The organism is Pseudomonas sp. YJ42, from assembly GCF_047225135.1.
Lineage (GTDB): Bacteria > Pseudomonadota > Gammaproteobacteria > Pseudomonadales > Pseudomonadaceae > Stutzerimonas > Stutzerimonas stutzeri_E.
Genome location: NZ_CP178378.1, coordinates 2,486,973 through 2,599,916 on the forward strand (window position 1 = coordinate 2,486,973; position 112,944 = coordinate 2,599,916).

General features: G+C 62.7%; 108 protein-coding genes and 1 pseudogene (2 of these 109 running past the window's edge). 53 read left to right on the plus strand and 56 right to left on the minus strand.

The window, feature by feature from the left end:
* On the plus strand, positions 1–1,469 hold the 3' portion of the coding sequence (gene rep / locus ACL0K2_RS11320) for a DNA helicase Rep (protein ID WP_413042668.1). It extends 541 nt beyond the left edge of the window; 1,469 of the gene's 2,010 nt are visible here — the last part of the coding sequence; its start codon lies beyond the left edge, outside the window; it ends in the stop codon at positions 1,467–1,469.
* A 553-nt stretch (positions 1,470–2,022) separates the two neighbouring features.
* On the opposite strand, the gene ACL0K2_RS11325 is transcribed toward rep, so the two are convergent.
* From ACL0K2_RS11325 to gap, 5 genes are all read right to left on the minus strand, one after another.
* Positions 2,023–2,787 carry an IclR family transcriptional regulator gene (locus ACL0K2_RS11325; protein ID WP_413042669.1) on the minus strand — a complete coding sequence of 255 codons (765 nt, stop codon included), beginning with the start codon at positions 2,785–2,787 and terminating at the stop codon, positions 2,023–2,025.
* A gap of 119 nt (positions 2,788–2,906) precedes the next feature.
* Positions 2,907–4,409, minus strand: a complete 1,503-nt coding sequence (locus tag ACL0K2_RS11330) for a CoA-acylating methylmalonate-semialdehyde dehydrogenase (protein ID WP_413042670.1) — start codon at positions 4,407–4,409, stop codon at positions 2,907–2,909.
* 5 nt (positions 4,410–4,414) lie between these two features.
* The gene (locus tag ACL0K2_RS11335; RefSeq protein WP_413042671.1) at positions 4,415–5,581 is read right to left on the minus strand and encodes an iron-containing alcohol dehydrogenase; all 1,167 of its coding nucleotides are present in this window, start codon (positions 5,579–5,581) and stop codon (positions 4,415–4,417) included.
* Between the two features lie 319 nt (positions 5,582–5,900).
* Complete coding sequence (locus tag ACL0K2_RS11340; protein ID WP_413042672.1) at positions 5,901–6,491, minus strand: cyclodeaminase/cyclohydrolase family protein; 591 nt, start codon at positions 6,489–6,491, stop codon at positions 5,901–5,903.
* Between the two features lie 25 nt (positions 6,492–6,516).
* A complete protein-coding gene (gene gap / locus ACL0K2_RS11345; protein WP_413042673.1) occupies positions 6,517–7,536 on the minus strand; it encodes a type I glyceraldehyde-3-phosphate dehydrogenase in 1,020 nt (339 codons plus the stop codon).
* A 175-nt stretch (positions 7,537–7,711) separates the two neighbouring features.
* On the opposite strand from gap, the gene ACL0K2_RS11350 reads away from it, so the two are divergent.
* The 4 genes from ACL0K2_RS11350 to xpt all read left to right on the plus strand — a co-directional run bounded on the left by ACL0K2_RS11350 (position 7,712) and on the right by xpt (position 12,222).
* A complete protein-coding gene (locus ACL0K2_RS11350; protein WP_413042674.1) occupies positions 7,712–9,247 on the plus strand; it encodes an alpha-amylase family glycosyl hydrolase in 1,536 nt (511 codons plus the stop codon).
* Position 9,248: 1 nt separating this feature from the next.
* Entirely contained in the window at positions 9,249–10,868 is a 1,620-nt protein-coding gene (locus ACL0K2_RS11355; protein WP_413042675.1) for an alpha-amylase family protein, read from the plus strand.
* Positions 10,869–11,459 (plus strand): DUF1080 domain-containing protein, encoded by a 591-nt coding sequence (locus tag ACL0K2_RS11360; protein ID WP_045160406.1) that lies wholly within the window; start codon positions 10,869–10,871, stop codon positions 11,457–11,459.
* 190 nt (positions 11,460–11,649) lie between these two features.
* Entirely contained in the window at positions 11,650–12,222 is a 573-nt protein-coding gene (gene xpt / locus ACL0K2_RS11365) for a xanthine phosphoribosyltransferase (protein ID WP_045160405.1), read from the plus strand.
* Positions 12,223–12,232: 10 nt separating this feature from the next.
* Here xpt and ACL0K2_RS11370 read toward each other — a convergent pair whose 3' ends face one another.
* The 5 genes from ACL0K2_RS11370 to dadA all read right to left on the minus strand — a co-directional run bounded on the left by ACL0K2_RS11370 (position 12,233) and on the right by dadA (position 15,751).
* Entirely contained in the window at positions 12,233–12,751 is a 519-nt protein-coding gene (locus tag ACL0K2_RS11370) for a cupin domain-containing protein (RefSeq protein WP_413042676.1), read from the minus strand.
* A 144-nt stretch (positions 12,752–12,895) separates the two neighbouring features.
* Entirely contained in the window at positions 12,896–13,318 is a 423-nt protein-coding gene (locus ACL0K2_RS11375; RefSeq protein WP_413042677.1) for a c-type cytochrome, read from the minus strand.
* Positions 13,319–13,464: 146 nt separating this feature from the next.
* Positions 13,465–14,013 carry a cupin domain-containing protein gene (locus tag ACL0K2_RS11380; RefSeq protein ID WP_045160402.1) on the minus strand — a complete coding sequence of 183 codons (549 nt, stop codon included), beginning with the start codon at positions 14,011–14,013 and terminating at the stop codon, positions 13,465–13,467.
* Between the two features lie 108 nt (positions 14,014–14,121).
* Positions 14,122–14,478 (minus strand): RidA family protein, encoded by a 357-nt coding sequence (locus ACL0K2_RS11385; protein WP_045160401.1) that lies wholly within the window; start codon positions 14,476–14,478, stop codon positions 14,122–14,124.
* Positions 14,453–15,751: a D-amino acid dehydrogenase gene (dadA, locus tag ACL0K2_RS11390; RefSeq protein WP_045160400.1), complete on the minus strand. Its 1,299-nt coding sequence runs from the start codon at positions 15,749–15,751 to the stop codon at positions 14,453–14,455. The genes ACL0K2_RS11385 and dadA overlap by 26 nt, the downstream gene beginning before the upstream one ends.
* 148 nt (positions 15,752–15,899) lie before the next feature.
* Here dadA and ACL0K2_RS11395 point away from each other — a divergent pair, with 148 nt between their 5' ends.
* The 4 genes from ACL0K2_RS11395 to ACL0K2_RS11410 all read left to right on the plus strand — a co-directional run bounded on the left by ACL0K2_RS11395 (position 15,900) and on the right by ACL0K2_RS11410 (position 20,314).
* Positions 15,900–16,388 (plus strand): Lrp/AsnC ligand binding domain-containing protein, encoded by a 489-nt coding sequence (locus ACL0K2_RS11395; protein ID WP_025240144.1) that lies wholly within the window; start codon positions 15,900–15,902, stop codon positions 16,386–16,388.
* Positions 16,389–16,471: 83 nt separating this feature from the next.
* A complete protein-coding gene (locus tag ACL0K2_RS11400; RefSeq protein ID WP_045160399.1) occupies positions 16,472–17,779 on the plus strand; it encodes an NAD(P)/FAD-dependent oxidoreductase in 1,308 nt (435 codons plus the stop codon).
* Between the two features lie 61 nt (positions 17,780–17,840).
* Positions 17,841–19,391, plus strand: a complete 1,551-nt coding sequence (locus ACL0K2_RS11405) for a phospholipase D family protein (protein WP_413042678.1) — start codon at positions 17,841–17,843, stop codon at positions 19,389–19,391.
* A gap of 176 nt (positions 19,392–19,567) precedes the next feature.
* A complete protein-coding gene (locus ACL0K2_RS11410; protein WP_052679269.1) occupies positions 19,568–20,314 on the plus strand; it encodes a hypothetical protein in 747 nt (248 codons plus the stop codon).
* A gap of 4 nt (positions 20,315–20,318) precedes the next feature.
* Here the strand turns inward: ACL0K2_RS11410 and ACL0K2_RS11415 are convergent, their stop codons facing one another.
* The 3 genes from ACL0K2_RS11415 to ACL0K2_RS11425 form a co-directional block, all read right to left on the minus strand.
* Positions 20,319–20,843 carry a DUF962 domain-containing protein gene (locus tag ACL0K2_RS11415; protein ID WP_413042679.1) on the minus strand — a complete coding sequence of 175 codons (525 nt, stop codon included), beginning with the start codon at positions 20,841–20,843 and terminating at the stop codon, positions 20,319–20,321.
* A 120-nt stretch (positions 20,844–20,963) separates the two neighbouring features.
* Entirely contained in the window at positions 20,964–22,532 is a 1,569-nt protein-coding gene (locus ACL0K2_RS11420; RefSeq protein ID WP_413042680.1) for a methyl-accepting chemotaxis protein, read from the minus strand.
* Between the two features lie 212 nt (positions 22,533–22,744).
* Entirely contained in the window at positions 22,745–24,262 is a 1,518-nt protein-coding gene (locus ACL0K2_RS11425; protein ID WP_413042681.1) for a 3-hydroxyacyl-CoA dehydrogenase, read from the minus strand.
* Positions 24,263–24,402: 140 nt separating this feature from the next.
* On the opposite strand from ACL0K2_RS11425, the gene ACL0K2_RS11430 reads away from it, so the two are divergent.
* Positions 24,403–24,849 carry a PaaI family thioesterase gene (locus tag ACL0K2_RS11430; RefSeq protein WP_045160393.1) on the plus strand — a complete coding sequence of 149 codons (447 nt, stop codon included), beginning with the start codon at positions 24,403–24,405 and terminating at the stop codon, positions 24,847–24,849.
* On the plus strand, positions 24,850–26,193 hold the full coding sequence (locus tag ACL0K2_RS11435; protein WP_413042682.1) for a hypothetical protein: 1,344 nt from the start codon (positions 24,850–24,852) through the stop codon (positions 26,191–26,193). It begins immediately after the preceding gene.
* A 10-nt stretch (positions 26,194–26,203) separates the two neighbouring features.
* Here ACL0K2_RS11435 and radC read toward each other — a convergent pair whose 3' ends face one another.
* Complete coding sequence (gene radC / locus ACL0K2_RS11440) at positions 26,204–26,878, minus strand: RadC family protein (RefSeq protein WP_413042683.1); 675 nt, start codon at positions 26,876–26,878, stop codon at positions 26,204–26,206.
* Between the two features lie 120 nt (positions 26,879–26,998).
* Here radC and coaBC point away from each other — a divergent pair, with 120 nt between their 5' ends.
* From coaBC to argB, 4 genes are all read left to right on the plus strand, one after another.
* Complete coding sequence (gene coaBC / locus ACL0K2_RS11445; RefSeq protein WP_413042684.1) at positions 26,999–28,207, plus strand: bifunctional phosphopantothenoylcysteine decarboxylase/phosphopantothenate--cysteine ligase CoaBC; 1,209 nt, start codon at positions 26,999–27,001, stop codon at positions 28,205–28,207.
* A gap of 6 nt (positions 28,208–28,213) precedes the next feature.
* A complete protein-coding gene (gene dut, locus ACL0K2_RS11450) occupies positions 28,214–28,669 on the plus strand; it encodes a dUTP diphosphatase (RefSeq protein ID WP_413042685.1) in 456 nt (151 codons plus the stop codon).
* A gap of 1,230 nt (positions 28,670–29,899) precedes the next feature.
* Positions 29,900–31,291 (plus strand): phosphomannomutase/phosphoglucomutase, encoded by a 1,392-nt coding sequence (gene algC, locus ACL0K2_RS11455; RefSeq protein WP_196298631.1) that lies wholly within the window; start codon positions 29,900–29,902, stop codon positions 31,289–31,291.
* Positions 31,292–31,306: 15 nt separating this feature from the next.
* Entirely contained in the window at positions 31,307–32,206 is a 900-nt protein-coding gene (gene argB, locus ACL0K2_RS11460) for an acetylglutamate kinase (protein ID WP_045160387.1), read from the plus strand.
* 73 nt (positions 32,207–32,279) lie between these two features.
* Here argB and ACL0K2_RS11465 read toward each other — a convergent pair whose 3' ends face one another.
* The 3 genes from ACL0K2_RS11465 to pyrE form a co-directional block, all read right to left on the minus strand.
* On the minus strand, positions 32,280–32,864 hold the full coding sequence (locus ACL0K2_RS11465; protein WP_413042686.1) for a DUF4124 domain-containing protein: 585 nt from the start codon (positions 32,862–32,864) through the stop codon (positions 32,280–32,282).
* Between the two features lie 96 nt (positions 32,865–32,960).
* Entirely contained in the window at positions 32,961–33,206 is a 246-nt protein-coding gene (locus tag ACL0K2_RS11470) for a hypothetical protein (RefSeq protein ID WP_155397588.1), read from the minus strand.
* A 43-nt stretch (positions 33,207–33,249) separates the two neighbouring features.
* Positions 33,250–33,891 carry an orotate phosphoribosyltransferase gene (gene pyrE / locus ACL0K2_RS11475; protein WP_239610117.1) on the minus strand — a complete coding sequence of 214 codons (642 nt, stop codon included), beginning with the start codon at positions 33,889–33,891 and terminating at the stop codon, positions 33,250–33,252.
* Between the two features lie 84 nt (positions 33,892–33,975).
* On the opposite strand from pyrE, the gene ACL0K2_RS11480 reads away from it, so the two are divergent.
* Positions 33,976–34,755: an exodeoxyribonuclease III gene (locus ACL0K2_RS11480; protein WP_045160384.1), complete on the plus strand. Its 780-nt coding sequence runs from the start codon at positions 33,976–33,978 to the stop codon at positions 34,753–34,755.
* A gap of 76 nt (positions 34,756–34,831) precedes the next feature.
* Here the strand turns inward: ACL0K2_RS11480 and ACL0K2_RS11485 are convergent, their stop codons facing one another.
* Positions 34,832–35,200 (minus strand): DUF4870 domain-containing protein, encoded by a 369-nt coding sequence (locus ACL0K2_RS11485; protein ID WP_045160383.1) that lies wholly within the window; start codon positions 35,198–35,200, stop codon positions 34,832–34,834.
* A 19-nt stretch (positions 35,201–35,219) separates the two neighbouring features.
* On the minus strand, positions 35,220–35,942 hold the full coding sequence (gene rph, locus ACL0K2_RS11490; RefSeq protein ID WP_413042687.1) for a ribonuclease PH: 723 nt from the start codon (positions 35,940–35,942) through the stop codon (positions 35,220–35,222).
* A 212-nt stretch (positions 35,943–36,154) separates the two neighbouring features.
* Here rph and ACL0K2_RS11495 point away from each other — a divergent pair, with 212 nt between their 5' ends.
* The 6 genes from ACL0K2_RS11495 (at position 36,155) to ACL0K2_RS11520 (ending at position 42,942) form a co-directional block, all read left to right on the plus strand.
* Positions 36,155–37,018, plus strand: a complete 864-nt coding sequence (locus ACL0K2_RS11495) for a YicC/YloC family endoribonuclease (protein ID WP_045160381.1) — start codon at positions 36,155–36,157, stop codon at positions 37,016–37,018.
* Positions 37,019–37,085: 67 nt separating this feature from the next.
* On the plus strand, positions 37,086–37,706 hold the full coding sequence (gmk, locus tag ACL0K2_RS11500; protein ID WP_045160380.1) for a guanylate kinase: 621 nt from the start codon (positions 37,086–37,088) through the stop codon (positions 37,704–37,706).
* Positions 37,707–37,881: 175 nt separating this feature from the next.
* Positions 37,882–38,145 (plus strand): DNA-directed RNA polymerase subunit omega, encoded by a 264-nt coding sequence (rpoZ, locus tag ACL0K2_RS11505; protein ID WP_025240123.1) that lies wholly within the window; start codon positions 37,882–37,884, stop codon positions 38,143–38,145.
* A gap of 60 nt (positions 38,146–38,205) precedes the next feature.
* Positions 38,206–40,314: a bifunctional GTP diphosphokinase/guanosine-3',5'-bis pyrophosphate 3'-pyrophosphohydrolase gene (gene spoT / locus ACL0K2_RS11510; RefSeq protein ID WP_045160379.1), complete on the plus strand. Its 2,109-nt coding sequence runs from the start codon at positions 38,206–38,208 to the stop codon at positions 40,312–40,314.
* A 92-nt stretch (positions 40,315–40,406) separates the two neighbouring features.
* On the plus strand, positions 40,407–40,787 hold the full coding sequence (locus ACL0K2_RS11515; RefSeq protein WP_045160378.1) for a RidA family protein: 381 nt from the start codon (positions 40,407–40,409) through the stop codon (positions 40,785–40,787).
* Positions 40,788–40,833: 46 nt separating this feature from the next.
* On the plus strand, positions 40,834–42,942 hold the full coding sequence (locus tag ACL0K2_RS11520) for a CHASE2 domain-containing protein (protein WP_413042688.1): 2,109 nt from the start codon (positions 40,834–40,836) through the stop codon (positions 42,940–42,942).
* A 6-nt stretch (positions 42,943–42,948) separates the two neighbouring features.
* On the opposite strand, the gene ACL0K2_RS11525 is transcribed toward ACL0K2_RS11520, so the two are convergent.
* The 3 genes from ACL0K2_RS11525 to ACL0K2_RS11535 all read right to left on the minus strand — a co-directional run bounded on the left by ACL0K2_RS11525 (position 42,949) and on the right by ACL0K2_RS11535 (position 44,412).
* A complete protein-coding gene (locus tag ACL0K2_RS11525; RefSeq protein WP_413042689.1) occupies positions 42,949–43,542 on the minus strand; it encodes an OmpA family protein in 594 nt (197 codons plus the stop codon).
* A 2-nt stretch (positions 43,543–43,544) separates the two neighbouring features.
* Positions 43,545–44,024 (minus strand): FecR domain-containing protein, encoded by a 480-nt coding sequence (locus tag ACL0K2_RS11530; RefSeq protein ID WP_413042691.1) that lies wholly within the window; start codon positions 44,022–44,024, stop codon positions 43,545–43,547.
* A gap of 166 nt (positions 44,025–44,190) precedes the next feature.
* On the minus strand, positions 44,191–44,412 hold the full coding sequence (locus ACL0K2_RS11535; protein WP_045160375.1) for a hypothetical protein: 222 nt from the start codon (positions 44,410–44,412) through the stop codon (positions 44,191–44,193).
* Between the two features lie 410 nt (positions 44,413–44,822).
* Between ACL0K2_RS11535 and ACL0K2_RS11540 the strand changes: the two genes are divergently transcribed.
* The 4 genes from ACL0K2_RS11540 (at position 44,823) to ACL0K2_RS11555 (ending at position 51,212) form a co-directional block, all read left to right on the plus strand.
* Positions 44,823–45,275, plus strand: a complete 453-nt coding sequence (locus tag ACL0K2_RS11540) for a (2Fe-2S)-binding protein (RefSeq protein WP_413042692.1) — start codon at positions 44,823–44,825, stop codon at positions 45,273–45,275.
* An 11-nt stretch (positions 45,276–45,286) separates the two neighbouring features.
* Positions 45,287–47,485 (plus strand): molybdopterin cofactor-binding domain-containing protein, encoded by a 2,199-nt coding sequence (locus ACL0K2_RS11545; RefSeq protein ID WP_413042693.1) that lies wholly within the window; start codon positions 45,287–45,289, stop codon positions 47,483–47,485.
* 10 nt (positions 47,486–47,495) lie between these two features.
* Positions 47,496–48,737, plus strand: a complete 1,242-nt coding sequence (locus ACL0K2_RS11550; RefSeq protein ID WP_413042694.1) for a c-type cytochrome — start codon at positions 47,496–47,498, stop codon at positions 48,735–48,737.
* A 507-nt stretch (positions 48,738–49,244) separates the two neighbouring features.
* Positions 49,245–51,212, plus strand: coding sequence for an AAA family ATPase (locus tag ACL0K2_RS11555; protein ID WP_045160371.1), 1,968 nt, complete (start codon positions 49,245–49,247; stop codon positions 51,210–51,212).
* Positions 51,213–51,304: 92 nt separating this feature from the next.
* On the opposite strand, the gene ACL0K2_RS11560 is transcribed toward ACL0K2_RS11555, so the two are convergent.
* Positions 51,305–52,384 carry a GlxA family transcriptional regulator gene (locus ACL0K2_RS11560; RefSeq protein ID WP_045160370.1) on the minus strand — a complete coding sequence of 360 codons (1,080 nt, stop codon included), beginning with the start codon at positions 52,382–52,384 and terminating at the stop codon, positions 51,305–51,307.
* Positions 52,385–52,495: 111 nt separating this feature from the next.
* Between ACL0K2_RS11560 and ACL0K2_RS11565 the strand changes: the two genes are divergently transcribed.
* A complete protein-coding gene (locus tag ACL0K2_RS11565; RefSeq protein ID WP_052679268.1) occupies positions 52,496–53,773 on the plus strand; it encodes a tetratricopeptide repeat protein in 1,278 nt (425 codons plus the stop codon).
* A gap of 31 nt (positions 53,774–53,804) precedes the next feature.
* Here the strand turns inward: ACL0K2_RS11565 and ACL0K2_RS11570 are convergent, their stop codons facing one another.
* The 5 genes from ACL0K2_RS11570 to ACL0K2_RS11590 form a co-directional block, all read right to left on the minus strand.
* The gene (locus ACL0K2_RS11570) at positions 53,805–54,422 is read right to left on the minus strand and encodes a TPM domain-containing protein (protein ID WP_045160369.1); all 618 of its coding nucleotides are present in this window, start codon (positions 54,420–54,422) and stop codon (positions 53,805–53,807) included.
* 129 nt (positions 54,423–54,551) lie between these two features.
* Positions 54,552–55,316: a TPM domain-containing protein gene (locus ACL0K2_RS11575; RefSeq protein ID WP_413042695.1), complete on the minus strand. Its 765-nt coding sequence runs from the start codon at positions 55,314–55,316 to the stop codon at positions 54,552–54,554.
* Complete coding sequence (locus ACL0K2_RS11580; protein ID WP_045160368.1) at positions 55,313–55,921, minus strand: LemA family protein; 609 nt, start codon at positions 55,919–55,921, stop codon at positions 55,313–55,315. The genes ACL0K2_RS11575 and ACL0K2_RS11580 overlap by 4 nt, the downstream gene beginning before the upstream one ends.
* Before the next feature lie 129 nt (positions 55,922–56,050).
* Positions 56,051–57,274, minus strand: a complete 1,224-nt coding sequence (locus tag ACL0K2_RS11585) for a CaiB/BaiF CoA transferase family protein (protein WP_045160366.1) — start codon at positions 57,272–57,274, stop codon at positions 56,051–56,053.
* 144 nt (positions 57,275–57,418) lie between these two features.
* On the minus strand, positions 57,419–58,600 hold the full coding sequence (locus ACL0K2_RS11590) for an acyl-CoA dehydrogenase (protein WP_021207203.1): 1,182 nt from the start codon (positions 58,598–58,600) through the stop codon (positions 57,419–57,421).
* 186 nt (positions 58,601–58,786) lie between these two features.
* Between ACL0K2_RS11590 and ACL0K2_RS11595 the strand changes: the two genes are divergently transcribed.
* Positions 58,787–59,692, plus strand: coding sequence for a LysR family transcriptional regulator (locus ACL0K2_RS11595; RefSeq protein WP_413042696.1), 906 nt, complete (start codon positions 58,787–58,789; stop codon positions 59,690–59,692).
* An 82-nt stretch (positions 59,693–59,774) separates the two neighbouring features.
* Here the strand turns inward: ACL0K2_RS11595 and ACL0K2_RS11600 are convergent, their stop codons facing one another.
* The 10 genes from ACL0K2_RS11600 to glcD all read right to left on the minus strand — a co-directional run bounded on the left by ACL0K2_RS11600 (position 59,775) and on the right by glcD (position 70,657).
* Entirely contained in the window at positions 59,775–60,161 is a 387-nt protein-coding gene (locus ACL0K2_RS11600; RefSeq protein WP_413042697.1) for a helicase, read from the minus strand.
* A gap of 137 nt (positions 60,162–60,298) precedes the next feature.
* Entirely contained in the window at positions 60,299–60,571 is a 273-nt protein-coding gene (locus tag ACL0K2_RS11605; protein WP_021207208.1) for an HU family DNA-binding protein, read from the minus strand.
* Between the two features lie 147 nt (positions 60,572–60,718).
* A complete protein-coding gene (locus tag ACL0K2_RS11610) occupies positions 60,719–61,921 on the minus strand; it encodes an NAD(P)/FAD-dependent oxidoreductase (RefSeq protein ID WP_413042698.1) in 1,203 nt (400 codons plus the stop codon).
* Between the two features lies 1 nt (position 61,922).
* Positions 61,923–62,090 (minus strand): rubredoxin, encoded by a 168-nt coding sequence (locus ACL0K2_RS11615; RefSeq protein ID WP_045160361.1) that lies wholly within the window; start codon positions 62,088–62,090, stop codon positions 61,923–61,925.
* Between the two features lie 201 nt (positions 62,091–62,291).
* Positions 62,292–64,001 (minus strand): L-lactate permease, encoded by a 1,710-nt coding sequence (locus ACL0K2_RS11620; protein WP_045160360.1) that lies wholly within the window; start codon positions 63,999–64,001, stop codon positions 62,292–62,294.
* Between the two features lie 223 nt (positions 64,002–64,224).
* Positions 64,225–66,405: a malate synthase G gene (locus ACL0K2_RS11625; protein ID WP_239610081.1), complete on the minus strand. Its 2,181-nt coding sequence runs from the start codon at positions 66,403–66,405 to the stop codon at positions 64,225–64,227.
* Positions 66,406–66,423: 18 nt separating this feature from the next.
* Positions 66,424–66,828, minus strand: a complete 405-nt coding sequence (locus ACL0K2_RS11630; RefSeq protein ID WP_239610079.1) for a heme-binding protein — start codon at positions 66,826–66,828, stop codon at positions 66,424–66,426.
* 50 nt (positions 66,829–66,878) lie between these two features.
* On the minus strand, positions 66,879–68,096 hold the full coding sequence (glcF, locus tag ACL0K2_RS11635; RefSeq protein WP_413042699.1) for a glycolate oxidase subunit GlcF: 1,218 nt from the start codon (positions 68,094–68,096) through the stop codon (positions 66,879–66,881).
* 3 nt (positions 68,097–68,099) lie between these two features.
* Complete coding sequence (gene glcE / locus ACL0K2_RS11640; protein WP_413042700.1) at positions 68,100–69,158, minus strand: glycolate oxidase subunit GlcE; 1,059 nt, start codon at positions 69,156–69,158, stop codon at positions 68,100–68,102.
* Positions 69,158–70,657, minus strand: coding sequence for a glycolate oxidase subunit GlcD (gene glcD, locus ACL0K2_RS11645; protein WP_045160355.1), 1,500 nt, complete (start codon positions 70,655–70,657; stop codon positions 69,158–69,160). The genes glcE and glcD overlap by 1 nt, the downstream gene beginning before the upstream one ends.
* A 238-nt stretch (positions 70,658–70,895) precedes the next feature.
* Between glcD and glcC the strand changes: the two genes are divergently transcribed.
* The 6 genes from glcC to ACL0K2_RS11675 all read left to right on the plus strand — a co-directional run bounded on the left by glcC (position 70,896) and on the right by ACL0K2_RS11675 (position 76,951).
* Positions 70,896–71,663 (plus strand): transcriptional regulator GlcC, encoded by a 768-nt coding sequence (glcC, locus tag ACL0K2_RS11650; RefSeq protein ID WP_045160354.1) that lies wholly within the window; start codon positions 70,896–70,898, stop codon positions 71,661–71,663.
* A 121-nt stretch (positions 71,664–71,784) separates the two neighbouring features.
* Positions 71,785–72,324 carry a chorismate--pyruvate lyase family protein gene (locus tag ACL0K2_RS11655; protein WP_413042701.1) on the plus strand — a complete coding sequence of 180 codons (540 nt, stop codon included), beginning with the start codon at positions 71,785–71,787 and terminating at the stop codon, positions 72,322–72,324.
* A gap of 46 nt (positions 72,325–72,370) precedes the next feature.
* Positions 72,371–73,267 (plus strand): 4-hydroxybenzoate octaprenyltransferase, encoded by an 897-nt coding sequence (gene ubiA / locus ACL0K2_RS11660; protein WP_045160332.1) that lies wholly within the window; start codon positions 72,371–72,373, stop codon positions 73,265–73,267.
* 108 nt (positions 73,268–73,375) lie between these two features.
* A complete protein-coding gene (gene phoB / locus ACL0K2_RS11665) occupies positions 73,376–74,065 on the plus strand; it encodes a phosphate regulon transcriptional regulator PhoB (protein WP_045160331.1) in 690 nt (229 codons plus the stop codon).
* A 135-nt stretch (positions 74,066–74,200) separates the two neighbouring features.
* On the plus strand, positions 74,201–75,502 hold the full coding sequence (gene phoR, locus ACL0K2_RS11670) for a phosphate regulon sensor histidine kinase PhoR (protein WP_239610071.1): 1,302 nt from the start codon (positions 74,201–74,203) through the stop codon (positions 75,500–75,502).
* 99 nt (positions 75,503–75,601) lie between these two features.
* A complete protein-coding gene (locus ACL0K2_RS11675; protein WP_045160329.1) occupies positions 75,602–76,951 on the plus strand; it encodes a hemolysin family protein in 1,350 nt (449 codons plus the stop codon).
* A 79-nt stretch (positions 76,952–77,030) separates the two neighbouring features.
* Here the strand turns inward: ACL0K2_RS11675 and ACL0K2_RS11680 are convergent, their stop codons facing one another.
* The gene (locus ACL0K2_RS11680) at positions 77,031–77,927 is read right to left on the minus strand and encodes a peptidoglycan DD-metalloendopeptidase family protein (protein ID WP_239610272.1); all 897 of its coding nucleotides are present in this window, start codon (positions 77,925–77,927) and stop codon (positions 77,031–77,033) included.
* A gap of 165 nt (positions 77,928–78,092) precedes the next feature.
* The gene (locus tag ACL0K2_RS11685) at positions 78,093–79,007 is read right to left on the minus strand and encodes a response regulator (RefSeq protein ID WP_045160326.1); all 915 of its coding nucleotides are present in this window, start codon (positions 79,005–79,007) and stop codon (positions 78,093–78,095) included.
* A gap of 659 nt (positions 79,008–79,666) precedes the next feature.
* On the opposite strand from ACL0K2_RS11685, the gene ACL0K2_RS11690 reads away from it, so the two are divergent.
* Genes ACL0K2_RS11690 through ACL0K2_RS11710 form a run of 5 tightly spaced genes read left to right on the plus strand, consistent with a single transcriptional unit; the run spans position 79,667 to position 84,264 of the window.
* Positions 79,667–80,875, plus strand: a complete 1,209-nt coding sequence (locus tag ACL0K2_RS11690; RefSeq protein WP_239610271.1) for an ABC transporter substrate-binding protein — start codon at positions 79,667–79,669, stop codon at positions 80,873–80,875.
* A gap of 1 nt (position 80,876) precedes the next feature.
* Complete coding sequence (locus ACL0K2_RS11695) at positions 80,877–81,689, plus strand: ABC transporter ATP-binding protein (protein ID WP_413042702.1); 813 nt, start codon at positions 80,877–80,879, stop codon at positions 81,687–81,689.
* Entirely contained in the window at positions 81,682–82,392 is a 711-nt protein-coding gene (locus ACL0K2_RS11700) for an ABC transporter ATP-binding protein (protein WP_045160324.1), read from the plus strand. Before ACL0K2_RS11695 ends, ACL0K2_RS11700 begins: the two co-directional genes overlap by 8 nt.
* The gene (locus ACL0K2_RS11705; RefSeq protein ID WP_045160323.1) at positions 82,392–83,279 is read left to right on the plus strand and encodes a branched-chain amino acid ABC transporter permease; all 888 of its coding nucleotides are present in this window, start codon (positions 82,392–82,394) and stop codon (positions 83,277–83,279) included. Before ACL0K2_RS11700 ends, ACL0K2_RS11705 begins: the two co-directional genes overlap by 1 nt.
* A 1-nt stretch (position 83,280) precedes the next feature.
* Positions 83,281–84,264 carry a branched-chain amino acid ABC transporter permease gene (locus ACL0K2_RS11710; RefSeq protein ID WP_239610066.1) on the plus strand — a complete coding sequence of 328 codons (984 nt, stop codon included), beginning with the start codon at positions 83,281–83,283 and terminating at the stop codon, positions 84,262–84,264.
* Between the two features lie 6 nt (positions 84,265–84,270).
* Here the strand turns inward: ACL0K2_RS11710 and ACL0K2_RS11715 are convergent, their stop codons facing one another.
* The 4 genes from ACL0K2_RS11715 to ACL0K2_RS11730 form a co-directional block, all read right to left on the minus strand.
* On the minus strand, positions 84,271–85,044 hold the full coding sequence (locus ACL0K2_RS11715) for a ParA family protein (RefSeq protein WP_045160321.1): 774 nt from the start codon (positions 85,042–85,044) through the stop codon (positions 84,271–84,273).
* 90 nt (positions 85,045–85,134) lie between these two features.
* Positions 85,135–85,929 carry a thymidylate synthase gene (locus ACL0K2_RS11720; protein WP_045160320.1) on the minus strand — a complete coding sequence of 265 codons (795 nt, stop codon included), beginning with the start codon at positions 85,927–85,929 and terminating at the stop codon, positions 85,135–85,137.
* Between the two features lie 106 nt (positions 85,930–86,035).
* Positions 86,036–86,836 carry a prolipoprotein diacylglyceryl transferase gene (lgt, locus tag ACL0K2_RS11725; RefSeq protein ID WP_045160319.1) on the minus strand — a complete coding sequence of 267 codons (801 nt, stop codon included), beginning with the start codon at positions 86,834–86,836 and terminating at the stop codon, positions 86,036–86,038.
* A gap of 10 nt (positions 86,837–86,846) precedes the next feature.
* Positions 86,847–87,629, minus strand: coding sequence for a sulfite exporter TauE/SafE family protein (locus ACL0K2_RS11730; protein WP_045160352.1), 783 nt, complete (start codon positions 87,627–87,629; stop codon positions 86,847–86,849).
* A 175-nt stretch (positions 87,630–87,804) separates the two neighbouring features.
* Here ACL0K2_RS11730 and ACL0K2_RS11735 point away from each other — a divergent pair, with 175 nt between their 5' ends.
* A complete protein-coding gene (locus ACL0K2_RS11735; protein ID WP_413042703.1) occupies positions 87,805–88,584 on the plus strand; it encodes an NRDE family protein in 780 nt (259 codons plus the stop codon).
* Between the two features lie 7 nt (positions 88,585–88,591).
* Here ACL0K2_RS11735 and ptsP read toward each other — a convergent pair whose 3' ends face one another.
* Positions 88,592–90,865 (minus strand): phosphoenolpyruvate--protein phosphotransferase, encoded by a 2,274-nt coding sequence (gene ptsP, locus ACL0K2_RS11740; RefSeq protein WP_045160317.1) that lies wholly within the window; start codon positions 90,863–90,865, stop codon positions 88,592–88,594.
* Between the two features lie 19 nt (positions 90,866–90,884).
* Positions 90,885–91,364: an RNA pyrophosphohydrolase gene (locus ACL0K2_RS11745; RefSeq protein WP_025240063.1), complete on the minus strand. Its 480-nt coding sequence runs from the start codon at positions 91,362–91,364 to the stop codon at positions 90,885–90,887.
* A gap of 180 nt (positions 91,365–91,544) precedes the next feature.
* On the opposite strand from ACL0K2_RS11745, the gene ACL0K2_RS11750 reads away from it, so the two are divergent.
* Both ACL0K2_RS11750 and ACL0K2_RS11755 read left to right on the plus strand, forming a co-directional pair.
* On the plus strand, positions 91,545–92,198 hold the full coding sequence (locus tag ACL0K2_RS11750; protein WP_045160316.1) for an HAD family hydrolase: 654 nt from the start codon (positions 91,545–91,547) through the stop codon (positions 92,196–92,198).
* A 13-nt stretch (positions 92,199–92,211) separates the two neighbouring features.
* The gene (locus tag ACL0K2_RS11755; protein WP_413042704.1) at positions 92,212–93,435 is read left to right on the plus strand and encodes an MFS transporter; all 1,224 of its coding nucleotides are present in this window, start codon (positions 92,212–92,214) and stop codon (positions 93,433–93,435) included.
* Between the two features lie 18 nt (positions 93,436–93,453).
* Here the strand turns inward: ACL0K2_RS11755 and ACL0K2_RS11760 are convergent, their stop codons facing one another.
* Both ACL0K2_RS11760 and ilvA read right to left on the minus strand, forming a co-directional pair.
* A complete protein-coding gene (locus ACL0K2_RS11760; protein ID WP_045160314.1) occupies positions 93,454–93,894 on the minus strand; it encodes a DUF2269 family protein in 441 nt (146 codons plus the stop codon).
* 72 nt (positions 93,895–93,966) lie between these two features.
* Entirely contained in the window at positions 93,967–95,481 is a 1,515-nt protein-coding gene (gene ilvA, locus ACL0K2_RS11765; protein ID WP_045160313.1) for a threonine ammonia-lyase, biosynthetic, read from the minus strand.
* A gap of 172 nt (positions 95,482–95,653) precedes the next feature.
* Here ilvA and rpiA point away from each other — a divergent pair, with 172 nt between their 5' ends.
* A complete protein-coding gene (gene rpiA / locus ACL0K2_RS11770) occupies positions 95,654–96,328 on the plus strand; it encodes a ribose-5-phosphate isomerase RpiA (protein WP_413042705.1) in 675 nt (224 codons plus the stop codon).
* Between the two features lie 15 nt (positions 96,329–96,343).
* Here the strand turns inward: rpiA and ACL0K2_RS11775 are convergent, their stop codons facing one another.
* From ACL0K2_RS11775 to ACL0K2_RS11790, 4 genes are all read right to left on the minus strand, one after another.
* Positions 96,344–97,252 carry an SdiA-regulated domain-containing protein gene (locus ACL0K2_RS11775; RefSeq protein ID WP_413042706.1) on the minus strand — a complete coding sequence of 303 codons (909 nt, stop codon included), beginning with the start codon at positions 97,250–97,252 and terminating at the stop codon, positions 96,344–96,346.
* Between the two features lie 103 nt (positions 97,253–97,355).
* A complete protein-coding gene (locus ACL0K2_RS11780; protein WP_045160310.1) occupies positions 97,356–98,267 on the minus strand; it encodes an SdiA-regulated domain-containing protein in 912 nt (303 codons plus the stop codon).
* Positions 98,268–98,371: 104 nt separating this feature from the next.
* On the minus strand, positions 98,372–99,037 hold the full coding sequence (locus ACL0K2_RS11785) for a fumarylacetoacetate hydrolase family protein (protein WP_045160309.1): 666 nt from the start codon (positions 99,035–99,037) through the stop codon (positions 98,372–98,374).
* Positions 99,038–99,124: 87 nt separating this feature from the next.
* Positions 99,125–100,531 (minus strand): FAD-binding oxidoreductase, encoded by a 1,407-nt coding sequence (locus ACL0K2_RS11790; RefSeq protein ID WP_239610048.1) that lies wholly within the window; start codon positions 100,529–100,531, stop codon positions 99,125–99,127.
* 198 nt (positions 100,532–100,729) lie between these two features.
* Between ACL0K2_RS11790 and serA the strand changes: the two genes are divergently transcribed.
* Positions 100,730–101,959, plus strand: coding sequence for a phosphoglycerate dehydrogenase (gene serA / locus ACL0K2_RS11795; RefSeq protein WP_413042707.1), 1,230 nt, complete (start codon positions 100,730–100,732; stop codon positions 101,957–101,959).
* Between the two features lie 62 nt (positions 101,960–102,021).
* On the opposite strand, the gene ACL0K2_RS11800 is transcribed toward serA, so the two are convergent.
* From ACL0K2_RS11800 to ACL0K2_RS11810, 3 genes and pseudogenes are all read right to left on the minus strand, one after another.
* Positions 102,022–102,315 (minus strand): hypothetical protein, encoded by a 294-nt coding sequence (locus ACL0K2_RS11800; protein ID WP_413042708.1) that lies wholly within the window; start codon positions 102,313–102,315, stop codon positions 102,022–102,024.
* 128 nt (positions 102,316–102,443) lie between these two features.
* The gene (locus tag ACL0K2_RS11805; protein WP_413042709.1) at positions 102,444–102,758 is read right to left on the minus strand and encodes a hypothetical protein; all 315 of its coding nucleotides are present in this window, start codon (positions 102,756–102,758) and stop codon (positions 102,444–102,446) included.
* A 203-nt stretch (positions 102,759–102,961) separates the two neighbouring features.
* A pseudogene (locus tag ACL0K2_RS11810) lies at positions 102,962–104,661 on the minus strand (OPT/YSL family transporter).
* A 201-nt stretch (positions 104,662–104,862) separates the two neighbouring features.
* On the opposite strand from ACL0K2_RS11810, the gene ACL0K2_RS11815 reads away from it, so the two are divergent.
* The 5 genes from ACL0K2_RS11815 (at position 104,863) to csgH (ending at position 107,951) form a co-directional block, all read left to right on the plus strand.
* Positions 104,863–105,525 carry a helix-turn-helix transcriptional regulator gene (locus ACL0K2_RS11815; protein ID WP_196298626.1) on the plus strand — a complete coding sequence of 221 codons (663 nt, stop codon included), beginning with the start codon at positions 104,863–104,865 and terminating at the stop codon, positions 105,523–105,525.
* Positions 105,513–105,929 (plus strand): curli production assembly/transport protein CsgE, encoded by a 417-nt coding sequence (locus tag ACL0K2_RS11820; protein WP_045160304.1) that lies wholly within the window; start codon positions 105,513–105,515, stop codon positions 105,927–105,929. The genes ACL0K2_RS11815 and ACL0K2_RS11820 overlap by 13 nt, the downstream gene beginning before the upstream one ends.
* Before the next feature lie 117 nt (positions 105,930–106,046).
* A complete protein-coding gene (locus ACL0K2_RS11825; protein WP_413042710.1) occupies positions 106,047–106,532 on the plus strand; it encodes a curli production assembly protein CsgB in 486 nt (161 codons plus the stop codon).
* A 16-nt stretch (positions 106,533–106,548) separates the two neighbouring features.
* Positions 106,549–107,481, plus strand: a complete 933-nt coding sequence (locus ACL0K2_RS11830; protein WP_045160301.1) for a hypothetical protein — start codon at positions 106,549–106,551, stop codon at positions 107,479–107,481.
* 32 nt (positions 107,482–107,513) lie between these two features.
* Positions 107,514–107,951, plus strand: coding sequence for a curli-like amyloid fiber formation chaperone CsgH (gene csgH / locus ACL0K2_RS11835; RefSeq protein ID WP_045160300.1), 438 nt, complete (start codon positions 107,514–107,516; stop codon positions 107,949–107,951).
* Here csgH and ACL0K2_RS11840 read toward each other — a convergent pair.
* A complete protein-coding gene (locus ACL0K2_RS11840; protein WP_413042711.1) occupies positions 107,937–109,088 on the minus strand; it encodes an acyltransferase family protein in 1,152 nt (383 codons plus the stop codon). The genes csgH and ACL0K2_RS11840 overlap by 15 nt on opposite strands.
* 694 nt (positions 109,089–109,782) lie before the next feature.
* Between ACL0K2_RS11840 and ACL0K2_RS11845 the strand changes: the two genes are divergently transcribed.
* The 4 genes from ACL0K2_RS11845 to ACL0K2_RS11860 all read left to right on the plus strand — a co-directional run.
* Positions 109,783–110,793 carry an SDR family oxidoreductase gene (locus tag ACL0K2_RS11845; RefSeq protein WP_413042712.1) on the plus strand — a complete coding sequence of 337 codons (1,011 nt, stop codon included), beginning with the start codon at positions 109,783–109,785 and terminating at the stop codon, positions 110,791–110,793.
* Positions 110,794–110,930: 137 nt separating this feature from the next.
* On the plus strand, positions 110,931–111,533 hold the full coding sequence (locus ACL0K2_RS11850) for an outer membrane protein (RefSeq protein ID WP_413042713.1): 603 nt from the start codon (positions 110,931–110,933) through the stop codon (positions 111,531–111,533).
* Positions 111,534–111,603: 70 nt separating this feature from the next.
* On the plus strand, positions 111,604–112,281 hold the full coding sequence (locus ACL0K2_RS11855; protein WP_045160296.1) for a response regulator: 678 nt from the start codon (positions 111,604–111,606) through the stop codon (positions 112,279–112,281).
* Positions 112,278–112,944 carry the 5' portion of an ATP-binding protein gene (locus tag ACL0K2_RS11860; RefSeq protein WP_045160295.1) on the plus strand. It continues 731 nt past the right edge of the window, so the window shows 667 of its 1,398 coding nt (coding positions 1–667); it begins with the start codon at positions 112,278–112,280; the stop codon falls past the right edge of the window. The genes ACL0K2_RS11855 and ACL0K2_RS11860 overlap by 4 nt, the downstream gene beginning before the upstream one ends.

Below are 112,944 nucleotides of genomic sequence, written 5' to 3' on the forward strand. Positions count from 1 at the left end.
TGGATTTCGACGACCTCATCATGCAGCCGGTCAAGCTGTTCCAGAACCACCCCGAGGTGCTGGAGAAGTGGCGCAACAAGGTGCGCTACATGCTGGTGGACGAGTACCAGGACACCAACGCCAGCCAGTATTTGCTGGTCAAACTGCTGGTGCAGGAGCGCGCGCACTTCACCGTGGTGGGCGACGATGACCAGTCGATCTACGCCTGGCGCGGCGCGCGGCCGGAAAATCTGATGCAGCTGAAGGAGGACTTCCCCTCGCTCAAGGTGGTGATGCTCGAGCAGAACTACCGCTCCACCAGCCGTATCCTCAAGTGCGCGAACATCCTGATCGCCAATAACCCGCACGCCTTCGAGAAACAGCTGTGGTCGGAAATGGGCCATGGCGATCCGATCCGAGTGATCCGCTGCCGCAACGAGGAAGCCGAGGCCGAGCGGGTGGCGATGGAAATCCTCACCCTGCACCTGAAGACCCAACGGCCCTACAGCGATTTCGCCATCCTCTATCGCGGCAACTACCAGGCCAAGCTGATCGAGCTGAAGCTGCAGCACCACCAGATTCCCTATCGGCTGTCCGGCGGCACTAGCTTCTTCGCCCGTCAGGAAGTGAAGGACCTGATGAGCTACTTCCGCCTGCTGGTCAATCCGGACGACGACAACGCCTTTCTACGCGTGATCAACGTGCCGCGCCGGGAAATCGGCTCGACCACACTGGAGAAGCTCGGCAACTACGCCACCACGCGCAAAATCTCGATGTATCAGGCCTGCGACGAGATGGGTCTGGCCGAACATCTCGATAGCCGTTTCACCGATCGCCTGTCGCGCTTCAAGCGTTACATGGACAACCTGCGCCAGCAATGCGCGCAGAACGACCCGATCGCCGCGCTGCGCAGCATGGTCATGGACATCGACTACGAGACCTGGGTGCGCGGGCAGACCTCCAGTGACAAGGCCGCCGACTTCCGCATGGGCAACGTCTGGTTTCTGATCGATGCGTTGAAGAACACGCTGGAGAAAGACGAAGAAGGCGAAATGACCATCGAGGAGGCCATCGCCAAACTGGTCCTGCGCGACATGCTCGAACGCCAGCAGGAAGAGGAAGAAGGCGCCGACGGCGTGCAGATGATGACGCTGCATGCCTCCAAGGGGCTGGAGTTTCCTTACGTGTTCATCCTCGGCATGGAGGAGGAAATCCTCCCGCACCGCTCCAGTATCGAGGCCGATACCATCGAAGAGGAACGCCGTCTGGCCTATGTCGGCATCACCCGCGCGCGGCAGAACCTGGCCATGACCTTTGCCGCCAAGCGAAAGCAGTACGGCGAAATCATCGAATGCATGCCCAGCCGTTTCCTCGACGAACTGCCGCAGGAGGACCTGGAGTGGGAAGGCCAGGAAGACGCGCCGGTGGAAGTGAAAGCGGCCCGCGGCAATGATGCATTGGCGGCGATGCGGGCGATGTTGAAGAAGTAACTAGGCCAGCCCGCAATGCTTCGTAGGAGCCGCGACCCCGCGGCGAATGCAGGCCGAAGGACTGCCAGGGACGAAATCCGAGCAGTTGTAGGGTGGACCACGCTTCACCGATTCACCGGGTGGCGATCCACCGGGTGGCGGCCACCGAGGCGGAGCACGGTGGATGAAAAGAGCGTCATCCGCTCTACTACCGAAGCCTGAAAGCTTCGCGCCGAGGTTGGCGCGCCCACCAACCCGCGACGCTTCGTGGGAGCCGCGACCCCGCGGCGAATGCAGGCCGAAGGCCTGCCAGGGACGAAACAAAGCAGTTGTAGGGTGGATCACGCTTCACCGATTCACCGGGCGGCGATCCACCGGGTGGCGATCCACAGGGTGACGGCCACCGAGGCGGAGAACGGTGGATGAAAAGAGCGTCATCCGCTCTACTACCGAAGCCTGAAAGCTTCGCGCCGAGGTTGGCGCGCCCACCAACCCGCGACGCTTCGTGGGAGCCGCGACCTCGCGGCGAATGCAGGCCGAAGGTCTGCCAGGGACGAAACCTAAGCAGTACGCTTCAACCGCTGACAATGGCCTCCAGCTCTCTGGCCGCCGCACGCAGGCGCGGAGCAAAGGTCAGCAGCGACTCCATCGAACAACGAATCACTGGCGCATGAGTGAACAAGCAGGCACTCAGCTCACCGCGGCCGTCGCGCACCGGCACGGCGCAGGCCACCATACCGTCGATGAATTCTTCCGAATCGGTGGCCAGCTCCTCTTCGCGGACCCGTGCAAGGTCGTCGCGCAAGGCACTGAGATCGGTGAGGGTGTTGCGTGCCAGCTGCCGGATCGGCAGGCGCGGCAGGATCTTGTCCAGCTGCTCCTGAGGTAGCGAAGCGAGATAGAGCTTGCCGCTGGCGGTGCACCAGAGCGGCGTATGGATACCGATGGGCAGATTGATCTGCAGCGGCCAGTTGGTCTGTACGCGGTCGAAATAGAGCATGTCCAGGCCATCAGGTACGGACAAGCCGCAGGTTTCACCGATCTCCTCGGACAGCTGGCGCAGGATTGCCTGACGCAGCGCCTTGTGTCGGCCGCTGCCAAGGATATTCACCGCGGTGACATGCAGTCGATCGCCCGGCAGCAGGCCGCCACGCAAGCCGAACTGCAGAAAGCCTTCTTTTTCCAGTGTCTGTACCAGGCGATGGGCGCTGGCCTTGGGAATGTCCAGCTTGTCCGCCAGCGCACTGGGCGTCAGCGGCTCCGCGGCGCCGGCCACAGCTTCGATGATTTCCAGCACGCGAGTGATGGAGGAGCCTTTTTCACGGGGGGTACTGCGCATGGCGAAGCCCGTTACGGTAGATGAATAAAACGGCCGCCCCAGGGGGGCGGAGAAGCTTAATCGAAATGAGCCGGGGCCAGCACCGGCAGTTGCCTGGGTGATCGTCCCGGCCCTGCGGCTTATTTCATTGTCGGCATCGAAAAATCCGCGCCGGCACGGATACCGGTCGGCCAGCGCCGAGTCACGGTCTTCATCCGGGTGAAGAAACGCACGCCGTCCGGACCATGCATGTTCAGCGGGCCGAAGATCGAGCGCTTCCAGCCGCCGAAGCAGTGGAACGCCATCGGCACCGGGATCGGCACGTTGACGCCGACCATGCCGACTTTGACCTCTTCCTCGTACTGCCGCGCGGTGTCCCCATCACGGGTGAAGATCGAGGTGCCGTTGCCGAACTCGTGGTCGTTGACCAGCTTCAACGCGTCGTCAAAGGATTTGACGCGTACGACCGCCAAGACCGGACCGAAGATTTCTTCTTTGTAGATGCGCATTTCGGGCGTCACCCGATCGAACAGGCTCGGGCCGACGTAGAAGCCGTTCTCGTAGCCATCAACTTTCAACTCACGGCCATCGCAGACCAGAGTCGCGCCCTCTTCCACGCCCAGGTCGATGTAGCTGACGACCTTCTGCTGATGCTCACGGGTGACCAGCGGCCCCATGTGCGGCTCAGGCTCAACGCCCGTGCCCGGACCAGTACGCATCTGCGCAATCTCGCCCTTGAGCATCTCGACCAGATTGTCCGCCACCTCGTCGCCGACACAGACCGCCACCGAGATCGCCATGCAACGCTCACCGGCAGAGCCATAGGCGGCCCCCATCAGCGAGCCAACCACTTGCTGCGGATCGGCGTCGGGCATGATCACCATGTGGTTCTTAGCGCCGCCCAAGGCCTGGCAACGCTTACCGTGGGCCGACGCGGTGCTGTAGATGTACTCGGCGATAGGCGTCGAGCCGACGAAGCTCACCGACTGCACGCGCTCGTCGGTGAGCAACACGTCCACCGCTTCCTTGTCACCGTTGACGATGTTCAGCACGCCCGCCGGCAGTCCGGCTTCGGCCAGCAGTTCACCAAGCAACATCGTCGCGCTCGGGTCCTTCTCCGACGGCTTCAAGACGAAGGTATTTCCGCAGGCGATGGCCACCGGCAGCATCCACAGCGGCACCATGGCCGGGAAGTTGAACGGCGTAATACCAACACAGACACCCAGCGGCTGCATCAGCGAGTTGGAATCGATGTCGCGCCCGACGTTGGGCGAGAACTCGCCCTTGAGCAGATGCGGGATGCCGCAGGCAAATTCCACCACCTCGAGGCCACGGGTGACTTCGCCCTGGGCATCGGAGAACACCTTGCCGTGCTCCAGCGAGATCAGCCGCGCCACGTCGTCGCGACGCTCCTCGAGCAACGCCTTGAAGCGGAACATGACGCGCGCGCGCACCAGCGGCGGCGTCTTCGACCAACCTTCGAAGGCGGCCTGGGCGGCGGCAATGGCCTCACGGGTTTCCTCAGCCGATGAAAGCGACACATAGAGGCGCGGCTCACCGGTAGCCGGGTTGTAGACGGTCGCGTGGCGTTCGGAGCGGCCAGCGACGGCCTCGTTGTTGATCAGGTTGCCGAGGGTCTGCATGGGACTCACTCCTGGTTCCAGACGGTTTCGTAGAGGTCGGTGATTTCCGCTTCGGTGGGCACGCGCGGGTTGTTACCGGGCGAACCCGAGGCCAGGGCCTGCTTCGCCATGGTTTCGCGCAGCTCGAAAAAGCGTTCACGGGTGATGCCGAACTGCTCGGGGCTGGGTACCTGCAGTTCTTTGTTGATCGCGCGTAGCTCGGTGAGCAGCTTGTCATTGGCCGCATCGACGCTGTCGACTTCACCCGCCACGCCCATGGCACGTGCGCAATCGGCATAACGTTCGGGCGCCGCGGGAATGGAGAACGCCGTGATTGCTGGCAGCAGCATGGCGTTGGACAGCCCGTGCGGCACATGAAAAAAAGCACCAATCGGCCGGCTCATACCATGCACCAGCGCCACCGAGGCGTTGGAGAAGGCGATACCGGCCAATGTCGCGCCGAGCATCATCGCCTCGCGGGCCTGGCGATTGCCCGGCTCGTGGTAAGCGGCACGCAGATTGGGCGCCAGCAGACGCATGGCCTGCAGTGCCTGGGCATCGCTGTAGAGACTGGCCTTGCGGCTGACATAAGCCTCAATGGCATGGGTCAGCGCGTCGATGCCGGTGTCGGCGGTCACCCGCGGCGGTAGCGACAGCGTCAGCTCGTAGTCGATCAGCGCGGCTACCGGCATGAAGCCAAGGCCGGCGCAGAGCATTTTCTCGTCACTGGTTTCGTCGGTGATGATGGTAAAGCGCGTGGCTTCCGACCCGGTGCCGGCGGTGGTGGGGATGGCGATCAGCGGCAATCCGGCTTCGCTGACATCGCGCGGGAAACGGTAGTCGCGCATCTCGCCGCCGAATTTGCCGAGGATGCCGATGGCCTTGGCCGAGTCGATGGGGCTGCCGCCACCAAGGGCGATAATCGAGTCGTAGTCACCCTGGCGCACCATCTCGACGCCTGCCCGAATCGACGCCGCGGTCGGCTCCGGCAGAGTATCGGCGAAGCAGTCGCTGGGGATATCGGCCTTGCTCAGAATCTCGCTGATCCGCGCGGCATAGCCCAACTCGACCATCATCCGGTCGGTGACGATCAACGGTCGTTTGCAGCCCAGGTTGTTCAGCACGGAAACGATCTGCTGGCTGGCGCCAGCGCCGACTTCCATCAGGCGCGGCAGGACGATGCGATGGCTCATGGGGCTCTCCGATGGGCGCTCGAGGCACTATGGACGCCGGACGGCAGCCAGACGAAGCACAGACGCGAGCGACTTGAAGGTCAGGACCTGAAGGTCTCGTTTGTTATTTTGAGACTTTTCGTCTCAACCCGTCACTCGAGACTAGAAACACCGCGGCCGACCGTCAAGCGATAACGAGACGTTTTTTCTCATTACTGTTAGAAAGCGACGGTGTCGCCGCGGCTGATCATCGGGGAGCGGCGCCGAACGTCTGCCGGGAAAGGCCGGTCGAGAACATCTCGCTCATTCAGAAACAAGGGCGGTTCACCGTTCAGCCTGGCTAGGATCCCGGAGCAAGCGAACCCGAGCCGACCGATCGAACCCGCTCGAGCAGTTGCCGCAGGAGCGCATCCCCCTCCGCCTGCATCCGCGCGCGGGCTGCCCCGGCCTGTTCGCGGGCTGTCTGGTCATCGAGCCCGGCCAGATCGGTATCGACATTGATCAAGGCCGCACTGAGCCCCGCATGGATGAGGAAGGCGCCGGCCTGGACATCGCTGCGCAGCCGTTCGGCGCAAAGCGGCCAGGCGATGACCGCCAACTCCAGCGCCTCCAGACAACAGTGCGCCAGCGCCAGCGGCACCGCACAGGCCTGCCGCGCCGCCGCCTGTTTTTGTTCGGGCTCGTCGTCGCGTGCCGCACTCAGGTAATCATCGAAGGCCTGCATATCGTCGTCAGCGAAAGCGCCCGTTCGACCGAGCAAGGCCTCGGCGGCGCGCAGCCGCTCAAGGCGCTCCGGCTCGGACCCGTGCGCCTCGCTGATCCGCAATCCCTTGAGCACCAGCGCCACGCCGATTTCGGCGCTGACGGCGGCGGCCGCTCCGCAGCCGGGCGTCGGTCGATCGGCTGCAGTCGCGTCGCGAAAAGTCGCCAACGGCTGCGTCCAGACCGAGTTCCGCTCAGGACGCATTCGAGACGTCGTCTCCCCAGGCCAGCAGCACGTCGAGCATGCGATTGGAGAACGCCCACTCGTTGTCGTACCAGGCCAGCACCTTGACCAGATCACCCTGCACCCGGGTATGGCTGAGGTCGGCGACGCAGGAGGTCGGATGGCCGAAGAAGTCCCGCGAAACCAGCGGCAGGTCGTTGCACTCCATCACCCCGAGCGGCATCTGCTGCGCCCCTTCGCGCAATATCCGGTTCACCGCCTCGACATTCGCCGGCGGCCGCTCGGCGGTAAAAGTGAGGTCGACCAGCGAGACGTTGGGCGTTGGCACCCGTACGGACAGCCCATCCAGGCGCCCGGCCAGCTCCGGCAGCACCAGGCCGATGGCCTTGGCCGCACCGGTGGTCGAGGGAATCATCGACTCCGCCGCGGCCCGGGCGCGGTAGAGGTCCTTGTGCGCCTTGTCCAGCAGGTTCTGGTCGTTGGTGTAGGAATGCACGGTGTTGAGCAGGCCTTGGCGAATCCCCACCGCTTCATGCAGCACCTTGGCCAGGGGCGCCAGGCAGTTGGTCGTGCAGGAAGCGTTGGAGATTACCCGATGCTCCGCGTTGAGGAGTTGATGGTTGACGCCGTAGACCACGGTGAGGTCGGCACCGTCCAGCGGATGCGAGGCGAACACCCGATCGGCCCCGGCTTCCAGGTGCTGGTCGATCAAGGCGCGCTTCTTGAACTTGCCCGAGCACTCCAGCACCACATCGACTCCCAGCTGCTTCCACGGCAACTGGCTGGGGTCACGTTCCTGCAACAAGCGGATCGACTGGCCGCGGATCTGCATCGCGTCATCATGCAGCTCGACCTGCTCGTTGAAGCGGCCGAAGGTGCTGTCGAAACGCGTCAGGTGCGCCATCGCGCTCCGGTCGCTGAGGTCGTTGATGGCCGCGATGTGGATCTGATGGTCCAGATTTCGCTCGAACAGGGCTCGCAACACGGCTCGGCCGATACGGCCATAACCATTGATAGCAATACGCAACATGGCGGTCCTCCCAGGGTCTTTGAGGCAGTGCAAGGTTAGTCGGAGTATGGGCGTCGACGTTCAGTACCGTCCGACGGAGATCAATGAATGGGCGAACCCAGGCGCCGCTCGTCAGTCGTACACCTCACAGGCCCGTTGCGCCGGGCCTGCCGAACAGCGGAAAAGGGGCACGAGCATGAGCGAGTCAACCCAGCCACCCTGGTGGAAAGTCGCCACCATTTATCAGATCTACCCGCGATCCTTCGCCGACAGCAACGGTGACGGCGTTGGCGACCTCAACGGCGTGCTGCGTCACCTCGATCACCTTCAATATCTGGGCGTCGACGCCCTGTGGCTGTCGCCAATCTTCCGTTCACCGATGGCCGATGCCGGTTACGACATCAGCGACTATTGCGACGTCGACCCGCTGTTCGGCTCGCTGGCCGACATCGACCGGCTAATCGCCGAGGCGCATGCACGCGACATTCGCGTGTTGCTCGATTTCGTCCCCAACCACACCTCGGATCAGCACCCCTGGTTCGTCGAGTCCCGCAGCTCGCGGGACAATCCGAAGCGCGACTGGTACATCTGGCGTGACGAGCCGAACAACTGGCGCGCCGCCCTCAATGCCGGTAGCGCATGGACCTGGGACGAAGGCAGCCAGCAGTACTACCTGCACCTGTTCCTGCCCGAGCAGCCGGATCTGAACTGGCGAAACCCCGAAGTGGTCGAGGCGATGCATGGGGTGCTGCGCTTCTGGCTCGACCGGGGCATCGACGGCTTTCGTGTGGATGTCATTCATTGCACCGGCAAGGACCCCAGTTTCGCCGACGACTCGCGCTGTCTGGGCGGCCAGCCTCTGGTGGAGTTCAACGATCAGCCCTACAGCCACGAAGTACTGCGTGGTCTGCGCCGGCTGGTCGACAGCTACCCTGGAGAGCGTGTGCTGGTCGGCGAGGTCAACATCCGCGCCACCGAGCGAGTCCTGCAGTACTACGGAGCCGGCGACGAGCTGCATATGTCGTTCAATTTCCAGCCGCTGGACGCGCCCTGGGAGCCAGTGATGTTCCGCACCTGCATCCGCGACGTCGAGGCGCTATTGAAACCGGCCAACGCCTGGCCGACCTGGGTGCTGTCCAATCATGACAACCATCGCCAGCGCAGCCGCTATCACGGCTCACTGCGCAGCGCCCATGCCGCCGCGGTGCTGTTGCTGACCCTGCGCGGCACGCCTTTCATCTACCAGGGCGAGGAGTTGGGGCTCGAAGATGCGGTGATCGAACCGGACGAACAGGTCGATCCCGGTGGTCGCGATGGCTGCCGTGCGCCCATCCCCTGGTTCTGTGCGCCACCCCACGGGTGGGAGGGCAACCGGCCGTGGTTGCCCTTCCCGCCGGAAAGCGAGGAATTGGCGGCCGAACGTCAGGTGCGTGAAGCGGGCTCGACCCTTGAGCTCTATCGACGTTTGATCAGCGCGCGCAAGCGCAGCCCGGCACTGCGTGAGGGCGACTGGGAAGAGTTGCCATCACATCCCAACGTACTGGCCTACCGGCGACAGCTGGGCGAAGACCAGCGAGTTGTCTGCCTGAACTTCGCCGACCAACCTCATGCCTTCCCAATCAACGGACACTGGCAGATCGAAGTTGCCAGCGATGCGCAGAACGAAGGCGAACCCTACTGCGGCGAACTGGCGGCGGGCCAGGCGCTGATTCTCAGCCCGGAGGAACACTGACATGCGCCCACTCTGGTATCGCAACGCGGTGATCTATCAGATCGATCCATCACTGTTCCTCGACGTCAACGGCGACGGCTGCGGCGACCTGCGCGGCATCACCGAGCGCTTGGATTACGTCCGCGGTCTGGGCGCCACGGCCATCTGGCTCATGCCGTTCTACCAATCGCCGTTCCGCGATGCCGGTTACGATGTCAGCGATCATTTGCAGGTCGACCCACGTTTCGGTGATCTCGCTGACGTCGTCTATCTGCTGGAGAAGGCCGAGGAGCTGGGCCTGCACGTGATGATCGAACTGGTGGTGCAACACACCTCGATCGAGCACCGCTGGTTTCAGGAGGCGCGCCGCGACCCGCAGTCGCCCTATCGGGACTATTACATCTGGGCGGACGAGCCGGATGACAGCATCGAGCCGATCTTTCCCACGGTGGAAAAAAGCGTCTGGACCTGGGACGAAAACGCCGGGCAGTACTACCGCCACCTGTTCTACAACCATGAGCCGGACCTGAACCTGGGCAACCCGAAGGTGATCAAGGAGATCGAGCGGATCATCGCCTTCTGGCTGCGCCTGGGGGTGTCGGGATTCCGTGTCGACGCCGCCTCGCACCTGATCGAACAGGCCGGCCACGGCGACAGCGAGGACGGCTACTGGCTGCTCGAGCACATGCGCGACTTCGTCACCCTGCGCCGTCCGGAAGCGGTGTTGCTGGGCGAGGTCGACGTGGAACCGGAAGAGTACCGCGGCTATTTCGGTGAAGGCGATCGGCTGACCCTGTTGCTGAACTTCTGGGCCAACAACCATTTCTTCCTTTCGCTTGCACGCAGCGAGGCAGCGCCTCTGCATCAGGCACTGGAGCGCCAGCCGGAACCGCCCGAGCGCGCGCAGTACGCCATCTGGATGCGCAACCATGACGAACTGGATCTGGAGCGGCTGACTGATGAGGACCGCGAGGAAGTCATGCAAGCCTTCGCCCCCGATCCCGACATGCGTGCCTACAACCGCGGCATACGCCGACGCCTGGCGCCGATGCTCGACGGTAATGAACGGCGCATCGCCATGGCCCATGCCCTGCTCTTCGCATTACCCGGCACGCCGATCATTCGTTATGGCGAAGAGATCGGCATGGGGGACGATCTGTCGCGACCCGAGCGCCTGGCGGTACGCACGCCGATGCAATGGTCCAACGAGCCCAACGCCGGGTTCTCCTGCGCGGAGGCCCCGCAGCTTGCCGCTCCGCTGATTGACGGAGATGAGTTCGGTTACGAACAGAGAAACGTCTACGCCCAGACCCTGCGCGACGACTCTCTGTTATCCAGAACCGGCACCATGATTCGCACCCGTATCGGTCTGCGCGAGATCGGCGGCGGCCAGCATCGCCCCGTCGAGACCCATTGCCCGTCGGTCTTCGCCATACGCCATGACAACGACTCGACCGTGCTGATGCTGGTGAACCTGGCGGATCAGGAGGTGGAAGTCGAAATCGTCGAGGAGGACCTGCAGGACATGGTCGATGTCTTGGCCGACAGCGACTACGAACAACCCCAGGGCCATCCGCTGCGGATACGCCTGACCGGCTATGGCTATCGCTGGCTGCGCCGCAAACAGCAGTTGTTCGGCTAGATGAAACGGACGCTTGATGCCGAGCAGTGGCGCGGTTGGCATGCCGACGCGTTCCCTTCGGGTAGCTGGCGGCGCAGTGACGATGAATTGCAGGCCATCGCCGGTGCCCCGAGGGTCGATCTGGTGTCTCTGCAGCGCTATAGGGACTTCGCCTTGCGCTTCGAATTCGCCCTGCCCATCGCCGGGAATTCCGGCGTGCTCTACCGGGTCGAGGAAGCGGTCGAGCTCAGCTGGCACAGCGGCCCAGAGATGCAGCTGCTCGACGATGCCGGCCATGCCGACGGCAATGAACCCACCACGCGCAACGGCGCGCTGTACGGGTTGCTGGCGGCCGAGCCGGAAACATCGCTGGAGCCTGGCGAATTCATTGAGGCGGCGTTGATCGTCCGTGGCGCTGTGGTCGAGCACTGGTTGCGTGGCCGTTGCGTGGTCCGCTTTCGACTCGACGATCCAGCACTGCACGCCGGCATAGCCCGCAGCAAATTCGCCGCCTTTCCACGCTTCGCCCAGGCAGTTGAAGGCCATATCGTGCTGCAGCACCACGGCGAGGCCGCGCGCTTTCGCCGCTTGTCGATCGAAACGCCTGACTGAACGACCCACTTGGACCGCGGCACGGATTTGAGCGAGAATGCGCGGCTTTCCAGGCTGCGGGAAACGCGGGCGAATGGATGCAGGATCGAAACGGGCTGGGCGCTCGCCATCATGGCGCAGCGCCCAGTCGGTTTTCGGGACGGCGAATCGTCAGCGGCACCGGGCCGCCCACGCTTGAGGTAGCGCGTTCGTGGAACAGCTGAAACAGAAGATCCGCAATGAAGGCATCGTACTCTCCGACCGTGTACTCAAGGTCGATGCCTTCCTGAACCACCAGATCGATCCCGTGCTCATGCAGCAGATCGGCCAGGAATTCGCCCGGCGGTTCCGCGACGAGGGCATCACCAAGATCGTCACCATCGAAGCGTCCGGTATCGCCCCGGCAATCATGGCGGGCCTGGAACTCGGCGTGCCGGTGATCTTCGCCCGCAAACACCAGTCGCTGACACTGACCGACCACCTGTTGACCGCCTCGGTGTACTCGTTCACCAAGCAGGTCGAAAGCACCATCGCGATCTCCACCAATCACCTGTCCAGCGCCGATCGGGTACTGATCATCGATGACTTCCTGGCCAACGGCAAAGCCGCCAAGGGCCTGATTTCGATCATCCAACAGGCCGGCGCCAGCATCGCCGGACTGGGGATCGTCATCGAGAAGTCGTTCCAGGCGGGCCGCCAGGAACTGGAAGAAGCGGGATTTCGCGTCGAGTCGCTGGCCCGCGTCGCCGCGCTCAGCGATGGCCAGGTGGTGTTCGTCGAGTAAGCGCCCCGCGCTACTCCTTGCGCCATAGATCGACCAGCGCGCCCTGGGTGCCGGCAATCGGATCGCTCACCGGCACGCCGACCTTTAGCGCGCGTGCCTGCGCCTCGTCATGGCTGGCTTCGTCCGGACGCAGCAGATCGTATTGTTGTTCCACCGGATAGCCGCCCACCACCTCGAAATCGTCACTGGCGCTGAGCTGGCAATGGCCGGTGCCTGCTGGCAACACCAGCGCATCTCCCGCCTGCACGGCCACTTCCTGGCCCTGCTCGCCGCCAAGCATCAGCCGCGCCGAACCGCGTGAAACGCCGAGCACCTCATGTGCGGTGGAATGAAAGTGGTGATAGTCGTAAACGCCAGCACGCCACTGAGCCGACCATAGGTGACTGCCGAACAGATTCTCGAACGCGTCGGCATAATCACCACCGGCCAACGGCAGCTGGCGGTATATCAGTACCGGATGCGGACTGTTGGGGGTGCGGCCGTCACTGGAAAAGCGCAACTGCTCGGGTTGCGGGGCGGAACTGGTCATGGGCACCTCATCAGCTTGCCTGGACCGATGTCGCCGTAGCCCAGGATCGGGTTTCAAGATTCGACCCGGCGCCCCGTAGTTTTTCTCCCCTCTGGAAACGACAAAGCCGCCCGAAGGCGGCTTTGCTTGCTGACCGGCTGACGCTTACAGGCCGGACATATGCTGGATGGCGGCCTTCAGCTCGTCATCCGAGCAGTCGCCACAGGTGCCTTTCGGCGGCATGGCGTTGATACCGCTGATGGCCTTTGCCAGCAGGCCATCGAGACCGCCTTCCTTGTCAGCGCGCGCCTGCCAGGCGGCCGTGTCGCCCACTTTCGGCGAGTTCAGTAGACCGGTGCCATGGCAGGCGGTACAGAACTTGCCGACCACGTCTTCACCGCTGCGAGCTCCGCCGCCAGCGGCAGCTGTAGCGGCACCAGCAGCCGCGCACTCTTCACCTTGAATACATACTTCGCCCACCGGCTTGAGTCGCTCGGCGATGTCTTCGTTGGTCGCAGCCTGAGCGCTCACTGCCCACAGGGCCACTACGGCAGTCTGTGCTACCAGGATCTTCTTAATCAGGTTCACCTTATACCCTCATGTGGCTAGACACGCCCGCGGCCACGGTATCGCGAGCGGCGGTCAGTATAACGGCAAGCCATGCTGGCCGAAACAATACGAACGACCCAGCCACCCTCAGCGACGCTTTGCCGCAGCGAAACGTCCGCCGAGGCTCAGAAATTGGCCGGTGTCGTGGCGCTGATCAGCTTGGCGGGCGCCTCGAACGGGTTCCGAAAACGATGAGGCTTGCTGCTTTCGAAGTAGTAGCTGTCACCACTTTCCAGCACATATACCTGGCCGTTCACGGTCAGTTCCAGACGACCCTCGACCAGCATCCCCGCCTCTTCGCCCTGGTGTGAAAGCATGTCCGTTCCGGTATCCGAACCGGGCGGATAGGTCTCGGCTAGAAAGGCGATGGCACGTCCTGGATGGGCCTTGCCCACCAATCTCATGCTTACCGCGCCGTCGGAAATATCGATCAGCTCGCCCGCTTTGTAGACCACCTGGGTGTCACTTTCCTGCTCGAAATCGGGCGAGAAGAACTCGACCAGCGACATCGGAATGCCGCTCAAGACCTTTTTCAGGGAGCTGATCGAAGGGCTGACGCTGTTCTTCTCGATCATCGAAATCGTGCTGTTGGTGACGCCTGCACGTTTGGCGAGTTCACGCTGGGACAGGCCCTTGAGTTTGCGGATGGTTTGCAGTCGAACGCCGACGTCCAATACGGGAGCCCCCAATCAAGCGCGATAAACAGAGGCGCTATGATGGCGAGGGCGTTCAGTATTTTCAACACACCAGGACGAAATGCTGACGGGTTAGATCCAGACCACTTATTCCGGCAGCGCGGCGACCACCGAAAGCTCGACCAGAATCTCCGGCTCGCACAACTTGGCTTCGACGGTAGCGCGGGCCGGCGCCACCCCGTCGGGCAACCAGGTGTCCCATACGGCGTTCATGCCGGCGAAATCGGCTTCGATGTCCTTGAGATAGATGGTCACCGATAGGATGTGCTGCTTGTCGGTACCGGCCTGGCGCAGCAGCCGCTCGATGTTATCGAGCGTCTCGCGGGTCTGCTGTTCGATGCCCGCGCTCATGTCTTCACCCACCTGTCCGGCCAGATAGACGGTTCCGCGGTTGATGACGATCTGACTCATGCGTGAATTAGTGTGCAGGCGCTGTATGGGCATGCTTGCGGGACTCCTTGGTCGTGCCGTAACGAGAGATATCCAGGCCATCGGTACTGATCTGGGTGCGTTTTTTCGCCAGCAAGTCGGCGAGCACGCGCCCGGAACCACAGGCCATGGTCCAGCCAAGGGTACCGTGTCCGGTGTTCAAATACAGGTTGCGATAGGCGGTGGCGCCAATGATCGGCGTGCCGTCCGGGGTCGCCGGGCGCAAACCGGTCCAGAGCTCAGCGCTGCCCGGATTGCCGCCCAGCGGGAACAGGTCACCGACTACCATCTCCAGGGTTTCGCGCCGGCGCGGGTTCAGCGACAGGTCATGGCCGGCGATTTCGGCCATGCCACCGACGCGGATCCGCTGATCGAAGCGGGTAATGGCGACTTTGTAGGTTTCATCGAGCACCGTCGACACCGGCGCCATGGCCGGATCGCTGATCGGTACGGTAAGCGAGTAGCCCTTGAGCGGATAAACCGGCGCATGAATGCCCAATGGCTTGAGCATCTGCGGGCTGTAGCTGCCCAGCGCCAACACGTAGCGATCAGCCTTTTCCAGCCTGCCGTCGATCCAGACACCGTCGAGGCGGTCGCCTGAGTATTCCAGACGTTGAATGTCCTGGTTGAAGCGGAACTCCACGCCCAGCTCGCGCGCCATCCCCGCCAGCCTGGTTGTAAACAGCTGGCAGTCGCCGGTCTGATCGTTGGGGAGACGCAGCGCGCCGCTGAGCTTGTCCGCCACACGCGCCAGGGCAGGCTCGACCCGGGCGATGCCGGCCCGATCGAGCAGCTCGTAGGGCACGCCCGATGCTTTCAGGACGGCGATGTCCTTGGCCGCGTTATCCAGCTGGGCCTGGGTGCGGAACAGTTGGGTGGTGCCGCACTGCCGGCCTTCGTAGTCGATACCGGTTTCGGCACGCAGCTCGTCGAGGCAATCACGGCTGTATTCGGACAGCCGTACCATGCGCTCCTTGTTCACCGCGTAGCGCGCCGCCGTGCAATTGCGCAGCATCTGCGCCATCCACAGGTACTGCTGGATATCACCGGTAAGCTTGATGGCCAGCGGTGCATGGCGCTGCATCAACCATTTCATGGCCTTCAGCGGCACACCCGGTGCAGCCCAGGGCGAGGCATAGCCAGGCGACACTTGGCCGGCGTTGGCGAAGCTGGTCTCCATCGCCACGGCGGGCTGGCGGTCGACAACCACCACTTCAAACCCCGCACGCGCCAGATAATAGGCACTGGTAGTGCCAATTACGCCGCCACCCATCACCAGAACACGCATCGCCGCCTCCCGCCCGGCCTCGACCGGACTGTTCGAGTCACTATTAATGCGGAGTATAAAAAGCGCAACATAGTGGTATTCACCATATAAAACGCTATCTTTGCGATTTATTCACGCCAGAAAAGCCTTATTTGGAGGCGATACGCCTATGCGCACCAAGCATCAGACCCGCCGAGAATTGGACAAACTCGACCGCCAGATCCTGCGCCTGCTACAAGCCGAAGGACGTATGCCCTTCACCGAGCTTGGCGAGCGCATCGGCCTGTCCACAACGCCCTGCACCGAGCGCGTGCGCCGCCTGGAGCGCGAGGGCATCATCATGGGATACACCGCGCGACTGAACCCGCAGCACCTCAAGGGCGGGCTACTGGTATTCGTCGAGATCAGCCTGGCCTACAAATCCGGGGATATCTTCGAAGAGTTCCGCCGCGCCGTGCTCAAGTTGCCGCACGTGCTCGAATGCCATCTGGTATCGGGCGACTTCGATTACCTGATCAAGGCACGCATCTCGGAAATGGCGTCGTATCGAAAACTGCTGGGCGACATCCTGCTCAAGCTGCCGCATGTCCGCGAATCGAAAAGCTACATCGTCATGGAAGAGGTGAAGGAGTCACTCGAACTGCCGGTACCGGATTGACGACAGCGAGTCCGCAGCTTTGCCTCGAGGTCACGCCCCGGTCTACCCTTCGGGCCAGGCACCCAGTCCAAGGCTCGACCATCATGACCCGGCACACGATCGTCCAGGCGCTGCAACACGCCCCGTCCTATTACGCTGCCAGCGCCAATCGCGCGCTCGACTTCGCCCCGCTGCAGGGCGAGCAGGAGGCGGACGTCTGCATCGTCGGCGGGGGCTTCAGCGGCCTCAATACGGCCATTGAACTGGCCGAGCGCGGCCTTTCGGTGGTCCTGCTGGAAGCGCATCGGATCGGCTGGGGGGCTAGCGGGCGCAACGGAGGCCAGCTGATCCGCGGCGTTGGCCACGATGTGGAGCAGTTCCAACCGGTGCTGGGAGCCGATGGCGTAGACGCGCTCAAACGCATGGGTTTCGAAGCCGTCGACATCGTTCGCCAACGCATCGAGCGCTACGCCATCGACTGCGACCTGACCTGGGGTTATTGCGATCTGGCGACCAAGCCACGGCATGTCGAAGGTTTCAAGGCAGAGCATGCCGATCTCGAACGCCTCGGCTATCAGCATTCGTTGCGCCTGGTTCCTCGGACCGAAATACACCAAGTGATCGGCTCCGATCGCTATCTCGGCGGACTGGTCGACATGGGCTCTGGGCATCTGCATCCGCTCAATCTGGCGCTGGGTGAAGCGGCCGCGGCGCAATCGCTGGGCGTGCGACTGTTCGAAGGCTCGGCGGTAGAGCGCATCGAATACGGTCCCACGGTGCGCGCGCATACCGCACAGGGCAGTGTCCGCGCGGGACAGTTGGTGCTGGCCTGCAATGCCTATCTGGGCAACCTCAACCCGACATTGGCAGGCAAAGTGCTGCCCGCCGGCAGCTATATCATCGCCACCGAGCCGTTGCCCGAGACGTTAAGGCGCGAATTGCTGCCGCAGAACATGGCGGTCTGCGATCAGCGGGTGGCGCTCGATTACTTCCGTCTCTCGGCCGACGGTCGCCTGCTATTCGGCGGTGCCTGCCACTATTCCGGTCGCGATCCGAAAGACATCACCGCCTACATGCAGCCGAAGATGCTCGAGGTGTTCCCGCAGTTGCGGGACGCCCGCATCGATTACCAATGGGGCGGCATGATCGGCATCGGTGCGAACCGGTTGCCGCAGATCGGACGGCTGTCGGATCACCCCAACGTCTATTACGCCCAGGCCTATTCCGGCCATGGATTGAACGCCACCCACCTGGCCGGCCGATTGCTCGCCGAGGCCATCAGCGGCCAGGCCCAGGGCCGTTTCGATCTGTTCGCCGGCGTACCGCACCCGACCTTCCCCGGCGGTCAGCGGCTGCGCTCACCCCTGCTGGCGCTGGGCATGCTGTGGTACCGGCTCAAGGACCAGTTCTGAATTTCGCCGTTGCGCTGGCGTCCAATTGCCAAGGACCGACAACAACGAAAAGGAGCGGACCTTGCGCATAGATTTGGTGCTTGTGGCAATGCTGTTGTTGGCTGGCTGCGCCGGGCAGACTGTGCCCGCACCCCCGTCCTATGCACTGTCGAGTCAGGATTCTGAACTGACCCGACAAGTCGATTCGCTGGCCGCCCGCCAGCCGGTCGGGCATTCTGGCTTCCGCCTGCTGCCGACCAGTGCCGAAGCGTTCGCGGCGCGGGTGAGGATGATTCGGGCGGCCGAGACCAGCCTTGACGTGCAGTACTACATCGTTCACGACGGCCTCAGCACCCGGGCGCTGATCGATGAATTGCTCGAGGCTGCCGACCGCGGCGTCAGGGTCCGTCTGCTCCTCGATGACACCGCCAGCGATGGCAGCGATTACCAGATCGCAACCCTGGCGGCGCATCCGAACATCCTTATCCGCGTATTCAACCCGTTGCATCTCGGCCGCAGCAACTTCATCACCCGCTCCCTCGGGCGGCTGCTGCACCTCTCGCAACAGCACCGACGCATGCACAACAAGTTAATGCTGGCCGACAGCAGCCTCGCCATCGTCGGTGGTCGCAACCTCGGCGACGAATATTTCGATGCCGACAAAGGCCTGAACTTCACCGACATCGACCTGCTCGGTGCCGGACCGGTTGCCCGGCAGCTCGCGACCAGCTTCGACCAATACTGGAACCATCCGCTTAGCATCCCTATTCAGCACTTTCTGCGCAGCCCGCCTCGTACCGAGGCATTGGATGAGGCCCGTCGGCAGATCACACGCTATCTCGACGCCGAGCGGCAGAAGGACCCGCGACGCTACTATCATCTGATGGCCGATCTGGAGGGACCGGCGTCCACGCAGTGGTTGCAGGATCTGATCTGGGCGCCCGGAGAGGCGATGTGGGATCACCCAGATAAGATCAACGCCAGCGGGATTCCCGATGAGCACCTGCTGTTGACCGCTCGCCTGCGCCCGAGCATGGAAGCCGTAACCCGCGAGATGACGCTGATTTCCGCTTATTTCGTCCCCACGGAGGACGGCGTGGACTACCTCAGTCGCCAGGCCGAGAGTGGTGTAGCAATCCGCATCCTGACCAATTCTCTGGAAGCGACTGACGTGCCTCTGGTCCATGGCGGTTATGCGCCCTATCGTCGCCCACTGCTCGAGGCGGGGGTGCGGTTGTTCGAGCTGCGCCGGCAACCCGATCAAGAGGCCTCGTACAACCTGGGCGGCGAGTCGGAGTCGAGCTTGCACAGCAAGGCCGCGGTGTTCGACCGGCAGGAAGTCTTCCTCGGCTCGTTGAATTTCGATCCTCGTTCGATTCTCTGGAATACCGAAGTCGGCGTCCTGATCAAAAGTCGCGAGCTGGCCAGCGAGGTACAGCGGCTGACCCTCGAAGGCACCTCGCCCACCGTGAGCTACGAAGTGCGGCTGGTCGAGGTTGACGGCCGCAAGCGACTGGCCTGGATTGCCGAAGACAACGAGCGACGCAAGGTGTTGCTGAATGAGCCCGGCGGCACCTGGCGGCGGATCAATGCCTGGTTCAGCCAGCTTATCGGGCTGGAGCGAATGCTCTAGGCGACAGCGGCACATCGACAGCGTTTCATGGCGATCCGGCCAAGATTGCCGGCCAAATGGCCGCTCCGCTTGATTTCACCCCTTCGAGTGATACCAAGATGCCTTCAGCTGGATAGGCTGCCGTACCGATGCCGAGTACGGCACATTGCTTCTATAAGAATAAAAAGGAGCGCGACATGCATCGCAGATGGATATGGATGGCGGTTGTACTGGCGAGCTGGTTCCCAGCACTGCTCAACTCTGCGCAGGCGCAGACGTTCACCGCGCTGGAAAGCATGCAGATTCATGCCAACCGAGCCACCAGCAGCCTCCTTCTCTACCGCGGCGAAGGCTTTCAGAAAGCACACCTGGCCCGCATGGAAAGCGACCTCAAGGCGCTGGCCGACACCGTAGACAACTTCCCCGGCGCCAGCAACGAACTGCGCGAACTGCATCAGGCCTTGCAGGCCACACTGCGCGAGGGAGCAGGCTTCGGTTACGAAGAAGACGATGTGCCCTGGGGCTGGCCGTTGCACATGAGCAAGGCGCTGCGCGACTTCCTGACGGCGGTGCGCAGCCAGCAGGGCGCCGATGTCCGCGCCGAACTGCCCGCCAAGGTGGAATACCTAACCGTTCAGTACCTGAGCCGTGCCTACGTCGGCTCCTTCGAAACCGCCCGGGAGCAACCGGACACTTACCTCGGCCAGGATGAACGGCTCCTGGTGCCCTCGATCGACAAGCAGCTCGCCGCCTTGGACGGCCAGTCGAATCCGGCTATCGCCAAGCTGAAAACCCGCTGGGATTTTCTCAAGGTGGCGCTCGAAGACATGAACAGTGGCAACAACAGTTTCAACACGGCCTCGGGCCGGGCCTTTGCGCCGATCATGGTTGATCGCCATGCCCGCAGCCTCAGCGATCAATGGATGGCGCTCGCGCCGGATTAAACGTTCAGGCGCCGATCGGGCGCTGGCGCAGCCGTACCGGCCCGACCCGGGCCTCGATGGCCTGACGCAGCGGCTCACGCAGGCCGAGCATGAAACCCAGTTCAGCCGCGACGAACAATGGCCCGATGATCAACCCGCTCAGATCATCGACGAACGCCGGCTTGCGCCCTTCGAAGTAATGCCCGACGAACTGGAAGATCCAACCCACCACGAACAACCCGATCCCCGCGCTCAGCCAAAGCGTCGTCGACGCCTGCGCCAGCTGCGCGCCGATCCAGACGCAAAGTAATAGCAGGGCCCCCATGAGTACGCCGAAGCGTAAGTCCAACAGCAGATAGAACAAGGTGGCGCCCACTGCAACCGCAGCAACCGGACTCAACCAAAGCCCGGAAACCTCCACGCCGGGTCGCGACAGCAGGACCGCGACGGCCAGCACGATCATCGGGATGCCGATGAAATGCGTGAGCAGATTGCGCGGATCACGGTGATAAGCGGCGTACTGCGCCAGGTGATCAGTCAGGGTTTTCATGGGTGCGCTCCGGAAGGCCTTGTGCTGCAAGCTTAGCCAGCCTGTCGATCTGTAGGGGGGCCGCCTATGGTAGATGGCTGCCAAAGGCCAAGGCGCTTGTGCCAACACACCATTAACCCGCTAGGGCTCGGGGCGGTAGCCCAATCGCAGGCCACCCCAATGACGGTTGCCCACCATGATCGGCACCGACAGGTCATGCATCAGCTCACCGGTGTCGCGGCTGTAGGTCTGCAGTAGCACCTTGCGCTGGTGGCTGCCGCAGCGCCCACCGGTGCGGTCATTGAACAGCCGCTTGCTGCGACTCTTGACCTTATCGATCTCCGGGTCGCCAACCGGGGGCTGACTGAAGGCGCGGTTGTGGGTCGGTACGTAGCCGTCCGGTGTAGTCGCGATGGCATAGACCAGCGCATCGTTACGCTCGAGCAGTGGCTCCTGAATCGCCGGCAGGACTTCGTCGGCATAGCGGTCGAAGCGGGTGCTGTAGCGAACCGGATTGGTCCCCGGCTGCGCCTGGTAATTGCGATCGAAAAGGTCATCGAGCGTGAGCCGTCCGGCTTGCAGATCAGCCTCGAAACGCGCACCGATGGCGGCTGCGCCTTCACGCGCCAGGTCAAAGATGCTCTGGTGATAATCATCGAGCTGCACTTCGGCGAGCTGCTCGCTAACGGCTTCTGCCTGACCGACGAGAGCTTCTGCCGCCTGTTCCAGCTGGCGAGTCTGAGCTTCGCTCTCCAGCGCGTCTCCGCGCAGTTGGTCCAGCGCCACGAACAGCTGTGCGAGCCGCTCATGGTTATTGGCCGTGCCGGAGGTGATTTCCGCCACCTGGGTTTCGACATTGCCGGCCAGGTCGGCGATACCGCTGAGCTGGGTCCCGGTACCGGCGATCTGCGCCGCGGCTTCGTCGAGTTCGCTTGCCTGTTTCTGGATGTGGCTCACCACCGCCCCGCTCTGTTCACGGATATCGCTGACCATCCGCCCGACTTCGTCGGTGGCACTGCTGGTACGCCCAGCGAGGTTGCGCACCTCGTCGGCTACCACCGCAAAGCCGCGTCCAGCCTCTCCGGCACGCGCAGCCTCGATCGCGGCGTTGAGCGCAAGCAGGTTGGTCTGGTTGGCGATGGACTGGATCACATCGGTGATTCGTCGTATTTCTTCAGTGCGCGCCGAGAGCCCGTCGAGCAGCTCACGACTGGCTTGGGTCTGCGCGCTGAGCGCCTGCATACGCTCGATTGCATGCTGCAGCTCGGCGCGCCCGCTGTCGCTGCTACGGCGGACGGCTTCCGCGGCTTCCAGCGCCTGGCGGGCCCGGGAGGCACTGCCCTGCTCGGTCGCAGTCATCGCTTCTGCGCCATTGGCAACCTCACTGATCGCTGTCAGCTGCGACTGCAGGCGCGCGGCCAACTGCTCGGCGCTAAACGATACTTGCGCGGCCGATAGTGCGTTGTGACAGGTATGACGAGAAAGGCTCTTGCTCAGCGCGGCGGAGCTCTGCAGGCCGGTATCGACCGAAGCGGGGGCGGTGCTACCGGCACGCCATGGACCTAGCCAGGGCCACAGAGCGAGCAGCATGATCGAGATCACGGTCAGATAGAACGGCAGTCCCATCCAGTCATGAAACAACAACAGCCCCAGCAAGGCGGCTGCGTGCAGCAGGCAGGCCTTGGGGTGAAGGCGGAAGGAAGGGCGCATCGGTGGCCTCTTGTTTTCATCCGATAAAAAGGTGTTGTACCACCTCTGCCACCCATGAACATTGTTCCTTGGTGGCAAACGGCTTTTACCGGGCGATAAAAACGATGTGCAAGCGTTTTTTATCGCCCGGAAGGCCGGGTTTACCGGGTTAACGGCCGTATACCGCCAATCTTCAATCGCGCTGACGCTGCTGATACCAGGCTCGCTTCGCCTCAGCGCGACGCATCCGGCGCCGTCAGCGGCAGCCCGAGCTGCACCCGTCGCCGCAGCCAGGGGCTGGGGCGATAGCGAGGCTCATGGCCGTAGCAGGTTTGCATGCCTTCCAGAATGTTGAGAATTCGAGCGGGGTTGTAATAATCGGCGAACCCCAGCGGGCCCTTCGGATAGCCGAGCGCAAGCGTCACGGCGCGGTCGAGGGTCTCTGGCGAGGCAATGCCCTTTTGTGCGATCTCACAGCCAAGGTTGACGATGCTGGCGACGATTCTCTGGCTGACGAAGCCTGGAGAATCGTTGATCACCTCGACCGGCACCCCATCGGCTCCCAGCGCCTGGCGCGCCTGGGCCTCAAGCGCCGGATCCAGCGCGGGCTGGCGCATCAGCACGCGGCGTTTGTCGAGGTCACTGAACAGGTCCAGGGCGATGGTGCGCACCGCCGGCAGCGCCAGGCGCTCGATGCAGTTGCTGGCATCCTCACCCAGTGGAGTGATCAGACAGATCGCTTGGCTCGACGGTTCGGCGCCCTCTTCAAGCAGCGCACCGGCCTGCTGCAGTATCGAGCCGAGATAATTGCGTACTTCGGGCTCGATGCTGTCGAGCCAAAACGGCCGATCGATGGTGACCGTCTCGAAGCGAGGCTCCGGCGGGCGGATTTGCTGGCCATCCTCGTAACGGTAGAAACCCTGACCGGTCTTGCGACCGAGCAAGCCTCCTGCGACCCGCTGCGCGGCGAGGTAAGACGGCGTATAGCGCGGATCGTAGTAGAACTGGTCGTGCACCGACTCCATCACCGCATGGGAGATGTCCAGGCCAGTCAGGTCGAACAGCTCGAACGGCCCCATGCGAAAGCCGGGGCCATCGCGCAGGATGCGGTCGATCTGCTCCGGCGTGGCGATCCCCTCGCTGAGGATCCTCTGGGCCTCGGTACCATATGCACGGCCGGCATGGTTGACCAGAAAACCGGGTGTGTCCGGGGTGATGGCGGGGAAGTGTCCGGCGTGCTCGGCCAATTGCACCAGACGGTCGATCACGCCCGGATCGGTGCGCTCGCCACGGACCACTTCGACCAGTTTCATCAACGTCACTGGGTTAAAGAAATGGTAGCCCGCCACCCGCTCGGGACGGGCGCAGGCACTGGCGATGCGGGTCACCGAGAGGGACGAGGTATTGGTCGCGAGCACGGCTTCCTCAGCGACCAGCCCTTCGAGCTCAACGAACAGACTCTGTTTGGCCTCGAGATTCTCGACGATGGCTTCGATCAGCAAATCGCAGGCGGATAGCTCGGCCAGTTGATGAGCCGGCTGCATGCGCGCCAGAATCGCAGTCAACTCATCGGCACTCAAGCGGCCCTTGGCGACACTGCGTTCGAGCAGTTCACGGTTGAATTGCAGGGCTTGCTCGATGGCTTCGGGGCGACTGTCGTACAGCCAGACCTGCTGGCCGGCGCTGGCGAATAATTGCGCGATGCCGCGCCCCATGGCGCCGGCGCCGATGATGCCAATACGGGAAAACATGCGAACCTCCTCAATGGATGGCGTTGCGTCTACCTGAACCGATCCTCGCATTCCGCAGTGCGAAATGACATTCCGCCTTTTATTGACCAAGAGCCTAAAGACTGCCAGTCTGCTTAGCAAGCCATCCGTGACCAATCGCTATGCCCACTTCCGACTATTCACCCGCACAGTTGCAGCAGGTCCATGCTTCCGTGACCGGATTCTTTCAAGATGTCGGCTGCGAGCTGCTGGCCTATGGACCACAGCATGCCACCCTCGCACTGGATCTACTGCCGCGGCACCTGAACAATGCCAGCAACATGCACGGCGGCGTCATGGCGACCCTGATAGATGTCGCCATGGGCTTATGCGGCACCTGGGAGGCGGACCCGACGGAACGCCGAGTCGCATTGACCCTGTCGATGAACATCAACTTCAGCGCACCCGCCGCTGCGGGTAGCCGGATCAGAGCCGTCGCTCGGTGCCGCTCCGCCGGGCAGAAAGTATTCATGGCCAGCTGCGACCTGCTGGATGAAGGGGACCGGCTGATTGCCTTCGGCGAAGGTGTATTCAAGCGTGGCGCCCGACGGCGCGAGCTGCCTGCCTAGATGACCGTGCTATTGCCACTGGCGCTGCTGTTCGAGCTCCTGGCATTGCTCACCCAACTGCAGCCGCTGAGCGTCATCAGCGGCACCTTGCTGGTACTGTTCTTTGTCCGCCATTGGCGTTCGCTGATGCCCTATCCGCGGCGGCTCGGGATGGTCACTTTGGCCGTGCTCGGTTACTGGCTGCTGTCTGACGAGGCGAACTGGCAACAGGGCGCGCGTCTGTTGTCGTCGGCGGCGTATTACGCGGCCTTCATCGGCGCACTGGGCTTGATGCACTGCCTGGTCAAGCGCCTGAAACAGCTCAGCGAGCTGCATCGCCTGCTGCTGTCAGGGCCGCGCGCGTGGCTCTATCCCGGCTACCTGATGAGTACCTTCGCAATCAGCTCGGTGCTCAGCTTCGGCATGCTCAACCTGATTTGCGGATCATTGGAGAGCCACCTCGAGCGCCGCCCGTATAGCGACAGCCAACGTCGCGAAGGCCGCCGTGGCGTTATGGTCACCGCGCTGCGCGGGTTCGCCCTGGTCCCGTTGCTGGCACCCACCAGCGTCGCGGTGGCGATTCTGACCCGCGAACTTCCCGGTCTGAGCTGGAGCACCTTGCTACCGTTCGGCCTGCTCGGCGGCCTGCTTCTACTGCTGTTCGGCTGGCCAACCGAAAACCGTCGCCTGCTACAACTGACCGACCAGCCGCCCGTTGAGCCCGGGGCGGATTCACGCCAGGCCAGTGGCAGCTTGCGCGGGCTGCTCTTTGGCAGCCTGATTGGCATCCTACTGATCGCCCTGCTCGCAGCGCTGACCTGGCTGTCCGCCACCCAGGCCGCCATGCTGCTGGTGCCGATGGCGGTGATCGTGATCCTGTTCTGGCAAGGGATCGCGCCGCGGCAAGTGTTCAGCGAGGTCAGCGAAACACTCATCGGCATGCGCAACGAGACTTTCATTTTCGCCAGCGCGGCCTTGCTCGCCGGCCTCGTCGCGGCGGTTCTGCCGGTGCATCATCTGGCAGACCAGCTCGGCAGTACATCGTTGGCGCTGTTCGCACTGGGGGCCTTCGGTGCACTGGCGGTGATGGCGCTGGCGTTGCTCGGTGTCGCCCCGCTGATTTCGCTGAATCTGTGTGCGGCCCTGCTGGCGCAGCTGGCGAGCCAGGGCCTGGCGGTGATGCAACCGGCGGTAGCGCTGCTGTTCGGCTTTTCCCTGGCGATGCTGCTCTCGCCATACGGCCCCTCAGCCTTGCTGCTGGCACGTCACGCCCAGCTGTCGCCCTGGCGCATCGCCGTCGGCTGGAACGGCCGTTTCGTGCTCAGGGTTCTGCTCCCGCTACTGTTGATACCGCTGCTGGCATGAGCATCGGGCCTCACATCCAGCCGTATTCGGCCATGGACAATGGCTCGCCATCGCCGACGATGAAGTGATCGAGCACTCGCACGTCGACCAGCGCCAGCGCATCGGTCAGTTTGCGGGTCAGTTGCCGATCGGCCTGGCTCGGCTCAGCGACACCCGAGGGGTGATTGTGGGTCAGAATGACCGCCGCCGCATTCTGCGCCAGCGCCCGCTTGACCACCTGCCGCGGGTAGACGCTGGCCCCGTCGATGGTGCCGTGAAACAGCACTTCGAAGGCCAACACCCGGTGCTTCGAATCGAGGAACAGGCAGGCGAACAGCTCATGCGGCTCGTGCCGCAACCGCGCCTTGAGGTAGTCACGCACCGCCTGTGGACTTTCCAGTGCAGAGTCGCGGCGAATACGCTCGGCCAGATGCCGTCGGGCCATTTCCAGCACCGCCTGCAGTTGAGCGAATTTGGCCGGGCCCAAGCCCAGGTGACCACTGAACTGCTCGAGATCGCTTTCGAGCAGCGCCCGCAGACTGCCGAACTCACTGAGCAGATGCCTCGCCAGATCCACCGCGCTTTTGCCAGCCACGCCGGTGCGTAGAAAAATGGCCAGCAGCTCCGCATCCGACAGGACCATCGCACCCTGCTGGAGGAGTTTTTCCCGCGGTCGTTCCGCCGCAGGCCAATCACGAATGCTCATGTCACCTCCTTGTCGAGCGTGGCCCTCGTCCGCTGAGGGCGCTGTGCTATCTTAGCGGCCTTTTATTCACGGTACCCGGCCCCTGCCGGAACCAGTTCTCACCCGTAACAAGGCAGGCCTATGCAGCGGCTTTATCGTAAACGCATCGTCCTGGGCGTCGGCGGCGGCATCGCTGCTTACAAGAGTGCCGAGCTGGTTCGCCGGCTCCGCGACCAGGGCGCCGAAGTCCGCGTCGTGATGACCAGCGGCGGTCGCGAATTCATCACCCCGCTGACACTCCAGGCCCTTTCCGGCCACCCGGTCCATCTGGACCTACTCGATCCGGCCGCTGAAGCCGCCATGGGCCATATCGAGCTGGCACGCTGGGCGGACCTGGTGCTGATCGCACCCACCACGGCCGATCTGATGGCGCGCCTGGCGCAGGGCGTTGCCAACGATCTGCTGACGACGTTGGTGCTGGCCACCAATGCGCCCATCGCCCTGGCCCCGGCAATGAACCAGGCAATGTGGGCTGATCCTGCGACCCAGGCCAACCGCGTTTTGCTGCAGCAGAGGGGCATACGCCTGTTTGGTCCCGCGTCCGGCAGCCAGGCCTGCGGCGACGTCGGCATGGGCCGCATGCTGGAAGCGGACGATCTGGCCCAGGCAGCTGCCGACTGCTTCGAGCGCAGCCTGTTGACCGGGCTGCATCTGCTGATCACCGCCGGGCCGACTCAGGAAAATATCGACCCGGTGCGCTACATCACCAATCACAGCTCCGGCAAGATGGGCTTCGCCCTGGCCGAAGCCGCCGCCGAAGCCGGCGCCCGGGTAACGCTGGTAGCCGGCCCGGTGTTCCTGCCGACACCCGACCGCGTACAACGCGTCGACGTGGTCAGCGCTCGCGATATGCTTACCGCCTGCGAAGCCGCCATGCCCTGTGACCTGTTCATTGCCGCGGCCGCCGTCGCCGATTACCGCCCGGAAGTGATCGCACCGCACAAGTTGAAGAAAGACCCCAGCAAAGGTGACGGCTTACTCCTGCAGATGGTCCGCAATCCCGATATTCTCGCCACGCTGGCCGGCCGCGAAGACCGCCCGTTCAGCGTCGGCTTCGCCGCTGAAACCGAGAATCTACTGGAGTACGCAACGCGCAAACTGCGGGACAAGAACTTGGATCTCATCGTAGCCAACGACGTGGCCAACCCCAGCATCGGCTTCAACAGCGAAGAAAACGCCGTGACGGTCATCGACCGTCAGCAGCACGAAACCCGCTTCAGCCAGGCCAGCAAGGGGCATATTGCCCGTCAACTGATTGCCTTTATCGCCGACCGCTTCCACCAGGCCTGACCGACCATGCACAAACTCCAAGCGAAAATCCTCGATCCACGCCTCAGCCGGGATTTTCCCCTGCCTGAATACGCCACCAGCGGCTCCGCAGGGCTCGATCTGCGCGCCATGCTGCAAAACGACACCATGCTCGAGCCGGGCCAGACCCTGCTGATTCCCACCGGCCTGTCGATTCATATCGCCGATCCGAATCTGGCAGCGCTGGTATTGCCGCGTTCGGGGCTTGGACACAAGCACGGGATCGTGCTCGGCAATCTGGTCGGGTTGATCGATTCGGACTACCAGGGAGAACTGATGGTGTCCTGCTGGAACCGCGGCCAGACGCCCTTCAATATCGCAGTAGGCGAGCGCATCGCGCAGCTGATGTTGGTGCCGGTGATCCAGGCACAGTTCGAACTGGTCAACGAGTTTGACAGCAGTGACCGTGGCGCTGGCGGCTTCGGCCACTCTGGTAGCCACTGATTCAGATTCGCTTTTTCAGGACGATCGAGGAGCTCCATGAAACTCTTCAAGCGCACCGCCAGGGACGCCGGTGTATTCAACCCCGCCGAAACAACATCATCACAACGTCGCCGTAGCGCCGGTCTGGGGACGCTGCTACCAGGCGTGCTACCCGGCTTGCTGGGACTCGTCGTCGCTGGCGTGCTGCTCTGGATCGCTTATCAATCCAGCCAGAAAGAACATGCGTCCGAGCTGGTCCAGGCCTGGGGCCAGAGCCAGGCTTCGGCAGTCGAGCAGGCGCTGCAGCAGCTTGCAGAGGACACCCAGGCGGCGGCTCGGGACCCTCAATTGCTCGAGGCCCTGCGCAGCGAACAACCCGAACGGGTGCGGGCGGCCGAGCGTGAACTGAGCTATCGCGACGGCGTGGTCGATGCACATATCAACCTGCGCGGCCGGGCCCAACAGAATACGGGGCGCCAGGCCCCTCTGAACTTCGCCGCACTCGACCTGCTGCAACGGGCGGAAAACGGTACCCCACCGCCGCCCGAGGCGTTCCGGGTCGGTAAACAATGGTTGCTGTACAGCGCCGTAGCACTGCGCTCCAACCCGCAACAGCCGGCCGAAGGCACTTTGCTGCTGGTGACCAGCCTGGATCGTTTCCTGGCTACGCTGCCGAAGCTGCCCGCCAACGCCGGCCAACTGCGGCTGGTTCAGCAATTCAGCAACAGCCCCGCGCAACTGCTCGCCCAACGCGGCGGTGCGGGCCTGGAAAGCGAGGCTATCAGCCTGCCTTCGGCCAATCCGAACTGGAAGCTCAGCTTTCTGCCCGGCGCAGCGCTGAGTACCACGACGCTGCCTCCGCTTCTGCTGCTGGCCGCGGCTCTGGCAGCACTCGGTGGCCTTTTGCTGGGCCTGCAACTGGTACTGAGCACGCAGCAGCGAAGGCTTCGCGACGATGTCATGCATTTGGGTCGAATGGTCCAGGAACTCTCCGCCGGCAGAACCATCAAAACACCGACTTTGAGCCTGCCGGCGCTCGACGCGCTGGCCAAGAGTCTGGTCCGCCTGCCGCTGCGAACCGCCGGAACGGTGACGACCAAAGCCTCTGCCACACCGCAGCCGGCAGCTCAGCAATCCCAATCCACCGAGTACGTCGACCCTTTGTACCAGGACACCGATATTCTCGACATCGACATTCTCGACGAGGACCAGGACTGGCTTGGCCTCGATCCCAAGGAGCGAGAAACCGCAATGAGTGCCCCCAAAGCCCCGCAACTGCCTGCCAGCATCTTTCGTGCTTACGATATCCGTGGCGTCGTCGGTGACACCTTGACCAACGACACCGCCTATTGGATAGGCCGCGCGGTCGGTTCCGAAAGCCTGGCTAAAGGCGAGCCGAATGTGTCGGTCGGCCGCGATGGCCGTCTGTCCGGCCCAGAGCTGGTCGAACACCTTATCCAAGGCCTTGTGGACAGCGGCTGCAGCGTTAGTGATGTCGGTATGGTGCCCACCCCTGTGCTCTACTACGCGGCCAACGTGCTGGCCGGCAAGTCCGGGGTGATGCTCACCGGCAGCCATAACCCACCGGATTACAACGGGTTCAAGATCGTCATCGCCGGCGACACCTTGGCCAATGAGCAGATTCAGGCGCTGCGCCAGCGCATCGAAACCGGCAACCTCAGCGAAGGCGTTGGCCAGGCCGAACAGGTTGACGTGCTGGAGAGCTATTTCAAACGTATCCGCGACGATATCGCGCTGGCCAAGCCACTCAAGGTCGTGGTCGACTGTGGTAACGGCGTCGCCGGCGTGATCGCCCCGCAGCTGATCGAAGCGTTGGGCTGCACCGTCATCCCGTTGTTCTGCGATGTAGACGGAAACTTCCCCAACCATCACCCGGACCCGGGCAAGCTGGAAAACCTCGAAGACCTGATCGCCAAGGTCAAATCGGAAAATGCCGACCTGGGCCTGGCCTTCGACGGCGACGGTGACCGTGTCGGGGTGGTGACCAATGCCGGCACCGTGGTCTTCCCTGATCGCCTGCTGATGCTGTTCGCCAAGGACGTGGTGTCACGCAACCCGGGTGCCGACATTATCTTCGACGTCAAATGCACGCGCCGCCTGACGCCATTGATCAGCGGTTACGGCGGTCGTCCGGTGATGTGGAAAACCGGCCATTCGCTGATCAAGAAAAAGATGAAGGAAACCGGCGCCCTGCTCGCGGGCGAGATGAGCGGCCATATCTTTTTCAAGGAGCGCTGGTACGGCTTCGACGACGGCATCTATAGCGCCGTTCGCTTGCTGGAGATTCTCAGCCAGGACAAGCGCAATGCCGAACAGGTGTTCTCGGCATTCCCCAACGACCTGTCCACCCCGGAGATCAACATCAAGGTCACCGAGGAAAGCAAGTTCACCATCATCGACGCGTTGCACCGCGACGCCCATTGGGGTGAGGCCAACATCACCACGCTCGACGGCGTGCGTGTCGACTATCCAAAAGGCTGGGGGCTGGTCCGCGCTTCCAACACCACGCCGGTGCTGGTGCTGCGTTTCGAGGCTGAAAACGAGGAAGAGCTCAAACGCATACAGGAAGTCTTCCGCGCCCAGCTTTATACTGTCGCGCCTGATCTCACCCTGCCGTTCTGACCTGCGGAGCCCTGCATGACCCTCAGCCGTGAAGCCGCCACCCAATTCGCCCAGGTTCTATCCGAAGCATTGCCCTATATTCGCCGGTTCGTCGGCAAGACGCTGGTCATCAAGTACGGCGGTAATGCGATGGAAAGCGAGGAGCTGAAAACCGGCTTCGCCCGCGACATCGTGCTGATGAAGGCGGTGGGCATCAATCCGGTGGTGGTGCACGGCGGCGGCCCGCAGATTGGCGATCTGCTCAAGCGCCTCAACATCGAAAGCCACTTCATCGACGGCATGCGGGTCACCGACAGCCAGACCATGGACGTGGTGGAGATGGTACTCGGCGGGCAGGTTAACAAGAGCATCGTCAGCCTGATCAACCAGCACGGCGGCGCGGCCATCGGCCTGACCGGCAAGGACGCAAAACTGATCCGCGCGAAGAAGCTCAAGGCGACCCGTCAGACACCGGAGATGACCTCACCGGAGATCATCGACATCGGCCATGTCGGCGAAGTCACTGGCGTCAACACCGAGCTGCTGGAGATGCTGGTTCATGGCAACTTCATTCCGGTTATTGCCCCGATCGGTGTCGGCGCTGATGGCGAGTCGTACAATATCAACGCCGACCTGGTCGCCGGCAAAGTGGCCGAAGCATTGAGAGCCGAGAAGCTGATGCTGCTGACCAACATTGCCGGCCTGATGGACAAGCAGGGTCAGGTACTGACTGGGTTGACCACGACGCAAGTCGACGAACTGATCGCCGATGGCACCATCTACGGCGGCATGCTACCCAAGATCCGCTGCGCTCTGGAGGCGGTACAGGGCGGGGTACACAGTGCCCATATCATCGATGGTCGCGTACCCAACGCAGTGCTGCTGGAGATCTTCACCGACATTGGTGTCGGCACGCTGATCACCAACCGCAAGTAGCTTTCGGGCCACCAATAGAAACCCCAGCCTTCTTTGAAGCGCTGGGGTTTTTATTTTCGGCTTGCTCGCGGATCTATTCCGATTGCCCGAGCAGCTCGCCGAGCCGCTGGCGTTCTTTAGCGAAACTGACCTCAGCCTGGGTGCGGGCCTGCTTGTAGCGATCGATGTCACGCCGCAGACTGGCTTGTTCCTTGTTGAGGTTATCGATCTGAGTCACCAGCTGTTTGGGCACCTCTCGACCGGCGCGCTCGTGGTTCGCAGCCTCCCTCTGCAGATTGGCCTGCTGATCGCGCAACGACTGCAAATTGCCGTGGGTGATACCGATTACGCTGTCGAGCTCCGACAGCTTTCGCACCTTGGCGCGCTCGACATCTTCGACGCTGGCATACAAACGCAGCAGCTGGGCATCCGAGCTGGCGCGCGCCTTGGCTTCGAGCAAGCGCTGGCGCTCTTCCGGGGTAGGTGCAGGCGGCACCACCCTGGTCACGCGACCTTGGTCATTGAGCACCTCATAACCCTTGCCGATATGCTGGGGCGGAACGCCTTGACGATTGAGCACCACGACACCCTTGTCATCGACATAGCGATACAGGTCAGCTTGCGCAACCGCCGCTCCCAACAGACCCAACAGCAACAGCGCGCGGCTCCCTCTATGCATATTCCAGCCTCTTCCGTATTCGGTGCGTTCGGCACAGCCACTCGAAACGCCTGATTCTTTTTAATGTCCGAAGGGACTCAGCTTATACAAACCCCGTCACACTCGTGCAGCAATAAGCACACCAACTGAGCGACCGACCTGTATGAGCTGCCGCCACGCAGAGATCGCCCGATCCATAATCGCGCGGATATGGCCAGAACGAAGCGCGCGCTCAGCTTCGATTTTTGAAAAAATCAAACGGAAAATTCGCACCACCACTCGATTTTGAGGCGCGAACCGTCGCAATTCGTCAGTTGCTGACAAAAGCAGACCAGCAGACTGGATAACCTCCAAGGCGATCACACACGACCACGTCTTCGAAGCCGATGACTGATCGGCGCAAAGCTTAGATCCCGTACTGATCGCGGTACGCTTCAACCGCCGGCAGGTGCTGACTGAGCTGTGGATCCTGAGCCAGAAACTCCAGCACCTGAGCCAACGAAACAATGCTCACCACGGGCATGCCATAGTCCTGCTCAACTTCCTGAATGGCCGATAACTCGCCCTGACCACGCTCTTGTCGATTGAGCGCGATCAGCACGCCAGCCGCTTCCGCGCCTTGGGCACGAATGATCTGCATGACCTCACGGATCGCCGTGCCGGCGGTAATCACATCATCGACAATCAGCACGCGACCAGCGAGTGGCGACCCCACCAGGGTGCCGCCTTCGCCATGATCCTTGGCTTCTTTGCGGTTGAAACACCAGGGCAGATCGCGTTGATGATGTTCGGCCAGCGAAATCGCCGTCGCTGCCGCAAGGGGAATGCCCTTGTACGCCGGACCGAAGATCACGTCGAAATCGATACCGCTGTCAGCCACGGCGGCTGCATAGAAGCGCCCCAGTTGCGCCAGCGCCGAGCCGGTATTGAACAAACCGGCATTGAAGAAATAGGGGCTGGTGCGCCCGGATTTCAGAGTGAACTCACCGAAGCGCAGAACCCCGCGCTCGATGGCGAAGCGAATGAAGTCGCGCTGGTACGCCTGCATGAAGAATATTCCCGGAAGACACTGGCTTAGCTAATTGCGAAGAGCTTGGGTTATCATACACGCACGTGTTTTTAGGGGCCATTTATGCGGATCATCAGCGTCAACGTGAATGGCATTCAAGCGGCGGCACAGCGGGGTCTTCTCAGCTGGCTGCAAGCGCAGAATGCCGATGTCATCTGCCTGCAGGATACCCGCGCCTCCGTAGTAGAACTCGATGATCCGGCCTACCAGCTCGACGGCTATTTCCTCTATACCGTCGACGCTGAAATCCCGGAACAGGGTGGCGTTGCGCTTTACTCCCGACTGCAGCCCAAGGCCGTAATCATGGGGCTCGGTTTCGAAACGGCCGACCGTTACGGTCGCTACCTCCAGGCCGACTTCGACAAGGTCAGCATCGCCAGTCTGCTGTTGCCAACCGGCCGCGGCGGCGATGAAGACCTGAACCAGAAATTCAAGTTCATGGACGACTTTGCCCACTACCTGGACAAACAACGTCGCAAGCGTCGCGAATACATTTATTGCGGCTCGCTGTACGTGGCTCACCAGAAGCTGGACGTGAAGAATTGGCGCGACTGTCAGCAGGCCACCGGTTTCCTGGCGCCCGAGCGCGCCTGGCTCGACGAGATATTCGGCAACATGGGTTATGTCGACGCCCTGCGTGAAGCCAGCCGGGAGGGCGACCTCTACAGTTGGTGGCCTGACACCGAGCAGGCGCAGATGCTCAATCTGGGCTGGCGCTTCGATTACCAGATCCTCACCTCAGGCATGCGCCGCTTCGTGCGTAACGCCCGTCTGCCCCGGCAGCCGCGCTTTTCCCAGCACGCCCCGCTGGTGGTGGATTACGACTGGACCCTGAGCCTTTAAGCCCAAGCTGGACGCTGCCGGAAAGCGCAGGGCCGTCTACCCGGTTCTTTCTTCGTCTATAGACAGACGCCAGCGTTCATTTGACGATCCGCCAGCAAAACGGGTAGCGATAAGGCTTGCCTTCATTGGCACGGATGCCGGCAATCACCACTAGCACCAACGCTACCACGCTGATCAACGCCATCAGCGGAAAACCGATCAGGATCCAGGCCAGCACGCCGCAGATCATCAGCAGAATGCTGAAGGTGATCTGGAAGTTCAGTGCTTCCTTGCCTTGCTCGTCGACAAAAGGATCCATGTCCTTCTTCAGCTGCCAGACGATAAGCGGCCCCAGCACGTTGCCGATCATCGGCACCAGAAACCAGAAGAACGCCGAGTAATGACAGAACATCGCCCACTGCCGCGCTTGCGAAGAGGGTTGAGGTATCAGCTCCTGACCAGACATGGCGTTCTCCTTTCTCAGATCAATCGGCGAGCGCGGCCAACTGCAGCGCAAATAGCTCTTTCATGCCTTCTTGCGCCAACGCGAGCATGGCGTTGAGCTCTTCCGGCTGGAACGGCGCGCCTTCGGCAGTGCCCTGCACCTCGATGAAACCACCGGCATTGGTCATCACCACGTTCAGGTCGGTTTCGGCTGCCGAATCTTCCAGATAATCCAGATCGATCACCGGCTCGCCCTGGTACATACCCACCGAAACCGCCGCGACCATCTGTTTGAGCGGATCGCCGCCTTTCAGTCCGCCGCGTTTCTTCAACAGCTTCAGGGCATCGACGAGCGCCACCATCGCGCCGGTAATCGAAGCAGTGCGGGTACCGCCATCGGCCTGAATGACATCGCAGTCGATGTAGATGGTGTTCTCGCCCAGCTTGCTCATATCCAGCGATGCACGCAGCGAACGCCCAATCAGCCGCTGGATTTCCAAGGTGCGACCGCCCTGTTTGCCACGGCTGGCTTCGCGCTGGTTACGCTCGCCCGTGGCGCGGGGCAGCATGCCGTACTCGGCGGTCAACCAGCCTTGCCCCTGCCCCTTGAGAAAACGCGGCACGCCGTTCTCGATGCTGGCGGTGCAGATCACCTTGGTATCACCGAACTCCACCAGCACCGACCCCTCGGCATGTTTGGTGTAATTGCGGGTGATGCGGATCGAACGCAGCTGGTCGGCGGTGCGGCCACTGGGTCGTTTCATGAGGCTTGTCCTGCTTCTGGGAATGAGTAGCCGCCATTATAGAGGTCCCGGCCAACAATAAGGGCCACTGCCGAGCCATTCGGCAGTCGCGTACGTAAAGACCCCCGCCATCACGCCATCGGCCCGACACGACGGAAGACGATGCGCGACGCCAATATCTGGTTTTTCCTTTACAATCCTTCGCCTTTCGCACCGTACCGAGGGGTTACCCAATGATCCACAGCATGACCGCCTTCGCACGTGCCGAGCAGGCCGGCGACCACGGCACCCTCAGCTGGGAGATCCGCTCGGTAAACCATCGCTATCTGGAACCGCATCTGCGTCTCCCGGAAGCCTTCCGGGATCTGGAAGGTCTTGTCCGCGAGACATTGCGCAAGGGTTTATCGCGCGGCAAGGTCGAATGCACGCTGCGTTTTGCCGAGGACGCCGCCGGACGCTCGATGCAGGTGGATAGCCAGCGCGCCAGCCAGCTGATAGCAGCGGCGGAGAGCGTCGCCGCACTGATCAAGCAGCCCGCGCCCCTCAACCCCCTGGAGATATTGTCCTGGCCGGGTGTATTGGTCGGCGACTCAGCCGATCCTCAGGCGCTCAACAGCGCCGCCCTGCAGCTGTTCCACGCTACGCTGGCGGAGCTGAAGAGCGGGCGCCAGCGCGAGGGCGAGGAACTGGCCCGCCTGATCAACGAGCGCCTCGACGCGGTCGCCGAAGAGACAGCCACGCTTCGCACCCAGGTCCCGCAGATGCTCGCCGCTCAGCGACAGAAAATTCTCGATCGTTGCGCCGAGATGCGTGTCGAACTGGACCCGCAACGGCTCGAGCAGGAACTGGTATTGCTCGCACAGAAAAGCGACGTCGCCGAAGAATTGGATCGCCTCAGCACACACGTCAGCGAAGTGCGACGAGTGTTGAAGTCCGGCGGCGCCGCCGGTCGGCGTCTCGACTTCCTCATGCAGGAACTCAACCGTGAGGCCAATACTCTCGGTTCCAAGGCGTTCGATCCGCGCAGCACCCAAGCGGCGGTGAACCTGAAAGTGCTCATCGAGCAGATGCGCGAACAAGTCCAGAACATCGAATAGCAACTACGCTTGGTCTTGAATGGCGATAGGCCGCCAGGCATACCCCAGCAACCGTACAGAGAACCCCATGTCAGCCTCCACCGGTACGCTCTACATCGTTTCCGCGCCTTCCGGGGCCGGCAAAACCAGCCTGGTCAAAGCCCTACTCGATGCGCAACCGCAGGTCCGAGTCTCGGTTTCGCACACCACTCGCCCCATGCGCCCGGGCGAGGTGGATGGCGTCAACTACCACTTCGTCAGCCGGGAAGAGTTTCTCGAACGCCTGGAACACGACGAGTTTCTCGAGCATGCCGAAGTCTTCGGCAACCTATATGGCACCTCGCAGCGCTGGCTCGAACAGACGCTGGGCGAAGGTTACGATCTGATCCTGGAAATCGACTGGCAGGGCGCCCAGCAGGTCCGTCGACTGATGCCGCAGGCCAAGTCGATCTTCATTCTTCCTCCCACCCAGGAAGCACTGCGCCAACGCCTGACCAACCGCGGCCAGGACAGTGATGAGGTGATCGAAAAACGCATGCGCGAGGCGGTCAGCGAAATGACCCATTACGTCGAATATGACTACCTCGTGATCAACGACGACTTCGCTCACGCCCTGATCGATCTGCAGGCGATCTTCCGCGCCAATCAGCTGCTGCAAGCGTCACAGCAGCAGCGTTTTCGCGGCCTCCTGGAAGAATTGCTGGCCTGAGCCTGTCGCGGTGGCCGGCCGCAGCAGCCGGCTACGCGAGTGCTGATGAGGCTTGGCTGCCCGCCAGCGCAGCTGCGGAAACGTTTTACCGCTTCCCTAATGGCTGGTGATTTTTTAGACTATCCCGTCCGCTCGCCCATTCGGGCATGCTTTACCGTTATTGATGAGGAACACCATGGCCCGCGTTACCGTTGAAGACTGTCTGGACAACGTAGATAACCGCTTCGAGCTGGTCATGCTCGCCACCAAGCGCTCGCGTCAGCTGGCTACTGGCGGCAAGGAGCCTAAAGTGGCCTGGGAAAATGACAAGCCGACCGTGGTCGCTCTGCGTGAAATCGCCTCCGGGCTGGTGGACTACGACGTCATTGCCCAAGACGACATCGTCGACGACGAGCCATTGTTCGTGCAGTACGAGGAAGAGTCCAACGAGGCCCTCTGATTAAATGCCAGGTCGAAGTCGAACCGCAAACACAGCGCCCAGCCGGCAAGGAGCAATCCCTTGCCAGCCATAGACGCTCTTGCCGATCGCCTGTCGACCTACCTCGGCGCAGACCAGGTCAACCAGGTGCGCCGAGCCTATTTCTACGCCGAGCAGGCCCACGACGGCCAGCGTCGACGCAGCGGTGAAGCCTACGTCACCCACCCCCTCGCGGTAGCCAACATCCTCGCCGACATGCACATGGACCATCAGAGCCTGATGGCCGCGATGCTGCACGACGTCATCGAGGACACCGGCATTGCCAAGGAAGCGCTCACCGCGCAGTTCGGCGAAACCGTCGCTGAGCTGGTGGATGGGGTCAGCAAGCTGACCCAGATGAAATTCGAAACCAAGGCTGAGGCCCAGGCGGAGAACTTCCAGAAGATGGCCATGGCCATGGCGCGCGACATTCGTGTGATCCTGGTCAAGCTCGCCGACCGTCTGCACAACATGCGCACGCTTGAGGTGCTGGCGGGCGAGAAACGCCGCCGGATCGCCAAGGAAACCCTGGAAATCTATGCGCCCATCGCCAACCGGCTGGGCATGCACGCCATGCGCGTGGAATTCGAAGATCTGGGCTTCAAAGCCATGCATCCGATGCGTTCGGAGCGCATCCGCGCCGCGGTCCGTCGCGCACGGGGCAACCGCAACGAGATCGTCGAAAAGATCGAGCAGTCACTGATCCACTGCCTCGAACGCGAAGGCCTCGGCGGCGAAGTAGTGGGCCGCGAAAAGCACCTGTTCAGCATCTACAAGAAGATGCGCGGCAAGCGCAAGGCGTTCAACGAGATCATGGACGTCTACGCCTTTCGCATCGTGGTCGACAAGGTCGACACCTGCTACCGCGTGCTCGGGGCGGTGCACAGCCTCTACAAGCCGTTGCCCGGTCGGTTCAAGGATTACATCGCGATTCCCAAAGCCAACGGCTACCAGTCGCTGCATACCACATTGTTCGGCATGCACGGCGTGCCCATCGAAATCCAGATCCGCACCCGCGAAATGGAAGAGATGGCCAATAACGGCATCGCCGCGCACTGGCTGTACAAATCCAACGACGAGGAAGCCCCCAAGGGCACCCATGCCCGCGCACGGCAATGGGTCAAGGGCGTGCTGGAACTGCAAGAGCGGGCCGGCAATTCGCTGGAGTTCATCGAAAGCGTGAAGATCGACCTGTTCCCGGACGAGGTTTATGTCTTCACACCCAAGGGCAGCATCATGGAGTTGCCCAAGGGCTCGACCGCGGTGGACTTCGCCTACGCGGTGCACACCGACGTCGGCAATACCTGCATCGCCTGTCGCGTCAATCGTCGCCTGGCGCCGCTGTCACAAGCTCTGGAGAGCGGTTGTACTGTGGAGATCGTGACCGCGCCGGGCGCACGCCCGAACCCGGCCTGGCTCAACTTCGTGGTCACCGGCAAGGCACGCACGCACATTCGTCACGCGCTCAAGCTGCAGCGCCGCTCTGAGTCGATCAACCTCGGCGAACGACTTTTGAACAAAGCGCTGACCGGCTTCGAAACCAGTCTGCAGAAGGTTTCGCCGGAACGTATCCAGGCCGTGCTCAATGAATATCACATGGATGTCGTCGAGGATCTTCTCGAAGACATCGGGCTGGGCAATCGCATGGCCTACGTCATCGCTCGCCGACTGCTCGCAAGCGAAGGCGAACAAGCACCCAGCGCCGAGGGACCGCTGGCGATTCGAGGCACCGAAGGTCTTGTACTGAACTACGCCAAATGCTGCACGCCGATCCCAGGCGACCCGATCGTCGGTCATCTGTCTGCCGGCAAAGGCATGGTGGTGCACCTTGATACCTGCCGGAACATTGCCGATGTTCGGCACAACCCTGACAAGTGCATTCAGCTGTCCTGGTCCAAGGACGTCACCGGCGAGTTCAACGTCGAATTGCGCGTCGAGTTGGAGCACCAGCGCGGCCTGATCGCCCTGCTGGCCGGCAGCGTAAATGCCGCCGATGGCAATATCGAGAAGATCGGTATGGACGAGCGCGACGGCCGGATCAGCGTCGTTCAACTGGTGGTCAGCGTGCATGACCGCGTGCATCTGGCCCGGGTGATCAAGAAGCTGCGGGCGATCAAGGGCGTCATGCGTATCACCCGGATGAAGGCCTAGCGACTCCGCCAGTTCTACCCTCGTCACGGGGCTTTTGCCCGCTCGCTTCAGCCCGTATCCTCTGGGACCGCACTCTTCTATCGGAGCACCCCATGAGCAAGACCGTGATTCACAGCGACAACGCCCCCGCCGCCATCGGCCCCTACTCCCAGGCAATCAAGGCTGGCAATACCGTCTACATGTCCGGCCAGATCCCGCTGGATCCGAAAACCATGGAGCTGGTGGAAGGCTTCGAAGCACAGACCGTGCAGGTGTTCGAGAACCTCAAGGCCGTGGCCGAAGCCGCCGGTGGCTCGCTGAAGGACATCGTCAAGCTGAACATCTTTCTCACCGATCTCGGCAACTTCGCCACGGTGAACGAGGTCATGAGCCGCTACTTCCAACAGCCCTATCCTGCTCGCGCCGCCATTGGCATCGCCGCGCTGCCGAAGGCCGCACAGGTGGAAATGGACGCGATTCTGGTACTCGACTGAACCTCGGCAGCCTAGCCAACACGAGCGGTTGCAGGGAGCGCGGCTGATGATATCGCCCCGCGCCCTGGCCCCGCGCCTGCTGTTGGCAATGGCCGGATTGCTCGCCGCCTGCGCGCTGTACCTAGCCGAACCGCTGATACTGCAAAGCCTGCGCAACAGCCTGTTCGATCAATACCAACGCTGGCAGCCGCGAGCGACGCCGGCGCAGACGCCGGTCCGGGTGGTGGATATCGACGAAGCCAGCCTCGCCCGCCTTGGCCAATGGCCCTGGCCACGCGATCTGCTGGCCCAGTTGCTGGAGCACCTGCACCGGGCCGGCGCCGCGGTAGTGGTGTTCGATGTGCTCTTCGCCGAGCCGGACCGCAGCTCACCGCGGCGGCTTCTGAGCCTGCCGACGCTCTCGCCTGAACTGGCCAGACAGCTAAGCGCCCTGCCCGATCATGATCAGCTGTTCGCCGCCGCGCTCGCACGGCAGCCCAGCGTGTTGGGTTTCGCCTCCACACGCTCGCCTTCGCAAACCTCACCGTCGAGTCGCTTCGGCGTCCAGTCGAGCGCGAAGGCCGAGCAACCCCGTTTTGCCACCTACGCAGGAACCGTCAGCGCTTTGCCGTTGCTCGACAGGGCCGCAGCCGGCAGCGGTGCCATGACCTTTCAGCCCGATGCGGATGGCGTGGTGCGACGCGTGCCGGTGATGATTCGCGTCGGTGAACAGCTGTTTCCTTCACTGTCTGCCGAAGCGCTGCGAATCTACCTCGGACAGAATCGTTACCGCATCGAAACCACTGACGGTGGCGCAGTCGAGCAGGTCGGCATCGGCCCGCTGACGCTGCCCACCAACCGTCAGGGTGAACTCTGGCTGCACTATCGTCGCGACCCGAGCAGTCAGAGCGTACCGGCGTGGCGTGTGCTGCAAGAGGCGTCCGCTGCGCAGTTCCAAGGCAGCATAGTGCTGATTGGCAGCTCGGCGCAGGGCCTGCAGGACCTGCGTTTCAGCCCGCTCGGCGAAATACTTCCTGGTGTCCAGATACATGCCCAGGCAATCGAGCAGGTGCTGGACGACACGCTGCTGCAACGCCCGTTCTGGGCCAGTCCACTGGAAGCGCTGACGCTCCTGCTCGCTGGATTACTGCTCGGCGCCCTCACGCTCGGTAGCGGGGCGCTCACCGGGGCCTGGGTCGTCGCGATCATGCTGACGGCACTGAACGTCCTCGCCTGGTGGGCCTATTCGCGTCACGGCTTGCTGCTCGATGCCCTCACTCTGTCGATCGGCCTGCTGCTGGTCTACCTCGGCGTCAGCCTGGCGCGGCACCGCGCCAGCGAGCATCAACAGCGCTGGCTGCGTGAGGCCTTTTCGCGCTACATCTCACCGAACCTGGTCAGGCATCTGGTGCGCCACCCCGAACAGCTGCAGCTCGGCGGCGAAAGGCGCTGCTGCAGTTTCGTCTTCACCGATATCACCGACTTCACCACCCTGATGGAGCGTCAGTCACCAGAACAGGTGGTTGGCATGCTCAACGAGTACCTGGAGGGCATCATTCAGATTGCCTTCCTCCATGAAGGCACGCTCGAGCGCATCGTCGGCGACGGCATGGCGATCCTCTTCTCAGCGCCGCTGATGCAGGCCGACCACCAACGCCGCGCCCTGGCCTGCGCCATGGAGATTCGCCGCTTCACCCGAACTTACACCGCCACCCAGCATGCCCTCGGCATTCCTCTGGGGCGCACGCGCATCAGCGCGCACAGCGGCGAGGTGGTCGTCGGTAATTTCGGTGGTGCCACTTTGTTCGACTACCGTGCGCTAGGAGATGCGGTCAACGTGGCGGCGCGTCTGGAAGGCCTGAACCGCTACCTGGGCACCGATCTCTGCGTTTCGGAAACGGTCCGCGCGGCCAATCCGAGCGTACCGATGCGGGCCATTGGCGATGTGCTGCTCAAGGGCAAGAGCCGACCGATCCGCCTCTACGAGCCTTGCGAAGCCACGCAAGATAACGATTACGACGCGGCCTACAGGCTGCTCGCCAGCGAACACGAAGATGCTACCGAGGCCTTCGAACGGCTACATGCCGAGCGACCGGACGATGCCCTGGTGCGCTATCAGCTGCAGCGGCTACGGACCGGACAGCGTGGCGAGCGGATATTGATGACGGATAAGTGAGGCGGCTCAGCGAACGCTGACTTCGACCCGACGATTGCGCGGTTCGGACACACCATCCGGCGTCTGGATCAGCAGGTTGCGCTCGCCATGGGAAGACACCCTCAGGTCGATCACTTCGATGGCTCGGCCGCGCAGCTTGTGAGCCACGGCCTTAGCCCTGATAAGCCCCAGCTGCTCGTTCCAGATCGGGCCGCTGAGCGTATCGGTATGGCCGATGACCGAGACGGCGGAGGGCCCGCGCAGACGGATCGCTTCGACGACCTGCTCGAAGGCTCGCTGCGACTCCTCGGTCAGCTCGGCACTGCCGATCTTGAAATAGAGCTGGAAGCGCTGTGGCAAGGCCGGCTGCGCCGCCAGCGCCGCCGAGAAGTCGCGGGAGATTCGTAGCTCACCGACGGTGAACGGCCTGGCTCCGGCCCCGCCGCTGCCAATCGTTACACCCTGATGCGAACGGTCGAGCCGGGTCTGGCCGCTGGCGTCCTCCACCAGAACCGCGCCGGTGGTGCCGTCAGGGCTTTCCAGCAGCACTACGTAATCTCCGCTCACGCAACCTGACAGCAGCGCACTGCATAGCAACGCCAGGGCTAGTCGGCGCGCCATGGTCACTGGCCGACCTTTACCAGGAAATGCGTACCGCGAACACCGATGGTTCCGGTGGGCGTTTTCAACTCGACCGCCTCCGGCCTGAGCTTGGCGATCACGCCGGAAATGAAATTCAGCGTACCGCGAGTGATGCGGGCGCTCAGCCGCAGCTCCTCGCGGGCCGGCTCAAACGCGTACTCGTCGACGGCGAATTCGCTGTTGGGACCGAAGGACAGCACCGTATTGTCGCTGAGCGTCACGCCCATAGAGCCTTGCGCACCGGTGCGCAGGACCGCGCCGAGGATCACCGCCTGGCCGAGGGCCGCATCGATGGTCTGGCCGCGGCTGGTGACCGTCGCTTCGCCCTGCACCTTCATGATGTAGCCGATCGGCTCGATCAACTCTTGCGCCTGCCCCACCGGGGCCAACGTCAGCAAGCCGGCAATCAACAATGGCCGGACGCCCTGCAGCACGGCGAAGCCGCTTTCGCACATCATCATTCCCGTCTCCGTAAGGCCCGCTCAGGCCCATGCCTTGGCCTGACACCCCCGTCAGGCTGACGTCGCAGAATGCCGGATGGCCTTCGGCAAATACAAGCGCAACGGGAGGCCTGCCCCGCAGAGCGCCGTCTTGCTCAGTCTCGTTACGCTGGGAACGGTATTTCGACTAGACGCTGGCGACTCGATCAACAGGCCGCGCAGGCGCGCCGTCCCATAGCTGTCGATCATCGAGCTGACGAGTGTCGACATAGCGCGGGACGCCATTGATCTCTTCCAACTCGGTCATGCCGGCCAGTTGGCTGACGATGCGATAGCGCTTGCCGGCGGTTTTGTCTTGAAGGGGGTACAACGCGGCGATCTGCTGCGCCAGTTCGGTGAGGGTGGACATGGGCCGGGTACTGCTCTGAATGCGAAAGGCAGGCTATTTACTACGAATCCTCGATGATTTCGCTGACGGCCCGACGCTCAGCAGACCGTTCATCGGATAGGCCTTTTTGCTTCCTTTTTCGCTGTCGATCCGCCACCCACGGGGGCGCCCGGCCGTCGCTGCTCAGCGAGCTGCCGCTGGATATGCGTATTCGCGTTGGTGCCAATGATGGTGTGCTTGTCGCTGCGGTCACAGCGGGCATCGGCGGCGTTGCCAGCGGTGGCCGAGGCCTGAACCGGCCCGTGCTCCGCGAGCCAATTAGTTGCCTCGATGTGGGCAACTTTCGCTTCTCTCGTTGTCTCGTTCTAAGGCGCGCACCAAACCAACCATAACGCGCGCCCGTTTTAGAGCCTGATGCGAGGTCCCGATTCATGCTGACGCTTTCGATCAACGGCGCCGACCTGGAGGTCGACGTTCCCGAAGACATGCCCCTGCTCTGGGTCCTGCGCGATGTGCTGGGGCTGACGGGCAGCAAGTACGGTTGCGGTATCGCCCAATGCGGCGCCTGCACGGTTCACCTCGATGGACAGGCAGCACGCTCGTGCGTGCTGCCTGTCGGTGAGGTGAAGGATCGCACAGTCCTGACCATCGAAAGCATCGGCAACACCGAGCTCGGCCAGCAGGTACAGCAGGCCTGGCTGGACGACGAGGTCGTGCAGTGCGGTTATTGCCAGTGCGGGCAGATCATGTCGGCCGTCGCGCTGCTGGAGAAAAATCCGCAGCCCGATGACAAGGCCATCGATCAGGGCATGGCCGGTAATCTTTGCCGCTGCTGCACTTACACCCGCATTCGCAGCGCCATCAAGCGCGTCGCCCAGGCATGAGGAGGCGCAAGATGGCCAACCCTGACAACAGGCTGCAATCCCCTTCGCGCCGACATCTGTTGAAGGTCGGCAGCCTCGCCCTGGGCGGTCTGGTGATCAGTTTCAGCGTGCCGTTCACCGGCCGAAGCTTCGCCGAGCAAGTGCTCAACGAGGGCCCCGAAGATCAGCCGATGTCCAACGCTACGGCGCTGGATGCCTTCATCAGCATCGACCGCGACGGGCAGGTGACCTTCACCGTGCCGAAGATCGAGATGGGACAAGGTGCGCAAAGCGGCTTGGCGGTGATGGTGGCCGAAGAGCTGGAGATCGGCCTCGATCAGATCACGCTCAAGGAAGCGCCGCCGAACGAGGCGATCTATAACGACAAGCTGCTCAACTTCCAGGCCACCGGCGGTTCGACCTCGATCCGCAGCAACTGGGAACCGCTGCGTCAGGCCGGGGCGGCGGCGCGGCTCCTGCTGATCCAGGTCGCCGCGCAGCGCTGGCAGATCGGCGCCGACCAGTTGCGTGCCGACAATGGGCGGGTGCTCGGGCCGGACGGACGAAGCGTTGGCTATGGCGAGCTGGTCGATGACGCATCGAAGCTGCCCGTGCCGGAAAACATCCCGCTCAAGCCCGCCGAACAATTCAAGCTGATCGGCAAGCCGACCCGCCGTCTGGACACGCCGGCCAAGGTCAATGGTACGGCGCGTTTCACTATTGATCTGGTGCTGCCCGGCATGAAGTACGCCTCGGCACGCGCCTGCCCGGTCATCGGAGGCACCCTGCTCAACCTGGATGATCGGGCCGCACGCAAGGTTCGTGGGGTGATCGACGTGATCCGCCTGGACAATGCCGTGGCGGTGATTGGCGAGCACACCTGGGCCACCTTCGCTGGTTTGCGGGTCCTGGAAATCGAATGGGACTACGGCGACAACGCCGGCATCGACTCGGCGCAGATGGAGCGCGAGATCAAGGAGGCGCTGGACAAGCCCGGCGCCGTCGCCAACGAGCAGGGCGATATCGACCGGGCGCTGAAGGATGCGACGAAAACCTTCGAGGCCGAATACGAAATGCCCTTCCTCGCCCATGCGGCGCTGGAGCCCATGACCTGCGTGGCCCAGGTCCGCCCCGATGCCGTGGAGCTCTGGGTCGGCACCCAGGTACCGGTACGTGCGCAGACCGCGGCCGCCGAAGCCTCCGGGCGACCGGCGGAGCAGGTCATCGTTAACAACCAGTTAATCGGCGGCGCCTTCGGTCGGCGTCTGGAAGTGGATTTCATCAGCCAGGCCGTGGCCATCGCTGCGAAAGTGCACTACCCGATCAAGCTGACCTGGAGTCGAGAGGAAGACACCACACACGACATGTACCGCCCGTACTACATCGACCGTTTTGCGGCGGCGCTGGACGATCAGGGGCGACTGCAAGGCTGGCGCCACACCATTGCCGGTGCCTCGGTGCTAGCGCGCTTCGCCCCTGCAGCGGTTCCAGAAAGCGGTCTGGACAGCGATGCCGTCGAGGTGGCTCAGAACCCGATCTACGCCCTGCCGAATCTGCGCGTGAACTACGTGCCGGTCCCGCCCAAGGCGTTGCATCAGTCCTGGTGGCGGGGTGTCGGAGCGCTGCGCAGCACCTACATGCTGGAAAGCTTCATCGACGAAGTGGCGCGCAGCGTCGACCGCGATCCGGTGCAATACCGCATGGCGCTGCTGGGCAGCCACCCGCGCGCCCAGCAGGTATTGCGCCTTGCCGCGGAAAAGGCCCGATGGGGCGATCCTCTACCGGCGGGGCATGGCCGCGGCGTGGCGGTGCAGGAGGTGTTCGGCAGTTTCCTGGCCACGGTCGTCGAGTTGCAGGTGAGCGAGGACAAGGGCATCAAGCTCAAGCGTCTGGTGGTAGCGATCGATTGCGGCCAGGTGATGAACCCGGTGTCGGTCAAATCGCAGATCGAGGGCGGCACGCTGTTCGGGCTGTCCGCCGCGCTGTTCAACGAAATAACCGTCAGCGAAGGGCGCGTTGAACAGAGCAATTTCCACGACTATCGCCAGCTGCGCATCAGCGAAGCACCGCCAGTGGAAACCTACATCGTCGAGAGCCGCGAGGCGCCCGGCGGGGTCGGCGAATCAGGCACGGCGATGATCGCGCCGGCGCTGGTAAATGCATTGGCGGCCGCCAACGGCACGCGCATCCGTCGCCTGCCGTTGGCGCGCGCCGGCTATTACGTGATCTGAGGAGCCCAGTATGACGATTCGAGTCCCCCTTCGCGGCCTGCTGGGTGTCGCGCTTGCCACTTCCACTGCGGCCGTGCTGGCGCAGCCCGCTGATCAGGCGCTGATCGAGCGCGGCGAGTACCTGACTCGCGCCGCCGACTGCCTGGCCTGCCACGTCACCGAAGGCGGCGAGCCCTATGCCGGCGGCCTGCCGGTAAAGCTGCCGTTCGGCACGCTGTACACGACCAATATCACCCCGGACAAGGAGACCGGCATCGGCAACTGGAGCGACGACGAATTCGTCGAAGCCATGCAGCAGGGCGTTGGCCCGGACGGCAAACACTACTACCCGGCCTTTCCGTACACCTCCTACACCTTGATGCCACGCGAAGACATTCTGGCGATCAAGGCCTACCTGTTCAGCCTGGAGCCGGTGAGCCAGCCGAATCGGGAAAATGACATCGATTTTCCATTCAATCAGCGCTGGGGCATCGCCCTGTGGAATCTGCTGTTCCTGGATGACGAACGCTTCGAGCCAAACCCTGAGCAAACGGGGCAGTGGAACCGTGGCGCCTATCTGGTCGAGGGCCCCGGTCACTGCGGCGAATGCCATACCCCGCGCAATTTGCTGCAAGCCAAGAGCGGGCCCAAAGCGCTCGGTGGCGCCACCATCCAGGGCTGGGCGGCATGGAACATCACCGGCGACCAACAGAGCGGCATCGGCGGCTGGCCGGACGAGGCATTGGCGCGTTACCTGGCGACCGGCGCCGCGCCGGGTTACGGCCTGGCGGGTGGGCCGATGGCCGAAGTGGTCAACCACAGCCTGCGCTACCTGACGCCGGAAGACATCCAGGCGATGGTGGTGTATCTGAAGTCCGTGCCCGGCCAGCCGGCCGATGTCGAACGGCCGCAGAACAAACCACTGGCGAACGAGCCGCCGGCCGAGACCGAACATCCATTGGGGCAGAAGCTGTTCGCCGACACCTGCGCCAGTTGCCACCAGTGGGACGGCAGTGGCCGCCAGAGCGACTACGCCGCGCTGCGTGGCCTACGCACGCTGAACGATCCGCAGGGGCTGAATCTGGTCCAGGTAATCCTCAAAGGCGATGCCTTGTACGGGCCGACCGGGCATCATCTGATGCCCGCCTTCGATCGCCACTTCAATGATCGTGAGGTCTCGGCCCTGAGCAACTTCATGCTCAGCCATTTCGGCTCGCAACCGGGCGACCTGACACCCGAGACTATTGCCGAGCGACGCCAGGAGAAGCACTGAACCAGGCAAAGCTCGGCATGGGATCCGGTCTCGGCGCCGATGGCGCCGAGGCCCCTTGCATGCGCTGGTGCGGGGACCGCATTTCCTGACGCTGAACGTCACCTGGCACACGGCCATCTCGCGGTCACGCCAGGGACGTCCTGCTGTTCATCCCGGAGAGGCTTGCCGACGGCGTTTCCGAGCGGGCCGACAAGACCCGTCGAGCCCCACCACACCCGCGCAACGCGTAGTTCATTGCTGCCGCTTCGTTCCGCGCCCGGGCGGTCATTCGTCGTAAACCAGACCGCCATTCGTCGCGAAGCCGCGCGCATGATGGCACTTGCCGTATCCTCGCCGGCTATCGGAGCCGAAGCGCCCGAATCGCAGTCCGGCATATAAATCGCATCCCGCAAGCCCGTACTGCCCAGCGTCACCCAATTGGCGCTAACGGGACTTCCCCGTGAACAACTGTGGTCCGCCCAAGGCGGTTGTTTGTCAAAACATCGGGCTTCCCCGATTGGATGTGAAATGAAAACACCACGTCTGCTACAAGGTCGCCGCGGCCCTGTGCTCTCCGTATTGCTGGTACTCGCCGTTGCCGCTTGCCTGGCCTACTGGCAATTCAAATCCGCCGCTCCACCCGCACCTGCCACAGGTGCGGCGGCCAGCATGCTCGAAGCGCTTCAGGCATCCACCGACCCCTGGGAAGCCAATCGTCAGGATCTCTCGGTATTGATGAGCGACCTGCGCGGCGACCGCATCGCCAGCGCCGCGTTGGGCAAGAATGCCGTCTATGTCAGCCTGAACGACGGCCTGCGTTACTGGATACCGGACCAGTCCGGCCGTGTAGCCCAACTGCTGCTCAATCATTACGTCAGCAACGAAGGCCAACTGTTCCCGCTGACGTTGTTCGAAACCGATGGCGAGGCGCCCTGGTACAAGGCGCTGGTGCCCTATGCCCCCTTTATCCTTCTGTTGGTCGGTGCGCTCAGCTACCTGGCATTCAAGAGCCAGGCCTTCCGCGTGCAGCGTAAAGGCAGCGGCATCGGGTTCGCCGATGTGATCGGCGCCAGCGAGGCCAAGCAGGCGCTCACCGACGTCACCGATTATCTGCGCGACCCCGCCGCTTACGTCGCGCTGGGCGCCCGCCCGCCCAAGGGCGTGCTGCTCACCGGCGAGCCCGGCACCGGCAAGACGCAATTGGCCAAGGCGCTGGCCACCGAGTCCAATGCCAGCTTCATTCAAGTCACTGGCAGCGACTTTTCCTCGATGTATTTCGGCGTTGGCATCCAGAAGGTCAAGGCGCTGTTCCGCACCGCGCGCAAGCAGGCGCCGTGCATCATCTTCATCGACGAAATCGACGGCATCGGCAAGCGCGCCGAGCAACAGCGCTCCAGCGACGCCGAGAGCAACCGCATCATCAACCAGTTCCTTGCCGAGATGGATGGCTTCGACGGCGCCAGCGGCGTGCTGGTGCTGGGCGCGACCAACTTCCCCAACTCGCTGGACCCGGCATTGGTCCGCGAAGGCCGCTTCGACCGTTCGATTGCGGTGGGCCTGCCGGGGCTCGGTGATCGGGAAGCGCTGTTCCGCCTCTACGCCGGGAAGATCCGCGCCAGCCAGGACCTGGATTTCCCTCAGCTTGCACGCAACACCGTCGGCCTGACGCCCGCCGCCATCGCCTATATCGCCAACCACGCCGCCCTGCTCGCGGCGCGTGGCAGCGCTAGCGAAGTCAGCATGTCGCACTTCGTTGATGCCGTGGAAACCTGTCGTATTGGCGAACAACCATCGGGCGTCACGCCGATGTCGGCCAACGATCGCAAGCGCATCGCCGTGCACGAGGCCGGTCATGCGTTGGTGGCCGCCGCGCTGAAAGTCGGTCGGGTTGAAAAAGTCACCATTCTGCCGCGCGGCCAGGCATTGGGCGTGACGCTGGTGACGCCGGTGGAAGACAAGCGCTTGCACATGGAGTCCGAGCTGCGCAACCGCATCCAGATGCTGCTGGCCGGCCGTGGCGCCGAGCAGCTGTACTTCAATGAGGTGTCGTCCGGCGCCGGTCAGGATCTGCAGGAGGCCTCGAAGATCGCTCTGTCGATGGTCGGTGCGCTGGGCATGGGCCCGAACGGTTCGCTGCTGAGCCTGCAGGCAGTACGTGATGCCCATATCGAATACGATTCGGGCGAATCCATCCGCGCGGCGGACACCCTGCTCAAGCAGCTGGACCGCGACTGCATGGCGTTGCTGCAGCGCTTGAAGCCTGCACTGGACGAAATCGCCGAGCGTCTGCTGGCCGAGGAAACGGTGCCCGGCGAAGAGGTACTCGCGGCCATCGACCGGCTGCCCGAGCACCATCACGAAGCCAGCGTCAGCTCGATCATCGGCCATGCCATGAGCAGCATCGATCGCGTCGCGGCCAGCGCCATGGAGAACGCCCCATTCCTCGACCTGACTCCGGTTGAGCAACCCGAAGATGACGGCCCGGGCATGCTCTGACGCAGACGCCCGCCGCCGGTAACGACGGCGGGCGCCTGGCTCAGATCATCAATCGGTACCGTACAAACGACACGCCCTACCGCCCTTCACCCTCAGTGCGCACCCAGTGCCGTATCTTGCAGTGTCGCCACGCCGGCCAGACGCCGCGCCAACACACCGAAGCGTCGGCGGTACTGGGCGGGCGTCAAGCCGACCTTGCGTCGGAACAGGCGGCCAAAAAAGCCGGCATCCTGATAACCCACCTCCCAGGCGATCGCCTCCACCGGCAGGTCACCGCTTTCCAACAACTGCTTGGCCTCTTCTAGCCGCAGGGTGTGCACGTAATCCAGCGGCGACAGGCCGGTCGCCTGGGCGAAACGGCGCTGGAAGGTCCGCTCCGGCAGTCCGCTGATCCGCACCATCGCCGCCACCGGCGCGTCGGCCTCGTAATGCTGGGCCGCCCATTCCTGACAACGTGCGATGACCGGATCGGAAAGCTGACCGCTGCGCATCATCGCGGCATAGGCCAACGGGCTGGTCGCATCCCAGTCGAACAGGTTCATTCGCGCCACCTCCATGGCTTCCCGGGCGCCCACGAAGCGGGCGATAAGAAACAGCCCCAGCGCGTGCCAGCTGCTACCGCTGCCGGACATTACCAGCCGCTGCCCGATACCGGCATTGACCAATGCCTTGTCCGGCTGCCAGTGAACGTCCGGATATTCCCGCCGCAGGCATTCGCAGTAGCCCCAGTGAGAAGTGCCTTCGCAACCTGTCAGCAGCCCCGTACGCGCCAGCAATATCGCCCCGGAACAAGCGGCCGCGAGTGTCGCGCCGGCCTCGTAGCGCTCACACATCCAACGCGCCTCGCGATCATAACGATCATCCAGCGGCTCCCAAGGGCTGATTGCCAGATTACTAATGATCACCACGTCTGGCGGCGGGGCGTTGTCAAGACTCGCATGAGGATGCACCGGCACGTCGTTGTACACCCGCAACGGCAAGCCGTCTCGGCTGATGATCAGCGGAGCGAAAGGCGACTCGACGTCATCCTGGTTCATCAACTGCTGCCAGTCACGGCGGGTTCCCAGCAGCAAATCGTAGAGTCCGAACAGCGTCGAGGCAGTGGTATCCGGAGTTGCCAGCAGGGCAACAGTGAGGGGTGGCAGGCTTTCAGCATTATCTGAACGAGTCATGGCGGAAATGGCCGTTTTGTTTCCAGGATGGCTTTGGTCCGACTCGCCCGTAACCACGACTATGGCTCCGCTGGCCCCTGCCAGCGAACTGGACTCCTGGAGCATAGAACAATGAAAGACGCACATGGATACCAACTGACCGGTTGCAACAGTGAGGCGCAGGTCCTGCTCGACCTCGGTCTCACGCAGTTGCGCTGCCTTCGCACCGATCCGCTGGCCACCGCCGAAGCCGCGCTCGAAGCGTCCCCCGAACTGGTGATGGGATACATCCTGCGTGCCTGGCTATATATGTTGGGTACCGAAGCCGCCGCATTACCGGTGGCGCAAGCCTCGCTGGAGCGCGCCCTGGCGTTGCCGCATAACGACCGCGAGGCCCGTCATCTTCAGGCGCTGGGGCAGCTCATCGGCGGGCGCTGGCACGCGGCCGGCCGCACGCTGGAAGACCTCAGCATTGAGTATCCGCATGACCTGCTGGCCTTGCAGGCCGGGCACCAATTGGATTTCTTCACCGGTGACGCGCGCATGCTGCGCGATCGTGTCGCACGGGTGCTGCCGGACTGGTCCATGGACGTGCCCGGCTACCACGCGCTGCTCGGCATGTATGCCTTCGGCCTAGAAGAGACCGGCGACTATCGCCACGCGGAACGCTTCGGCCGTGAGGCGATTTCGCTGCAAGCCGACGATGCCTGGGCTCAGCATGCCGTCGCGCATGTGTTGGAAATGCAGGACCGGCGTGAAGAAGGCATTGCGTGGATGCATGGCAATTCGGCCTGGCAACAGGACAGCATGCTCGCCGTGCACAACTGGTGGCACCTGGCGCTGCATTATCTGGAGCAGGGCGAATCCGACCGGGTACTGGCCCTGTTCGACGGCCCCATCGCAGGCAGTGAGGGTACGCTGGCGTTGGAGCTGATCGATGCCAGCGCGCTACTGTGGCGCTTGCACCTGCTGGACATTGACGTCGGTAATCGCTGGAGCGCTGTGGCCGAGCGCTGGTCCGCGATGGCCTCGGACGGCAATTACGCCTTCAACGATTTTCATGCCGCGATGGCATTCGCCTGTAGCGGCCGCGATGACCTGCTTGAGCGGCTGCGCGAGGCACAGCGGCGCGCCTGCAGTCGGGAGGACGACAACGCCCGCTTCACCCGCCTGGTCGGCGAGCCAGGAGTGGACGCCGTCGTGGCGTTCGTGGCCGGGCAATATGGGCAGTGTGTGGAGCGGCTGCGGCCCGTTCGCAGTCAGGCTCATCTGTTCGGTGGCAGCCACGCCCAGCGTGACCTGCTGGACCAGACGCTGATCCACGCCGCGCGCCGCAGCGGGCAGAACAGCCTGGCGCGTGCCCTCATCCGTGAGCGCGAGCTGCTCGCCCAGCAGCGTCGCATGCAGTAAGCCAAGGGGGCGGCGGCCATGCCGCCCTCCGTTACGGCAGCACCACCAGATGGTTCGGCAGTTCGTTGCGCTCGTGGGTCGCCGGCACGTGTTGCTTGAGCAGTGAACCGCAGGTCTCGATGCAACGAAGGAAGCCTTCGAGCACCTGGCCGTTGCGCACGTCTTCGGAGAAGGCGTCGACGATCGACTGCCACGTGCTGTCATCGATACGGCTGGAAATGCCTTGGTCCACGAGAATTTCCACGTAGCGCTCGGCTTCCGAGACGAAGATCAGCATCCCGGTACCCGCTGCGGTGTGGTGCAGGTTCAGTTCGATGAACTGCCGCCGCGCCAGGTTGCAGGCGCGCCAGTGCCGCACCGAACGCGGAATCAGCCGGCTGGTCAGGCTCGGAATGCGGAACACCACCGCCAGTACGATGAAGGTCAGCCATTGCACCAGCAGCAGTTGCCAGGCCGTCAGCCATCCGCTGAAGAACAGCAGCGCACCCGGTAGCAGCAGCGCCAGCAGGCTAGCCCAGAGCAGCGGGATATAGCGATAGTCGTCGGCCTGGGCCGCCAGCACCGTCACCAGTTCGGCATCGGTGTCGCGTTCGATGCGATCGATCGCCTCGGCAACCTGTTGCAGTTCGCTTTCGGTCAGTAGGGTCATTGCCTGTTAATCATCGATGAAGGTTCTCGTTGTGCAGCGCTTATCGGTTCGAGGACCCGGTGGCTGGATGCCAGCCCGCCACGCGATCCTGTCCGTGATTCGTTGGGGTTCGCCGCGCGGCCCGTCGGCTCACCAGCCACCGGAAGCACCCCCGCCGCCGAAGCCGCCACCGCCGCCGCCGAAACCACCGCCTCCGAAACCGCCACCGCCACCGCCACCGCCACGGCCCATACCGCCCAGCAACGCGCCGAGCAGCAGCGCGCGACCTGCGCCACGACCACCGCCGCGTCCGCCACGCCCCCCGCCGATCACGAAGATCGCCACCAGCATCAGGAAGAAGCCAAGAATGCCGAGCCCGCCGGGCTCCTGCTGACCCATGGGCATCGCCGGCTGCATGCCGGCCGTTTGCAGTGGATCGCCACCCAGCACGCGAATGATCGCCGCGGTGCCATCGGTGATGCCGCGAGCGAAGTCGCCCTGCTGGAAAGCGGGGGTAATGATGCTGCTGATGATCACCGAGGACTGCGCGTCGGTCAGGCGCCCCTCGAGCCCATAACCCACCTCGATACGAATTTTCCGATCATCCCGGGCGACGATCAGCAGCGCGCCGCTGTCCTCGTCCTTCTGACCGATCCCCCATTCGCGTCCCAGCTGCAGGCCAACCTCCTCGATACTGCGATCTTGCAAATCGGGCAGCGTCACCACCACCACCTGCTCACCGGTGGCCTGCTCGTGGGCGGCAAGCATACTGGTCAGTCTCGCCTTGGTCTGGGTATCGAGCAATTCAGCCTGATCCACCACCCGGCCGGTCAACGCGGGCACTTCGAACGTCTGGGCCAGCAGACTGCCGGCCCAGAACAAAAGTGCTAGAAACAGGGGTAGCGTTCGTGTCATTGAAACTGCACTTTTGGCGCCTGATCGGCGTTCTCGGCCGTCGCCTCGAAGTTCTCGCGGATCGGCATGTCGCTGTACATCAAGGTGTGCCAGATACGCCCAGGGAAGGTGCGAATCTCGGTGTTATATCGCTCGACAGCGGTGATGAAATCCCGACGCGCCACGGAGATACGGTTCTCGGTGCCTTCGAGCTGCGATTGCAGGGCGAGGAAGTTCTGGTTGGATTTGAGGTCCGGGTAACGCTCGGAAACCGCCATCAACCGGCTCAGTGCGCCGGTCAGCTGATTCTGTGCCTGCTGGAATTGCTGCATTTTTTCAGGATTGTCGAGATCCTCGGCACTGATCTGAATGGAGGTTGCCTTGGAGCGCGCCTCCGTAACGGCCGTCAGGGTTTCTTGCTCCTGACGGGCAAAGCCTTTCACCGTCTCGACGAGATTGGGAATGAGATCGGCGCGGCGCTGGTACTGGTTTTCCACCTGCGACCAGGCCGCTTTTACCTGCTCGTCGTATTGAGGAATGTTGTTGATGCCGCAACCGGCCAGCAGCCAGGACATGAACAGGACAACCGTGAGTTGCCAGGTAGTACGTAAACGCTGCGTCTGCATGATTCGCTCGTCCATCCAAAAAGCCAGGGTACAGCAATAAGGATGGCCTAACGGCGAGAGAGTTCAGCCACAACCGGTCCAGCTAAGGATCCCAGCCTGCAGGGCTACAGGCTGCCCGGCTTCCGCTCGTCAGATCACACCGGACTGTCGCAAGGAAAGAATCTTGTCGAAACTCAGGCCAAGCAGCCCTTGCAGGATGGCTTCGCTGTGTTCGCCCAGTACCGGCGGCGCCTTGCGATAGGCCACCGGGGTCTCCGAAAGGCGGATCGGGCTGGCCACCTGCGGCACGCTGCCCGCCAGTGGATGCGGCATGTCCAGGCGCAATCCGCGCGCCTGCACGTGAGGGTCGGCAAATACTTGGGCCAGGTCGTTGATCGGGCCGCAGGGCACACCGGCCTGTTCCAGCAGCGTGACCCATTCGGCCGTGGTGCGGAACACCGTGACCTGGCGGATCAGCGGCACCAGCTCCTTGCGATGGGCCACGCGCGCCTTGTTGCTGGCGAAACGGTCATCGGTCGCCCACTCCGGATGCCCGGCGACTTCGGCGAACTTGCGGAACTGTCCGTCGTTGCCGATGGTGAGAATGATATCGCCGTCGGCGGTGGGGAAATCCTGATAGGGCACGATGTTCGGGTGCGCGTTGCCCATGCGCTTGGGCGCCACGCCGGTGGTGAGGTAGTTCATCGCCTGGTTGGCCAGGCAGGCGACCTGCACGTCCAGCAGCGCCAGCTCGACATGCTGGCCCACACCCGTCTGCTCGCGACTGTTGAGTGCCGCCAGCACGCCGACGGTCGCATAGAGCCCAGTCAGGATATCGGTCAGCGCCACGCCGACCTTGACTGGCCCGGCACCCTCCTCGTCCACGGCACGCCCGGTCAGGCTCATCAGGCCGCCGAGGCCCTGGATCATGAAGTCGTAACCGGCACGATTGGCATAAGGGCCATCACTGCCGAAGCCGGTAATCGAGCAGTAGATCAGCTTCGGATTGATTGCCTTGAGGCTTTCATAATCCAACCCGTAAGCCGCCAGGCCCCCTACCTTGAAGTTCTCCAGCAGCACATCGCAGCTGGCGACCAGATCGCGAATGATCCGCTGGCCTTCGGGTTGGGTGAAGTCCAGCGTCAGCGACTGCTTGTTACGGTTGGCCGACAGGTAATAGGCCGCCTCTGAGGTGTTCTCGCCCTGCTGGTCTTTCAGGTACGGAGGTCCCCAGTGACGGGTGTCGTCGCCCGTACGCGGGCGCTCGACCTTGATCACCTCGGCGCCAAGATCACCCAGGATCTGCCCAGCCCAAGGGCCGGCGAGCACGCGCGACAGGTCGAGGACGCGGATATGGGAAAGGGCGCCGGGCATAGAGATCTCTCGAATACGGATGAGGTGGATGCGATCGCTTGCAGACCGTAGGGTGGATCAGGGCGCGTAGATGGCGCTTTATCCATCCACCGCGCGGGGGTTAATAAGGTGGATGAAATAAGCATCAACCACCCCACGGCAGGCTTAGAAGAACGCCTGGATACCTGTCTGCGCGCGGCCGAGAATCAGCGCGTGCACGTCGTGGGTCCCTTCGTAGGTGTTGACCACCTCGAGATTGACCAGATGCCGCGCCACACCGAACTCGTCGCTGATACCGTTACCGCCCAGCATGTCGCGGGCCAGGCGCGCCACGTCCAGCGCCTTGCCGCAGCTGTTGCGCTTCATGATCGAGGTGATCTCCACCGCCGCGGTGCCTTCATCCTTCATCCGGCCGAGGCGCAGGCAGCCTTGCAGGGCCAGGGTAATCTCGGTCTGCATGTCGGCCAGCTTCTTCTGGATCAGCTGATTGGCAGCCAGCGGGCGGCCAAACTGCTGACGGTCCAATGTGTACTGACGTGCCGTATGCCAGCAGAATTCGGCGGCGCCCAGCGCGCCCCAGCTGATGCCGTAACGGGCTGAATCCAGGCAGGTGAACGGACCACGCAAGCCGCGCACATCAGGGAAAGCGTTCTCTTCCGGGCAGAACACATTGTCCATTACGATCTCACCGGTGATCGACGCACGCAGACCGACCTTGCCGTGGATCGCCGGGGCAGACAGTCCTTCCCAACCCTTCTCCAGTACAAAGCCGCGAATCGCGCCCTCGTCATCCTTGGCCCAGACCACGAAGACATCGGCGATCGGGCTGTTGGTGATCCACATCTTGGCGCCGGACAGGCGATAGCCGCCGTCGACCTTCTTCGCGCGGGTGACCATCGAGCCCGGGTCGGAACCGTGGTTCGGCTCGGTCAGGCCGAAGCAGCCGATGTATTCGCCGCTGGCCAGTTTGGGAAGGTACTTCTGCTTGGTTGCCTCATTGCCGAACTCATTGATTGGCACCATCACCAGCGAGGATTGCACGCTCATCATCGAGCGATAGCCGGAGTCGATGCGCTCCACCTCACGCGCGATCAGGCCGTAACAGACGTAGTTCAGGCCGCTGCCGCCATAGGCTTCGGGAATGGTCGCGCCAAGCAGGCCGGTGTCGCCCATCTCACGGAAGATTGCCGCATCGGTGCGCTCATGGCGGAAAGCTTCAAGTACCCGCGGCGCCAGCTTGTCGGCGGCGAACTGCTGGGCACTGTCACGCACCATGCGCTCTTCATCGGTGAGCTGCTGATCGAGCAGCAGCGGGTCGATCCAGTTGAAGCTTGCTTTGCCGGCCATGGGTGGTCCTCTTGTCGTAGACGGTGAACCGGGCGCAGTGCCCGATGCAGCATTCGGAATGAGCTGATCCTAGAAGCTACAGCGCCTGGCGGCAAACGAGTAATTCGCAATGACCTGTGCGATTTAGTCACTCCAAAGGTATGCTGAACGGCCTTAATGCCCATCTATTAGTGAGGTAGCCGCATAATGCGCCGTAAGATTCCCAGCACCGCCGCGCTGGTCGCCTTCGAAGCCGCAGCGCGCCATCAGAGCTTCACCCGTGCCGCCGAAGAGCTGGCGCTGACCCAGAGCGCGATCTGCCGACAGATCGGTGGGCTGGAAGAATTTCTCGGGCTGGAGCTGTTCCGCCGCTCGCGCCGTGGCGTGAAACTGACCGAGGCCGGCCAGTCCTATGCACGGCGGGTCGCCACGCAACTGGACGCGGTAGAGCGCGACACCCTGTCTGTGATGGGACAACAGGGCGCTCAAACCATCGAACTGGCGCTGGTACCGACGTTCGGCACCCAGTGGCTGCTGCCGCGATTGCAGCAGTTCCAGACGCTGCATCCGGAAATCACCGTCAACCTGACCAACCGCACCCGCCCCTTCTTGTTCGCCGACACGGAATTCGACGCGGCGATCTACTTCGGCGACGGCGACTGGTCCGGGACCGTCGCCCATCCGCTGATGCCGGAGCATTCGCTGCCCGTCTGCAGTCCGGTGTTACTGGGCGAAACCGGCCAGCTGAGTGCCCAGGCTCTTGCTGAAATGCCCTTGCTGCAGCAGACGACTCGCCCCTACGCCTGGCGGCAGTGGTTCGATTCGCTGGGGATGAAGATCGCGCGCGACATGACCGGCCCGCGCCTGGAACTGTTTTCGATGTTGGCCCAAGCTGCCGAACACCGCATGGGCGTGGCGCTGATCCCAGCGTTTTTGATCCAGCGCGAACTGGCTGAGGGACGCCTGGTGATCGCGCATCCGCACGCTTATCGCCGCGAGGATCAGGCTTATCACCTGATGATTCCCGAACGGCGGGTGGAGTCGGCGGCCATGAATGCCTTTCGCGACTGGCTGCTGGACGAAGCGCAAGCCTGGATGGCGCAGCAGCAATAGTCGCCACCGACCGACAGAGGCGCTTCACCGATCACTTGAGCTGATGGTCTTCGCCGCCTCGCCGGGCAGGCAAAGCCGGATATCACGCCGCTTCCGGCTTCTTCTTCCGCGGCTTGAGGTACTTGGTCAGGCCCTGGAACCACATCACCAGCGCGGGGTTGCCCTGAATCTGGATGTCCTTGTTCTGAATGCCCTGCATAAAGGCCAGCTGCTTGTTCTTCGCGTTCATGGTGGCGAAGCCGTAAGCGCTGTCCTTGAAGCCGATAGCGAAGGCCGGTTCGGTGGCAGGGCCGCCACGGCTGGTGACGCGCTGATTCTTGACCACATAGTGGCGAGCGACTTTTCCATCCAAGGTGTGCAGCTGGAAGGTCAGATCCTTGTCACCGAGTTGCTTCTGGAAATCGGGGTTGTTGCGACTGGCCTTGGCCATCAGGCGACCAAGCATCCAGAGAAGAAAGCGAAATTTCATGAAGTTAGCCGACCGTTGACGAAAAAGCGGCATTGTAACGGCTGGTCTGAATGGCGGAAGCAGCAGAACAGACGGGTCTGGAGGGGACTATGCAGTCAAGCTGACCCGGAGCCTGGGCGGCCCCGGGCTACGCGAACTCAGTTGATCGCGTCTTTCAGCATCTTTCCCGGCTTGAAAGCCACGGTGTTGCTGGCCTTGATGGTTACGGGCTCTCCGGTCTGCGGGTTCTTGCCCGTACGAGCACCTCGGTGACGCTGAATGAAGGTGCCGAAACCGACCAAAGTCACGCTGTCCTTGCGGTTGAGCGCGTTGGTGATTTCATCCAGTACGGCGTTGAGTACACGGTTGGCCTGATCCTTGGTGAGATCGGCCTTATCGGCGATGGCGGCTGCGAGTTCCGGTTTGCGCATGGGTAGCCTCTAAGACTTTATTGTTTTTGTTCGCTGTTCTCCGAACAGCGTTCCGACGCGCTACAACAGCTCTACACTGCGGCAGCGCCACAGGGAGCATGGCACGCTGCTAGCACTCGCGCCAGCCCCCGCCAGCGCTTTACCGAATCATTCTGGAGACTTTAGCGACAGAACTTGAGGCAGTTCCGCCAACACCGGCGGCAGCTGTTTATTCAGCGCCAGCCGCTCTCGCACGGCCGTTCCGGTTAGCGCATAGCCCAACAGCCGGCCGTCGGCGGCGCGGCACAATGCTTTCAGATCGTTGCCCTCACCTTCCACGCTCCAGCGGCCCTCGCTGCCCGCGGCGGGTGGCGATACCACCAGCGGACAAACCGGGGTTTTCACCGTGATCGGCATGGGCCCGTAGGTGACCGGCGTAGGCTGGCCGGCCAGGGTTTTGGCCAGCGCACGCACACCGCTCATCAATGGCATCACGTAGAGCAGATTGAGCCCTTCGACCTCGGCGCAGTCGCCCAGCGCATAGACGTGCTCGACCGACGTCTGCAACAGGCGATCGACCTCGATCCCACGATTGACCTGCAAGCCGGCTGCCTCGGCCAGCTCGGTGCGAGGACGCAGGCCTACGGCACTGACCACCAGATCGCATTCGATTCGCTGGCCGTCCGACAGCTGCGCCTGCAGGACCTCGCCCTGTCGTTCGAGACGTTTCAGCACCGGCCCCAGATGAAAGCGCGCGCCCAGCGATTCCAACCCACGCTGCACCGCTGCCGCCGGCTCGACTGGTAGCAGCGAAGGCATGATCTGCTCGCAAGGCGCCACCAGTTCGACCTCATAGCCGCCTTGCAACAAGTCGTTGGCGAATTCGCAGCCAATCAGCCCGACGCCGAGGATCAGCACGCGCCGCTTGCCATGCGCCGCCTCGCGGAAACGGCCGTAGTCGAGCAGATCGTTAATCGGGAAGATTGCATCTTGCGCATCGCCGGCAACCGGCACGTTCACTGTCTGCGCACCCCAGGCGATGACCAGATCGCGGTAAGGCACCGGCTCGTTGTCGATCCAGACCCGCCGGTTCGCCGGATCGAGACGCGTGACCCGGGTATGGGTGCGGATTTCGGCATTGAGCTGAATCGCCATCGGGCCGGCGACCGTCATGCCGAGAGCATCGGCATCCTTGTTCATGGCGAAGCCGGTAGAGAGCATCGGCTTGGAGTAGGAGCGGCCGTCATCAGCGGTAATCAGCAACAGCGGCGTCTCGCTGTCGAGTTTGCGGAATTCCCGGGCCAGGTTGTAGCCCGCCAGGCCGGTGCCGATGATTACCAGCGGCGCGCCTTTATGGTTCGAGTCGTTCATATCAGCCAATCGCGATCATTTCGAAATCCATCTTGCCGACGCCGCAGTCGGGGCAGAGCCAGTCTTCCGGCACATCTTCCCAGGGGGTTCCCGGGGCAATGCCATCGTCCGGCCAGCCCTCGGCTTCGTCATAGATGAATCCGCACACCACGCATTGCCATTTTTTCATTGTTCACCTCGATCAGTCTCGGTTGCGCTGCACGCTATACCAGAACGCGACGGACCGCCAAACGCCTGCACCCAACGATAGACCTGCAGAAGATCCAGGACAAAACAGAACGGGCGGCCTGAGCCGCCCGTTCGGGTTCACCTGCGCCGATCAAAGCCTTGCAAAAACGCGGCCTGACCAAGCGCAGTCGCCACCGCCTGCTTAGCGGGCGGTCGCAACCCCCACCAGCGGATCGCTGATACCCATTACGTAGAAGCCGATCAGGCCAATGCTACCGGCCAGCACGAGGTAATACAGCGTCGGCAGCATGGTCTTGCGCAGCGTGATGCCTTCGCGCCCGAGCAGACCGACTGTGGCCGAAGCCGCCACCACGTTGTGAATGGCGATCATGTTGCCCGCCGCGGCACCCACCGACTGCAGTGCCACCATCAGCGCACCGGAAATGCCCAGCAGGCTGGCGGTGTTGTACTGGAACTGCGAGAGCATCAGATTGGAGACCGTGTTGGAACCGGCAATAAACGCCCCCAATGCACCGACCGCAGGCGAGAAGAACGGATACACGCTGCCCACGCTGTTGGCCACCAGCTGTGCCATGGCCACGGGCATCGAGACCAGGTCCGAGCCGTTGACGCCCGAGTTGATCAGGATGCGCACCATCGGGATGGTGAAGATCAGCACGAAACCTGCGCCCAGCAGCGTCTTGCTCGACTCGGAAATCGCGGCACCCAGCTCGGCGGCCTTCATCCGATGCAGGAAGAAGGTCACCAGTACCACCATGCAGAGAATTCCGCCCGGCAGATACAGCGGCTCCAGGGTGCCGGACACGCCGGTTTCACCGAGGATGTCCTTCCAACCGAAGCTGACCGACATCAGCGCAGCTTTCAGTTGCGGGAACACCCGCGACATCACCAGGAAGATCGCCAGCAGCAGATAGGGCGCCCAGGCCATCGGGACCGAAATCGGCGTGCGTCCTGCGACATCGTCGATCTTCATCTCGATCTTGCCCATCCACTCCACCGGCCATTCGCTGGCCGGGGCGAAGTCCCAACTGGACTTAGGCAGCAGGAAGCCAGCCTTGGCGGCCGGCACCACGATGGCCAAGCCCACCAGCGCGCCGATCATCGAAGGGAATTCCGGACCGAGGAACACGCCAGCCGCAGCGTAGGGGATGACGAACGCCAGCCCGGTGAAGATGGCGAACGGCGCCATCGCCAGGCCTTCGCTCCAGGAGCGGTTGCGGCCGAAGAAGCGGGTCATGATGCAGATCATGATCAGCGGCATGAGAATGCCGCACAGCGCATGGATGATGGCTACACGGGAGAAGATCAGATGGAAGAACACCTCCCAGCTACTGCCCACCGTCGCCAGCTGACCGCCGAGGGTAGCCTGGTCGAGACCACCGGCGACACCCACCAGGATCGGCGTACCCACCGCACCGAATGAGACCGGTGTGGATTGCACCATCATGCCGAGCACCACCGCCGTCAGCGCCGGGAAGCCCAATGCGACCAGCAGCGGAGCCGCCACCGCAGCCGGCGTACCGAAGCCCGAAGCGCCTTCGATGAAGCAGCCGAACAACCAGGCCACGATCAGCACCTGGACGCGCTTGTCCGGGCTCACGTTGGCGAAGCCGCGGCGAATCGAGGCGATGCCCCCGGAATGTTTGAGCGTGTTCAGGAGGAGGATGGCGCCAAAGATGATCCAGAGGATCGCGGCGGTCAGGATGAGGCCTTGCAGCGTGGAAGCCAGGACCCGGTTGAAGGTCATGTCCCAGGCCAGTAGGCCGATCAACGCAGTGAGGACGAAAACCAGCGGCATTGCGTACTTGGCCGGCCAGCGAAAGCCGATCAGCAGTACCCCCGCCAGCACCAGCGGCACGAAGGCCAGTATGGACAGCAGTGTCTGACTCATTGTTGGGTTCCTTGTTTTTTGTTGTGAACCACTTCTTTCCGGGAAAACCCGGTCCCACGCATGACTGGAATGATCCGCTCACTCCAGTCCGAGGAACTGACTAACGGGTCACGTTAGCTGCCCCCACTTGCTCGAAAGCCCCGAGCGCTAGAGGCGCCCGGGGCTCGTCAAATCGCGCCGGCGGTCAGCTCACGCTGACTGCCGGCTGTCCTGCTGATACCGCTCAACCGACCTGCTGCTTGAAGCGCTGACGCCAGGCGTGCAGCAACGGCTCTGTGTAGCCGCTCGGCTGCTCGCGCCCCTTGAACACCAGGTCGCAAGCCGCCTGGAAGGCCGCCGAGCCCGCATAGTCCGCAGCCATCGGGCGGTAAGCCGGATCGCCTGCATTCTGCTGGTCGACCACCTTGGCCATGCGTTCCAACGTCTCGCGAACCTGCGCCTCGTCGACCACACCGTGGCGCAGCCAGTTGGCCAGGTGCTGGCTGGAGATACGCAGCGTGGCGCGGTCCTCCATCAGGCCGACGTTGTGGATGTCCGGCACTTTAGAGCAACCGACGCCCTGTTCGACCCAACGGACCACGTAGCCGAGGATGCCCTGGCAATTGTTGTCCAGCTCCTGCTGGATCTCATCGGCCGACCAGTTGCGCTCCGGCGCGACCGGGATGGTCAGCAGATCGTTGGTCAGCTTGTCGCGCTCGCCCGCCAGGTCGATCTTCTCCAGCTCGGCCTGAACGGCCTGTACGTCGACCTGGTGGTAGTGCAGCGCGTGCAGCGTGGCGCCGGTCGGCGACGGTACCCAGGCGGTGTTGGCACCAGCCTTGGGATGGGCGATTTTCTGCTCCAGCATGGCGGCCATCAGGTCCGGCATGGCCCACATGCCCTTGCCGATCTGGGCCTTGCCACGCAGGCCGCAGTTCAGGCCAACCAGCACATTGTTGCGCTCGTAAGCCTGGATCCAGGCGGTGCTCTTCATGTCGCCCTTACGCAGCACGGCGCCGGCTTCCATGATGGTGTGCATCTCGTCGCCGGTACGGTCGAGGAAGCCGGTGTTGATGAAGGCCACGCGGTTCTTCGCGGCGCCAATGCAGGCCTTGAGGTTGACGCTGGTCCGGCGCTCCTCGTCCATGATGCCGACCTTCAGGGTGTGGCGCGGCAGGCCGATGAGATCCTCGACGCGGCCGAACAGTTCGTCGGTGAAGGCCACCTCAGCCGGGCCATGCATCTTCGGCTTGACGATGTACATCGAGCCGGTGCGCGAGTTGCCCTTGCGCTGCTGGTCATGCAAGGCGATGAGGCTGGTGACCACCCCGTCCATGATGCCTTCGGGAATCTCGTGACCTTCGCCATCGACGATCGCCGGGTTGGTCATCAGATGACCGACGTTGCGGATAAATAGCAGCGAACGGCCATGCAGTTTCAGGTTGGAGCCGTCGGCAGCGGTGTACTCACGGTCGTCGTTCAGGCGACGAGTGATGCGCTTACCGCCCTTCTCCAGGTCTTCGACCAGATCGCCCTTCATCAGACCCAGCCAGTTGCGGTAGACCAGCACCTTGTCGTCGGCGTCGACTGCGGCAGTGGAGTCTTCGCAATCCATGATGGTGGTGACGGCCGCTTCGAGCAGCAGATCCTTCACCCCGGCGGCATCGGTCTGGCCGATGGGGCTGTTCGGATCGATCTGGATTTCGACGTGCAGGCCGTTGTTCTTCAGCAGCACCGCAGTCGGTTCCACGGCCTCGCCCTGATAGCCGACAAATTTTTCAGGTTGCTTAAGGCCGGTGACGCTGCCGTTTTCCAGGGTGACCTTGAGCTGGCCGTCCTGCACGCGGTAGCTGACCGAATCGGCGTGGCTGCCCTCGGCCAGCGGGGCGGCCTGGTCGAGGAAGTTGCGCGCGAAGGCGATGACCTTGGCGCCGCGTACTTCGTTATAGCCCGGACCCTTCTGCGCACCGTTCTCTTCGCTGATGGCATCGGTGCCGTAGAGCGCGTCATACAGTGAGCCCCAGCGGGCGTTGGCGGCATTCAGCGCATAGCGGGCGTTGCCGATCGGCACCACCAGCTGCGGGCCGGCCTGGGTGGCGATTTCGCTGTCGACGTTGCTGGTACTGATCTTCACTTCGCCCGGTTCGGGCTGCAGGTAGCCGATGGACTCGAGGAAGCTGCGGTAGGCCGGCATGTCGCTGATCGGGCCGGGGTTGCTGCGGTGCCAGTTATCCAGTTCCACCTGCAGACGGTCGCGCTCGGCGAGCAGGGCGCGGTTCTTCGGCGCCAGGTCATGCACCAGCTCGTCGAAACCTTTCCAGAAAGCGGCGGCCTCGACACCAGTGCCGGGCAGGACCTCGTCCTCAATAAAGCGTTGCAGGTTGGCCGCCACTTGCAGACGGCCCAGAGTTACACGCTCGGTCATGTTGTTCTCCTATCCGAATCAGTTGGCGACAGCGGCGACGCCAGCCTTGGCGACCTGGGCATCCTGGGTAGCGGTTACGCCGGAAACGCCGACCGAACCGATCACCTGTCCATCGACGATCACCGGCACGCCGCCTTCCAGCGAGCAGACCACCGGGGCGGACAGGAACGCATTGCGGCCGCCGTTGACCATGTCCTCGTAGCCCTTGGTTTCGCGACGGCCCACCGCGGCGCTACGCGCTTTTTCGGTGGCGATGTAGGAGGCGATCGGCGCACAGCCGTCCAGACGCTCCAGCGCCAGCGGATGGCCGCCGTCATCAGCGACCACGATGGTCACGGCCCAGCCGTTGTTCTGCGCTTCGCTGCGCGCGGCGGCCAGGATGGCGGTCACTTCGGTCTGGGTCAGCATGGCTTTGGTTTTCATGTTCTCTCCTGTCGATTCGATGTGCGTCACGGCGCGATTGGGGTTAGGGGTTACTGCATCGCCTCCTCGACGATCTCGATCCAGTGCCGCACCGGCGTCCGGCCAGCACCGTCGAGGTGCGTCTGGCAGCCGATGTTGGCGGTGACGATCACTTCCGGCTTGCCGCTTTCCAGCGCGTTGAGCTTGTTGTCGCGCAGCTGATGAGAAATCTCCGGCTGGGTGATCGAATAGCTGCCTGCAGAACCGCAGCACAGATGCGCATCCGGTACTGCCGTGAGATGGAAGCCGAGCCGGGTGAGCACGTCTTCGACCGCGCCGCCGAGCTTCTGTGCGTGCTGCAACGTGCAAGGGCAATGAAAGGCCATGCGCTTGTCCGTCTCGACCTTCAGCCGCTCTAGTTCGGCACTGCGCATCACTTCAACCAGATCCTTGGCCAGCGCACTGACCCGCGCGGCCTTGGTCGCGTAGGCCGGGTCGTTCCGCAACAGATGACCATAGTCCTTGATGAATGCACCGCAACCGCTGGCCGTCTGGACGATGGCTTCGGCGCCGCCTTCGATCGCTGGCCACCAGGCGTCGATGTTGCGTCGTGCGCGGTCGAGCCCTGCTTCCTGGGCATTGAGGTGGTAGTCCACCGCGCCGCAGCAGCCGGCTTCACGCGCGGTCGTCACGCTGATGCCGAGACGATCGAGCACCCGTGCCGTCGCGGCGTTGGTGTTGGGCGACAGGCTCGGCTGAACGCAGCCCTCGAGAATCAGCACGCGACGCGCATGCACGGTCTGCGGCCGTGGTTTGGCCGGGGTAACCTGGCGCGGCATGTGCGCCTTGAGCGTCGCCGGCATCAGCGGACGCAGCATGTTGCCGGTGCTGAGCAGACTCTTGAACAGACCTGGACGCGGAATGACCGTGCGCAGGCCCGTGCGCAGCAGACGTTCGCCAGCCGAGCGCGGCACCTGCTGCTCCATGAAGTCGCGGCCAATATCCAACAGGTTGTGATACTGCACGCCGGAGGGGCAGGTGGTTTCGCAGTTGCGGCAGGTGAGACAACGGTCCAGGTGGGTCTGGGTGGCCTCGGTGACTTCGCCGCCCTCGAGCATCTGCTTCATCAGGTAGATACGCCCACGCGGGCCATCCAGCTCGTCGCCGAGCAGCTGGTAGGTCGGGCAGGTGGCGTTGCAGAAACCGCAGTGCACGCACGAGCGCAGGATGCTCTCGGCCTCTTCGGCACGCGGCAGTTTCTTCGCGGCTTCGCTGAGATTGGTTTGCACGGCTTAAACCTCCGAATACATGCGGCCGGGGTTGAAGATCCCCTGTGGGTCCAGCGCGGCTTTCAACTGGCGGTGATAGCGCAGCAAGGGCTCGGCCAGCGGCTGGAACGGGCTTGCCGCAGCGCCGGCGGTAAAACAGGTGGCATGGCCGCCCACCTCGCTGACGATGCTGCGTATGGTCTGCGCATCGGCATCGGATTTAAGCCAGCGCTGGGCGCCGGCCCAGTCGATCAGCTGCTCACCGGGAAGCGCGAGAACCGGAGTATCGGTAGGCAGCGACAGGCGCCACAGCGGGCGGGCGTCGCTGAAGAAGCCCAGGCGTTGTTCGCGCAAGTCGTTCCAGTAGCCGGCATCCAGCGCCTCGCCACCGATACGATCGCAGGCGGCGTTGACCGAGCCTTCGCCACCTTCCAGGCGCAGGTGCAGCATCTTGCCGTCATGGCTGGCCGCGGTGATCGGCACAGGCTGCTGGCCCCATTCGGCCAGTTTGAGCAATGCCCGATCGACGGGCATCTCCACGCGCAGGCTGCGCGTCAAACGCGGCTTGGGCAGCACCTTGAGCGAAACTTCGGTCAACAGGCCAAGGCAACCAAAGCTGCCGGCCATCAGGCGCGACAGGTCGTAGCCGGCGACGTTCTTCATCACCTCGCCACCGAAACGCAGGTGCTTGCCATGGCCGGTGATGACACGCGAGCCCAGCACGAAGTCGCGTACCGAGCCGGACCATGGGCGCCGCGGGCCGGACAGACCGGTCGCGATCATGCCGCCCACGGTGGCGCCTTCACCCAGGTGCGGCGGCTCGCAGGGCAGCATCTGGTTGGCCTCGTCGAGCGCAGCTTCCAGTTCCGCCAGCGGCGTGCCGGCGCGAACGCTGATGACCAGTTCGGTGGGGTCGTAGGTCACGATGCCGCGATGCGCGCGGGTATCAAGCGGCGTGCCCTGCACCTCGCGGCCGAGAAACGCCTTGCTGCCGCCGCCGTGGATATGAAGCGGGGTGTTGCTGGCCAACGCCTGATTGACCTGGTCGAGCAGCTGCTGGCTGTCGTCGAAGGAAACCGTCATCAGAAACGCTCCAGTTCAGGGAAGGGCAACTGCCCGCCATGTACATGCATGCCGCCGAATTCGGCGCAGCGGTGCAGGGTGGGAATGTTCTTGCCGGGGTTGAGCAGGCCGCTGGGATCGAACGCCGCCTTCACCGCATGGAACAGCGTCAGTTCGTCGGCATTGAACTGCGAACACATCTGGTTGATCTTCTCGCGCCCAACGCCGTGCTCACCGGTGATCGAGCCACCGACTTTCACGCACAGTTCGAGAATCTTGCCACCCAGCGCCTCGGCGCGTTCGAGCTCGCCCTCGGTGTTGGCATCGAAGAGGATCAGCGGGTGCATGTTGCCGTCGCCGGCGTGGAACACGTTGGCCACGCGCAGGCCGTATTCGTCCGACAGATCGCTGATGCCCTTGAGCACGCCGGGCAGCTCGCGGCGCGGAATGGTGCCGTCCATGCAGTAGTAGTCGGGCGAAATCCGCCCGACCGCTGGGAAGGCATTCTTGCGTCCGGCCCAGAACTTGACGCGCTCGGATTCGTCCTTGGCCAGCCGCACTTCCGTGGCGCCGGCCAACTTGAGCACCTCGCCCACACGGGCGCAGTCGTCGTGGACGTCAGCCTCGACGCCGTCCAGTTCGCAGAGCAGGATCGCCTCGGCGTCCACCGGGTAACCGGCGTGGATGAAGTCCTCGGCCGCGCGGATCGACAGGTTGTCCATCATCTCCAACCCGCCGGGAATGATGCCGGCGGCAATGATGTCGCCCACGGCGCGCCCGGCTTTCTCCACCGAGTCGAACGCCGCCAGCAGCACTTTGGCCACCTGCGGCTTGGGCAGCAGCTTGACCGTCACCTCGGTCACGATGCCGAGCATGCCTTCGGAGCCAGTGAACAGTGCCAGCAGGTCGAAGCCCGGCGAATCCAATGCATCGGAGCCCAGCACCATGCGCTCGCCCTCGACGGTAAGGATCTCGACCTTGAGCAGGTTGTGCACCGTCAGCCCGTATTTCAGGCAGTGCACGCCGCCCGCGTTCTCGGCAACGTTGCCGCCGATGGAACAGGCGATCTGTGAAGAAGGATCGGGCGCGTAGTAAAGATCATAGGGCGCCGCGGCCTGGGAGATTGCCAGGTTGCGCACGCCGGGCTGGACACGAGCGAAGCGACCGGCCGGGTCGACTTCGAGAATCTTGTTGAAGCGCGCCATGACCAGCAGGATGCCTTGTTCCAACGGCAGCGCACCGCCCGACAGCCCGGTCCCGGCGCCACGCGCCACCACCGGCACGGCGCGCTTGTGAGCGATCTTCAGCAGGGTTTCGACCTGTTCGATGCGCTCGGGCAGCACCACCAGCATCGGCGTGGTGCGGTAGGCAGACAGACCATCACACTCGTAGGGCTTGAGGTCTTCGCCGCGGTGGAGGATGTCCAGGTCCGGCAGCCGCGCCTGCAACTCGGCGAGCAACGCCGCCTTGTCGACCTTGGGCAGCTCACCGTCGACGCGTTCGTCGTAGAGGATATTCATGGCAATCGGGGCTCTTCTTTCGTTCACCGTCAGCACGGCCAGCTGCGGTGGTTTGACGCATCATTAGCCCGACTACGCCTTTTCGTCCATCTCGAAAACCACTGGTCCTACCAGTTTCTTTCAACAAGCTTTCAACCGATCGAGCCGAATGACCCTGATATCATGGCCCCACACAATACGGACGTCTGTTGCGCTAGACTTCCACCAAACTGGTCCTACCAGTTACGGAGGCTGAAATATGTTGATCGAAAATACGGAGCGCCGCCAGCTGGCGGACGTGGTGGCCGAGCGTATCGAGCGGCTGATCGTCGACGGCGTACTTAAGGTAGGCCAGACACTCCCGTCGGAGCGCCGCTTATGCGAAAAGCTCGGTATCTCGCGCTCGGCGCTGCGCGAAGGCCTGCGTGTGCTGCGCGGTCGCGGCATCATCGAGACCGCGCAGGGCCGCGGATCGCACGTGGCGAGGCTGTCCGGAGAGCAAGATGCCAGCCCGCTGATGCACCTGTTCAACTCGCAGCCGCGCACCCTCTACGATCTGCTCGAAGTACGCGCCCTGCTGGAAGGCGAATCGGCGCGACTGGCGGCACTGCGCGGCACCGATGCCGACTTCATCCTGCTGCGCCGTCGCTACGAGGAAATGCTCGCAGCCCACACCGCCGAAGAGGCCGACCCGCGTGAGCATGCGCGCCTCGACCACGCCTTCCACCTGGCCGTCAGCGAGGCCTCGCACAACCCGGTGCTGGTGCATACGCTGCAGTCGCTGACCGACCTGATGCTCTCCACCGTCTTCGCCTCGGTGAACAACCTCTACCACCGGCCGATGCAGAAACGGCAGATCGACCGGCAGCATTCGCGGCTGTTTCACGCCATCACCGAGCGCCTGCCGGACCAGGCCCAGCGCGCCGCACGCGATCACATCCACAGCATTCGCGACAACCTCAAGGAGATCGAGCAGGAGGAGCAACGCCTGGTGCGCGCGACCATGCGACTGGAAGGCTGGGCCTGATAAGACGCTTCAGGCTCGGCACTTCAGGGTGGGCGGGGTGCTCTGCTGGTTCAGCCTCCAGCGCCTGCCTCGGCTTTCTTGCTAGACTCGCCGCTTCTTTTTTCCGCTGCCGCTATCGCTCGTGTCCGACTTTCAAGCCTGGCTACCCGCCGACCGTCTTCCTGCCCCGCTCGATCCCGCCCTGCGCGACTGGCTCTTCGTGGACAAAGGCTCGCTGACACGGCGCCTCACCGCGCTGGCGGAAGGCGCCTTCAGTGTGATGCCGCTCGACGAAGGCTGGCAGCGGCTGCGCGATGACGAGTGTGCCGCGCTGGGTATAGCCGAGGGGAGCCAGGGTTGGGTTCGCGAGGTCTATCTGCGCGGGCATGAAGAGCCTTGGGTATTCGCTCGCAGCGTCGCCGCTCGCAGCGCGCTGGAGCAGTCCGGACTGGACCTCCTGCACCTGGGCAGCCGCTCGCTGGGCGAACTGCTATTCACCGATCCAGCGTTCAGCCGCGGCCCGCTGCAGGCTCGCCAATACCCCGAAAGCTGGCTGCCGCAGGATGTTCACCAAGCCCGGCTCTGGGCGCGTCGCTCCTGTTTCAGCCAGGGTGACCTGCGCGTATTGGTCGCCGAGGTCTTTCTGCCCGCCCTGTGGCGAGCCGCACGGATTGTGACCTGAGCCCGGCACAGACTGCCCCTTACCCGCCCACCGATCGGAGACCGCCGTGTATCAGAAGCTTCTGCAATCGAGCAATCGCCTCCACCCGCGCGCCTGGGATTTCATTCAGCTGATGCGCCTGGATCGCCCGATCGGCACCTATCTGCTGCTATGGCCAACGCTGTGGGCCCTGTGGATCGCTGGCGAGGGCTCGCCCAGCGTCAAGAACGTGGTGATTTTCGTGCTCGGCGTCGTGCTGATGCGCGCCGCCGGCTGCGTGATCAACGACTTCGCCGATCGCAACTTCGACGGCCATGTCAGCCGCACCAAGGGCCGTCCGCTGGCCACCGGGAAGATCAGCCCCAAGGAAGCCTGGATCCTCTTCGCTATCCTCGTTGCACTGAGCTTCGGCCTGGTGCTGCTGACCAATGCGGCGACCATCTGGCTGTCGTTTGGCGCGCTCGGCGTCGCCGCCCTCTACCCCTTCATGAAGCGCTACACCTACTACCCGCAGGTGGTGCTAGGCGCGGCGTTCTCCTGGGGCATGCCGATGGCCTTTACCGCCGAACGCGGTGAGCTGCCGCCCGAAGCCTGGCTGTTGTTTATCGCCAATGTGGTCTGGACGGTGGGCTACGACACCTACTATGCGATGGCCGACCGCGAGGACGATCTGAAGATCGGCATCAAATCGACCGCCATCCTATTCGGCGAAGCCGACCGGGTGATTATTGCCACCCTTCAGGGCCTCGCCTTGTTCTGCCTGATCCTGGCTGGCGTGCGTTTCGAGCTGGGGCAATGGTTCCACCTCGGGCTAACGATCGCCGCGGCCTGCTTCGCCTGGGAGTTCTGGAAAACTCGCTCGCGCAAGCCGCAGGCCTGCTTCAAGGCCTTTCTGCACAACCACTGGGCCGGGCTGGCGATCCTCGTCGGGATCATCCTCGACTATGCGACGAAGGCGAGCTAGAGCAGCCCTCGCCTGCGGCCACTGAGACGGCGAAACGCTTTTCTGTCACATCCCTGCAATATTTCCGTTATCTAATGCCGAGCGACAAGAAACGGACCGAGAGCGGACATGAACGGCAAATGCATACTGATCGTCGATGACGAAGCACCGATCCGCGAGATGATCGTGGTGGCGCTGGAAATGGCCGGCTACGAATGCCTCGAAGCGGAAAACACCCAGCAGGCCCACGCGCTGATCGTCGACCGTCAACCCGACCTGATCCTGCTCGACTGGATGCTGCCCGGCACCTCCGGCATCGAGCTGGCCCGACGCCTCAAGCGCGACGAAATGACGGCCAATACGCCCATCATCATGCTCACCGCCAAGGATGCCGAGGACAACAAGATCCAGGGTCTGGAGGTGGGTGCCGACGACTACATCACCAAGCCGTTCTCGCCCCGTGAACTGGTCGCGCGCCTGAAAGCGGTGCTGCGCCGCGCCGCGCCCAGCGACAACGAAACGCCGATCGAGATCGGGGGTCTGTTGCTCGACCCCATCAGCCACCGCGTCACCATCGACGGCACGCCAGCCGACATGGGCCCGACCGAGTATCGTCTGCTGCAGTTTTTCATGACCCACCAGGAGCGCGCCTACACCCGCGGGCAGTTGCTCGACCAGGTCTGGGGCGGCAACGTGTATGTTGAGGAGCGCACCGTGGACGTGCATATTCGGCGCCTGCGCAAGGCGCTCGGCGAAACCTACGAAAACCTGGTGCAGACCGTGCGCGGCACCGGTTATCGCTTTTCCACCAAGAGCTGAACGAAACCGCCTGCGACCGGGTGAAACGCTGCAGCATCAGGCAGCCGTTCACTCAGGTCCGAGCCGCCGAGCCTGTGCCGGCGTTTCACAGCGTCATTTCCGGCCGACCCCAAGCTGCCTCAAGGAGCGTTAGCGGTGAACCAAGACTGGCAAGGCGCGCTGGTGCGCCAGCTGCTTCTGCTGTTAGCCGGCTGCCTGCTGGTCGGCTTGATCACCGGCGAGTACGCCTGGGCGCTGGTTGCAGGCCTGACCGGCTATCTCGGCTGGACCCTGCATCAGATGCGACGCCTGCAGCAGTGGCTCAAACGCAGCCAGCCGGACGAGCCGCCGCCGGACGGCCATGGCCCCTGGGGAGACATCTTCGACAATCTCTATCAGATGCAGCGCCGCGACCTACGCCAGCGCGGGCAGCTGCAGTCAGTGATCGACCGGGTCCAAGGCTCGACCGCGGCGCTGAAGGATGCCGTGATCATGCTCGACAGCGACGGCAACCTTGAATGGTGGAACCCCGCCGCCGAGCGCCTGCTGGGCCTGAAGAAGCCGCAGGATACCGGCCACCCGGTAACCAACCTGGTACGCCATCCAAGCTTCAAGGAATATTTCGACAGCGGCCGCCACGAAGAGCCGCTGGAGCTGTCTTCGCCGGTCAACGATCGACTCTGGCTACAAGTCACCATCACCCGCTACGGCAACAGCGAACACCTGATGGTGGTGCGCGATATCACCCGGCTCCACCAGCTGGAGCAGATGCGCAAAGACTTCGTGGCCAACGTATCCCACGAGCTGCGCACACCGCTGACGGTTATCGCCGGGTATCTGGAGACGATGATCGAGCACACCGACGAGATGCCAGCACGCTGGCCACGCGCGCTGAACCAGATGAATCAACAGGCTGGGCGCATGCAACACCTGCTCAACGACCTGCTATTGCTGGCGAAATTGGAAGCCACCAGCCCGCCAACCAACACCCAGTCGGTGGCCGTCGCCACCCTGCTGCAATCGATCAAGGGTGACGCCCAGGCGCTGTCCGCCGAGCGCAACCATGTCATCAGCCTCGAAGCCGATCCCACCCTGCTGCTCAAGGGCAGCGAGGCCGAACTGCGCAGCGCGTTCTCCAACCTGATCTTCAACGCGGTGAAATACACCCCGGACGGTGGTGAAATTCGAATTCGATGGTGGTGCAACGAACATGGCGCACATCTCGCGGTGCAGGATTCGGGAATCGGTATCGAATCCAAGCATCTGCCGCGCCTGACCGAGCGGTTCTATCGGGTCGATTCGAGTCGCGCCAGCAATACCGGTGGTACCGGATTGGGCCTGGCCATCGTCAAGCATGTGTTGCTGCGCCATCAGGGCCGCCTGGACGTCAACAGCACACCGAACAAGGGCAGCATTTTCACCTGCCACTTCCCACTGACCCAAGCCACCGTTCGCTAAGCACCGTCCATCAGCTGCGACCGGCGTTACCGCTGGCGCCTTGAAATAACCGGGAGCCGGCCCCATCCTTGAGGCCGTCTTCGACTACCTGACACATCAATGGACCCTTCCCCCAGTTTCGCAAGCAGCTACGCCGCCTCCTCCTACTTCGCCGATTTCGGCCTGATTCTTTTCGCTCTGTTTCTGGTTCTGCTCAACGGCTTCTTCGTCGCCGCCGAGTTCGCCATGGTCAAGCTGCGCGCCACCAAGGTCGAGGCGATTGCCAAGCAGCACGGCTGGCGCGGGCATATCCTGCGCAAGGTGCACAGCCAGCTGGACGCCTACCTGTCGGCCTGCCAGCTAGGTATCACCCTGGCCTCGCTGGGCCTTGGCTGGGTTGGTGAACCGGCCTTCGCCCATCTGCTCGAGCCGCTACTGGCTGCGGTCGGCATCCAGTCGCAAGCCGTCGTGCATGGCATTGCCTTCTTCACGGCGTTCTTCATCATTTCCTATCTGCACATCGTCGTCGGCGAGCTGGCACCCAAGTCTTGGGCAATCCGCAAACCCGAGCTGCTGTCGCTGTGGACGGCCGTGCCGCTGTACCTGTTCTACTGGGCCATGTACCCGGCGATCTACCTGCTCAATGCCAGTGCCAACGCCATTTTGCGCGTGGCCGGCCAGGGGGAGCCGGGGGGGCACCACGAACATCACTACAGCCGCGACGAGCTGAAGCTGATCCTTCACTCGAACCGCGCGCTGGACCCGGCCAATCAGGACATCAAGGTGCTGGCGTCCGCGGTGGAAATGAGCGAACTGGAAGTGGCCGACTGGGCCAACTCGCGTGAAGACCTGCTGCAGTTGGAGCACGATGCGTCGCTGGCGGAGATCCTCGAAGTGATCCGCCGACACAAATACAGCCGCTACCCGGTGTTCGATAGCACGCAGGGCGATTACATCGGCCTGCTGCATATCAAGGACCTGCTATTGGCGCTGGCCGGCGATGAGCAACTGGCGCAGCGCTTCGAACTTGCAGCTCTCTTGCGTCCGCTGGAACGGGTATCCCGGCACCTGCCGCTGAACGCACTGCTGGACCAGTTCCGCCAGGGCGGCGCGCATTTCGTGCTGGTGGAAGAAGGCGATCACAAGGTGGTCGGCTTCCTGACCATGGAGGACGTGCTCGAAGTGCTGGTCGGTGACATCCAGGACGAGCACCGCAAGACAGAGCGCGGCATCCTCGCCTATCAGCCCGGCAAACTGCTGGTCCGCGGCGACACGCCGCTGTTTAAGGTCGAAAGGCTGCTGGACGTCGATCTTGACCACATCGAGGCCGATACGCTGGCTGGCCTGATCTACGAAACCCTGAAGCGGGTGCCGGAGGAAAACGAAGTGCTATACATCGAGGGTCTGCAGATCGTTATCAAGAAGATGCGTGGCCCGAAGATTGTGCTGGCCAAGGTATTGAAAAGCTAGCCAGGTGACAGACCGCACAAGGCACCCTTGAGGTGCCTTTTTATTTTCCGATATCACCCGTCCGGCTAGTGGCTTTTAGTCAATCTCCGCCGACAGCGAAATTCGGCAGGCTATTGACCGGCTGGGAGAAGTCGAAGGGAATCGATTCGATCGCCAGCCCAACGTTGCGCTGCACCACAAAATGCAAGTGCGGGCCGGTGCTGTTGCCGGTATTGCCGGAGCGCGCAATGCGGGCTCCCGTTTCGACACGCTGACCCTCACGCACATCGACCGAGCCCTTCATCAGATGCAGATAAACGCCCATGGTGCCGTCGTCGTGGAGGATCCGCACGTAGTTGCCGGAGGGGTTGTTACCGCGCCCGCTCTGGCTGTTTTCGATCTTGACCACCATACCGCCGCGCGCCGCGATGATCGGCGTGCCCTCGGGCATGGCGATGTCGGCCGCATAACGGCCCTTCGGGGTGAAATGGCTATATTTGCCGTTGGCGCCTTGGGTCAGACGGAACGGGCCGCCGCGCCAGGGCAGCGGATACTTGTAGGGTTTGGGTAGCAGGCGCGGATCGCCGAGGGCGTGGCGCAGCTTGGGGGTGTATTTCAGTGGTTGGGTCGGGTCCAGCGGGGCCAGCGTCGCCAGGCGAATCTGGCTGCGCGGGGGCAGCACCCAGCGGATCGGCTTGTCCGGCGCGCCGACGGCGTTCTTCACACCGGTCAGTTTGAGCTCGATGTCCACCGGCGCAAACAGGTCATTGCGCACCAGCAGGGTCTCGCCGGCGGCATGCTTGCGGGTTTCCAGCTTTACCTGGGTGTCGAGCTTCTCGACCATGCGATCGTTGAAGGTGAATACCCGCGCGCCCGGCGCGGCCTGGTCGCTGTAGGTGACCACGCCGTTGGCGTCGGTGTATTTGTAGATGGTCAGGGCCGAGGCGGACGAGGCCAGCCAGAACAACCCGAAACTAAGAATGATGCGCCCCAACATAACGGCAGACTTCATGTGGTTATGTGTTCAGAGCGATGCAGACTAGCAGCGCAACGGGGCATGCGCGAGCCACCGACTGTCGGGCTGTGAAATCGTTCCCTCCATACGCCTCTTTTCGGATGAACGGCCCATTGCGCCATCCACCTGAATCGTTATGGAGCCGGGTCAGGCACCCGGCACGAAATGCCGCTGCGCGGTGCCGCGGGCAATCAGCCGCGATAAATAGTCGAGTTTTTGTGGGTCGCGGTCAACGAAACGGAAGGTCAGCTGCAGCCACTCACTGTCCGGCTTCGGCTCCAATGCCGCCACGGCATGCAGGTAGCCGTTCAGACGAGCCACTTCGCCGCCCTCTCCCTGCTCTAGATCGAGTACCGCGCTTTCCAGCACCTGCGGCAGGTTCTCGCTGCGCTTGACTACCAGCAGGCCCTCCTTGAGGCTCAACGCCTTTATCACGCAGGGAAGCGTCCCGCTCGGCAGGCGCAGTTGGCCCTGGCCGCGGCCTCCATTGGCCGCCGTCGGTTTGGCGGCGCCCGGCTGAACCGACGGCGCAGCGAATCCGGGTGCCGGCGATGCGACCGGTGCAGCGGACGCGGGCTTGATCACGTCGGCCTTACCACCGGTCAATGCGGCCAGCGAGTCATTGGCCATCCCGGTGTTCGTTGGCCGAGCCGGCGCGCTGGCGGCCAGCGCATCGAGCTTGCCGGCGCGGCCCAGCGCCTTGCGCACCTTGGTGGTCAGCTGTTCGTTGGAGAACGGTTTGCCGATGAAATCGGAAACACCGGACTGGATCGCCTGGACCACGTTCTCCTTGTCGCCACGGCTGGTGACCATGATGAACGGTGTGGTCTTGAGCTTTTCGTGTGCACGACACCAGGTGAGCAGCTCGAGCCCGGACATCTCGGGCATTTCCCAGTCACAGAGAATCAGATCGAAGCTTTCGCGATCGAGCATTTGCTGGGCCTTGCGGCCGTTCACCGCATCTTCGATGCGGATACCGGGGAAATGGCTACGCAACCCCTTCTTCACCAGATCCCGGATAAAGGGCGCGTCATCCACCACCAGCACACTGACCTTGCTCATCTATTGCTCCTGCCTGAATGGCCGTCAGCATAGCGTTAGCGGCCGGATGAACAAAGCACAGCCGACCAACGTGGCACTATGCCCTCGTGTGCCCATCAGCCGCCATTCGCCCGTCGCTCGCGACCGGAAGGGACGTTCGACTGACTCAGGTTTCATGTGTTGGACAAAGCAGCCTTGCCAGCAGCTCGACACGACGCACACGGAAAACGCCGCGCCCATTTGCTTTCCTGCTTACCCTTAACGGGAGCGTCAAGCTCGCGCACTGCGCCGAACAAGCAGCCGAGGCCGCTCGGTTCCTCCGAATTGGCCAGTTGCGTCTGGCCGATCCCCTGCTACGTTTAGTGCTGAACAATAACTAGAAAAACCCTATGCCAGGCCGAATGAGCACAACACCGGACCCCCTCGACCCTCAGTGCGCGCCCGGCACGACGCCAAACCATTTCTTTCGGTACCACCCCGATTGCCGCCACCCCCATTTTCCGCGACCGATGGATCTCGTCGATCGCGCTCTGAACCGTTACCGCAGCGCCAACCGGCGCCAGATCGTTGATGGTCGGCAGCCCTGTCTGCCGCTCCCCGTTACCACCGCACCGTCCAGTGTGGCAGCCCAGCGTGGGCCGTCGTGTAAGCGGTCAACCCCTGCAAGGAGATAGGCGATGATGAAGCTTCTGGCAATTGCAACGGCAACATTGAGCGCCGCGGCGGCGATACCCGCGACGGCTGCCGAGATATCCGATGGCAAGGTAAAAATCGGCATTCTCAACGACCAATCCGGCGTCTACGCCGACTTTGGCGGCAAGTGGTCTTACGAAGCGGCGAAGATGGCGGCCGAGGACTTCGGTGGAAAAGTGCAAGGCGTCCCTATCGAGATCGTGACCGCCGACCACCAGAACAAGCCTGACATCGCTTCCAACATTGCCCGTCAGTGGTACGACCGCGAGCAGGTCGACTCCATCATGGAACTGACCACTTCTTCCGTAGCGCTCGCGGTCCAAGGTATTTCCAAGGAAAAGAAGAAGATCGATCTGGTGACCGGTGCAGCGACAGTGGAGCTGACCGGCAAGCAGTGCTCGCCCTACGGCTTCCATTGGGCCTATGACACCCATGCACTGGCGGTCGGCACCGGTGGCGCGCTAGTGTCTCAAGGCGGTAACAGCTGGTACTTCCTCACCGCCGATTACGCCTTCGGTTATTCGCTGGAAGAGCAGACCAGCGAGTTCGTCAAAGCCAAGGGCGGCGAAATCAAGGGCGCTGTGCGCCACCCGCTGGCAACCAACGATTACTCCTCATTCCTGCTACAGGCGCAGTCGTCCGGCGCCCAGGTCATCGGACTGGCCAACGCCGGGCTGGATACCGCCAATGCCATCAAACAGGCCGCTGAATTCGGCATTGTCGCCAGTGGTCAGCGTCTGGCGGCGTTGCTCTTCACCCTCTCGGAAGTTCATGGTCTTGGCCTGGAAGCCGCGCAGGGGCTGACCCTCACCGAAAGCTTCTACTGGGATCGCGACGAGCAGTCCCGCGAATTCGGCAAACGCTTCTTCGAACGCACCGGGCGGATGCCCAACATGGTCCACGCCGCCACCTATTCGGGCGTGATGCAGTACCTCAAGGCGATCGACAAGGTCGGCACAGATGAAACCGAAGCGGTGGCCAAGGCCATGCACGAGATGCCGGTGAACGACCTTTTCGCCCGCAACGGCAAGGTCGGCGCCAATGGCCGTCTGATCAGCGACGTGTACCTGATGGAAGTGAAGAAACCCGACGAAAGCAAGCAGCCCTGGGACTACTACAAGGTGCTCGCCACGGTTCCGGGCGACGAGGCCTACATCAAGCCAGCCGAGAGCGGCTGCGACCTGGCCAAGCAATAGCATGGCGACCATCAGTGGCAGCATCGCCGGGGACGCCGCGGCGTCCCCGGCCACTGGCGATCAGCCGCGCGTCGTCCTTTCGGCGCGTGGGCTGCGCCGCGATTTCGGCGGTTTCGTGGCGGTGAACAATGTCGACCTGGACGTACACCACGCCCGGGTCCATGCGCTGATCGGACCTAACGGCGCCGGCAAGACGACGGTGTTCAACCTCCTGACTAAATTTCTGCAACCGTCGAGCGGCACCATTCGCCTGCTCGGTCATGACATCACTCGCACCGACCCGGCCAAGGTGGCGCGTATGGGACTGGTGCGCTCTTTTCAGATATCTGCAGTGTTTCCGCACCTGAGCGTGCTGGAGAACGTCCGCGTGGCGCTGCAACGGCCCGGCGGACTGGCGACCCAGTTCTGGTTGCCGCTGCGCTCGCTGAACCGGCTGAACGAGCGGGCCATGGCGCTGATCGAGTCGGTCGGCCTGCAGGATGCTTACAACAGTCCGGCGGCGGATCTTTCCTACGGCCGCAAGCGGGTGCTGGAAATCGCCACCACCTTGGCGCTGGAGCCGAACGTATTGCTTCTCGACGAACCGATGGCCGGCATGGGCCACGAAGACGTGCACATCGTGTCCGACCTGATCCGCGAGGTCGCCCGTGATCGAGCCGTGCTGATGGTCGAACACAACTTGAAAGTCGTCGCCGATCTCTGCGATCAGGTCACCGTGCTGCAGCGTGGGGAAATTCTCACCTCTGGAGACTACCGCAGCGTAAGTCAGGACCCACGTGTACGCGAAGCCTATATGGGGACGGAAGATGAATGACGCCACCCCGCTGCTGAGCGTTCGCGAGCTGAACGCCTGGTACGGCGAAAGCCACGCCTTGCACGGCATCGATCTGGATGTCCATCAGGGCGAGACGGTTACCTTGCTCGGCCGCAACGGGGTCGGCAAGACCACCGCGTTGCGCTCGATCATGGGCATCATCCGCAAACGGACCGGAACCATCCACTTCGATGGCCATGACATGATGCGTGTACCGCTGCACCGAGCCGCCCACACCGGGATGGGATTCGTGCCGGAGGAACGCGGTATCTTCGCCACCCTGACGGTGGACGAAAACCTCAACCTGCCGCCGATCATCGCCAAGGGTGGCATGTCCACCGCCGAGATCTACGAGCTGTTCCCCAACCTCAAGGAGCGTCGTAACAGCGCTGGAACCAAACTGTCCGGCGGTGAGCAGCAGATGCTGGCAATCGCACGCATACTGCGCACCGGGGCAAAGCTGCTGTTGCTCGACGAACCCACCGAGGGGCTGGCGCCGGTGATCGTACAGCGCATCGGGGACGTACTGCTGACGCTCAAGCAACGCGGCATGACCATCCTGCTGGTGGAGCAAAACTTCCGCTTCGCCAGTAAAGTCGCCGACCGCTTCTACCTCGTCGACCACGGGCGGATCGTCGACAGCTTCCATGTCAGCGAGCTGTCGGATCGCATGACCATACTCAACGAAACCCTGGGGGTCTGATGACGGAGATCTTCGGCGTACCTATTCAGGCTTTTCTCGGGCAGCTGCTGATCGGCCTGATCAACGGCTCCTTTTACGCCATGCTCAGCCTGGGCCTGGCGATTATTTTTGGCCTGCTCAAGGTGATCAACTTCGCCCACGGCGCGCAATACATGATGGGCGCCTTCGCCGGCTACCTTCTGTTGGCGGTGCTCGGCATCGGCTACTGGCCGGCGCTGATCCTGGCGCCGCTGATCGTCGGCCTCGCCGGCGCGGCCGTCGAGCGGCTGGCGCTGTCTCGGCTGTACAACCTCGATCACCTCTACGGCCTGCTGTTCACGTTCGGCCTGGCCCTCGCGCTGGAAGGTGCCTTCCGCTATTACTACGGCTCGTCCGGACAACCCTATGCGGTACCGAGCCTGCTGTCGGGTGGCTACAACCTGGGCTTCATGTTTCTACCGAAATACCGTGCCTGGGTCGTGCTGGCGTCACTGTTGATCTGCTTGAGCACCTGGCTGCTGATCGAAAAGACCAAACTCGGTTCGTACCTGCGCGCCGCCACCGAGAATCCCACACTGGTGCGCACCTTCGGCATCAACGTACCCCTGCTGCTGACCTTCACCTACGGGCTGGGCGCCGGCCTGGCGGGGCTGGCGGGAATACTCGCGGCGCCGATCTATCAGGTCAGTCCGCTGATGGGTTCGAACCTGATCATCGTCGTGTTCGCCGTGGTGGTGGTCGGAGGAATGGGCTCCATTCTGGGAGCGATCATCACCGGCTACATGCTCGGCATTCTCGAGGGGCTGACCAAAGTGTTCTACCCCGAGGCATCCAATATCGTGATCTTCGTGGTCATGGCGATTGTGCTGCTCGTGCGCCCTGCGGGCTTGATGGGAAGGGATGGCTGACATGCAGCAAACGACCGCAATTTCCGCAGCAAAGCGAAAGCGCTGGAATGCCGAGACGATCCTGATCCTCATCGGCATCCTCGGCCTGGTCCTCGCTCCTCTGCATTTCTATCCCGTGTTTCTGATGAAGGTGATGTGCTTCGCGCTATTCGCCTGCGCGTTCAACCTGCTGCTGGGCTACACCGGCATCCTCTCGTTCGGGCACGCGGCGTTCTTCGGTGGCGGCGCCTATTTCACCGCGCACGCGGTCAAGGAATGGGGACTGACGCCGGAGTTGGGCATTCTCGTTGGGGTGGTCGGCGCCGCCTTCTTGGGGCTGGTGATCGGCTTCCTGGCGATCCGCAGGCAAGGCATCTACTCGACGATGATCACCCTGGCGCTGTCGCAGATGTTCTTCTTTTTCTGCCTGCAGGCACCCTTCACCCATGGCGAGGACGGCATTCAGGGCATTCCACGTGGCCACCTGTTCGGCCTGATCGATTTGAAAGAGCCGCTGAACATGTACTTCTTCGTGTTGACGGTGTTCCTGCTCGGCATGCTGGCGATCTGGCGAATCATCAACTCGCCTTACGGCATGATCCTCAAATCGATTCGCGAGAACGAAAACCGGGCGATTTCCCTCGGCTACACGGTGTCGCGCTACAAGCTCGGCGCCTTCGTCATGTCGGCGACCCTGGCGGGGCTGGCTGGCGGGCTCAAAGCTCTGGTGTTCCAGTTCGCGACCCTCACGGACGTCAGCTGGCAGATGTCCGGCGAGGTGGTGTTGATGACGCTGCTCGGCGGAATCGGCACCCTAGTAGGCCCTGTGTTCGGCGCGGCGCTGGTGACCACACTGGGCAATTATTTTGCGACCTCGGAGCTGCCCGTCACCCTGGTGACCGGGATCATCTTCATGGTCTGCGTACTGATCTTCCGCCGCGGCATCATCGGCGAGCTTTATGCCTCACGCCTGGGCCGCAAGATCGAGCGCTCGCGCGACGATTGAATCGCTTCAGGCCTGGCGTTCCAGGTACTCGTGCAATTCGACGAACTGCTGGGTCAACTTGTGCCGCGGATCGAAGTGAATCAACGGTGTGCAGACCTGGTGCGACTCGCGCATCCGCACCGAGCTCATCAGGTGCACCGGCAACACCGGCAGCCCCTCGGCCAGCAGCTCGTCGATGATCTGCTGCGGGAGCGCCGCTCTCGGCTGGAACTGATTGACCACGATGCCTTCGACCATCAGTCCCTCGTTGTGGTCCTCCTGCAACTCCTCGATTTCGTCGAGCAGGCTGTACAGCGCCTGGCGGGAAAAGCTGTCGCAGTCGAAAGGAATCAAGCAGCGATCGGCACCAATCAGCGCCGAGACGGTAAAGAAGTTCAGCGCCGGTGGCGTATCCAGATAGATGCGCTCGTATTCTTCGGAAAGGCTTTCCAGCAGTTTTCGCAGCTTATTGATCTTGTGCTTGGCTTCGAGCTTGGGTTGCAGGTCGGCCAGTTCCGCCGTCGCGGTGATCAGGTGCAGGTTTTCGAATGGCGTCTCGGTGATCGGCGGCCGTGCTTTCTTGCCGGACGCGCCGCCCGCCAGCACTTGTTTGAAATAGTCGGCGATGCCAGTGGGCAACGCCTCTCCCGTCAGGCCTGACAGGTAGTGGCTGGAGTTGGCCTGCGCATCAAGATCGATCAGCAGCGTGCGATAACCCTGCGCCGCGCTCACCGCCGCCAGGTTGCAGGCAATGCTGGACTTCCCGACGCCGCCTTTCTGATTGAATACGACCCTGCGCATGCCAAACCCTCGAAACCCTGAACGGTCGAGTCTATACGGCAAATGTGACAGTCGGGTTACCCGCAGGGACAAACCCGACCAAAGCCGCATTCAGACGGCGACAGGAGCCTTGATGTGCGGATGTGCTTCGTAGCCCACCAGCTCGAAGTCCTCGAAGCGGAAAGCGAACAGATCTTTTACCGCCGGGTTGAGCTTCATCGTCGGCAGTGGCAGCGGTTCGCGGGTCAGCTGCAGATCGGCCTGTTCCAGATGGTTGGCGTATAGATGGCAGTCGCCGCCGCTCCAGATGAAGTCACCCGGCTGCAGATCGCAGACCTGAGCGACCATCAGCGTCAGCAGCGCATAGCTGGCAATATTGAAGGGGACGCCAAGGAATATATCCGCCGAGCGCTGATACAGCTGGCAGCTGAGCTTGCCCTCGGCAACGTAGAACTGGAACAGTGCGTGGCACGGCGGCAGTGCCATCTGATCGACCAATGCCGGGTTCCAGGCCGACACCATCAGCCGGCGTGAGTCCGGCTTGCTCTTGATCATCTCTACCAGCTTGGCGATTTGGTCCACCGACTCCCCATTGGGGGCCGGCCAGTTGCGCCACTGGTAGCCGTAGACCGGGCCGAGCTCGCCGTTCTCGTCGGCCCACTCGTCCCAGATCCGCACGCCGTTTTCCTGCAGGTACTTGATATTGGTGTCGCCCTGGAGGAACCACAGCAGCTCATGAATGATGGATTTGAGGTGGCACTTCTTGGTGGTCACCAGCGGGAAGCCGTCAGCCAGGTCGAAGCGCATCTGGTAGCCGAACACGCTGTAGGTGCCGGTGCCGGTGCGGTCGCTCTTGAAGGTTCCGTTCTCGCGCACGTGGCGCATCAGGTCGAGATACTGTTTCATCGATGGGCTCGAAGCGGGCGCCGAGGCGCGGTGACAAGGAAGCAGGACATAGTAAAAGGCGGCGTCCGGCTTGTCGCGCACTAGGCGACAAGCCGGATGGCTCCGATCAGGCCGGCGCCTTGGCCGTCTCGTGACGATAGCCCCAGGCGATCATGCCGAGGCCGAGCAGCACCATGGGTACGCAGAGCAACTGCCCCATGGTCAACCAGCCAAACGCCAGGTAGCCGAGTTGGGCATCGGGGACTCGCACGAATTCGACGATGAAGCGGAAGATCCCATAGCAGACGGCGAACAGGCCGGACACCGCCATGGTCGGTCGCGGCTTGCTGGAATAAATCCAGAGGATAACGAACAACGCCACCCCTTCCAGCGCGAACTGATAGAGCTGCGACGGATGCCGCGCCAGCTGCTGCGGGTCGGTCGGAAATACCATCGCCCAAGGCACATCAGTCGCCTTGCCCCAGAGCTCGGCATTAATGAAATTGCCGATACGTCCGGCGCCCAATCCGATCGGAACGAAGGGCGCGATAAAGTCCATCAACTCAAAAAACTTCTTGTCGTTGCGGCGGGCGAATATCCAGGTGCACAGCAGCACGCCGAGCAGCCCTCCATGGAACGACATGCCACCCTTCCATACTTGAAAGATCAGTGTCGGATCGTTGAGGTAGGACGACAAATCGTAGAACAGCACGTAGCCCAGCCGCCCACCGACGATCACGCCCATGGCGACCCAGAACACCAGATCGGAGAGCTTGTCCTTGTCCCAGCTGGGTTCGAAGCGCTGCAGCCGGCGCGACGCCAGCAGCCAGGCGCCACCGATGCCGATGAGATACATCAGGCCATACCAGTGGATTTGTAGTGGGCCTAGCGAAACGGCCACAGGGTCTATCTGCGGGTAAGGCAGCATCCGGGTTTCCTCAGATCAAAAAGTTGATACCAACGCTGAGCAGTAACAGTGCAAACAGGCGCCGAAGCATAAGGGCCGACAGCCGATGTGCCAGCTGGGCACCGATGCGAGCGGAGAACATGCTGGTAAGGGCAATGCCCAGCACCGCCGGCAAATAAACGAAGCCCAGACTCCATTCCGGCAGATGCGCATCCTGCCAGCCGACCATCACAAAACTCAACGCGCCGACAATGGCGATCGGCATACCACAAGCCGCAGACGTCGCAACCGCTTGCTGAATGGGCACGCTGCGCCAACTGAGAAAGGGTACTGTCAGGGAACCGCCGCCAATACCGAAGATCGCCGAAGCCCAGCCAACCACGATGCCCGCCAGCGTGAGGCCTGGCTTGCCGGGCACGCCGCGGCTGGCCTTGGGCTGCAGTGGAAAGGCCATCTGGATCGCCATGGCGATGGCGAACACACCGATGATCTTCTGCAACATAGGCCCCTGGATCGCGGCCGCGGTGAGACTTCCCAATGCCGCGCCGAGCAGGATCCCGACCGTCATCCACAGCACTACAGGCCAGCGCACCGCGCTCCGGCGGTGATGGGCCCTGACCGAATTCAGCGAGGTAAAGATAATGGTGGCCAGCGACGTACCCACGGCCAGATGGGTCAGCACCAGCGGATCGAAGCCTTGCAGGGTGAAGCTGAAGACCAGCACCGGAACGATGATCATCCCACCGCCCACGCCAAATAGCCCGGCCAGCACACCGGCAAATCCGCCGAGAAGCAGATAAAGCACAAACTCCATCAGGCCACCCTGGAAAACAAAGCGGCATGGTAGCGGAAAAGCTGGAAGCTGGAAGCTGGAAGCTGGAAGCTGGAAGCTGGAAGCTGGAAGCTGGAAGCTGGAAGCTGGAAGAGGTTGCCGAGCCAGGGTGCTTGGCTTCAAGCTTTCGGCTTCGAGCTTCCAGCTGAACATACCTATGTGCCTGATCGTTTTCGCCTGGCGCCCAAACCAGGCGCTGCCAGTGATCGTCGCCGCCAACCGCGATGAGTTCCATGCACGTCCCAGCCTGCCGTTAGCTGTCTGGGAAGACGCGCCCCACGTCATTGCCGGACGTGACCTGCAGGCCGGCGGCACCTGGATGGGGATCGGAGCTGCCGGTCGCTTCGCCGCGCTGACCAATATTCGCGCACCGGGCGCACCGCTCGGGGCTCGCTCTCGGGGCGAGCTGCCCGAGCGTTATCTGCGAGGCCAGCTGTCTCCCCAGGCGTATCTGACGGAGCTGACAGGTCGCCTGCAGCAGTATTCAGGCTTCAATCTGCTGGTCGGCGATACGCGCGAATTGTGGTATCTCAACTCGGCCATGGGTGCACCGGAACAGCTCCTGCCCGGAATCTACGGTTTGTCCAATGCGGCTCTGGACACGCCATGGCCGAAACTCGTGCGCGCACGCTCAGCACTGCAAGAATGTCTGTGCACACCGGAAGCGGAAAAGCTGCTACAGCTACTGAGCGATCCACAGCCCGCTGCGGACGCCGAACTGCCCAGCACCGGCGTGCCATATGAGTGGGAAAAGCGGCTATCGAGCGTGTTTATCGCCAGCGCCGAGTACGGAACCCGTGCCAGTACCGTCCTGATCCGCCGCGCAGATGGCTCGACGGAGCTCATCGAGCGCTGCTTCGGCCCTGCTGGCCGGTTGGGGGAGAGTCGCATCAACCTGCCGCCGCTCAGCCAGGTGAGCGGTCCGATGCACGTTTGATTCGTCTCTAGAGCGCCGCCGAAGGATTGACCATGCGGTCCAGACCGAGGTTACGCAAGGTCAGTTGCACCGTGGCATGAATCACCTGCGGGCTGTCCATCACCATCACCTTGGCCAGCAGTTCACGCGCCGTCGCCGAGCTGATCTGGCGTAGCATCCACTTCACCTTCGGCAGGTTGGTGGCGTTCATTGACAGGCTGTCGAAGCCCATCGCCAGCAGCAGGATGGCCGCGCCCGGATCACCGGCCATCTCGCCGCAGATACTCACCGGCTTGCCTTCCTCATGGGCCTCGCGAACGATGCGCTGCAGCGCCTCGAGTACGGCTGGGTGCAGGTAATCGTAGAGATCGGCCACGCGTGGGTTGTTGCGATCGACCGCCAGCAAATACTGGGTCAGGTCGTTCGAGCCGACCGAAATGAAATCCACCTGACGTGCCAGCTCCCGGGTCAGGTAGACCGCCGCCGGGACTTCGATCATCACGCCCACCGGGGGCATTTCGACGTCGGTGCCCTCGTCCCGCACCTCGCCCCAGGCGCGATGGATCAAGTGCAGCGCCTCTTCCAGTTCGCGGGTGCCGGAAATCATCGGCAGCAGGATGCGCAGGTTGTCGAGCCCGGCGCTGGCCTTGAGCATGGCGCGGGTTTGCAACAGGAAAATCTCGGGGTGGTCCAGGGTGACGCGGATGCCGCGCCAGCCGAGGAAGGGGTTCTCTTCCTTGATCGGGAAGTACGGCAGACTCTTGTCTCCGCCGATGTCGAGGCTACGCATGGTCACCGGCAGCGGGTGGAAGGCCTGCAGCTGTTCGCGATAGATCGCCATTTGCTCCTTCTCGCTGGGAAAGCGCTCCTTGATCATGAAGGGCACTTCGGTGCGATACAGGCCCACGCCTTCGGCACCGCGTTCCTGCGCCCGTACCACATCGGCCAGCAACCCGGTATTGACCCACAACGGAATGCGCACACCGTCGGTGGTTTCGCAAGGCAGCTCACGCAGGATGTCCAAGCCTTCGGAGAGCTGGCGTTCCTGCTCGGCCAGGACCAGGTATTGCTCGCGCAGCACCTTGGCCGGGTTGGTGATGATCTCGCCGCGCGTGCCGTCGATGATCATCTCGATGCCATCGACCTTCGAGTAAGGCAGATCGACCGCACCCATCACCGTGGGAATACCCATAGCGCGGGCCAGGATCGCCACATGCGAGTTGCTCGAACCGAGCACCGAAACCATGCCCATCAATTTGCCTTCGGGCACTTCGCCGAGCATCGCCGGAGACAACTCTTCGCTGACCAGAATGGTGTTATCCGGATAGGTCAACGTCTGCTGGCGGGCCTGTTGCAGATAGCCGAGCAGGCGGCGGCCGATGTCCTTGACGTCAGAGGCACGCTCACGCAGATAGGCGTCGTCCATCATTTCGAAGCGGCCAACATGGTCGCTGACCACCTGGCGCAAGGCACCCTGCGCCCACTGGCCGGTGCGGATCACCTTGGAGACCTCGCCGCCGAGGGCGGAGTCGTCGAGCATCATCAGGTAGACATCGAACAGTGCGCGTTCTTCCTTGCGCATCTGCGTGGCGAGCTTCTCCGACAATGCGCGCATGTCGGCACGCACGGCTTCGAGCGCCGCTTCGAACAGTTCGAGTTCGGCCGAGATGTTCGTGATGGTCTTGTCCGGCACCACATCCAGGTCGGCAGGTGGCAGCACGACTACCGCAGTACCCACGGCAGCGCCGGGCGCACCGGGGATTCCGATGAAGCGGGTTTCCTGAATGCCTTTGCCCTGCCGGCCGAGGCCGCGTATCGAACCCGTCGCCTCTGCATGGGCGATGACGCCAGCGAGCTGCGCGCTCATGGTCACGAGGAAGGCTTCTTCGCCCTCGTCGAACAGGCGTTGCTCTCGCTGCTGAATGACCAGAACGCCCATCACCCGCCGATGGTGAATGATCGGCGCACCGAGGAAGGACGCGTAGCGCTCTTCACCCGTTTCAGCGAAATATCGGTAACGTGGGTGTTCGGAAGCGTGCTCGAGGTTGAGCGGTTCCTCCCGCGTGCCGACTAGACCGACCAGGCCCTCGTTGGGCGCCATGCTGACTTTGCCGATGGCCTTCTTGTTCAGGCCTTCGGTAGCCATCAGGACAAATCGGCCGGATTCCGGATCGAGCAGGTAGACCGAGCAAACATGGCTGGCCATGGCCTCCCGGACTCTCAGCACGATGATGCCCAAGGCCGCCTTGAGGTCCTTGGCGGCGTTTACTTCCTGGACAATCTTGCGCAGCGTGCCGAGCATGCTCAGGGGCTTTCTCCCGTCAGTCCCGCGCCAATAGGCGCGGGGCGAGTTCTTTTAAGGCGCGACGATAAACCTCGCGTTTGAAGGTGACGACCTGACCCAGTGGGTACCAGTAACTGACCCAGCGCCAGCCATCGAACTCGGGCTTGCCGGTGAGATCCATGCGTACTCGGTCCTCGGTGCCGGTCAGGCGCAACAGAAACCACTTCTGCTTCTGCCCGATGCACAGCGGCTGACTATGGGTCCGTACCAGCCGCTGCGGCAGACGATAGCGCAACCAGCCCCGGGTGCAGGCGAGGATCTTCACATCCTGCTGCTCCAGCCCTACCTCCTCGTTGAGTTCACGGTAAAGCGCTTCTTCCGGTGTCTCGCGCGGATTGATGCCGCCCTGCGGGAATTGCCAGGCGTCCTGATTAATCCGTCGAGCCCATAGTACTTGCCCGGCATCATTGGTCAGGATGATGCCGACGTTGGGGCGAAAACCATCGGAGTCGATCACGGCATACAACCTCGCAAACGCATGTCGCGGCATTGTTCCACAAAAAGGCGAAAAGCAGAAAGCACGCTGCACCGCCGTTGATCAACCGGCTCCAGACTGCGGTTTGGTGCCTTGAGGGTGCCATGCACCGGGCAATCCCGCTATGCTTCGCGTCCCTTTTATCGCTCCGAGGAACGCGGCGTGCGCCTGGCTCTATTCGATCTCGACAACACCTTGTTGGCCGGTGACAGCGACCATGCCTGGGGTGAATTCCTCTGCCAACGCGACCTGGTCGACGCCACCGATTACAGGGCGCGTAACGATGCCTTCTATCAGGACTACCTCGCGGGCACGCTGGATGTCGAGGCCTACCAGAATTTCTGCCAGGAACTGCTCGGTCGCAGCGAGATGGCACAGCTGGAGCAATGGCACGGCGAATTCATGCGCGACTTCATTGAGCCCATCGTGCTAGCCAAGGGCGAGGCACTGGTGCGCCAGCACCATGAAGCCGGCGACCGCGTGGTGATCATCACGGCGACCAACCGCTTCATTACCGGACCTATTGCTGCGCGACTGGGCGTGGACACGCTGCTCGCCACGGAGTGCGAGATGCTAGACGGCCGCTACACCGGTCGTCTCACCGATGTGCCCTGCTTTCAGGAGGGCAAGGTCACGCGCATCGAACGTTGGCTGAAGGAGACCGGACAGAGCCTGGAGGGCAGCTATTTCTACAGCGACTCGCGCAATGACCTGCCGCTGCTCGAGCGGGTCAGTCATCCGGTTGCGGTCGATCCAGACCCGATTCTGCGCGAAATCGCCCAACAGCGTGGTTGGGAGGTCATCAGCCTGCGCTGATCGAGGAGGCTCCATGATCGGCTCAGACACAAGGAAACCGGGCATGCAGCCCGTGGTGATGGTGTCGCTGGCCACGGCTCTCAGCCTGCTGGGCGACTCGATGCTCTACATCGCTCTGCCCCTGCACTGGCAGGAAGCAGGGCTGGACTCGTTGTGGCAGGTCGGCGCGCTGCTGGCGATCAATCGCCTGGTTCGTCTGCCGATCAATCCGCTGATCGGGCTGCTCTACCAGCGAATCTCGTTGCGTACCGGCCTACTGCTCGCCGTTCTGCTCGGCGCCATCAGCACCTGCGGCTACGGTTGGGCCCAGGGTTTCGTCGCCTGGCTACTGTTACGCGCACTCTGGGGCGTCGCCTGGTCGTTGTTTCGCATCGGCGGGCTCACCGCCGTGGTGCGCTGCGCCGAACCTTGCGGTCAGGGTCATGCGATCGGGCTATACAACGGCCTGTATCGTCTGGGCAGCCTGTTCGGCATGCTGCTGGGCGGCTTGCTGGTGGCGTTCATCGGGCTGCCGGCCCTGGCCTGGGCCTTTGGCCTGCTGTCATTGCTGGGGCTGCCGCTGCTGCTGTTCGGCTTTAACCTGCCCGCCGCGGTCGATGTGCAGCCACGGACGACCGAGACATCCGGCAGCCGCTTCGGCAGCCGCGGGCGTAGTTGGCCGGTGATGTTCACCGGACTCGTGATCGCCCTGCTCATACAAGGCATCTTCGCCTCGACGCTGAGCGCGCTGATCGGCCATTACCAAGGCGTGGAACTGGAACTGTTCGGCCTGCTGCTCAGCGCCACCGCGGCGGCCGGCGTTCTGCAAGCGCTGCGCTGGGCCTGGGAGCCCTGGCTGGCTCGCCGGATAGGACGCTGGTCGGACATGCCGCAGCGACGCCTGCCGTTGCTGGTCGGCGCCCTTCTGTTGGGAGCAGCCAGCTTCGCGCCGATGGCACTGAGCCTGCCACTGTCCCTATGGTTGCTGGTGGCGCTACTGGCCTTGCTGGCCGCTACGGCGTTGACCACGCTCGGCGATGCGCTCGCCGCCGAGACCGCCAGCCGCCTCGATGCGGTGCGGTTCATGACCCGCTATTCCATCGGCCAGGACCTCGGTGCCGCCTGCGGTCCACTACTGGCGTACATTCTGTTCAGCCTGACCGGCGGCTTTGGCTGGCTCTACGCAAGCGGCAGCCTGCTGTTCGCCTTGCTCGCGGGGTATTGGTGGTATCGCTCGACTACCGGAGAGGCTGCCTGATCGCCCTGCGTCCCCGGATCAGACAGGCTTGGCGCCCATCAGCCCCATGATCGCGACGAGTATCAGCAGAATCAGCCCGGCGTAGACCAGCGCGAAGCGCGGCAGCTTGACCGGTGCCGGTGTATCACCCAGGCCTTGCCAGGCACGCAAACGTCCTCCGAGCAGCAACGCGAGGGGCACCATGATCAGGAACAGGATCGAGCTGGCCAGCAGCCAGAGCTGCCCAAGTGGGAAACCGGCGAGATGCACCAGCCACCAGCCCGTCAGCGGCAGCAGCAGCGCCAGGGCCGCCAACAGGGGCAGGGAAAACAGCCGCGTGCGTCGCAGCTTCTGCTGCAGCACGGCTGTATCGGCGCGGCGCCAGGCCTTCCACAGCATGGCGATGTGGGCGATCAGCCCGAGTGTCAGGAGAATCGCCAGCGCGGCGTGGGCGATATTCAACAGCTGATAGTGTTCCATTGTTCTCGCCAGTGCTCTGTTCGGTTAGTGGGTCGGCGCCTGTCTGGCTCCAGCGGCTACAGCCACACGGCGCTAGCCGAGGAACAGCTGGTAGGCCGGATTGTCCGTCTCGTCCCAGTAGCGATAGCCGATCTTGTCCAGCGCGGCCGGTAGCAGATGACGCTCCTCGGCCGGCACCTGCAAGCCGGCGACCACGCGACCGTCGGCCGCGCCATGGTTGCGGTAATGGAACATCGAGATGTTCCAGCGCCCGCCCAGGTTGTTGAGGAAGTTGAACAGCGCCCCCGGCCGCTCCGGGAATTCGAAGCGAAACACCACTTCGTCACTGACGCCGGACGCATGCCCGCCGACCATATGACGGGTATGCAGCTTGGCCAGTTCATTGTCGGTGAGGTCGAGTACCGGAAACCCCTTGGCCAGCAGGCCTTCGACCAAGGCTGCACGCGGATCGTTTTCCGGATGCGTCTGCACGCCGACGAAGATATGCGCCTCGCGATTCTGGTGGTAACGGTAGTTGAACTCGGTGATCTGACGCTTGCCCAGCGCCTCGCAGAAGGCCTTGAAACTCCCCGGCTGCTCGGGGATGGTCACGGCAATGATCGCCTCGCGCTTCTCGCCCAGCTCGGCGCGTTCGGCGACATGACGCAGGCGGTCGAAATTGACGTTGGCGCCCGAATCGATGCCCACCAATACCTGATTCGCCACACCGTCACGTTCGACGTAGCGCTTGATCCCGGCCACCGCCAGCGCGCCGGCCGGCTCGGTGATCGAGCGGGTGTCATCGTAGATGTCCTTGATCGCCGCGCAGATCTCGTCGGTGCTGACAGTGATCACCTCATCGACATGGTGTCGGCAGATATCGAAGGTGTGCTGACCGATCTGCGCCACGGCCACGCCGTCGGCGAACAGTCCCACCTGCGGCAGCACCACGCGTTCGCCGGCCGCCATGGCCTGTTGCAGGCAATTGGAATCGTCCGGTTCGACACCGATGACCTTGACCTCCGGGCGCAGGTATTTGATGTACGCGGCCACGCCCGCGATCAGGCCGCCGCCGCCCACCGGCACGAACACCGCATCGAGCCGGCCCTGGTGCTGACGGAGGATTTCCATCGCCACCGTGCCCTGCCCGGCGATCACGTGTGGATCGTCGTACGGGTGGATGTAGACGTAGCCTTTTTCTTCGACCAACTTCAGCGAATAGGCGAGCGCCTCGGGAAAGGCATCGCCCTGCAGCACGACCTTTCCGCCGCGGGCGCGTACGCCCTGCACCTTAAGCTCCGGCGTGGTGCGCGGCATGACGATGGTGGCCTTGATGCCCAGTTCGCGAGCCGCCAGCGCCAGGCCCTGGGCATGGTTGCCGGCCGAGGCGGTCACCACGCCACGCGCCAGCTCCTCGGGCGACAGCTGCGCCAGCTTGTTGTAGGCGCCGCGAATCTTGAACGAGAACACCGGCTGCAGATCCTCGCGCTTGAGCAGAATCTGATTGCCGAGTCGCTCGGAAAGCTGGCGCGCGGGCTGCAAGGGGGTTTCCACCGCGACGTCATAGACGCGCGAGGTGAGGATCTTCTTGACGTACTGTTCGAGCATCGTGGGCTATCTTGGCGGGCTTTGCGGGGCCATCGAGTCTACTCTGCGGAAAACCCGACGACCACCGGCAATCAGGACACAAAATACAGGTACAGCTCACTGCACAAGACCCGTCGTCGCGGCCCCGCTATAATTTCGCACCTCGATTCCTCTCCGCCCGGACCCTTACGCCATGACCCAGGACCAACTCAAGCAGGCCGTCGCCCAGGCCGCCGTCGACCTCATCGTCCCGCAGCTCAATGACCGCAGCATTGTCGGCGTCGGCACCGGCTCCACCGCCAACTACTTCATCGACCAGTTGGCCAAGCACAAGGGCGTCTTCGACGGCGCGGTGGCCAGTTCCGACGCCACGGCCGAACGCCTCAAAGGCCACGGCATTCCGGTGTATGACCTGAACACGGTGTCCGAGCTGGAGTTCTATGTCGATGGGGCCGACGAAACCAACAGCCATCTGGAGCTTATCAAGGGTGGTGGCGCGGCGCTGACCCGGGAGAAGATCGTCGCGGCAGTGGCCAAGACCTTCATCTGCATCGCCGATGGCAGCAAGCTGGTCGATCGCCTCGGCGCCTTCCCACTGCCGGTGGAAGTCATTCCCATGGCGCGCAGCCATGTCGCTCGCGAGCTGGTCAAGCTGGGCGGCGATCCGGTCTATCGCGAAGGCGTGGTGACCGACAACGGCAACATCATCCTCGACGTGCATAACCTGATGATCGGCTTCGCCCCGGATCTCGAAGCGCAGATCAACAACATCGTCGGCGTGGTCACCAACGGCCTGTTCGCGGCGCGCCCCGCCGATATTCTGCTACTCGGCACCAAGGATGGCGTACAGACGCTGAAGGCAGAGTAAGCAGGGGCAGCACGGCTAATCGCCCTTGCGGAACACGTAGAACAGATTCGGTTCGCTCACCAGATACAAGGTGCCGTCAGGCCCCATGGCAATGCCCTCGGCCTGCGGCACGTGCTTTTCAAGCCCGTGCTCGCCGGCCCTCAGCGACAGTGTGCTGATGGGTTTGCCGCGAGTATCCAGCTCGACGATCAAGCGCGACTCGTCCGACAGCGCCAGCAGGTGACCGGTCTGCTCGTCGTATTGCAGGCTGGAAAGGTCACGTACGAACAAACCGGCATCGCGCTCGGGATCCTCGCTGACGTGCACGGCCAGTGGCTGGCCATTTTCGGCATAGGGAAAGCCCTGGATCTCGTAGATGCGTACCGGGTCGCGCTCCTTGGCGACGAACAGCCGATTGCCGGCGACGTCATAAGCCAATCCCTCAAAGCCCTTGTTGCCGTTCTGCTCGATAGCGAGCGAAAACTGCTGGCTGGCCGCCGCGTCGATCCGCTCGGTGCGCTCGTCAACCTCCACGCGCAACAGGCGCTGCAGTCGCTCGTCACTGATTACATAGACGCCACGGGAGATATATTCGATCGCCTCCGGATCGCCGAATCCCGTCAGCGGAATGGCTCGCAACAGTTCCCCCTGAAGGCTGAGTTCGAGTAACTGTGGCGTGCCGTTCGTGATGGCGATCAGGCTGTCGCGGTCGGGATCGAAGGTCAGCGCCGACAGGTCGTCAGCGATACCCTCGACCTGCCGGGCCTGGATGACCGCCCGGTAGTCGGGGAGCCACAGTGAAGCCGCTTGGCGCGCATCGGCGTGGTACCACTGAGCAAGGTTGAACCAGGCACGCTCGAACGACTGGTAATGCAGGCCAGCCGCGATGACTACTAGCAGAGCGAGGCTGGCCAGCGCAGCCAGTATCTTGGAAGTACGACGCATGGAGCCACTCAGTAGCCGGAAGGGAAACGCGATTATCCACCGCCTCGCTTACCCGAAACTTAACGGGCGAAGCGAAACGCCATGAGCACACGGCGCGCCGGTGTCACCGCCGGCGGCTGAAGACGTAGAAGCGATTCGGCTCGCCAACGACGTAGATATCGCCGCGTTCGTCCATAGCTACACCCTCGGCTTGGTCAATGCCGTCCACCAGCCCGTTGAGCCCGCCGAACAGACTGATGAAGCTGCGTGGCCGGCCCTGCAGATCGAGCTCGACCAGCAGTCGCGACTCGTCAGACAGCATCAGCGTATGCCCGGTGCGTGGATCGACAGCCACCGATGAGATGTCGCGCACCAACAATGGCTGATCCGGCAGCGACTTCAGGGCTCCGGCGAGCCCACCGTCATCCGGTATCGACAGCTCGAACAGACCCTGTGGGTCGCGCTCCTTGGATAGGAGCAGGCGCCGGGTGCGCGGGTTCCATGCCAGCCCCTCGAAGCCCTTGTTGCCGGCGCCCTCGAAGCCCAGGTCATAGCTGGCTATATCCGCGAGATTGACGCTCTCTACGTCCAGGGGCAATCGGAACACCGCGACCAGCCGCCGACGCTCATCGACGATGGCCATGCGTCCATCGTCCAGCGCCTCGACCGCTTCGGGATCGGAGAAGCCGATTAACCGAACACGCCGAAGCACCACGCCACCGGGGGAGAACTCGATCAGCTGCGGGTTCCGCCCCGTTACGGTAAACAGAGTGCCTGTCGCAGGGTTCCAGGTCAGCCCCGAGGTCTGGTCGTCGTCCAGCCCCACCAGTGTCGTCTCCAGGACCAGCTCGTAGTCTGGCAACCAGATGCTGGCCGCGCGCTGTTTGGCATTCACCGACTGCTCTTGCCAGTAGAGTTCCAGCTGATTGTCCCAATGCAACAGCGCACCCGCTATCGCGGCGGCGGCGACGCAGAAAGCAAGCAGGGTATAGAGAAACCAGTGCAGACGTGGACGACGAGAAGGCTTGGCTGACATGGAAGGCTGATCCGAAGCGAGGCACGGATTACAGCACGGGGATCAGACGGGCGATACTGGCAAAACGCAGCCGGAGGGGTGTTGCACCCATCCGGCCAGACGGTTCAGAGCACGCGGCTTTCGAAACGCGACAGCCCGACCAGCTCCAGCGTCAGTTGGTCACCCTGACCAAGCGGGCCTACGCCAGCGGGCGTGCCGGTCAACACCACGTCGCCCGGCTGCAGGTTGAAATGACCGGCGATGTGCTGCAGCAGCGGAAGAATGGCATTGAGCATCTGACTGCTGTTACCGTCCTGGCGCACCTCACCGTTGATCGTCAGACGAATGCCGATATCAGTCAGGTCGCTTACCGCATCCCCTGGCACGAAGGGCGCCAACACACAGGCGCCGTCGAAGCTCTTGGCAATTTCCCACGGATGACCCTTTTCCTTCAGCTTGGCCTGCACGTCACGCAAGGTCAGGTCCAGCGCCGGGGCGAAGCCGGAGATCGCATCGCGTACTTCTTCCTCGTTCGGCTTTCGCGACAGCGGCTTGCCGATCAGCACCGCGATCTCCGCCTCGTAATGCACCGCACCACGATCGCTCGGAACGCTGAAGCCGCCTTCCAGCGGCACCGTGCAGCTGCCGGCCTTGATGAACAGAAGCGGCTCGGTCGGCACCGGATTGTTCAATTCCTTGGCATGCTCGGCATAGTTGCGGCCGATGCAGACCACCTTGCCCAGCGGGTAATGAATCGGTGTGCCGTCGGTGTATTGATGCTTGTAGTTCATTGCGGATTCCTCAGGGAGCAGCAAGCTGGAAGCGAATGGCCAAGCGCAGGCTTCAGGCTTCAGGCTTCAGGCTTCAGGCTTCAGGCTTCAGGCTTCAGGCTTCAGGCTGAAAATTTTGCCCGGGTTCATGATGCCATTCGGGTCGAATGCCGCCTTGATCGCCTTCATGTAGCCGATCTCCGCCTCGGAGCGACTGTAGGTCAGGTAATCGCGCTTGGTCATGCCGACACCGTGTTCAGCGGAGATCGAGCCGTTGTATTTCTCGACTGTCTCGAACACCCATTTGTTGACCGCTGCGCACTTGTCGAAGAACTCTTCCTTGGCCAACGCCTCGGGCTTGAGAATGTTCAGGTGCAGGTTGCCGTCGCCGATGTGGCCGTACCAGAGCACCTCGAAATCAGGATAGTTGCGGGTGACGATGGCATCGATGTCAGCAAGGAAGGCCGGCACCTTTGAAACGGTCACGGAGATGTCGTTCTTGTAGGGCGTCCAGTGCGAGATGGTCTCGGAGATGTACTCGCGCAGCTTCCACAGGTTTTGCAGTTGCTGCTCGCTCTGACTCATCACGCCATCAACCACCCAGCCTTCGTTGACACAGTGCTCGAAGGTCGCCAGCGCCTGTTCGGCACGCTCCTCGGTGGTCGCTTCGAATTCCAGCAGCGCATAGAACGGCGTGCGCGTCTCGAACGGCGCCGGGATGTCGCCACGGCCGAGAATCTTGTCCAGGCATTTGTCGGAGAAGAACTCGAAGGCGGTCAGGTCCAGCTTGTCCTGGAAGGCATGTAGCACCGGCATGATCGATTCGAAGTCAGGCGTGCCCAGCACCATGGCGGTGAGGTTGGTCGGCTGACGCTCCAGGCGCATGGTCGCCTCGACCACGAAACCCAGCGTGCCTTCGGCGCCGATGAACAGCTGACGCAGGTCGTAGCCGGTGGCGTTCTTGATCAGGTCCTTGTTCAGCTCGAGCAGATCGCCCTTGCCGGTGACGACCTTCAGCCCGGCCACCCAGTTGCGGGTCATGCCGTAGCGAATCACCTTGATCCCGCCGGCATTGGTGCCGATGTTACCGCCGATCTGGCTCGAACCGGACGAGGCGAAATCCACCGGGTAGTAGAGGCCCTTGTCTTCGGCGAACTGCTGCAGCTGAGCGGTGATCACACCCGGCTGACAAACGACGGTGCGGTCCATCTCGTCGAAGGCGAGGATCTGGTTCATGTAATCGAAGGAGACCACCACCTCGCCACTAGCGGCGACCGCCGCGGCGGAGAGGCCGGTACGCCCGCCGGAGGGCACCAGGGCGACCTGGCGCTCGTTGGCCCAACGCACGATAGCCTGTACCTGCTCGACCGTTTTCGGAAATACGATAGCCGAGGGTGCCGGAGCGAATTGCTTGGTCCAGTCCTTGCCATAGGTATTCAGCGAATCGGCATCGGTCAGCACCTTGCCGGGCTCGACCAGGGTCTTCAGCTCGTCGATCAGGGCGGGATCGGTCATCTTGGGAACTCTCATTCGATTCATGGTCATCCTGAGTACGCTTCAGTTCAGGACATAGGGTGTTTCGAGGGGCCCGTATGCTAGCATACGCACCCTTTTGAAACGTGCCTCGGCAGACTCCCGACACCGCTGATACCGGGTCGGCCAGCCTTCGCTGGACACTTCGTCCTACCCTTCGGCCTTAAGGTTTAAATGCAGATGAGCCAGACCTCACTCGACAAGAGCAAGATCAAGTTCCTTCTTCTCGAAGGCGTTCACCAGAACGCTGTCGACACCCTCAAGGCCGCCGGCTACTCCAACATCGAGTACCTCAAGACCGCGCTGACCGATGCGGAGCTGAAGGAGAAGATCGCCGACGCCCATTTCATCGGCATCCGGTCGCGCACCCAGCTCACCGAGGGAGTCTTCGATGCCGCCAAGAAGCTGATCGCCGTCGGCTGTTTCTGCATCGGCACCAACCAGGTCGACCTCAACGCCGCCCGCGAGCGCGGTATCGCGGTGTTCAACGCGCCCTATTCCAATACCCGTTCGGTGGCCGAGCTGGTGCTCGCCGAAGCTATTCTGCTGCTGCGCGGCATCCCGGAGAAGAGCGCCTCCTGCCACCGCGGGGGCTGGATCAAGTCCGCCGCCAACTCCTTCGAGATTCGCGGCAAAAAGCTGGGCATTATCGGTTACGGCTCCATCGGCACCCAGCTGTCGGTACTGGCCGAAAGCCTCGGCATGCAGGTCTATTTCTATGACGTGGTGACCAAGCTGCCGCTGGGCAACGCCACGCAGATCGGCTCGCTGTACGAACTGCTGGGCATGTGCGACATCGTCTCCCTGCACGTGCCGGAACTGCCGTCTACCCAGTGGATGATCGGTGAGAAGGAAATCCGCGCGATGAAAAAGGGCGGCATCCTGATCAACGCCGCCCGCGGCACTGTGGTCGAGCTGGATCACCTGGCCGCAGCGATCAAGGACGAACACCTCATCGGCGCCGCGATCGACGTGTTCCCGGTCGAGCCGAAGTCCAACGAAGAAGAGTTCGAAAGCCCACTGCGTGGCCTGGATCGCGTGATCCTGACCCCGCACATCGGCGGCTCAACGGCCGAAGCACAGGCCAACATCGGCCTGGAAGTCGCCGAAAAGCTGGTCAAGTACAGCGACAACGGCACCTCGGTGTCCTCGGTCAACTTCCCGGAGGTGGCCCTGCCGTCGCACCCGGGCAAGCATCGCCTGCTGCACATCCACGAGAACATCCCCGGCGTGATGAGCGAAATCAACAAGGTGTTCGCCGACAACGGCATCAACATCTGCGGCCAGTTCCTGCAAACCAACGAGCGCGTCGGCTACGTGGTGATCGACGTCGATGCGGAATATTCGGATCTGGCCCTGGAAAAGCTCCAGCAAGTCAACGGCACCATCCGCAGCCGCGTCTTGTTCTAAGCGGAACGCCAACGGAAAAAGGGAGGCTTCGGCCTCCCTTTTTATTACCAGCTGTTCTGCTATCAGCTGGCTGGCGCAGATTTGGTGCCGGCACCAGTGCCGCGGGGTTCGGGCCGTTCCGAGGGGGACCGACGCTCGATGGGCTCCACCGGTGGCATTGCGGGCGGCGCATCGAGAGTCGGCGGGCGTGGCTGGCTCGGGGTGTCGTCCTGAGGCTCGATGACATCCTGTCGCGGCTCGCGATTGTCCAACGGATGCTCGCGGCTTTTTTCCGGCAGGGTCGGGCCGGTGCCGGTTGCCAACACGGCAGATGCCAATACCAGGCCCGCAACCAAGATCGGAAGACGCAGATCCATGGCTCACCTCCTGAAAATAAGGCAGCTTGGGCGCCTCGCGTCAGTGGAACAGGTCGCCAGTCATCAGCGCTGCCTGAAAGCGAAAAAGCCCCGACCAGTGGCCGGGGCTTTGATCTAGCTGCACCGCATCAGTTGCCCGTGCCACCAGAGCTGCCAGTGCCGGAACCAGTTCCCGTACCGGTTGCACTGTTTCCAGTACCCGTGGTGTTGCCCACGCTGGTACCGGTGCCAGTGCCGGGCCCTGCTTCGGCTCCGGACTCGGTGGTAGTACCTGCACCGGTCGTCATGCCCGAGCGGTTGGTGTCGTCGGTGGTTTTGCCATCCATCGACTCCTGCATGGTTTCGCTGCTGGTGGCACCGTCGTTGTCAGCTGTGCCCGCTGCGAAGACACCCGTGGACATCAGACCCGCCAGAGTTAAAGCAGCTATTTTTGACATTTGCATGTTCGCTCTCCTCATTCCATGGGTTACATCTATTCGAGCATCCGGCTACCGCAGGGGTTGCATCGGAGGCCATGGAATTTCTGCCTCGACCGGTCCAAACGGCCGTGTCAGCTGCCCTCAGCACGCCTACCGTTCGTCGTCAAATTACGGCCACGACCGCTCGTCGCCCCCAATATCGCCTTGGAGAACCCTCCACGCTCGCTTCAGCGCAGCAGTTGCCACAACGAAATGCCCACGCCAGCCATGCTTTCTCCAGCAACCAGCCCGGCTGCGGCCACGATCACGAATCGTTCGGCGAGGCTGCCCCAACGCGCGGCGAACAGCCAAGCCAATAGCGAGCCGAACGCCATCATCAGCGAAATCGACGCGGGGATGATGAAGGCCAGCCCCAGCGCCGCGGAACTCGGCAACCAACGCAGCCTTGAGATGGGCAACAGCCCTTCCAGTGCTCCGAGCACGGAACCGATCAGCGCGCCGACCGCCATCGCCCAGCGTATGTCGGTGCCGATCGAGTCCATTCCGGCGGTAAGGGTTTCGGCCACGGCCTTCCAGGTAGCTACCGCAGGCGCGGGCCATTCGGTGGTGATCAACATCGCCTGTGGATCAGGGATCAGCAGCTGGTAGACGGTTACCCCGACCAGACTGCCAACCAGAATCCCCAAGCATTGCGCAACGGCCTGGCGCGACGGCGCCGCGCCGATGGCATGGCCTACCTTGAAGTCGTTGAGCAGATCTGTGCACTGCCCTGCCGCACCGCCAGCAGTGTTGGCACTCATCAGATTGATTGCCACCTGGCCGGGCGCATCACACCAAAGCTCAGTTGCGACAACTGACCGATGGCGCCGATCGGAGGAATGCCTGTGCTCCCCACTACCCGCGCCGCCACCATGGCCAGCAGGACGGCCAGCGGAATGGACAATGCCGCCATCAGCAAATGGATATCGAACAGCATGATTTGCATGGCTACCACCAACAGCGCGGCTGATGCCAGGCCAAGCAGTGGCACTTTATCGGGTCGAGTCAGCTTCACTCGCCGTGTCGAATCTTCCCGGTGCGCTTGCAGCGTGCGCAAGCCAAGCGATGTCAAAGTAGCGCACACCATCAGGCTCACACCCGGCCAGAGCAACCATTCGATCAACAACGCGAACTGTGGGCCGCTGGCATTCGCCGGCATCGCCACCAGTCCTTCGGCGATCAACCAGGGCGAGAGCATTCCCCAGGCCAATACGGAGCCGAGCAACAGCGATAACCCGACCCGCAGCCCGATGATCCCCCCGAAGCCCAGCAGCAGCAGTGATGGCTCGAGGCTGAACGTCAACCGCTCCAGCTGGGGTCCCGGTGCCCAGCGCGGCAACGACCACAGCAGGCTGTCGACCAGTTTGCTCACCGCCGCCAGCAATGCGGCGACACTGAGCACCAGCAGACGTCTCGTCGCTTCGGCGCCGTGGCTATAGATCTGCTGCATGGTCGCCAACGTTGCCATCCCCTCGGGGAACCGCAAACCACCTTCAACGATCAGCGATGGCCGTAGATACCAGGCCACCCAGATGCCAAGGAAGCTCACCGAGAACACCCAGGCCATCAACGGCAACGTGTCCAGTTGCTGACCGGTGATCATCGTGTAAGCGGGTATCGGCGCCACCAGCCCGCTGGAGATGATCGAGGCCGCGGACGAAGCGGCGGTCTGGTTGATATTACTCTCCTGCAGCGACCAGGCCGGTCGCCGCATGGCTCGCGCCAGGCTCTGCCAGAAGGCGAAGCCGATCAGCAACGCGATGATCGACATGTTGAAAGACCAGCCGATCTTGAGTCCCGAATAGACGTTCGATGGTGTCAGCAGGGCGCCGAGCAGCAGGCCCGTAAGCAATGCACGGAGAGTCAGTTCGCGTGGGGTTTCGCTCATGCCGGCTCCATCGAATGGGTGATTGACTCACCTTAGCCCATCCAGTCCCCCCGACCGCCTAAACAACCACTCGTCGGTTTGTCTTCGCGCCAGCGCAGATCGACCCTCAATCGCAGCGTAAACGCTGAACTTCATCATTTTACGTCGGTCGTTTAGTAACTTTTCTACGCGGTATAACGGCACCCAAACCAAGGATTGAACATGGACGAAGCGGATCTCACCCACCAGGAACGTAACCGGCCCACCGTCACCCTGCTTACCGGCAACGAACTGCTGGGGCTTTTTTTCAAACATTTTCTTGGCGAACAGGCTCAGTTGGACGTGGCGCTGGCCGGGCTCGAAAAGACCGCCAGAGAGACCACCGATCTCTATCTGGTCGACGCGGGCAATAGCCAGACCGAGCAACTCTCGGCGCTGCTCGATCGGCTCGATGAGCAGACGCCCGTAGCGCTGGTGAATATCGCACCCGAACAGGCCGAGCACCTGGTGGACAAGCACCCCGGCATTCGCGGTGTGTTCTACAGCCATGCTACCCGCGAACATCTGCTCGATGGCATTCAGGTACTGCTCGATGGTGGCGACTGGTTGCCACGAGTACTGACCGAGCGCCTGCTCGGTCAATGGCGGCGCATGCGCCAGCTGGCCGGTAGCAAACCGTCGCTGACCCTACGCGAGCGCGAGATTCTCAGCCTCGCCGGCAAGGGACTATCCAACGCGGAAATTGCCGAGCAGCTGTGCCTGAGTCCGCACACTATCAAGAGCCATATTCACAACCTGCTGCGCAAGATCGGCGCCTCCAACCGTGCCGAAGCGGCCTTCCTGCTGCGCGGCAGGCTGGACTGGTCCGAGTCGTGCCACGCCTGACGCTCGGCCTGCTCCTGTGCCTGCTGCTCAGCCCGCTACAGGCGCAGGAGGAGGAGCCGCAGGAACAGGCGGAAGCCGAGGCGGAGCTGAGCGGCCTGATTATCGATAACACGATCACCCGCTTCGGCCATGACTTTCACCGTTACCTGAGCTTCCAGCTGCAAGACGCCAGTGAGCTCGAAAACGACCTGGTGATTCGTGAACGCCCCTCGGCGCGCTGGGGCAGCCTGGTCTGGGTGGAGTACGGCCAGCGCACCGTTTATCGCCGATTCCTGCAGCCCAACGTTGCGGAGATCGAGTCGATCGCCGAGCAGGCGGCACAACTCGTGTTGGAAGAGATCAACCGCAGCAAACTGCAGAATCTGCTCCAAGACACGTTCGACATGGATCGCGATGAACTCTGAACTGACAGAAGGATTAATCCGTCCCACTCATCGCGCAACGGCTGCTTTGAACCGTTCGATGGATGTTCACCGCTTCGTGTTCAGTCAAGAATCCGAGCAATCTTTCGAGGTGCCCGCATGGATCGTTTAGCCTTGTTTCGCCGCGGCTTGCTTGCCGCCCTGCTGCTTACTGGCCACGCCTCGCTTCATGCAGCCGACCTGCTGGACAATGGCGATCTCGCCGAGGGCTCGCTCAGCCTGGAAAACCCGGCAGCACTTACGCTTCAGCTGCCCGCCGGCCAGGCCGCCCAAGTACTGCAGCAAGGCAACGACAATCTGGCCGATCTCAGGCAGATCGGCGGACACCAACTGGCCAGCATTGTCCAACAGGGCAGCGATCAGCAGGCCTTCATTCTTCAGCAAGGCGAAAACCAGCTCGCCAGCATCCTCCAGATCGGCCAGGGCAACCTGGCCGACATCACCCAGATCGGCAGCGACAACCAAGCCGCAATCGCCCAAGTCGGTTCCAACAACAACGCCAGCATCGAACAAGTGGGCAGTGGCCTGAGCAGCAGCGTCATTCAATACGGAAGCGGTCAGCAGATTCAGATCGTCCAACACTAGAACAAAGGGAATTTCCATGCGCAGCCGCCTGCCACTCGTTGCACTCGCCCTCCTGCTGGCTGCTACCAGCGAACTCCATGCTGACAACAGCGCACATATCGATCAGACCGGCACGGATAACTCCGCCATCGTCGATCAGACCGGTTCGCTCAACGAAGCGCTGATCAGGCAGAACGGCACGAGCAATACCGGCACGATCTACCAGCTCGAGGCCGGCGAGTCGAACCAAGCCGCTATCGTGCAGCTCGGCAGCGACAACGATGCGTCCATCTATCAGGGGCCTGAAAGTCACTTCGCCAGTGCCAGCGTGTATCAGCAAGGCACAGGTAACCGCGCCGAGGTCGAGCAAACCTGGTATGCCAACGAGCTGCAGATCAGCAGCATCGGCGACGGTAATTACGTATCCGGCGTCCAACAAGGATTCGCTCAGGCCGAAGCGCGTCAGATCGGTAACGACAATTCGGTGACATTTACCCAAGACGGCATCTACCACGGCACCCAGCTGGCCGTTTACCAGGTCGGTGACGAAAACCGGGCTACCATCGACCAGGGCGACGCTGGCCACCTGACACTCGCCCAAAATGGCAATCGGAACAGTGCGCAGATCAGCCAGAACACGCTGTTCGGCGAGGTCATGTTCAATCAGGCGGGCGACGATAACCTGCTGGTCATCGAACAAAGCGGGCGAGGCCATGATTTCAGGGGTTCAACGACCGGGAATGGCAATAGCGTCGAACTGGTGCAATGGTTCGATGGCAACCAGGCAAGCGTCGTACAGAACGGCGACGGCAACCTGGCCGATGTCCGCCAACTGGCCGAATACAACGAAGCCCGCGTCAGCCAGATCGGGACGGCGAACGAGGCGGCAATCATTCAGAGCGCCGCGGGCATGCACGCCGTGATCCAGCAGTCGGGCAGCGGCAACCAAGCCACCATCGTTCAGCAATAAGCCGCATTGGCTGAACCGCGGGTCGTCCATCCATGCTTACGCTCACCCTGGCGACCTTGATGCTCACAGCCGCCGCGCCGGTCCAGGCGCATCTGGAGCTGAGCCCTGACGACGATCGGCTTCGGTTGCGATTGTGCTTCAGCAGCTCGGAACCCCGCCCACTCACCTACCATCTCGAAGTGCGTACTAGCGGGCGTGCCGGTACCAGCCGCAGCCGCCAATCAGGCGAGCTTGTCAGCGGACCCGTGGCGCAATGTCCACTGAATAATCGTCTCGGTTTATCAGACGATAGTCGAATCGAGGCGACGCTGACCTGGTCCGTCGATGGCGAAGAACAGCCACCGCTGCACCAGGCCTACCCATCGACTCAACCGACCGGCCCGGCACCTCCTGAACCGGCCCCGACGCCGATCGAACAACCGCAGGCACCTGACGAATTGTTCGTCGACACCGACTCACGCCTGCGATAGCCGCAGCGACTCGTTGCGCGTGAGACGGCGTCCGACCTCGATGCCCTTCAACTCGACGTAGTGGTACGTCAAGGTCGATACCGCCAGCACCATCGCCAACTCCAGCAGCGTCAGCAAATCATCAATTAGCAGGCTACCCGAACTGATATATCGCATGATCTGGTCGCTGTCCGGTTGATGCAGGATGACCGTGTAGTCTGCTCCGGTGAGTTTGGACAACACCACCGCGGCGCTGGTGAAGGCAAAGATTACCGCCGCGTGGGTCAGGTAGATGGAAAAGGACAACTCTCCCAGGCGGGCGAAACCACGCCGCTGCAGCAATTGCGACACCGCGCCGCGCTCATGGGCAAATACCAGCACCACCAGGCAGAACAGCAAACTGGCGATGATGCCCTGATGCGGTGCCTCGTGGGTGAGCGTGCGGTATACAAGCAGCAGGCAGAGCAACTCAAGCACGCTGAAGAATAGCCGGTCGTCCAGACGACTGATCGCCGGCTCCAGACGTCGATAGAGCCGATAGGTCAGGGCGCCGGCGAAGAAGCACGAAGCGCCACGCCAGATGAATGGCTTGATCACATCCAGCTCGACATACAGGGCCGCGAAGGACACCAGCGTGGCCAACGCCAGTATCTGCCCGCAGTAACGTGGAGCGCACAACAGCACCAAGCCCAGCAGCATGTACAGGTAGTATTCGATGCTGATGCTCCACGCTGGGGTATTGAACGAGAGGCTATTGAAATTGCTGATCCAGCTTTGCAGCAGCAAGGCATTGGGCAGGATTTCGCTCGGGGCGGTCTTGCCGCTGAACGCCGGGTCGTTGAACGAGAATCCATGGTGCTCGGCCCAGAGCTTGCCGAACTCCAAGCCAATGAAGACGACCAGCATCAGGAGATGCAGCGGATACAGGCGGAATGTCCGGCTGATGACGAAGCGTTTCAGCATCGGTGGGTCGAACTCGCGGGTACCGTACGCATGGAACATGACGAAACCACTGAGCACGAAGAAGAACTCGACGAATAAATCAGCGTGCCGAAAGAAGCTGAGCTCGGAGAAGCTCAGCAGAATCTGGGTATGGAACAACACCACCGCAACGGCACAAACACCACGAAAGCTATCCAATGCGACAAAGCGCTTCATTCCTTCACCTTTCTCGACGTCGAGACATACCGCTGCACTATGCTTGTGCAGGCTTCCTAGCCAACGAAATAAACGCCGGAAACTTCCGAGCCAGACTGAGATCAATTGGCCATCAAAAGAGTTCCGGGTTTTCGATAGCGAGCTGCGGATTTTCCGAAAGGCTCAGGCTGGACGCCGGCACGGTTTACCCGTACGGTCCATAACCGGTTCTTACATCATGCGCGCCCATGGCGACCGCAATGATCAAAGCTATCGCCGCTATGCCAATGGCTACGAACCCTCGATAGATGTCTGGCTGCGCTGGATGCCGCGCCTCAAGCCCCTCGCTTGGTTCGGCAGGCTAGTGGTGGGCTGCTCGTGATCAGCTGAGCCTGGATGTCGAACGCGACGAGTCCGCGATCGTTATCAGCCTTAATGCCATCGAGCCCATCGACGGCATCAGCTTGCAACTGCCGACGGAGGCGAAGGTCCGCAACGTCCATCAGATCGGCAGCCTGCTCGAAGGCAATCGAATGATCAAACATCTGCCAGCAGGGACCACCATCCGCCTCGATTGAACGTCTGCTCGCACAGCGAGCGCTTAGCACGGCGATCGTTATGGTTGCCGCTGCCATCCATCGCTTGCCCGGAACCGGAAGCGGCGATATGGCTTCTACCGAGCCAACCCACATCACCGCTATCCGAGGAGATCCCGATGCGCATTGCTCTCAAACCCGTGCACGAACAAGTCATCGTCATTACCGGAGCCTCGAGCGGGATCGGCTTGGCCACCGCCCGCCTCGCCGTCGAGCAAGGTGCCCGCGTCGTGCTGGTCGCACGCAACGAAATGACCTTGGCGGATATCGAGCGCGACCTCAATGCGAGCGACCGCGTGTTGCACGTGATGGCCGATGTGGGTGATCGCACGCAGCTCGAACGCGTCGCCAGCGAGACCATTGCCCGTTTTGGCGGTTTCGACACCTGGATCAACAACGCCGGCAGCTCGGTCTGGGGACGCTTCGACGAGGTCAGCGACGCCGATCACCAGCAGGTCATGCAGACCAACTTCTGGGGCACCCACTACGGCTCCTCGATCGCGGTGAAGCATCTGCGCGACAAGGGCGGTGCGCTGATCAACATCGGCAGTGTCGAGTCCGCCAATGCTCTGCCGTTTCATAGCAGTTATAGCGCCAGCAAGCACGCGATCAAGGCCATGACAGACGTGTTGCGGGTCGAGCTGCAGAAATCCGGCACACCGATATCTGTGACCCTGGTTCGGCCCTCCTCCACAGATACGATGTTCATCGATCACTCGAAGAATTACCTCCCCAGCGCCCCGGTCTTTCCACCGCCGGTCTATGCGCCAGAGGTGGTTGCCCGGGCGATTCTGCATGCAGCCGAGCACCCGCAACGCGACGTCTATATCGGCAATGCCAAATTGTTGTCGAGGCTGGCCCAGAATGCGCCGCGACTGGCCGACTGGGTCAACCGCACCTTCGTTTACGACGCCCTTCAGAGCGACCGCCCGGACCGCCACCGCGACGGCGCGCTGTACGCCGGCGACGTCGGTCGAGCGGGTGACGGCAAGGCCAGCGGAGACTATCCCGGCAGAGTGCTGACGCGCAGCCTCTATACCCGCGCCACGCAACACCCGGTGGCAACCACGGCGGCCGTGGCGGTAGGCGCCGCCGCATTGGTCGCCTTGCTAGGGCGCCGCAGCCGCTGATCAATTGGACGGCGCCGCGCCCGCTGCGCCGTTTTTCTCGGTCGTTCAGCTCAGGTTCAGCCAGGGTTCAGGCGCGGTTCAGGGGGTCGCAAGCAGGATGGATACGTGACTTATCCATGCCTGCAAAGGAGCGACACATGAACAAACTGCATACCCTGGCCATCGCCACCAGCCTGAGCCTGTTCACCCTTGGCGCCCACGCCGCCGATAACTTCGCCGGTCTCACCTGGGGCGAGAGCACGGTCAATGTCGACCGTTCCAGCACTTTGAAACAGAACATGGGCCCGGATCGCTTCGATGACATCATCAAGAACAGCGGCACCTGGGGTGTCCGTGCCGGTCAGATGACCGACGAAGCGCGCTACTATGCCACCTACGAAAACGTCTCCGACGACTACGGCAGCTCGCTCAAGCTGCGCCAGCAGAACCTGATCGGCAGCTACGACCTGTTTCTGCCGGTAGGCGATACCACCCGCCTGTTCGGCGGTGCCAGTGCCGGTGTGACCAAGCTTGAGAACGAGTCCAGCGGTTACCGCCGCGACAGCGACATCGGTTACCTGGTCGGCTTGCAAGCCGGCGTGCTGCAGCAGGTCGGTAGTAACGCGTCAATCGAGGCCGGCTACCGCTACCTGCGCAGCAATGCCGGCACCGAGGTGTCCGAGCGTGGCGTTGGCAAGGTCGGGTCGATCGATGTGCACAGCAGCAAGCAGGCCTACCTCGGCGTGAATTATCACTTCTAAGCCGCACGGTTTGCCTCAAGAAGAGCCACGGCCGGGATCGTCCCGGCCGTTTTCATGACGGGAGTAATCAATGAAAGTGCTGGTGGTGGAAGACGAGGCGCTGCTGCGCCACCACCTACTGACTCGCCTGAGCGAAAGCGGCCATATCGTCGATGCGGTGGCCAATGCCGAAGAGGCGCTGTATCAGACCCGCGAATACAACCATGATCTGGCGATAGTTGATCTCGGGCTGCCTGATATCAGCGGGTTAGACCTGATCCGGCAGCTGCGAAGCAATGGTGAGCGCTTCCCCATCCTCATCCTCACCGCGCGCGGCAACTGGCAGGACAAGGTCGAAGGACTCGCCGCCGGCGCCGACGATTACGTGGTCAAACCCTTCCAGTTCGAGGAGCTCGAGGCACGGCTCAACGCGCTGCTGCGTCGCTCGTCCGGCTTTACCCAGGCCAGCATCGAGGCTGGCCCGCTGAGGCTCGACCTCAACCGCAAGCAGGCGCTGGTCAACGACGAGCCGCTGGCACTGACCGCCTTCGAGTACCGCATTCTTGAATACCTGATGCGCCACCAGCAGCAGGTAGTCGCGAAAGAGCGACTGATGGAGCAGCTCTACCCGGACGACAACGAGCGCGATGCCAATGTCATCGAAGTGCTGGTCGGTCGTTTGCGCCGCAAGCTGGAAGCCCACGGCGGACTGAAACCGATCGATACCGTGCGCGGACTGGGTTATCTGTTTACCGAGCGCTGCCGGTGAGTCGGCGCTGGCGCCGCTGGCGGGTGTTGGCGCGTACCTCCCGTCGAGGCAGCCTGTCGCTGCGCCTGCGGCTCATGCTCGGCGCCACCTGCTTGGCCATTCTGTTCATGCTGGCCCTGCTTCCGGTGTTGCAAGCGGCATTTAGCCTCGCCTTCGAACGCGTCATCGAGGAGCGTCTGGCTGCCGATGCCAATACCCTGATTACCGCATCGCACCTGGAGAATGGACGTTTGGTGATGCCCGATCGGCTGCCGGACGAGGAATTCAACCTGCCGAACGCCAAGCTGCTCGGTTACATCTTCGACCCGCAAGGCAAGCGGCTCTGGCAGTCGCGCTCGGCCGAGGACGAAAGCATCGACTACCAGCCGCGCCCGGGCGGCGACCTCACGGAGTTCAAACGGGTACGAGACGCCGATGGCCTCGAGTACTTCGTCTACGACGTCGAGCTGCGATTGACCGATGAGCCGCGCCAGGCGTTCAGCTTCGTCACCATGCAGCCCACCAGCGAATACCGCAGCCTGTTCGAGGAATTCCGCCAACAGCTCTATCTGTGGCTGGGCGGCGGCTTACTGGTGTTGCTGACGCTGCTCTGGCTGGGCCTGACCTGGGGCTTCCGTTCGTTGAGGCGACTGAGCCACGAATTGGATCAGGTCGAGTCCGGCC

Bases quoted from the DNA above. Each gene is read 5' to 3' on its own strand.
- ACL0K2_RS11420 (WP_413042680.1), bottom strand. From the start codon at position 22,532: ATGCGCCCTTCCTTCCGCCTTCACCCCAAGGCCTGCCTGCTGCACGCA.
- ACL0K2_RS11710 (WP_239610066.1), top strand. From the start codon at position 83,281: ATGCAGCAAACGACCGCAATTTCCGCAGCAAAGCGAAAGCGCTGGAAT.
- ACL0K2_RS11530 (WP_413042691.1), bottom strand. From the start codon at position 44,024: ATGATGATGTGCGAAAGCGGCTTCGCCGTGCTGCAGGGCGTCCGGCCA.
- ACL0K2_RS11815 (WP_196298626.1), top strand. From the start codon at position 104,863: ATGGACGAAGCGGATCTCACCCACCAGGAACGTAACCGGCCCACCGTC.
- gap (WP_413042673.1), bottom strand. From the start codon at position 7,536: ATGTTGCGTATTGCTATCAATGGTTATGGCCGTATCGGCCGAGCCGTG.
- ACL0K2_RS11790 (WP_239610048.1), bottom strand. From the start codon at position 100,531: ATGACCGATCCCGCCCTGATCGACGAGCTGAAGACCCTGGTCGAGCCC.
- ACL0K2_RS11705 (WP_045160323.1), top strand. From the start codon at position 82,392: ATGACGGAGATCTTCGGCGTACCTATTCAGGCTTTTCTCGGGCAGCTG.
- serA (WP_413042707.1), top strand. From the start codon at position 100,730: ATGAGCCAGACCTCACTCGACAAGAGCAAGATCAAGTTCCTTCTTCTC.
- ACL0K2_RS11575 (WP_413042695.1), bottom strand. From the start codon at position 55,316: ATGACACGAACGCTACCCCTGTTTCTAGCACTTTTGTTCTGGGCCGGC.
- dut (WP_413042685.1), top strand. From the start codon at position 28,214: ATGCACAAACTCCAAGCGAAAATCCTCGATCCACGCCTCAGCCGGGAT.
- ACL0K2_RS11830 (WP_045160301.1), top strand. From the start codon at position 106,549: ATGCGCAGCCGCCTGCCACTCGTTGCACTCGCCCTCCTGCTGGCTGCT.
- ACL0K2_RS11800 (WP_413042708.1), bottom strand. From the start codon at position 102,315: ATGGATCTGCGTCTTCCGATCTTGGTTGCGGGCCTGGTATTGGCATCT.
- phoB (WP_045160331.1), top strand. From the start codon at position 73,376: ATGAACGGCAAATGCATACTGATCGTCGATGACGAAGCACCGATCCGC.
- ACL0K2_RS11720 (WP_045160320.1), bottom strand. From the start codon at position 85,929: ATGAAACAGTATCTCGACCTGATGCGCCACGTGCGCGAGAACGGAACC.
- ACL0K2_RS11570 (WP_045160369.1), bottom strand. From the start codon at position 54,422: ATGACCCTACTGACCGAAAGCGAACTGCAACAGGTTGCCGAGGCGATC.
- glcE (WP_413042700.1), bottom strand. From the start codon at position 69,158: ATGACGGTTTCCTTCGACGACAGCCAGCAGCTGCTCGACCAGGTCAAT.
- ACL0K2_RS11540 (WP_413042692.1), top strand. From the start codon at position 44,823: ATGCTGACGCTTTCGATCAACGGCGCCGACCTGGAGGTCGACGTTCCC.
- ACL0K2_RS11395 (WP_025240144.1), top strand. From the start codon at position 15,900: ATGCGCACCAAGCATCAGACCCGCCGAGAATTGGACAAACTCGACCGC.
- ACL0K2_RS11325 (WP_413042669.1), bottom strand. From the start codon at position 2,787: ATGCGCAGTACCCCCCGTGAAAAAGGCTCCTCCATCACTCGCGTGCTG.
- ACL0K2_RS11350 (WP_413042674.1), top strand. From the start codon at position 7,712: ATGAGCGAGTCAACCCAGCCACCCTGGTGGAAAGTCGCCACCATTTAT.
- ACL0K2_RS11550 (WP_413042694.1), top strand. From the start codon at position 47,496: ATGACGATTCGAGTCCCCCTTCGCGGCCTGCTGGGTGTCGCGCTTGCC.
- ACL0K2_RS11675 (WP_045160329.1), top strand. From the start codon at position 75,602: ATGGACCCTTCCCCCAGTTTCGCAAGCAGCTACGCCGCCTCCTCCTAC.
- ACL0K2_RS11775 (WP_413042706.1), bottom strand. From the start codon at position 97,252: ATGCGTCGTACTTCCAAGATACTGGCTGCGCTGGCCAGCCTCGCTCTG.
- ACL0K2_RS11785 (WP_045160309.1), bottom strand. From the start codon at position 99,037: ATGAACTACAAGCATCAATACACCGACGGCACACCGATTCATTACCCG.
- ACL0K2_RS11580 (WP_045160368.1), bottom strand. From the start codon at position 55,921: ATGCAGACGCAGCGTTTACGTACTACCTGGCAACTCACGGTTGTCCTG.
- ACL0K2_RS11360 (WP_045160406.1), top strand. From the start codon at position 10,869: ATGAAACGGACGCTTGATGCCGAGCAGTGGCGCGGTTGGCATGCCGAC.
- ACL0K2_RS11560 (WP_045160370.1), bottom strand. From the start codon at position 52,384: ATGACTCGTTCAGATAATGCTGAAAGCCTGCCACCCCTCACTGTTGCC.
- ACL0K2_RS11855 (WP_045160296.1), top strand. From the start codon at position 111,604: ATGAAAGTGCTGGTGGTGGAAGACGAGGCGCTGCTGCGCCACCACCTA.
- ACL0K2_RS11755 (WP_413042704.1), top strand. From the start codon at position 92,212: ATGATCGGCTCAGACACAAGGAAACCGGGCATGCAGCCCGTGGTGATG.
- ACL0K2_RS11825 (WP_413042710.1), top strand. From the start codon at position 106,047: ATGGATCGTTTAGCCTTGTTTCGCCGCGGCTTGCTTGCCGCCCTGCTG.
- ACL0K2_RS11355 (WP_413042675.1), top strand. From the start codon at position 9,249: ATGCGCCCACTCTGGTATCGCAACGCGGTGATCTATCAGATCGATCCA.
- csgH (WP_045160300.1), top strand. From the start codon at position 107,514: ATGCTTACGCTCACCCTGGCGACCTTGATGCTCACAGCCGCCGCGCCG.
- ACL0K2_RS11730 (WP_045160352.1), bottom strand. From the start codon at position 87,629: ATGGAGTTTGTGCTTTATCTGCTTCTCGGCGGATTTGCCGGTGTGCTG.
- ACL0K2_RS11425 (WP_413042681.1), bottom strand. From the start codon at position 24,262: ATGTTTTCCCGTATTGGCATCATCGGCGCCGGCGCCATGGGGCGCGGC.
- ACL0K2_RS11700 (WP_045160324.1), top strand. From the start codon at position 81,682: ATGAATGACGCCACCCCGCTGCTGAGCGTTCGCGAGCTGAACGCCTGG.
- ACL0K2_RS11850 (WP_413042713.1), top strand. From the start codon at position 110,931: ATGAACAAACTGCATACCCTGGCCATCGCCACCAGCCTGAGCCTGTTC.
- ACL0K2_RS11515 (WP_045160378.1), top strand. From the start codon at position 40,407: ATGAGCAAGACCGTGATTCACAGCGACAACGCCCCCGCCGCCATCGGC.
- ACL0K2_RS11690 (WP_239610271.1), top strand. From the start codon at position 79,667: ATGAAGCTTCTGGCAATTGCAACGGCAACATTGAGCGCCGCGGCGGCG.
- ACL0K2_RS11595 (WP_413042696.1), top strand. From the start codon at position 58,787: ATGCGCCGTAAGATTCCCAGCACCGCCGCGCTGGTCGCCTTCGAAGCC.
- ACL0K2_RS11480 (WP_045160384.1), top strand. From the start codon at position 33,976: ATGCGGATCATCAGCGTCAACGTGAATGGCATTCAAGCGGCGGCACAG.
- ACL0K2_RS11680 (WP_239610272.1), bottom strand. From the start codon at position 77,927: ATGTTGGGGCGCATCATTCTTAGTTTCGGGTTGTTCTGGCTGGCCTCG.
- coaBC (WP_413042684.1), top strand. From the start codon at position 26,999: ATGCAGCGGCTTTATCGTAAACGCATCGTCCTGGGCGTCGGCGGCGGC.
- pyrE (WP_239610117.1), bottom strand. From the start codon at position 33,891: ATGCAGGCGTACCAGCGCGACTTCATTCGCTTCGCCATCGAGCGCGGG.
- ACL0K2_RS11685 (WP_045160326.1), bottom strand. From the start codon at position 79,007: ATGAGCAAGGTCAGTGTGCTGGTGGTGGATGACGCGCCCTTTATCCGG.
- argB (WP_045160387.1), top strand. From the start codon at position 31,307: ATGACCCTCAGCCGTGAAGCCGCCACCCAATTCGCCCAGGTTCTATCC.
- ACL0K2_RS11430 (WP_045160393.1), top strand. From the start codon at position 24,403: ATGCCCACTTCCGACTATTCACCCGCACAGTTGCAGCAGGTCCATGCT.
- ptsP (WP_045160317.1), bottom strand. From the start codon at position 90,865: ATGCTCGGCACGCTGCGCAAGATTGTCCAGGAAGTAAACGCCGCCAAG.
- ACL0K2_RS11620 (WP_045160360.1), bottom strand. From the start codon at position 64,001: ATGAGTCAGACACTGCTGTCCATACTGGCCTTCGTGCCGCTGGTGCTG.
- ACL0K2_RS11370 (WP_413042676.1), bottom strand. From the start codon at position 12,751: ATGACCAGTTCCGCCCCGCAACCCGAGCAGTTGCGCTTTTCCAGTGAC.
- ACL0K2_RS11605 (WP_021207208.1), bottom strand. From the start codon at position 60,571: ATGCGCAAACCGGAACTCGCAGCCGCCATCGCCGATAAGGCCGATCTC.
- ACL0K2_RS11335 (WP_413042671.1), bottom strand. From the start codon at position 5,581: ATGAGCCATCGCATCGTCCTGCCGCGCCTGATGGAAGTCGGCGCTGGC.
- ACL0K2_RS11525 (WP_413042689.1), bottom strand. From the start codon at position 43,542: ATGGCGCGCCGACTAGCCCTGGCGTTGCTATGCAGTGCGCTGCTGTCA.
- ACL0K2_RS11805 (WP_413042709.1), bottom strand. From the start codon at position 102,758: ATGCAAATGTCAAAAATAGCTGCTTTAACTCTGGCGGGTCTGATGTCC.
- ACL0K2_RS11735 (WP_413042703.1), top strand. From the start codon at position 87,805: ATGTGCCTGATCGTTTTCGCCTGGCGCCCAAACCAGGCGCTGCCAGTG.
- ACL0K2_RS11615 (WP_045160361.1), bottom strand. From the start codon at position 62,090: ATGAAAAAATGGCAATGCGTGGTGTGCGGATTCATCTATGACGAAGCC.
- ACL0K2_RS11415 (WP_413042679.1), bottom strand. From the start codon at position 20,843: ATGAAAACCCTGACTGATCACCTGGCGCAGTACGCCGCTTATCACCGT.
- ACL0K2_RS11385 (WP_045160401.1), bottom strand. From the start codon at position 14,478: ATGCCCATACAGCGCCTGCACACTAATTCACGCATGAGTCAGATCGTC.
- ACL0K2_RS11465 (WP_413042686.1), bottom strand. From the start codon at position 32,864: ATGCATAGAGGGAGCCGCGCGCTGTTGCTGTTGGGTCTGTTGGGAGCG.
- ilvA (WP_045160313.1), bottom strand. From the start codon at position 95,481: ATGCTCGAACAGTACGTCAAGAAGATCCTCACCTCGCGCGTCTATGAC.
- ACL0K2_RS11410 (WP_052679269.1), top strand. From the start codon at position 19,568: ATGCATCGCAGATGGATATGGATGGCGGTTGTACTGGCGAGCTGGTTC.
- ACL0K2_RS11435 (WP_413042682.1), top strand. From the start codon at position 24,850: ATGACCGTGCTATTGCCACTGGCGCTGCTGTTCGAGCTCCTGGCATTG.
- glcD (WP_045160355.1), bottom strand. From the start codon at position 70,657: ATGAATATCCTCTACGACGAACGCGTCGACGGTGAGCTGCCCAAGGTC.
- ACL0K2_RS11610 (WP_413042698.1), bottom strand. From the start codon at position 61,921: ATGAACGACTCGAACCATAAAGGCGCGCCGCTGGTAATCATCGGCACC.
- ACL0K2_RS11840 (WP_413042711.1), bottom strand. From the start codon at position 109,088: ATGAAGCGCTTTGTCGCATTGGATAGCTTTCGTGGTGTTTGTGCCGTT.
- ACL0K2_RS11780 (WP_045160310.1), bottom strand. From the start codon at position 98,267: ATGTCAGCCAAGCCTTCTCGTCGTCCACGTCTGCACTGGTTTCTCTAT.
- glcC (WP_045160354.1), top strand. From the start codon at position 70,896: ATGTTGATCGAAAATACGGAGCGCCGCCAGCTGGCGGACGTGGTGGCC.
- ACL0K2_RS11400 (WP_045160399.1), top strand. From the start codon at position 16,472: ATGACCCGGCACACGATCGTCCAGGCGCTGCAACACGCCCCGTCCTAT.
- ACL0K2_RS11630 (WP_239610079.1), bottom strand. From the start codon at position 66,828: ATGAAAACCAAAGCCATGCTGACCCAGACCGAAGTGACCGCCATCCTG.
- radC (WP_413042683.1), bottom strand. From the start codon at position 26,878: ATGAGCATTCGTGATTGGCCTGCGGCGGAACGACCGCGGGAAAAACTC.
- ACL0K2_RS11555 (WP_045160371.1), top strand. From the start codon at position 49,245: ATGAAAACACCACGTCTGCTACAAGGTCGCCGCGGCCCTGTGCTCTCC.
- ACL0K2_RS11590 (WP_021207203.1), bottom strand. From the start codon at position 58,600: ATGGCCGGCAAAGCAAGCTTCAACTGGATCGACCCGCTGCTGCTCGAT.
- ACL0K2_RS11845 (WP_413042712.1), top strand. From the start codon at position 109,783: ATGCGCATTGCTCTCAAACCCGTGCACGAACAAGTCATCGTCATTACC.
- rpiA (WP_413042705.1), top strand. From the start codon at position 95,654: ATGACCCAGGACCAACTCAAGCAGGCCGTCGCCCAGGCCGCCGTCGAC.
- gmk (WP_045160380.1), top strand. From the start codon at position 37,086: ATGTCAGCCTCCACCGGTACGCTCTACATCGTTTCCGCGCCTTCCGGG.
- ACL0K2_RS11520 (WP_413042688.1), top strand. From the start codon at position 40,834: ATGATATCGCCCCGCGCCCTGGCCCCGCGCCTGCTGTTGGCAATGGCC.
- ACL0K2_RS11485 (WP_045160383.1), bottom strand. From the start codon at position 35,200: ATGTCTGGTCAGGAGCTGATACCTCAACCCTCTTCGCAAGCGCGGCAG.
- ACL0K2_RS11625 (WP_239610081.1), bottom strand. From the start codon at position 66,405: ATGACCGAGCGTGTAACTCTGGGCCGTCTGCAAGTGGCGGCCAACCTG.
- ACL0K2_RS11330 (WP_413042670.1), bottom strand. From the start codon at position 4,409: ATGCAGACCCTCGGCAACCTGATCAACAACGAGGCCGTCGCTGGCCGC.
- rpoZ (WP_025240123.1), top strand. From the start codon at position 37,882: ATGGCCCGCGTTACCGTTGAAGACTGTCTGGACAACGTAGATAACCGC.
- ACL0K2_RS11760 (WP_045160314.1), bottom strand. From the start codon at position 93,894: ATGGAACACTATCAGCTGTTGAATATCGCCCACGCCGCGCTGGCGATT.
- ACL0K2_RS11585 (WP_045160366.1), bottom strand. From the start codon at position 57,274: ATGCCCGGCGCCCTTTCCCATATCCGCGTCCTCGACCTGTCGCGCGTG.
- algC (WP_196298631.1), top strand. From the start codon at position 29,900: ATGAGTGCCCCCAAAGCCCCGCAACTGCCTGCCAGCATCTTTCGTGCT.
- ACL0K2_RS11715 (WP_045160321.1), bottom strand. From the start codon at position 85,044: ATGCGCAGGGTCGTATTCAATCAGAAAGGCGGCGTCGGGAAGTCCAGC.
- ACL0K2_RS11565 (WP_052679268.1), top strand. From the start codon at position 52,496: ATGAAAGACGCACATGGATACCAACTGACCGGTTGCAACAGTGAGGCG.
- lgt (WP_045160319.1), bottom strand. From the start codon at position 86,836: ATGCTGCCTTACCCGCAGATAGACCCTGTGGCCGTTTCGCTAGGCCCA.
- dadA (WP_045160400.1), bottom strand. From the start codon at position 15,751: ATGCGTGTTCTGGTGATGGGTGGCGGCGTAATTGGCACTACCAGTGCC.
- ACL0K2_RS11695 (WP_413042702.1), top strand. From the start codon at position 80,877: ATGGCGACCATCAGTGGCAGCATCGCCGGGGACGCCGCGGCGTCCCCG.
- ACL0K2_RS11545 (WP_413042693.1), top strand. From the start codon at position 45,287: ATGGCCAACCCTGACAACAGGCTGCAATCCCCTTCGCGCCGACATCTG.
- ACL0K2_RS11535 (WP_045160375.1), bottom strand. From the start codon at position 44,412: ATGTCCACCCTCACCGAACTGGCGCAGCAGATCGCCGCGTTGTACCCC.
- ACL0K2_RS11600 (WP_413042697.1), bottom strand. From the start codon at position 60,161: ATGAAATTTCGCTTTCTTCTCTGGATGCTTGGTCGCCTGATGGCCAAG.
- ACL0K2_RS11495 (WP_045160381.1), top strand. From the start codon at position 36,155: ATGATCCACAGCATGACCGCCTTCGCACGTGCCGAGCAGGCCGGCGAC.
- rph (WP_413042687.1), bottom strand. From the start codon at position 35,942: ATGAAACGACCCAGTGGCCGCACCGCCGACCAGCTGCGTTCGATCCGC.